The sequence below is a fragment of the Rathayibacter caricis DSM 15933 genome, assembly GCF_003044275.1.
Classification (GTDB): domain Bacteria; phylum Actinomycetota; class Actinomycetes; order Actinomycetales; family Microbacteriaceae; genus Rathayibacter; species Rathayibacter caricis.
In genome coordinates this window covers 1-111889 of sequence record NZ_PZPL01000001.1, presented here as the reverse complement: position 1 = coordinate 111889, position 111889 = coordinate 1, and the positions used below count along the sequence as shown (strand labels likewise).

The following is a 111889-nucleotide window of genomic DNA, read 5'->3' as shown; positions in this document are numbered from 1 at the left end:
TCATCTCCTCGTTCCAGGCGGGCCGCGAGGGCTGCATCCGCCGCGTCTCCTGCTCGATGTGGGCGATGGCCTCCGCATCGACCGGCTCCTCGCCGTGGCTGTTCTCGACCGGCGTCGACCACAGCTGGCTCGCGGGTCCGATGAGGAGGTGCGCCGTGGCGCTGCTCCCACCCTCGGTGATCACCGGGACGGAGATCACGTCGGACTTGCCGACATCGGCCAGGGCGCGCGCGTAGCGGAGGACCGCCTTGCAGGTGACATCGGCGACGAGCATGGTCCCGCTGGAGTAGTGCAGCTTCCTCATGACGACCACGGTGCCGGAGCCGCGCGCGGGTCGGGAGGGGATTGCGGGCAGCCGCCCCCCTCCTCTACCGCGTCCTCAGAACTGGCGCGCGGCGACGTCCGCCCGGTGCGAGGCGGCGATGATCTCGCGGAGCCGGTCCGCGGTCACGGGCGCACCCGGGTCGGCGAGGTAGTCCTTCGCGAGGCCCTCGAGGTCGGCGGCGTAGACCGGCGTGTAGGCGCCGGACTCGGGCTCCGTGCGCCACGACTCGGCGAGCGTGCCCGCGTCGACCGGCTCGAAGCCGAGGTCGTCGACCAGCGCCGAGACGGCGGCCTTGGCCTGCTCGTCGTCCCCGGAGACCGCGAGCGCGGTGCGCGGGGTCGAGTGGGCGAGGTTCGGGATGTGGTGCCAGAGGATGTTGTTGAAGGCCTTGACGATGACCGCGCCGGGGAGGAGCTCCTGCTCGAGCTCGGCGGTGGTCAGCTCGAGGGTGTCGAGTCGGGCGATCCGTCCGTCGCGGTGGGGGTAGTAGTTGCCGGTCGAGAGCACGGTGCGGCCGTCGAGGGCGCCCTCGGGCAGGCCCGGGTAGGCGCCCAGCGGCACGGCGAGGACCGTGATGTCCCCGAACTCCGCGGCCTCGAGCGCGTCGCCGGCCCGCGCCTGCGGACCGAGTTCCTCGATCAGGTCGCGGAGCGACTCCGGACCGCGTGAGTTCGCGAGGAGCACCTCGTGCCCGGCGGCGATCGCCAGGCGGGCGATGCCGCTCCCGATGTCTCCGCTGCCGATGATCCCGATGCGCGTCATGTCTGTCTCCTTCGTGAGGGGGTGGTCGTAGGGGTGGTCGTGGTGGGGGTCAGCCCCGGCCGGGGACGGGGGACGTCTCCCAGCCGCTGCGGGTGAGCTCGGCGAGAGCCGCGCCGGACGTGGGGTCCGCCAGTGCGGCGCCGCGCACCCAGCTCTGGGCCAGCGCGGCGAGGAAGAGGTCTCGCGCCCGGACGTCGCTGCGCGCTCGGCCGTCGCGCTGCGCGGCGTCGAGGAACTCGGCCGTCGTGGTGACGAATCCCTCGCAGGTGATCGCGAGGGGGGACGAGTCGGCGTTCGTCGCGGCGCGGAGCGGGTCCGGGAGGCCCTCGTAGGCTCCCGCCCAGTCGACGACCGCGCGGAGCCAGCCGTCGAGCGCCTCGGCCGGGTCGACCGACCCGTCGCGGAGCGCCTCACGCCGGGCGACGAGCGCGTCGTCGCGGTCGGCGAGCAGTGCCGCCAGGAGCGCCTCGCGGGTCGGGAAGTGCCGGTAGAGGGTTCCGGCACCGATGCCGGCCCTCTTCGCGATCGCGTCGAGCGAGCCGCGGACGCCGTGCTCGGCGAAGTGCTGCTCGGCGGTGTCGAGGATCAGGTCCCGATTGCGCTGGGCGTCCGCCCTGGGCGCCCGGCTGCGCGTCGTCTCGGTGGGAGGCACGGCCGCTCCGTTCTTATCGGAGACTGTCTCCGTATCACCACGAGCATACGCCCGCCGACCCGATCCGGGGATGGTCCATCCCCGGACGACCGGTCTCTGCCTCGCCTCGCCGGACGGGCCTAGGGTCGCTCGGGCCGCCCGACCAGGGGCGGTACGACGAAGGAGCTCGACCACATGAACCTCACCGGGAACACCATCCTCATCACCGGCGGCACCTCGGGCATCGGCCTCGCGCTCGCCCTCCGCCTGCACGACGCCGGTAACACCGTGATCGTCGCGGGGCGGCGCCGGGCGCTCCTGGACGCCCTCACGACCGAGCACCCCGGACTCCACGCGATCGAGCTCGACATCGCCGATCCGGAGTCGATCGCCCGGGCCCGCGCGAGCCTGGAACTCACTCACCCCGACCTGAACGTCCTCGTCAACAACGCCGGGATCATGCTGAGGGAGGACCTGCTCGATCCGTCCGACGTCGGCATCGCCGAGCAGCACGTGCAGACCAACCTGCTCGGCACGATCCGGATGGTCTACGCGTTCGCCCCGGTCCTGGCAGGCAGGGACGGTGCCGCGATCCTCACCCTCTCCTCTGCGCTCGCCTTCGTGCCGTGGGCGGCGACCCCGACCTATAGCGCCACGAAGGCCGCGCTCCACTCGTTCACCGAGAGCGCCCGCATCGCGCTCGCAGGAGCGGGTGTGCAGGTCGTCGAGATCGTGCCGCCCGCGGTCCGGACGGCCCTGCTCGGTCAGGAGGACAGCCAGCAGGCCATGCCGCTCGACGAGTACGTGTCCGAAGTGCTCGCGCTGCTGCGCGAGAACCCGGACGCCCGCGAGCTGGTCGTCGAGAACGCCCGCTGGGCGCGCGACGCCGCGGCGAACGGCACCTACGCCGGCCTCGTGAGCTCGCTCAGCAGCCTCTGACCGGGCCTGAGCCGGGGAGCGGGGGATCGCCGATCCCTGGCTCCGCTCCGGCTCCGGGCCCATCATGAGCGGATGGACAGACGACTGCTCGCCGAATTCCTCCGTTCGCGCCGCGAACTGCTGCGCCCGCGCGACGTCGGGCTGTCGGAGGGGCCGCGGCGGCGCGCCCCGGGACTGCGCCGCGAGGAGGTCGCGCAGCTGGCCGGCATGTCCACCGACTACTACGCCCGTCTCGAGCAGCAGCGCGCTCCCGTCCCGTCGACGCAGATCGCCGCGGCGCTCGCCCGGGCGCTCCGCCTGACCCTCGACGAGCGCGACCACCTGTTCGCCCTCATCGGGCACAATGCGCCGGGCAGGTCGGTCCACTCCGACCACGTGAGCCCGGCACTGATGAGCGTGCTCGACGGGCTGACCGACGTGCCCTGCCTCGTGCAGAACGACCTCCACGACACCCTCGCGATGAATCCGCTCGCCATCGCGCTGATCGGCGACGAGACGAGATTCACCGGCGCGGACCGGAGCGGCTTCCACCGCTGGTTCACCGATCCCGACGAGCGCCGCCCCTACCCCGTCGACGCGCAGGAGGAGCACGGCAGGTTCCTCGTCGCCCGCCTGCGGATGGCCACGACGTCGGGCAGCGACACCGCGCGGGCCGTGACGCTCGCGGCCGAGCTCTCGAAGCGCAGTGCCGAGTTCGCCCGCCTCTGGCAGCTGCACGAGGTCGCGCGCAGCTACGACGACTGCAGGATCCTCCTGCACCCCGAGCTCGGACCGATCGAGATCGACGCGCAGATGCTCTTCACCGAGGACCGCTCGCAGACGCTCCTCCTCCTCAACCCGGGCGGCAGCGGTGAGAGCCGCAGCAAGCTCGACCTGCTGAAGGTCATCGGCCGCCAGAGCCTCGGTCCCCGCGTCGCGGCGGACTGACACCGGGCTCTCCCTGGAGACCGCTGAACTTCCCGACCTGGTCGCGATCCGTCCAGACTGGTTCTTCGAGCAGGACGAGCACGTCCAGGGCGCCTGAGCCGGCTCGCCGTCCCCGGAAGGACCCTTCATGACCACCCTCCCCACCCTCGCCGTGACGGGCGTCACCGGCGTCCTCGGCGGCTCCGTCGCCCGCGCGCTCGCCGCCGACGGAGTCGCCCAGCGGCTGCTCGCCCGCACCCCCGCGAAGGCCCCGCAGCTGCCGGACTCCACCGTCCATCCCTTCAGCTACAGCGATCGGCCCGCCTCGATCGAGGCCCTCACCGGCGTGGAGACCCTCTTCATGGTGTCCGCGTCCGAGAGCGCCGACCGCCTCGACCAGCACCGCACCTTCGTCGACGCCGCAGCCGCCGCCGGCGTCCGGCACATCGTCTACACGTCGTTCATCGCCGCCGCCCCCGACGCGGTCTTCACCCTCGCGCGCGATCACGGGGCGACGGAGGAGCACATCCGGGCGTCCGGCATGGCGTGGACGTTCCTGCGCGACAGCTTCTACATCGACTTCATGGAGGCGCTGGTGGGCGAGGACGGAGTGATCCGCGGCCCCGGAGGCGCCGGACGCGTCGCGATCGTGTCGCGCGCCGACGTGGCCCGCACCGCGGTGGCCGTCCTGCGCGACCCCTCCGCGCACGCCGGACGCACCTACGACCTCACCGGCCCCGAGGCGCTGAGCTTCGCGGAGATCGCCGCGACGATCGCCCGTGTCCGCGCCCGCGAGGTCTCGTTCCACGACGAGAGCCTCGAGGAGGCCTACGCGTCGCGCGCCGTCTACGGCGCCCCCGATTGGCAGGTCGACGCCTGGGTGAGCACCTACACCGCGGTCGCGAGCGGCGGCATGGCCTCCGTTAGCGACGCCGTCGAGTCCGTGACCGGAGTCGCCCCGCAGTCCCTCGAGGCCTACCTGGCGTCGACGCCGCGCTGATCCGGGCCGGTCGAGTCTGATGGATCGGCCAGGCAACGACGTCCAGCCCGCAACGGGGACACGACGAGCATTGCACCACCGAAGAGACTCTGAAGAGGTCGCGCTAGTAGAACGAAGTGCGTTATGCGCTGACGGGACGAGCCTCACATCGAGTCTGCTGGCAAAAGTTGCGCTTAGCCCAACTCGAACGGCTTCAAACTGCTCGTCTCGCGACGATCGCTTTGATGCATTTACGACGCGTAGCCTCGAACATTAGCGCGGGATGTTCGATAAGCACATTGAATGGGTGGCCGGTCGACCATCAATCGTGGACTCCTCCCAAATCAGACATAGGCACCCCGTCGACTTCAAAAGCATTTTGGCCGTCAGCTGTACGCGTGAATGTAACGCCCCCCGCTTTAGGTTGCTCGAGGTCGGATACCCTCCACTGCACTCGCCAGTCGAGTCCTCGGTCGCGAAGCATATGCGTGGCCTCCGCAGTAAAACGCACGGTTGGCGGGTGAACGGGATTGACGAGATCGCTTCTGCTTCCGGTCAACATTCCCCGGATGGTGATCGTTGCCGGGAGGCAGCTAAGCGGAAAGTTGTAGTTATCTGACAGGAGAACCGTCCTCCGCCCTCCCGCGAAAAGTTGTTGCACAATGTAGGACCGAACTCTCCCAGCGAGCTTCTTCACGTGACGCGCAGCTACCTTGATGATTGCGTCTATCTCTCCATACCCATGCTCCAGGGAGTCGCTTGCTTTTCTCGCGGACTTGTAGAGACCAAGATCCCCGTCAAAGAGAATTCGCTTACGAATTTCTGCGTCGACCTGTCTTTTATCAATTCCCCAGTGCTCGGCGAGGCCATCCGCGCCGCCAAACTGTTCAAGCAATGGCACGCGCGCGATTGGCGTGAGTGCTTCCATGGCCATGTAAAGGAAGGCAAACGACATCAGGCCCTCTCCTTTGCCCCAATGGCGCAGCGCTGTCATGTAGCGGCTAATCCCTTGCCAGAGCGTCTCAGAGTATTCATGCTCCGCCAAAGCCTTCATCCCTGCACGTACGAATTTTGGTGACTCGCGTACCACGGAAGGGGGTACCGAGTAGCGATCTGTTTGGGACAGAAATAACGCATCATGCTCTTCGGATTCTGGTGTAACCTCGTAGAGAATTTCCAGCGTCGGTTCTTCTGTTGCCGCGTTCGTGAGAAAGCTAACTACCGCCACACTGTCTTCGACCGCATTTCTGAAGCGATGTTCGGCATCGTAGATATCAGCCCCAGATCCTTCGCCGAAGATCCAGATCCCGTTCGGGACTTTACCAATTGTGCCATGCGCATTGTAGTTTCCCATGCGAACGGAGACTATTTGATCCCCCGTGTCGATATTCACCTGTAACTGTTGACCTGGCGGCATGAATACTGCCGATTTTGCCCGGTAGGCTCCACGCGCACGCACCTGCTTAGGTATCTGTGACGACATGAGCAGACACTAGCATCGAGATCCTAACTGCGCGAGTTGTCGGTGGCGTTCTGACTGCGTTGATGGCTGCGTGTCGCACGTAAGTGACCGGTCGCTGCAACGCGAAGTCTGAGCGCAACCGTCGACCTGTTCAGTCAGAATAGAAACTGAATGACGCCAGGTCGATTGCTCTAGCCGTCGTCCCTATATGACACCCGTTGTTGGCGAGCCGCTCGAACAACGCGTGTAGCCCTAAGCCTCAGCCAATTTGTCATGGCGTGATTGCTGTACGTGCTGTTACTCTTCACTTATGTCGGCACGTACGCAAAATGAAGTTATTGCTCGGGGCACGTACTGGGCCAATTCAGCCGTGTACATCCCTTCGGTTGTGAAGTTGCAGAATGTCAGGAGTGACACGAGCGAGAATTCTGCTGTTTGGATCACTAGTCCTGAAGAGCAAGGAGAGGTTGGTCCGGTTCCAAACGGAATCCGAATCTCGGGAGAAGAGCGTGGAGAGGACTTGCATGATGCCGAAATAAGGCTACGGAACGTCGTTGAAGACGCGATTCGCCTTGTCAGCTTTTTGACAAATGCGGCGATCGATGAGCCGAGAATCGAGGATCTTTATGATGTGAGGTCGGAGCTAGAGGAGCACGAAGCGGTATTCGCATCTAGTACCGACCGTTACCCGGCACCCCCACCAGTCGTTCGAGAAGCGCCAGGGTTTGTCGGTGAAGGAATGAAAGGTCTTCGAGAGCATCCGCAGTCGAAACGGCTCGGGCGCGGAATTCGCTTCTACGTCACCGCCTTAAGAAGTTGGAGGAAAGGGCACGAGCCGGTCGCGTTTAACTTCTTATACATTGCGATGGAAGCACTCACTCCTGTCGCGCGTGGACCGTGGTCCGAAAAGTTTGGCGGCTTGGACGGTCTCGCTGCGGAGTGGGGTGTGGAGAAGGGAAAGGTCGATGAGGAAGTGCGCAGACGTATTCTCTTCCAGGGAAAGACTGAACTTCACGAACGAGCAAAGGCGGCTAGTGATTCGATGGAGCACGGGTTCGGGGAGATGGGAAATATTGTAGATATTGCGGAAGCCGAGGTCGAGGAACTTGCGGCATTAGTGCGGTCTTACATCGTTTCTCGCATCTTCCTTGAAGGAGAATGTCGGTCGGATCTTTTGTCTGGCGATTACGCACGGCCCATCGGCTGTGTTCCTGTGACAGGTTTCGCTCGAGGATTCCTACGTGGCAATAATGCCGATTTGATTCACCCGGATCAGCATCCCTCAGTCTGCTTCGCTGTTGAAGTCACGCAATTCGTCCGGGACCAGGGAATGGATTGGCGGGTGCGGTGGAATCCGTCAGAGGTTGAGCATCGTTTTGCGGCCGGCGTAGGCTTTCGAGCTACGTCGATTGGGTTGAATGCCTCCGAAGTCGATGGGCTTCCGTTATCTGAGACCTAGTGGGGAATGTGGAATGTTTGACTGGCTCAGGATTAATGAGTCGGTTATTCGACTATCTCGGTGGTTCTATCTCTTGGACGTTCGGCGCGAGTACTACAGACAGGGGAGAACTGCCGCTTCGCGTCTTTGAGTGCCAGCAATTACAGGGGGGGCACGACGCTTTGCGCGAGCTGGCCTTCCCCTGAATGAGAGAGCCGGTGGTGCCGCGGCGAGGAGTCGACCGAGTGCTCGGCCTAAAAAATCGCGTCCGAGACGAGGCGGCGGGCGTGCTCGTCGACGAGTCGGTAGAAGACGCGGGTGCCGTCGTGCCGAGTGGTGACCATGTGCGCCAGGCGCAGCTTCGCGAGGTGCTGCGACACGGCGGTGGGCGCCTTGTCGACGAGTCCGGCGAGCTCGGTGACGGAACGCTCGCCGTCGCGCAGCGCGCGGATGATCCGCACGCGGGTGATCGGCAGGCGCACCAGGTCGTCGAGACCGCCTGGCGGGCGATGCCGACGACGGCGCCGTCCGTGATCGACGGGTTTGAGGAACCGGGTCGTCGCCGTGCTGTCGACGCGGGTGCTCGGGATCCGGCTCAGGCTCCGGATCGCAGAGAGGGCGATGCGCGCGAAGGCGTGAGGTCGGGTTGCGGTCGGAGCGCTACCGAGCGCGCCGGAGCGCCATCGCCGCCGCGACGACGAGCGCGAGCACCGCGACTCCCACCGAGAGGAGGACGCCGGTCTCGAAGGCACCGGCGTACGCGGTGTCGTAGGTCGGGTAGTCGGTGATCTGAGTGTGTGCGAGCCACAGCATGAACGCGACGGTCGCGGCGATCCCGGCCGTCGCGAGGGCGGCGACCCGAACGGTGCGTGCGCCGGCCGGGGCCGCCGGAGGGGGCTTCGTTGCTGTCATGCACTCCAGGATGGGGGACGTCAGTGAACAGCGCACCACCGGCGAGCGAGCGGTTCCGGTCGCTCGCTCGAGCGAGTCTCCACGCTCACTCCACTGGCCCTGCCGCCGCTCCTGCCGGGCGTCATTCTCGCTGACGACCCTCCCCCCGGAGCCTGCTCACGAGGAGGCGCAGGCCCGCGTCGTGCCTCCGCTTCCACGCCGAGATCTCCGGAGCCGCGAGCGGGTCGCCGTCCGCGCCGGCCGAGACGTACTGCAGCAGGGCGATGTCGACGAGGGTCGCGAACACGTCGTCATCAGCCTCGGTGGAGCGGCCGGCGACTCCGATCGTCGCGGCGCAGTCGATGCCCGGACTCGAGAGGGCGAGGGACCACAGCTGGATCGGCCCCGAGGTCGTGCGCCTCGCGTGATCGGTCTTCGTGTGAGTGACGGTGATGACGACCCCGCCGACCGTTCGCTGCATGTGCCGCTCCTTCTCCTTCAGTCTCACGGGGAGTGAGGTGTCGACGCGCTCGGTGCCGGAACGGCCCGTTCTCGAGAGCCGAGGGGCGGGGAGTCCGTGGCGAACCTAGGGTGGACGCCATGGACACGACCCCGCCACCCCCGAACGAGTCCCGCGCTCAGGCGGAACGCGCGCTGCGCGCCATCCGGAACATGGACGACGGAGCCGACCCGGGTGCCGAGGCCTTCGCCCTCTCGAACGACTTCACCGATCGCCAGCTGGAGCGGCTGCGCGCCCTCTGGCGCCGCCGAGGGCGCCACGGGAAGCCCGACCGCACGAGCTGAGCGGAGCACGCGGCCGGGCGCCCGGCCTGCGTCACTCCTCCGGATCGACCACGAGCGCGGTGCCGCCGCCGCGACGCTCGGGTTCGGCGACCGCGGTCATCCGCCCCGAGGAGTCGACCTCGATCGCGGCGACGGCTCCGATCTCGGCGGCCGAGGTGAACGAGTCGCCCGAGGGCGTCAGCTGCTGACCGAAGGGCGCCAGGTCGTCGGCGTACGCCTCGATGAAGCCGGGCTCGGCCGTGGTCGCCGCCGCGTTGCGCTGCGAGGCGCGGGGAGCGGCCACCGCCTCCGGGAGCGTCATACCGAGGTCGATGCGGTTGACGAGCGTCTGGAGCACCGTCGTGATGATCGTCGATCCGCCCGGCGAGCCGACGACGAACTTCACCTTGCCGTCGTCGAGCACGATGGTCGGCGACATCGACGAGCGCGGACGCTTGCCCGGCTCGATCCGGTTCGGGTCGCCGTCGACGAAGACGGGGGAGAAGTCGGTGAGCTCGTTGTTGAGGAGGAAGCCGCGTCCGGGGACCGTCATGGCCGAGCCGCCGGTCTGCTCGATCGTCAGCGTGTAGGAGGCGGCGTTGCCCCACTTGTCGACGACGGAGAGGTGGGTGGTCGAGATGTTCTCGGTGTCGGCCTGCTCCTCGGAGAGGGCGGTCGCGCATCCGGAGCCGTCGATCGCGCCGGGAGCGACCGGGCGGACGGAGGCGGTCGTCGGGTCGATCGTGCAGTCCCGGGCGTCCGCGAACTCCTGGCTGAGCAGCGTGTCGGTGGGCACATCGGTGAAGGCGGGGTCGCCGATGTAGGCGCCGCGATCGGCGAACGCGCGGGCGGACGCCTCGAGGTAGAGGTGCAGGGCGCTGCCCGTGCTCTCGGCTCCGAGGTCGTGGTTCTCGAGGATGTTCAGGGCCTCGCCGACCGCGATGCCGCCGGAGGAGGAGGGCGCCATGCCGTAGACGTCGAGTCCGCGGTAGGAGACGCGGGTGGGCGCCTGCTCGAGGACGGAGTAGTCGGCGAGGTCGGCGGCGGTGAGCGAGCCGGCCGGGGCGGGCAGGGCGGAGTCGGGGGCGGCCCGGGGGTTCTGGACCGTGTCGGCGATCTCGGCGGCCAGCGGTCCCTCGTAGAACGCGCTCGGACCCTGCGCCGCGATGCGCGTCAGCGTCTTCGCGAGGTCGAGGTTGCGGAAGGTGCTGCCGACCTTCGGAGCGTCGCCGCCGGGGAGGAACAGCTCCGCGGTGTCGGGGAACGCCTGGAACCGCTCGAGGTTGTCGAGAGTCTGGTTGCGGAAGGTCTCGTCGACCGGGAAGCCCTTGGCGGCCAGCGCGATGGACGGTGCGAGCACGACCGGGAGAGGCAGGGTGCCGAACCGGTCGACCGCGGTGTCCCAGGTCGCGACGGTGCCCGGGACTCCGACCGCGACACCCGACGAGACGAGGTCGGGCGTGAAGGTGTACGGCGCGCCCGTCGCCGGGTCGAGGAAGGCATCGGGCGTGATGCCCGCCGGCGCGGTCTCGCGTCCGTCGATCGTGCTCACCTCGCCGGAGGCGGCGTCGAAGTAGACGAAGTAGCCGCCGCCGCCAATCCCGGCGCTGTAGGGCTCGGTCACGCCGAGGGCGGAGGCGGTCGCGACCGCGGCGTCGGCGGCGTTGCCGCCGCGCTTGAGCACCTCGAGTCCCGCGCGGCTCGCGCGGGCGTCGACCGACGAGACCGCGCCGCCGTAGCCGACCGAGGTCGAGGGCGAGACGACCGGCCCGCCGAGGGCGTCGCGGACGTCCCCGAGCGACGGCAGCCCGTCCCGCGGGAAGACCGGCCTGTCGAGAGCGGACGCCGGTGCGGCACCCGCCGCTCCGAGTGAGACGACCGCGACCAGCGCGAGCGCGATCCGGCGGAGACGGGGTGTCGTGTCCATGGCGTTCCTCCGGTGGAACTCGGTGGTGCGTGGCGGGTTCCCCCAACCTAGGGGGGTACGGGCGCACGGGCTAGGGGGCGGTCGGGTCTCGACGTGGCGCTCCTGCCGCAGCGTCGGTGTCTCGGCCGGTCCTGTCCGCAGCTTCGGCTGCAGGAGTAAGGCCGGACGCGGTGGATCGCCGGACCTCGCCGGAATCGACGCGTTCAGCCTTACTTCTGCGGGCCGGACCGTTCGCACCCGAGGTTGAGACGGGCCGCGCGGGCCTCCTCTGGATCAGCGCCGCCTCCTGACCTCGGTTGCAGACGACACCCCTCTGCGGAACGCACCGCCGACCCCGACCCGACACCGTCGGCAACGCCCTCCGTCACCCTGGATCCGTGCAGCCGAGCGATCCGGTCCAGCCGTTCCGCCCCTCGACCCCTGACTCCGGGATCGACGATCTCCGAGCTCGCCTGCGAGACCGGACGACGTCGTCGACCTGGCGCTGCGACAGCGGGCCATTCGCGGGCGGCCGCAGCATCGGTGGCCGATCCCGCCCCGCGTCCGCCTGCGCGGATCGACGAGCGGCGACAGAGCACGTGAACGACTCCATCCGCTCCGGCCCGCGGCCCGAGTCGCCACCGTACCTGAGGCGGCTCGGACCTGGGGAAGGGGCCTCGGCACTCCGTTCTCCGGGACGCGCGAGGTCCGCTCGTGCCGCGGCGGTCCGCCGTTCCGAGGTGGCCGGTCCCGCCGCGCCGTCCTCAGAAGGAGACGCCCTTCACGCGATCCCAGTTGAAGGTGGACGGGGCACCCTCGACCGGGGTGAGCCTCTGCGCCACGCGGAAAGGCAGCACCTCGACGGGGATCGTGCCCCCGAGTTCCCCCTGCCCGAGCGTGCGATTGACGACGTATGCATCCAATTTCACGACGCTGATCACCTTCCCGGATGCCGTGTCCGTCGTCGTTATCTCGAACGTGAGCGCACCGTCCTCGAGGATCTGCGGAATCCGCGCACTGGGCGCATCGATCGTCAGCGGAACGTTTCTCATGTCGAGACGCCCGGCACTGAGGCTCAATGCGAAACAGTCGCCCCCGGCTCTCAGCGGATACGGTCGCGGCGACCCCAGGGCACCGGGCTTGGTGACCGTGATGGTTCGCGCCTGACCGGTGCTGGGGGAGCACACACCGTCCGTGTCTCTCGTGGTGACGGGTGCCGATGTGTCGGGACCGCCCGGATCGACCTTGACCAGTTCGGTTGTGGATCCCTGTGCCGTCAGGGTCATGCGCGTCCAGGCGAGCTCGACGTAGGTGCTGCCGTCACCGGCGGTGCTGATGTTCATCGCCACCGTACTCAGGTCGCCGAACGTGTAGATCGCCGTTCCGGCCGGCCGGTCGCAGGGGGCGGTCGAGGCACGGCACGCGGGTGATCCGGCCGACTGCGCCCCGAGCTGAACGCGGACACTCTCCATCGCTCGATTCTCGAGCATGTCCTGCTGCAATCGGGTGGCGATCGGGCCCGCCTCGAGGGCCATGAACAGGGAGGACCAACTCGTCGGACCGGACTGGACGCCGGAGGTGGAGACCGCAATCTCACGGGTCGACTGCAGGCAGAACGCCTGCCCGTCCAGGTAGACCGGTGCTGCGCCCGGATCGAAGGTGACGGCGACGAGGGGGGCGGTCTCGACCGTGCATCCCTCCGGGAAGTTCCTCGTGGCGTCCGCCGTCGTCTCGCCACCGCCGGAAGGGCCTGCGGGACCAGCCGGGCCGGTGTCTCCCTGCTCGCCCTTGTCGCCCTTCTCACCCTTCTCGCCCTGCGGTCCGGTCTCGCCCTGGACACCCTGCAGGCCCTGCAGCCCCTGGGGGCCGACGAGACCCTCGATGCCCTGCTCGCCAGGAGCGGCGATCTGCACCCAGGCGTCCTGTCCGGATCCCGGAGCGACACCGGTGCTGTCCGCGATCGCGACGAAGGCTCCACCCGCATAGGCGACGACGCTGGACGGGGGTCCCACCTCGTACAGCCTGGATCCGCTCCACGGCGTGATGGTCGACCACGCAGCGGCGCCGTCCGTTCCCGCCGCACCCTGTGCACCGGTGGGGCCGGTCGCACCGTCTGCTCCGGTCGCACCCCGGGGTCCTGCCTCGCCCCGGGGTCCGGTGGCCCCCTGGGGTCCCGCCTCGCCCTGCACGCCCGTGGCTCCCTGAGGCCCGGTGTCACCCTGGGGTCCCGCTTCGCCCTGCGCGCCGGTGGCTCCCTGCGGCCCGGTCGCGCCCGTGGCTCCGGTGGCTCCCTTCGCCCCCGCGGCGCCCGTGGCTCCGGTGGCTCCCTTCGCCCCCGCGGCTCCCTTCGCCCCGGTGGCTCCCTTCGCTCCGGTGGCCCCCTTGAACCCTCGCGGCCCCGTGTACCCTCGCGGACCGGTGGCTCCGCGGGGGCCGGGCACGCCGGTGGCCGCGGTCGCAGCGGCACCCGTCGTGCTGCTGCTCGAGAGTGCGGACACGGCGTTCACCGAGGAGCCGTGGTCGGCTCCGACGGTCCAGCCGAGCGCGATCTCGGAGGTCTGCTCGCAGCTCGAGGGTGCCTCGACGGCGCGCAGTCCGCCGGTCGCGGAGCTGTAGCAGCCGACCTGACTCGCCTCGGCCGGCTCCTGCACCGCCAGAACGCTGCCGGCTGCCAGCGCGATCACCGCAGCACCCGTGAGGACCCGAGCGAGCCGGGGGTACCGCCAGGAGGAAAAGGGCAGCTGCAAGGGAGTTCTCACCTTCGAGGGATCTGACGCGTCACCGTGATGTGGACGCACCAGGGCCAGGAAGGTCGGAGCGAATTCCCGCTCCCATCGTAGAAGTCGACGCGAGCAACAGAATGACCCCCGAACAGGGCGAGTTCGAGGGCTGAGGTCAGCAGCTCCTGATCGACGGCACCGAGCGTGGCGTAGCCGTGGTCGAGGACCGTGCCTGCGAACTGCTGGACGGTTCGGGCCATGCCGGTGAGGAGTGCTCCTACTTCGATGGCGGCGCAGAGGGAAAGGAGAGCGCATCCACCGTGCGCCCTCCTTTCCCTCTGTCACGGGAGACCGGTGGAATCAGATATCGGAGTGATTCCGCCGGCCTCGATCGAGAAGCCCGACTATCTCGTGCAGTCGGAATTGCTGATCGGATTCTTCCCGGAATTGGAGCAGGTCGCGATATTGCCCCAGGTCGACCAGTCCGAAGGATTGTGCAGATAGACGGGAGAGGCGGGGGAATTCGCGACGTGATTCGCCGTGACGAGGTTCTTGTTGCCCGATCCGTCCGCGCGCGTGATCACCTGCACTCCGTACATCCGCGGATCGGACAAGGTGTTCCCGGCGGTCGTCCATCCGTTACCGGAGACCATCGTCAGCGACAGCACGTCGGTCGAGATGCGCGAGCCGCGGGCGACGACGTTGCCGACGATCATCCCGTCCCACGTCCCCTCCTTCGCCTCGATGGGCTCAGCGCCCGTGTCGCGGATGACGTTGTCGATCACCAGGTTGCGGTTCGACTTGTCCGGGGCGCAGCCGTTGTACTCGCACCAGTTGCGGTCGGAGGTGCCGACGTAGACGCCCTCGCCGTATTTCGCGGTGACCAGTCCGGTGCGGCTGATCGTCGAGCCGACGATGAGCGAGTCGACGGTCTGGTTGCGCAGGTGCACGCCCTCGTAGCCGATCTCGGAGACCGTCAGGTCCGCGATTCGGACCTGCGAGCTCGCGAGGACGTGCACGCCCTGGAAGGCGTTCCTCACCGAGAAGCCGACGAGGTGCACGTTGTGCACGTCCCTGAGGGTCAGGGCGATGCCGGAGCGCGTGCTGCCGGTGGAGAGCACGGCGTTCGGGGAGCCGCACAGCCAGACACCCGCGGCGCTGTCCGGGATCGAGCGCAGATCGAAGGCGCCGGTGTACAGACCGTCCGCCATGCGGATGACCTGCCCGGGGCGCGCGCCGACGAGGGCATTGTTCAGATCCGAGGCGGTGCGCACGGTCTTCGTCGGAGTCGGGCAGTCCGAGGCGGCCTGCAGCGCGGCCCGCGTGCTCATCTGCTCGCCGGTGACGGTGGTCGGCGCGGTCACGGTGGACCTGCGGCCGTCGCTGTCGCGGGCGGTGATCCAGTAGGAGTAGGCCACTCCGAGCGCCGCGTCCTCGTCGCGGTACTGGCGGACCGGATCGGCGACCGTCGCGATCGTCTCGTCGCCGGAGCCCGAGCCGGAGGAGCGGTGCACGTCGTAGGAGACGACGTCGGAGGAGAACGGCGCGTTCCAGCCGAGGACGTAGCCGTCCACGAGGGGGAACGCCTGCACTCCGCCGACGGCCAGGCCGTCGCCGGCCAGCTCGAACGCGTCGATGATCAGGTTCTTGTCGCTGGACGCCCAGTTCTTCCGCCCGGTGTACGCGATCTTGACCGTGTGGACCGTGTCGGCCAGGTCCGAGCGCTCGAACACCGGCACCTGGTACTTCGTGGTGGAGCTGTAGCGGTCGACGGAGGCGACGACCTTGCCGTCGATCGACACGTCCGCGATCCCGGAGGTGGGGGTGGTGCGGCTGAGCCAGCGGAAGGAGGTGCCGGTGAAGGTGAACTGCACGCTGCCGGCGCCGTTCAGGTACTCGATGGTCCCTCCACTGTCACCGCCGGTCATGGTGCGCCAGTCGCCGGAGTAGTCGAGCTTCCAGTGGCTGCCCTCGACGCGGAGCGGGTCGGTGCCGCTGGGGGTGAAGTCGGCCGTGGGAGTCGGAGTGGGCGGCGCCGTCGGAGTCGAGGTCGGGCGCGGGGTGGCGGTCGGAGTCGCCGTCGGTGTCGCGGTCGGAGTGGCCGTCGTGGTCGGCGTGGGGGAGGGGCTCGGCTCCGTCGGCGAGGCCTCCCTGCCGAGCTCGAACGCGTCGATGATCAGATTCGCATCGGTCGCCGCGGGGTTCTTCTCGCCCGTGTAGGCGATCTTCACGGTGTGCACCTGGTCCGGGAGTCCGATCCGGGTGAGGACCGGCACCTGGTACTGGGTCGACGACGAGTACCGGTCGACCTCGGTCAGGAGCTTGCCGTCGAGGTAGACGTTCGCGATCCCCGAGGTCACGCCCGTGCGGCTGATCCATCGGAAGGCGGTTCCGGTGAACTTGAACTGCACCCATCCCTCGCTGTTGAGGTACTTGATACCGCCACCGCTGTCACCGCCCGACGTATCGCGCCAGGAACCCGAATAGGTGAGGTCGGCACTGCTTTCCTGCACCCTTATCGGGGCGGTCGGAGTGGGCTGGAGAATCGCCGCGGAAGCCGGTTGCGCTACTCCACCGACGGTCAGAAGAGAGACCAGCGCGACGGTGAGAGCGCCGAATCGGAATCGGCGTGAGGAGAACGCCGCAGTGGGGGCTGCGCGCGCAGAGGACGAGAAAGGCAAGAGAACTCCGCAGGGTCTCGAGGAAAGGGGATTGCCTTGAATCTACGTAGCCTTTATCGTCCTCTCTCCGATCGGAGCATTAATCGGGTTAGCCCTCCCCCAGATGGGCCGCACCCTCGCCGGAAGCGAACCGAACGGCCTCACGCCCGTCCGCCCTCCGCCCTCCCGGACGGAGAGAGGAGGGCCGGGATCAGACCGGTGCGCCGAGCAGCACTCTCGGTCGCTAACGGCTCACAGATCCAGCAGCAGGAGCACCACCAGGTGCCCCGCCACGATCACCGTGACCACCACCGCGACCGTCGCGATCACCCGCACGCCCCGTCGATCCTCCGCGCTCATCCGCTCAGTCAACCGCACACCGCTCAGGAAGCACGCGTCCCCCTCCCGGGGCGCACGGCTATCGTGCGGGGATGCCCACGAGCGATGAGACCTGGACCCTGGCCGACCACGACGTCCCGCTGTACCGCAGCGGAGAGGGCGAGCGCGCCCTCATCCTGATCCACGAGGTGTGGGGAGTGGACGGGCACATCCGCTCGGTCGCCGACCGGTACGCGGCCGAGGGGTTCCGCGTCGTCGCCCCCGAGCTGCTCGCCGACAGCGGCCTGCTCGAGCAGCTCGACACCGAGCAGCGGGCCGACTACGACCACCCCGTGCGGCGTCTGCCGCGGCAGGTCGAGCTGCGCACCTTCTTCGCGCCCGTGTTCACTCCCGAGCACGCGGCACGGAGCGTCGCGATCCTCCGCGCGCTCGTCACGCGCCTGCTGAGCGAGGACGGCGTGACGAGCGTCTCGGTCACCGGCTTCTGCTACGGCGGCACGTTCAGCTGGGCGCTGGCGCTCGCCGAGCGGCGACTCGCGGCGGCCGTCCCCTTCTACGGGCACGTCACGGCGTCCGACGAGGAGCTCGCGGCCCTCGAGGTCGGCGTGCTGGCCTTCGTCGGAGATCAGGACGCGCCGCTCGTCGAGCAGGTGCCCCGGATCCGCGAGGCGACGGCCGGGGAGGACGTCGAGGTAGTCGTGTACCCGGGCGCGGGCCACGCCTTCTTCAACGACTCGAACGAGGGCACCTACGTCCCGGAGGCGGCGGCCGACTCGTGGACGCGGGCGCTCGCGTTCCTCCGGGCCCGCGCGATCTGACAGGCGTCGCCGCCGCTCACGCCGCCTCGGTCACCCGGCCCCCCTTCAGGTGCAGTCGCCGCTGAGCGCGGCGGGCCACGGCGGAGTCGTGCGTCACGATCACGAGCGTCAGCCCGCGCTCGGTCCAGAGCGTCTCGAGCAGGGTCATGATGTCGTCGCGGGTGTCCTCGTCGAGGGCGCCGGTCGGCTCGTCGGCGAGCAGCACCCGGGGCCTCTTGACCAGGGCGCGGGCGATCGCGACCCGCTGCTGCTGCCCGCCCGACAGCTGGGCCGGGAGGTGCTCGCCGCGGTCGGCGAGTCCGACGGAGGCGAGGGCCTCGCGGGAGCGCTGCGACCGCTCGGCGGCGGGCATCCGCTGCGGCGCGAGCGCCGTCTCGACGTTCTCGAGGGCGGTCAGCGTCGGGATCAGGTTGAAGCTCTGGAACACGATCCCCACCTCCGTCGCCCGCACCGCGGCGAGCCGGCGATCGCCGACGGACGAGATCTCGTGCTCGCCGAGGACGACCGTGCCCGAGGTGGGCCGGTCGAGCGCGCCGAGCATCTGCAGCAGCGTCGACTTGCCGCCGCCCGTCGGCCCCTGGATCGCGACCATCTGGCCGTCGGGGATGGTGAGGGTGACGTCCTTGAGCGCGGTGACCGCGGTCTGCGCGCCGGAGTAGCTCTTGGTGACGTTCGTGAGGGTGTACATGTCGTCCTTCGGGTCGGAGGGGTGTGGAGGTGGTCGGGTCAGCCGACCGAGCGGAGTGCCGCGGCGGGGCGCAGGCGCGCGGCCCGCCAGCCGCCGATCGTGCCGGCGAGCAGTCCGCCGAGGACCGCGAGGCCGACGGCGAGGAGGATCACCGGGATCGTGACCGGGAGCGAGAGCGCGACCTCCGTCGCCGTGGCCGCCACCGGCGCACCCGGCCCGAACCCTCCTCCGGGGCCGCCCGCGGACGTCGAGGCGGAGGTGCCCGACAGGGTGGGCGCGACGGCGTTCACGATCGCGATGCCGAGGAGGCCGATCGCGATGCCGGCGGCGCCTCCGATCAGGCCCTGCACGACCGACTCGCCCGCGACCTGCCGCACGACGCGGCCGTTCGACCAGCCGATCGCCTTCAGGGTGCCGAACTCGCGGGTGCGGCGGGTGACGCCCGAGATCGTGAAGAGCGTGGCGATCAGGAACGCGGCTGCCAGGACCAGCAGCGAGAGCCAGGTGCCGAGGTCCGCGACGAGGTCGCCGGCCGTCGAGAGCGAGCCCGAGACGGAGGAGGCGAGGTCGGCCTGCGTCGCGACGGTGCTGTCGGGCAGGGCGGTCTCGAGGTCCGCCTGGATCCCCGCGATGTCCTCGGAGGACGCGGCCTGGACGTAGACCGAGGAGATCATCCCGGTCTCGCCCGAGAGCGTCTGCGCGACGTCGAGCGGGATGTAGGTGTCGGAGGCGGTGCTCGCGTCGGGGGAGTCGGTCGTGACGACGCCGATCACGGTGAACGCGGTGCCGCCGATCTCGAGGGTCGAGCCGACGGACAGGGCGGCGGTGGTGGCGTAGGAGGAGTCGAGCACGACGACGTCCTGCCCCGCGTCCGCCGCGGTGAAGGTGCGCCCGTCGGTGAGGACGACGTCGGCGAGCGGGCCGATCGCGCTGCCCGCCGGGTCGAGGCCGAGCACCGAGAACGAGTCGACGCCGAAGGAGGAGCCGCCGGCCGGGGCCTCTGGGCTCGGAGCCGCTCCGGGCGCCGCGGCCTGGGACCGGTCCGGCATCTCGCCGCTGAAGGTGGTGCTGGTCAGCGAGAGCACGCCGATCGCCGTCTGCACGCCGTCGACCCCGAGGGCCGTGCCGACCGCCGAGGCATCGAACGCGGTGGTCCCGCGATCGACCTCCAGGCGCGACTGGCTGACCGAGGTGGTGCCGCCGTCGGTGGTGCCGTCGTCCCCGCCGAAGTCGAAGCGCTGGCCGCCCGCCCCGCCCTCGGTCGGCGCGGCCGCGGCCTGCGTCACGGTGATGTCGGTGCCGACCCCGTAGACGGAGCCGAGGACGGACGCCTGCGCGTTCCGGACCCCCGCGGCGAACGAGGTGACGAGGATCACGAGGGCGATCGCGAGCGCGAGACCCGCGGCGACGACGACCGTCTGCCGTCGCCGGTTCGTGAGCTCCCTGCGGAGGTAGGTGGTGAACATCGTGTCCTTCTGGTCGAGGTGGGGAGGCCCCGGGACGGGGCGCTCGGCGGAGTCGTCCGCTCGATGCCCGACCGTAGGGACGGCGCTTCTGCGCGGCGTCTCGACCGGGTATGCGGCGGCTATGAGCCGGCGATCGCTGCGGAGGCCCGGTCCGCCCCGGCCCTTCCCCCGTGCGCCGTCGCGGTCCTAGGCTCGCGCTCAACCGGAACGAGCCGACGGAGGCGCCGATCATGACTGCGACACGCGAGAGCACGACCGCACCGCCGGAGCTGAAGCGGGTCCTCGGGCCCAAGCTCCTCCTCCTGTTCGTCGTCGGGGACATCCTCGGCACCGGCATCTACGCCCTCACCGGGCAGGTCGCCGCCGAGGTGGGCGGCGCGGCCTGGCTGCCGTTCCTGATCGCCTTCGTCGTCGCCACCCTCACCGCCTGCTCGTACCTCGAGCTCGTGACCAAGTTCCCGCAGGCGGCCGGAGCGGCGCTCTACGCCCACAAGGCGTTCGGCATCCACTTCGTCACGTTCCTGGTCTGCTTCACGGTGATGGCGAGCGGCATCACCTCGGCGTCCGCCGCCTCCGGAGCGTTCGCGAGCAACTTCGCCATCGGCTTCGGCCTGGGTGAGGGCGCCGGCGTCAAGATCACCATCGCGCTCGTCTTCATGGTGCTGATCGCCCTCGTGAACCTGCGCGGGGTCGCCGAGAGCGTGGGCCTGAACGTGGTCCTGACCCTGATCGAGCTCTCGGGCCTGCTGCTCGTGATCTTCGTCTGCTTCTTCGCCGTGTTCGGCGGGCAGGCCGACTTCTCGCGGGTCGTCGCGTTCGAGACGTCGGGCGACAAGTCGCTGCTGCTGGCGGTCAGCGCGGCGACGTCGCTCGCGTTCTTCGCGATGGTCGGCTTCGAGGACTCGGTGAACATGGCGGAGGAGACCAAGGAGCCCAGCCGCATCTTCCCGAAGGTGATGCTCACGGGGCTCGGCATCACCGCGGTGGTCTACATCCTCGTCTCGACCCTCGCGGTCGCGATCGTGCCGGTCGGCGAGCTGGCCGGCAACGACACTCCGCTCGTCACGGTCGTCGAGACCGCCGCGCCCGACTTCCCGATCTCGACGCTGCTGCCGTTCATCTCGCTGTTCGCGGTCGCCAACAGCGCGCTGATCAACATGATGATGGCGAGCCGCCTGCTCTACGGCATGAGCAAGCAGGGCGTGCTGCCGCCGTTCCTGAAGAACGTGCTGCCGGGGCGCCGGACCCCGTGGGCGGCGATCCTGTTCACCACCGTCATCGCGCTGCTGCTCACCGCGTACGTGTCGCGCGACCCGCAGAACCCGATCGCGGTCCTGCTCGGCGGCACCACGTCGCTCCTGCTCCTCGCGGTCTTCGCCGTGGTGAACGTCTCGGTCCTCGTGCTGCGGCGGCAGCCGGTGGACCACCAGCACTTCCGGACGCCCACGGTGCTGCCGGTGCTGGGCGCGATCGCGTGCGTCTACCTGGTGCTGCCGATCACCTCCGGGCGCGACATCGCGCAGTACGAGATCGCGGCGGTGCTCCTCGTGATCGGCGTGCTGCTGTGGTTCGCGACCTTCGTCGACCGGCGGGTCCGCGGCTACGCGCGCTCGGCGGCGGTGGAGGAGCCCGAGCAGCCGGCGGATGCGCACAGCGACCGCATCGACCGCCCATAGCGTCCTCATAGGCTTCTCCCGATACTGGGAGTCATGCCCGCCCCCTCGAAGCACCTCGCCCCCGCGCAGCGCACCCGCCTCACGCGCGCCGACGGATCCCAGATCCGCGTCCTCGTCGTCGACGACGAGAGCACCCTCACCGACCTGCTCCAGATGGCGCTGCGCTACGAGGGCTGGGAGGTGCGCACCGCGGCCGAGGGTCGCTCGGCGATCACGATCACGCGCGAGTTCCGCCCCGACGTGATCGTGCTCGACGTGATGCTGCCGGACATCGACGGACTGCAGGTGCTGCAGCGGGTGCGCGCCGACGGCAGCCAGACTCCCGTGCTCTTCCTCACCGCGAAGGACGCGCTCGACGACCGCATCGCGGGTCTCACCGCGGGCGGCGACGACTACGTCACCAAGCCCTTCTCGCTCGAGGAGCTCGTGGCCCGGATGCGCGGCCTCATCCGTCGCAGCACCCTGCTCGCGAACGACGTCGACGACCCGCGCGTGATCGTCGGCGACCTGGTGCTCGACGAGGACAGCCACGAGGTGCGCCGCGGGGACACCGAGATCGAGCTGACCGCCACCGAGTTCGAGCTGCTGCGCTTCCTGATGCGGAACCCGCGCCGGGTGCTGAGCAAGGCGCAGATCCTCGACCGGGTCTGGTCGTACGACTTCGGCGGCAAGTCGAGCGTGGTCGAGATCTACATCTCCTACCTGCGCAAGAAGATCGACGCCGGACGCGCGCCGATGATCCACACGGTGCGCGGCGCCGGCTACCTGCTGAAGCCCGCCGACTAGTGGCCCGGCCCGGCTTCGGCGACTTCGCGACCCGCTCGGCCCTGCGCGGCTCCCGATCGCGCCGCTCCGGCGGACGCGCGCCGTGGACGCTGCGGCGCCGGATGGTCCTCGCCGTCGTCCTGATGGTCGCGATCACCGCGGGCGTCGTCGGCGCGGTCAGCGTGCTGTCGCTCCGGGGGATCCTCTACGAGAGCACCGACGCGCAGCTCTCCCAGTCCCTGACGCGGCTGCAGGAGTTCGACGGCCCCGGGCAGTTCACCGGGCCCTCGGCGATCGAACGCGCCACGACCTGCCCGACCGGCTCGTTCGGCGGCCCGAACCAGAACCTCAGCACGATCACGGCCGTGCAGAACGCCGACGGCTCGTTCGTCGGCGCCTACATCGATGCGGACGGAGACTGCCGCGAGTTCGCGGAGCAGCCGGACTCGGTGCTCGCGCAGTCGATCGCCGCCGGCGGGGCCGAGACGACGGTCGATCTGGGCGGCGTCCTCGGGCAGTACCGCACGCGGGCGGCCGTCGTGGACGGCTCCGTGGTCGTCGTCGGCGTGCCGCTGGGCGAGACGACGCAGGTGCTGAGCTCGCTGACCGGAGTGGTGATCGCGATCACGCTGCTCGCGATGCTGCTCGTCGCGCTGATCGCGACCGCGATCATCCGGGTCGCCCTGCGGCCACTGGACCGGGTGGAGGCGACGGCCACGCGCGTCGCCGAGCTGCCGCTCGAGCGCGGCCAGGTCGAGCTGGTCGAGCGGGTCCCGGAGGAGGACGCCGACACCCGCACCGAGGTCGGCCGGGTGGGCGCCGCCTTCAACCGGATGCTCGACCACGTCACCGGGGCGCTGCAGTCCCGCGAGGCGAGCGAGAACAAGGTGCGGCAGTTCGTCGCCGACGCCTCGCACGAGCTGCGCACGCCCCTCGCCGCGATCCGCGGCTACGCCGAGCTGCCCCGCCGCTCCGGATCGGAGCTGCCGGAGACGGCCGCCCACTCCCTCGAGCGCATCGAGTCGGCCGCCACCCGCATGACCTCGCTCGTCGAGGACCTCCTGCTCCTCGCGCGGCTCGACGAGGGCCGCGACCTCGAGAAGGAACCGGTGGACCTGACGATGCTGCTGATCGAGGCGGTCTCGGACGCGCACGTCGCCGGCCCCGACCACGACTGGGACCTCGACCTGCCGGAGGAGCCGGTCGAGATCCGCGGCGACGGCTTCCGACTGCACCAGGTCGTCGCGAACCTGCTGCGGAACGCGTCGGTGCACACGCCCGCCGGCACGCGGGTGGTGGCGGCGCTCGCCGAGGAGCGCGACTCCGTGGGCCGGCCGATCGCGGTCGTGACGGTCACCGACTCCGGCCCGGGCATCGCGCCGGAGCTCGTGCCCGTGCTGTTCGAGCGCTTCGCCCGCGGCGACTCGTCCCGCGCCCGGACGACCGGCTCGACCGGCCTCGGCCTCGCGATCGTGGCCGCGGTCGTCGAGGCCCACGGCGGACGCGTCCTGGTGGACTCGGAGCCCGGCCGCACCGCGTTCCGCGTCGAGCTGCCGGCCGGCTGACGCCCGCGCCCGCCGCGGCCCATCGCCGGTCCGCCGGCCTCTGAACTGTCTGCAGGCCTCCGTACGGTCTGCAGGCATCCGTACGATCTGCAGGGGATCCGGAGGGGAAAGGGGATTCCGCCGCAGGAGTCGGCCGACTCGGGGCCGGATCCCCTGCAGATGGTGCATTCCCCTGCAGACCGTGCTGAGCGGAGGATGCTGCGTCACGGCAGGTCCCTGTGCGGTCTGCAGGGGATGCGGGCAGGAAAGGGGATTCCGCCGCGGGCGACCACCTCGATCAGGCCGGATCCCCTGCAAACCGTGCATCCCCCTGCAAACCGTGCATCCCCCTGCAAATGGTGCGTTCCCCTGCAGATCGTGCACGTCCCGGCAAAAGGGTGCGTGCCTGCGTCTCGTCTAGACCGACACCCCGATGCGGCGCCGGGCGTCGTCGAGCGTCCGCACGACCTGCACGACCTCGTCGAGCGGATGCAGCGGCGACTCCGTGCGGCCCTCGGCCAGGTAGGTCGCCAGGTGCACGGCCTCCCAGGCCAGGCCCTCGCCGTCGCGCAGCGGTGACTCGTCGAGCCAGGTACCGGAGTCGTCCCCGCGTGTGAGCGTCACTCCGCCCGGTCGCCAGAAGCCCGGGTGCACGTCGATCCGGCCCTCGCTGCCCGCGACGCTCGCGGCCTGCAGGGTGTCGGCGAGCACGGTCGAGGTGGCGAGCGACTGCACGCCGCCCGCGTGGCGGCCGACGATCGTGGCGGTCGCGTCGACTCCGGTCTCGGTCAGCCCTCCCGAGACGACGGTGCTCTGCGGGGTGCCGGCGACCATCGAGACGAACGAGGACGCGTAGACGCCGACGTCGAGCAGCCCGCCGCCCGCCAGTGCGGGGTCGAAGATGCGGCTCGTGGGGTCGAACGGGAACGCCGCCCCGAAGTCGGCCGAGACCAGGGCGGGCGCGCCGACCGCGCCGTCCTCCAGTAGGCGGCGCACGACGTCCATGTGCGGGAGGTAGCGCATCCACATCGCCTCCATGGCGAAGACGCCGGCGTCGCGCGCGGCGTGCACGATCATCTCGGCCTCGCCCGGAGTCGGCGCGAACGGCTTCTCGACCAGGATGTGCTTGCCCGCGGCGATGGCGAGCAGCGCCTGCCGGGCGTGCTCCGAGTGCGGCGAGGCGATGTAGACCACATCGACCTCGGGGTCGTTCACGACCGCCTCGTAGCCCGCGGAGGCCCTGGCGATGCCGAAGCGGTTCGCGAACTCCTGCGCGCGCTCGAGCGAGCGCGAGCCGACGGCCACGACCTCCTGGCGCGTGTGCTTGCGCAGCGCGGTGACGAAGCTCGTGGCGATGCCGCCCGGGGCCAGGATCCCCCACTTCAGAACGGGGGAGTCGAGGAGGGAGGGGAGCCGGGGTTCCGGGAGCGTCAGTGCCATCCCTCCACGCTAGGGCCCGGGTGCGGGCGCGCGCGAGGGGTCGACGACGGAGTGGTCAGCGCCCGCGCCGCAGCACCCGCTGCAGCAGCGGCACCGGCTCCCGCTCCGTCGGCTCCTCCACCTCGAGTCCGTAGAAGCGGCCGATGTCGCCGACGAACGCGGCACGGCGGGCTTTGTCGTAGGCGCGCAGCTCGCGGCGGAACGCGATCACCGTCGCGACGCACATCAGGATCATCACCACGCTGAACGGCAGCGCCGACAGGATCGCCGCCGTCTGCAGGGCGTCGAGACCGCCGGCGATCAGCAGGGCGATCGCGAGCAGTGCGGTCGCCAGGGCGAAGAACACGCGGATCGGGTTCTTCGGCTCGACGGAGCCCCCGGTCGCGATCATGGCCATCACCAGGGCGCCGGAGTCGGCCGAGGTGACGAAGAAGACGCCGATCAGGAGGATCGCGCCGAACGTCACGACGACGCCTCCCGGCAGGTCCGCCAGCATCTGGAAGAGCGCGAGGTTCGAGTCGACGGAGCCGTCCGCTCCGACCAGTCCGCCCGAGCCGTACAGCTCGCGGTACAGGGCCGTACCGCCGAGCACGCTGAACCAGAGGAACGTCATGATCGTCGGCACCAGGAGCACCCCGGCGACGAACTCGCGCACCGTGCGGCCCTTCGAGACGCGGGCGATGAAGATGCCCACGAACGGCGCCCACGACATCCACCAGCCCCAGTAGAACGTGGTCCAGCTCCCCTGCCACGCCTCGCCGTCCGCTCCCGCGAAGGCGCTGACGGTGAACGAGAGGCCGAGGAAGTTCTGCAGGTAGTTGCCGATCGACTGCACGAACTCGCGCAGGAGGAACTGGGTCGGCCCGGTGAAGAGGACGAACAGGAGCAGGGCCCCGGCGAGGATCAGGTTGCCGGACGACAGCCACTTCATGCCCCGGCCGACGCCGGAGACCAGGGAGAGGATCGTGATGCCGACGACCACGGCGATGACGACGAGCTGGACCGTGAGGGAGGACTCGACGATGCCGGAGGCCTCGAGCCCGGCCGAGATCTGCGTGACGCCGAGGCCGAGCGAGGTCGCGACTCCGAAGACCGTGCCGATCAGCGCGACCACGTCGATCGCGTTGCCCCAGCCTCCGCGCACGCGCCGGCCCAGCAGCGGCTCGAGCGCCCAGCGGATCGAGACGGGGCGCCCTCGGCGGTGGATCGCGTAGGCGAGGGCGAGGCCGACCACGACGTAGATCGACCAGGCGTGCACGCCCCAGTGCAGGTAGGTCTGCGACAGGGCGCTCTGCGCGAGCTGCTGCTCGGTGCCCGTCACTCCGGGCCGCGGGTTCGAGAAGTGGTTCAGCGGCTCGGCGACGCCGTAGAAGACGAGGCCGATGCCCATGCCGGCGGCGAAGAGGAGGGAGATCCACGCGAGCATCGAGAACTCGGGCTCGTCGTCGTCCTTGCCGAGCTTGATGTCGCCGAAGCGGCTGACGCCCATCCAGATCGCGAAGGCCACGAACGCGGCGGCGAGGAGCACGTAGTACCAGCTGAAGGTGTCGACCACCGTCGTCTGGAGGGAGGAGAACACCGCCGTCGCGGTGCCGGGTGCGAGCAGAGCGAAGGCGACGATCGCGAGGATCAGTGCGGCGGCAGGCCAGAAGACCCAGGGCGCCAGGCGCTCCGTGGGCCGGGCGGAGCCGGTCGTGACCGGTGACTCGGACATGGTGGAACCCTCTCGTCGAAACGGACAAGGGTACACGGCGCCCTCCGGGGCCCCTCTAGGCTCGGCCCGTGACCTCCACCGCTCCTGCACCCCGCCGCCGCAACGTCCCCGGCGTGATCGCCTTCGTCCTCGCGGTGCTGCTGACCGTCACGCAGATCGTCCAGGTGTGCCTGACGACGATCGTGCCGGTGCTCGCCTACCGCAACGGGCTCGGCGCCACCGACATCGGAGCGGTGTTCGTGGTCATCGGGATCGGGCAGCTGATCCTCGCGGCGCTCACCGCGATCCTGGGCGTCGTCGGCGTCTCGCGCCGCGGACTCCCGAAGGTGCTGGCCGCGATCGCTCTCGGGGCCGGGGCCAACGGAGTGATCGTGCAGCTGTCGGCGCTGATCCTGCCTCCGCTGATCGGCGTCAGCCTCTCCTGACGACTCGCGCCCGGGCTCAGCGCCCGGCGTCGTAGTGGTTCTGGATCTGGGCCTGCGTGAGGACCGTCGAGTAGACGGCGGCGTAGCGGAGACTGCCGGTGAAGTAGGCGGCACCGACGTTCGTCCAGGAGCCGCCGAGGGTGTCGCCGCCGATCTTCCAGTAGCCGGTGGTGTTCTCCGGGCTCCGGAAGGCGGTGTTCGAGGCCACGCGCTGCCCGTCGAGCCAGAGGCTCAGCCCGGTCGTGGGGGACAGGGTCGAGACCACGTGGTGCCAGGCACCGTCGTTGACGACCCCGGGACTCGTGATCGCTTCGACGCCGTTGTTGTAGATGCCGAACATCAGCTTGCCGTTGGCGCCGATGTAGGTGTGCCGGTCGTACTGGCTCCCGCCGGCCGTCTGCGAGGCGCCGAAGGAGAACAGTTTCCCGCCGGCGACGGTGGTCTTGAACCAGATCTCGGTGCTGAAGGTGGTGGGGTTCGTGATCTGCAGCGGCGTGGTCATGTGCTGGCTGCTCGAGGCGGCGAGGAGCCACGAGCCGCCGGGGTCGCGCGGGCACGCCTTGGGCGTCGTGGGTGAGCTGACCATGCCGTTGCGGTAGGTGCCGGCGCGGTTGGCGGTGCCGGTGACGACATCGGGGGCGGTCGCCGAGTTGGACGCCTGTCCGAGCGTGTAGGCGAAGAGGGCGCTGCTCCTGTCGGCCGCGAAGGCGGAGTCGCAGGTGAAGAACGCGGCGGCGCTGCCGACGGTGTTGGTCGAGTTGCGGATCGACGCCGTGTAGGCGCCCGAGGTGGCGGGCGTCAGCAGGAGCGCCCCGGCGAGGGCGGCGACGGCGACGGCCGCGGTGGCCTTCCGCGGCTGCGCGAGGGCGGCGCGGAGGCGGGCGAGCAGCGGGATCCGGGCGATGCGGTGGCGGCTCATCGGGCCGCGTCCTTCCCCGCGGCACGGCGACCGTGCTCTCCGGTGCGCTCGGTCGCCGCGGGCAGACCGATCACGAGCGTGTAGATCAGGGGCAGCGCGCACAGCAGCGCGAACACGACCCAGCCCCAGAACGGCAGGTGCAGAGCGGAGGAGACGCTGTACCAGTCCTGCTCGTTCGCCGGGACACGGAGGCGGCCGACCTCGCCCGAGACGAGATCGAGCGGAGCGGCTCCCTCGGCGCTGACGCGGATCGGGAGGAGGCCGGTCGAGACCAGGGTGGCGTCGGTGTACCCGTTCTCGACGGTGGCCTCGAGGACCACCAGGCCGACGAACGGGCGGAGGAGGAACACGGTGATCGAGGCGACGAGCGACAGTCCGAGCATCCGCATCGCCGCGCGGTGCGTGGGCGAGGGCAGCAGACGGGTGAGCAGCTGCACCAGGACGGCGCCGGCGAGCAGGAGCGGGAGCCCCTTGGCGAGCCAGCCGAGGCCCGGGAGCGACGTGGTGACGACTCCGATCAGCTGGTCGGGGCCGGTGGCCCACGGGTCGACCGCTCCGTTGATGTCGCCCTGGGTGACCAGCGTGCCGTCGGCGGCCAGGTCGACCACGCGGTGGGTATAGGTCTCGTCCGGGGTCGTGGAGGGGTGGAAGCTGACGACGTCGCCGACGCGGACGTCCTCGATCGCGGTGGGAGTGGTGAGGACGAGGGTGCCGACCGGGGCGAAGGTGCCCATCGAGGGGGTCTGCACGATGAACCAGCGTCCGCCGGCGGAGTGGAACAGGAGGGCGACGGCGACCAGGCCGACGAGGACGGCGGAGGCGGTCCAGATCGCGGCGGTGCGCAGGGCGCTCGGGCGGCGCGACGGGGCGGGGGTGTCGGAGGCAGCGGGGGTGTCGGAGGGGGCGGAGGCGACGGGGGCGGTGGGGGTGTCCGTGAGCGTCATGTCCTCCGCCTCCTCGACGGTGTTCGGAGCGGGGCCGCCTCAGGGTGGCGGCCCCGCTCCTCGGGTGGGTGCTTCTCGGGGGTGGTGCGGATGGTGCGGGTGCCGTGGGGCGGCGGGGTGGTGCTGTGGGGGAGGGGAAGCCGAGGGCCGTGGATCAGCTGGCGAAGGACCAGGTCAGGGGGAGCGAGGCGGAGAGGCCCTGGTAGGTGTTGTTCGCGGCGGAGTCGAGGGTGACGGCGATGCTGAACGGGGTGCTGACGCCGGCGGCGACGGCGCCGAGGGACTTGGCGGCCGAACCGGCGAGGGTGGCGGCGGTGCCGTTGAAGATCTCGGTGGTGCCGGAGGTGATGACGACCTTGACCTTGGAGCAGAAGTCGGTCGCCGTGCCGCTGAGGGTGCCGTTGGTGGTCTGGGCGCAGGTGGCGCCCGGGGTCAGCGTGAAGGTGTTCGCGGCGACGGTGCCCGCGTTCTTGATGGTGATCGCGGTGGTGACCGTCTGACCCGGGGTCATGTTGGTCGAGCCGCCGAACTTGTTGATGGTGGAGCAGGTCGCGGTGTTGGTGCTGACGGTGCCGCCGTCGGTGCTGAGGCAGGTGACGGGCGTGGTGCCGGTCGACTTCTCCTCCATGACGAGCGTGCCGGAGGCCGCGGTGTTGTTGGAGTTGGTAATGCTGGCGACGAAGCCCGACAGGGTTCCGGACATCGAGACCGACAGCAGGGCGGCGGCCGCGATGCTGGTCGCGATGACCAGCGGGGCGAATCGGACGCGCTTGGTCTTGACGGTAGCGGTGTGGTTCGACATGACAGGACTCCTGATCGGGTAGAAGGTGAACTGCCGGGCAGTTCGTCTCGCTGGTGCGATTGCTTGATGATTAAGCTACTCCGCGATCAAGACACTTTGCAATTCTCAGAAACACCCCTGTCAGAGGGGCACCGCGCCGAGGTGCTCCCCCTTGCAGAAAGGACCCCATGACTCCCACTCCACCGCCCGAAGGCGCGGCGGCCGACGCACCCGTCGCCGCGCTGCGCCACGCGCTCCGCCTGCTCGAGAGCGCTCAGCGCCAGCTGCGCAGCAGCATCGCCGCCGAGCTCGGCGTCGGCCTCTCGGAGCTGACCGCCCTCGAGACGATCGACGACCTCCCGGGCCTCACGCCCAAGATGCTCGCCCTCGAGCTGAACCTGACGACCGGAGCCGTGACCGCTCTGCTCGACCGCCTCGCCTCCTCCGGTCTCGTCGACCGCCTGCCCAACCCCAAGGACCGCCGCAGTGTGCTGCTCCGCCTGACCGAGCCCGGCGCGGCGCTGCCGGCGCGCGTCGAGGAGCGCTACGGCGCCGTCAGCGCCGAGGTGCTGCGCGCCTCGCCGCGCCTGGGCGAGGCGGACGTGGTGGAGGAGCTCGCCCTCGCCGCCGCGGTGATCACCGCCCACACCATCCGCTGACACGGCGCGGTAGCGTCGGAGCGCCCTGTCGGTGAGGGGCTGCAGGAGGAGGAGCCGTGAGCGAGCCCCGCAAGGTCCCGCCGGAGTCGCCGTTCGCCCTCCTGGGCGACGAGGAGGCGGCCGTCTGGTACTCCTACATGAAGGTGCACCTGCGGCTCCGCTACGAGCTGAACCACCAGCTCCGCACGGCGACTGGGCTGTCGCTGGCCGACTACGACGTGCTCGTGGCGCTGACGAGCGAACCCGACGGGCGGATGAGCGTCGCGGACCTCGCCGCGCGGATCGGCTGGGAGCGCAGCCGCGTCTCGCACCGGCTCCGGGGTCTGCGCGAGCGCGAGCTGATCGAGACGCGGCCCGCACCCCGCGATCTGCGCAGCACCGAGGTCGTGCTCACCGACGTCGGGCGCACGGCGTTGCGGGAGGCCGGGCCCGGCCACATCGACTTCGTGCGCCGCGCGTTCCTCGACGCGCTCGACCCGGAGCGGATGGCGGCGATGCGCGAGTCGCTCGACGCCGTCTACGACCGGCTGATCGAGCACGGCACTCTGCCGCGGCCTGCGGACCACCCGTAGGCGCCTCTTCCCTTCCGCGTGAAACTTCACCTATTCTGAGCGCACCGACCCGAGGAGCGCTGTGGACGAGACTCTCGAGACCCTGATCGACCGCGTCGCGATCCGCGAGCTCGTCGACACCTACGCGCGCGGCGCCGACCGCCGGGACGCGGTGCTGGAGGCGTCGGTGTTCGCCGACGACGGCGAGGTGCTCCTCTTCTCCGGCGACCCGGAGACGACGGAGCCTGTCGACACGATCCGCGGACGCGACGCGCTCGTGCGGACCTTCGAGGGCCTGATCGCGCAGTACGACGCGACGACCTACCTGAACGGGCAGTCGTCGGTCCGCTTCGTCACCGCCGACGCGGCCGAGGGCGAGACGTACTGCACGGCGCTGCACCTGCTGCGCGAGGCCGGCCAGCGGTACCTCCTGACGATGTCGATCCGCTACCTCGACCGCTTCGAGCGGATCGACGGCCGCTGGAGGATCGCGCAGCGCCGCCTCGTCATCGACTGGACCGACCGCTCGGCCACGGCGCCCTGACGCGCGCCCCCACCACCGCCACCACTGAAGGAGAACCATGCCCCTGGACGCCCTGCTGCACGCCAACCTCATCGAGGTCTTCGGCGAGCGCGACCCCGAGAAGCGCCGCGCCGCGATCGCCCGCCTCTACACGCCCGACGTCGAGTTCCTCGACCCTGAGGAGGTGGTCGTCGGGCACGACGCCCTGCACGCGAAGGCGCAGCGCCTGCTCGACGACGCCCCCGGCTTCGTCTTCTCGGCCGCCGGCCCCGCCTACGAGAACCACGACCTCGGCCACCTCGCCTGGAACTTCGGTCCCGAGGGAGCGCCTCCGGTCGTGTCGGGTCTCGACATCTGCCTCGTCGTCGACGGGCGCATCGCGAAGGTCTACACGACCCTGACCTGAGCCTGCGGAGCTCAGACCGTCATGTCGCCCACCGGCGGCTCGGATCCCAGGATCCGGTAGCGCAGCTGCACGACTCCGCGGGGCGAGGTGGCGGCCGGTTCGAGCAGCTCGAGCATCGCGGGGGCCGCACCGCCCTCGAAGACCCGCTTGCCCGCGCCGAGCACGATCGGATGGATCCAGAGCGTCAGCTCGTCGGCGAGGCGCTCGGCGAGCAGGGTCTGCACGAGGTCGAGGCTGCCGATCACGTGGATCCGCTCGTGGCGCGTCCGCAGCTCGCGGACCGCCGCCGCGAGGTCCGGGCCGAGCAGGGTCGACCGCTCCCACGGCAGGGGGACGTCCCGACGGGACGCCACGTATTTCGGGATCGAGTTCAGCAGCCGTCCGATGCCGGAGTCGTCGTGCCGCGGCCAGTAGTCGGCGAAGATCTCGGAGGTCCTCCGGCCGAGCAGCAGTGCGTCCATCCCCTCCATGCCGGACTGCACCCAGCCTCCGGCGACCTCGTCCAGCAGCGGGGCCTGCCAACCGCCGAAGGCGAAACCGCCCTGCGGATACTCGTCGGGTCCGCCCGGCGACTGGGCGACACCGTCGAGGGACGTGAAGAGATCGATGCGCACGGTGCCCACGGGCTGCTCCTCCGCTCAGGGCCGCCGCGTCCCGGCGGACGAGGAGACCGTCCCACGGGTGGGGCGTGCAGGCAAGGGGCGGGAGCGCACTGCCCGCCGTAGGGTGTCCCCGTGGAGTGGACGGCGGTGTTCGAGGCGGAGCGCGGCCGGCTGACCGGGCTCGCGACCCGGCTGCTCGGCGACCGGCACGAGGCCGAGGACACCGTCCAGCTGGCCTGGCTGCGACTGCACGGCACCGACGCCGTGCTCGAGAACCCCGCCGCCTGGCTGACCACGGTGACCACGCGGCTCTGCCTCGACCGGCTGCGCGCCCGCATCCCCGAGCCCGTCGAGGCCGTGGCGGACGCGCCCGCCTCCGGTGCCGACCCCGCCGAGTCCGCGGAGCGGCGCGACGAGGTGGGCCGGGCGCTACACGTCGTGGTCGACCGGCTCAGCCCGAACGAGCGGGTCGCGCTCGTGCTGCACGAGTCGTTCGGCTACTCCTTCGACGCGATCGGCGGGATCCTCGACCGCTCGCCGGCGGCCGCGCGCAAGCTCGCCTCTCGGGCGCGCGAGAAGGTCGCGAGCGCCGAGCAGGACGGGCCGGCGTCCAACCGGAGCGTCGTGGACGCGTTCATGGCGGCGGCCCGCGGAGGGGACCTGGCCGGCCTCCTCGCGCTGCTCGCTCCGGGGGCGACCGTCCGCGCCGACGCCGCCGCGATCGCGGCGGGCACTCCCGAGCGGATCGACGGACGCGAGGCGGTCGCCGCGTTCTTCGACGGCAGCGCGCACGCCGCGCTCCCGGTGCTCACCGCCGGGCGACCGGGGTTCGCCTGGTTCCATCTCGGCGAGGCCAGGGTGCTGTTCGACTTCGCCGTCCGGGACGGCCGGGTCGAGTCGATCGTGTTCCGCGCCGCTCCTGAGGCCCTGGCCGGCGTCGTGCGACGGCCCCGCGACACGCCGGCGGTCACATCCGAGGGCCCTCGCCCGTCGTAGGAGCAGGAGCCGTCGTGCAGCGCGACGGCAGGAGGAGGACACCGTGAAGACCATGACGTGCCGCGACCTCGGTGGGCCGTGCGCCCTCGAGCACCGCGGAGCCACCGCCGACGAGATCATCAACGCCCAGGACCGCCACCTGAAGGACGCGGTGAAGGCGGGCGACGAGTCGCACCGCGAGGCGCGCGAGGCGATGAAGGGCCGCTGGATGCGGCCGAAGAAGGCGCTCGACTGGTACAACGGCGTCAAGCGCGCCTACGCCGAGCTTCCTGAGAGCTGAGCGGATCCGACCGTCCGTCCTCCGCCTCGTCGGGCGGCGCGGACGCCGTTCGCGATGATCACGACCTCCGCGAGCTCGTGCACGAGCACGACCCCGGCGAGGCCCAGGACGCCGAGGAGCGCGAGGGGCAGGAGGACGACGATCACGCCGAGCGCGAGGATCAGGTTCGCGGTCATGATCCGCCGGCCCCGGCGCGCGTGCCGCAGCGCGGCGGGGATCAGGCGCAGGTCGCTGCCGGTGAAGGTCACGTCGGCGGACTCGATCGCGGCCGCCGAGCCGGTCGCGCCCATCGCGATGCCGATGCCGACGTCGGCTGCGGCGAGAGCCGGGGCGTCGTTGATGCCGTCGCCGATCATCGCCACGCGTCGGTGCCGGGCGATCCGCTCGATCGAGACCGCCTTGCCGGCGGGCGTCTGCTCCGCGTGAACCTCCGCGATCCCCGCCCGGTCGGCGAGGGCGTGCGCGGTGCGGGCGTTGTCGCCGGTGATCATGACGCAGTCGATGCGCAGGCGGGCGAGCTCCGCGATCGTCGCGGCCGCCTCGGGCGCGAGCTCGTCGCGGACGCCGATCACTCCGAGGACCGCGCCGCCGCGCTCCACGACCACGGCCGTCATGCCGTCGCTCTCCATCGCCTCCCGCTCTGCCGTCAGCGCTCCGGCCGGGACCCAGCGGGGGCTGCCTACGCGGACCGGGACCCCGGAGAGGCTGCCGGTGATGCCGTCGCCGGGATGCTCCGTGACGTCCTCGACCGCGGCCGGCGTCGAGCCGGCGGCGAGGATCGCGGCGGCGAGCGGGTGGGTGCTGCGCGCCTCGAGCGCCGCGGCGACCCCCAGCACGTCCTCGCGGGTCGCGCCGAGCGCGGTGGCGACGTCGACGACGCTCGGGCGGCCGGCGGTGAGGGTGCCGGTCTTGTCGAACGCGACGACCTGCACCGTGCCGAGGCGCTCGAACGCCTCGCCGGAGGTGATGACGAGCCCGAAACGGCTGCCGGCGCCGATCGCCGAGATCACCGTCACCGGTACGGCGATCGCCAGCGCGCACGGCGAGGCGGCGACGAGCACGACCAGCGCGCGCTCGGTCCAGGTGGTGGTGTCCCCGATCAGCACCCCGACCAGGGCGATCCCTGCGGCGAGCAGGAGCACGGCCGGGACGAGGGGCTTCGCGATGCGGTCCGCGAGCCGGGCCCGCTCGCCCTTGCGGGCGTGAGCCTGCTCGACCAGCTGCACGATCGTCGTCAGCGAATTGTCGGTGCCCGCCGCGGTCGCCTCGACCTGCAGCGCGCCGCCGCCGTTGAGCGATCCGGCGCTCACCGCGTCGCCCGGGCCGACCTCGACGGGGATCGACTCGCCCGTGATCGCGGAGGTGTCGAGGCTGCTGCGGCCCGAGACGACGACGCCGTCCGTGGCGATCCGGTCGCCGGGGCGCACCACGAGCACGTCGAGCTCGCGCAGCTCCCGTGCCGGGATCGTGAGGTCGCCGTGCAGTCGCGAGACGATCGCGGTGTCGGGGAGCAGATCCAGCAGGGCGCGCAGGCTCCCGCGGGCCCGGTCCATCGCCCGGTCCTCGAGCGCCTCCGCGATCGAGAACAGGAACGCCAGCGCGGCCGCTTCTGCGACGTGCCCGAGCAGGACGGCGCCGACGGCCGCGATCGTCATCAGCAGGCCGACGCCGAGCCTGCCTCGCAGCAGCCGCCGCACGGCGCCCGGCGCGAACGTCGACGCGCCCGCGACCAGGCTCGCGCCGAGCACGATCGTGCCGGCGGGCTCCCGGCCGGTCCACTCCAGGACGGAGCCGAGGAGCAGCAGCGCACCGGCCGCGATCGGGACGAGGACGGTCCGGTCCCGCCGCCACGGCACCGCGTCCTCCGGCTCTGCGCCGTGGTCGTGCTCGTCGTGCTCGTGCTCGGACGCCGCGTGCTCGTGCGGCCCGGCCCGCCCGGTCGGCCGCGCGCCGAGCGTCAGGGCGGCCGGCTCGTCGCCGCCGCAGCACTCCGCACTCACTCCGGCACCTCGCAGCACAGCGGCACGTCGCAGTCCTCGTCCGTGCAGTCCGCGCCGTCGTCGATCGCGAGCACGACGTCGACCATCGCGAGCAGCGCCTTCGAGAGGTGCGGATCCGCGATCTCGTACCGGGTGCTGCGTCCCTCCGGGATCGCGGCGACGATGCCGCACCCCCGCAGGCAGGTCAGGTGGTTCGAGACGTTCGAGCGCGTGAGGCCCAGCTCCTGCGCCAGCTCGCCCGGATGCCCGGGCCTGCCGATCAGCGACAGCAGGATCCGCGACCGCGTGGGATCGGCCATCGCCCGGCCCAGTCGGTTCATGACGTCCAGACGCGAGGCGATGGTCAGCATGCACTGACCATACAGCGTCGGCTGACATGACCGGGCGACGGCAGACGACCGCGGTGAAGCGTCACGGGGACGGGCGGGACCAGGACCGCCCGCCCCTCGACGGACCGCCGGGTACCGGTCCGCCGTCACCGCGGCGCACGAGGCGGCCGACGGCAACTCGCCGCGGGGGAGGGGCTCTCGATCGGATCGGAGCGGCCGCCCGCGCGGGAAGAGCGCGAGCAGCGCGGCTCGGGTCCGGGAGCGCACTGCGTCCCGGGCACCCTACGCGACCCTCCCGAGTCCGCTCCCAGGGGTCGCGCAGACGACGGCGCCCCTCCCTCCACGCGGGAGGAAGGGGCGCCGTCGAGCCGCGGCTGCGTCAGCAGGTGGCCGCCGCGTACCGCACCGAGGCCGAGAAGGCCGGCTGGTCGACCGCGGTCCCCGAGACGGACACCGCTCCCTCCGGTATCGCGCGCAGGCGGGTGGTGAAGGCGGCCGTGGCCGCGGCGCCCGGAGCGACCGAGGCGAACGACTTCGTGCCGTACGCGGAGTCGATCGTGACGGCCGCCGGGGCGGTGTCGCCGTTGCGGACCGTCACCGTGAGCACGACCTTGCCGGCGACGCAGCGCGTCGACACCGTGGGAGCGAGCTCGAGGGTGTCGAGGCTCACCGCCGCGGAGGTCGAGGCGAGCACGAGCGCGTCGGAGTAGCCGTCGTACGAGGCGGTGACGCCCGTCACTCCGGCCGGCACCGTCGCCGTGGCCGCGCCGCCGGTCAGGCGCACGGTCTGGGTCCAGCTGCCGCCGCGGAACGTGACGGTGCCCGCCACGTCGCCGGAATCGGCGGCCGTCACCGTCGCGGTCGCGGTCCGGCCGTCGACGGCGAGCGTCGTGGTCGAGCCGACGGCCTTGACCGGCGCCCACTCCTTCATGGCGGTGAGCACCGTCTGCGGGACGCTGACGAACGCGCCGTGGCGCGGGCTGGCCGGCAGGCCGCCCTTCGTCGAGACGCTCCAGTCGGCCGACTTCGACAGGCGCGAGGCCTGCGAGCTGCCGGCGATCGCCGCGCCCGAGGTCACGAAGGCCTTGTAGCCGCCGCTGCCGTAGTTGTCGACGAGGAACGCGTAGCCGTCACCGGTGCCCGTGGTGTCGTTCGGGTCGCCGGCGTTGAGCTTCACGATCTCGGGGCCCTCGCCCTCCTGGCCGGTCTCGAGACGGGTCATGTTGGTGTCGGTGAGCTGCCACGTCGTCGTCGGGTCGGCGCTCCAGTTCGACGAGGTCGTTGGGGCGGTGAGCACCGTCGACTTCTCGAGGAAGATGTCCTTGCCGGCCTCGAGGATGCCGGCGGCGCCGCCCTCCTCGTTCTTGGTGAAGCGGTAGTAGTAGTCGCCGATCTTGGTGATCGTCGAGTCGATCCGCGCGTAGCCGGTGTCCTGCCAGGTGGCGGGCGGCTGGGTGAAGGTGCGGAAGTCGCGGGTGATGACCGAGAAGACGCGCGAGTAGAGCTTGTCGCCGTTCGACTTCGTGGCGTCGGAGTAGAGGCGCGACGAGAAGAAGACGACGTACGACTGCAGGGCGTCGTCCCAGTACGCCTCCGGCGCCCAGGTCATGCCCGCGGCCGGCTGGTTGACCGTGATGCCGGTGTCAGCGCCGTTGGTGCGGGTCCACGTCACGAGGTCGGTCGACTCCCAGACCTCGATCTTGAGGCTGCCCTTGGACTGCGCGTCGCCCCAGCTCGTGCCGCACGAGATGCAGAGGTCGGTGGCGACCATGTAGTACTTGTCGCCGTTGTGCGAGCGGAGGATGAACGGGTCGCGGAGTCCGCGGGTGTCGGTCGTCGAGGTGATGACCGCCTTGCCGTCGTTGACCGGCGAGAAGGTGAAGAAGTCGTTGCCGGACGTCGCCGCCTGGTAGATCTTCTCGTCGCCGTCCGACTTGAAGTACGCCGAGGCGTAGCCCGCGTCGGGCGCGGTGCGGCCGAGCTCGGCCACCGTCAGCGTGAAGCTGCGCGACTCCGACACCCCGTTGAGCGTCGCGTTCGCGGTCAGGGTCACGGTCGCGTCACCGCTGCCGTATGCGGGTCGCGCGACGACTCCGCCGCCCTGGTACGGGTCGGCGGCGCCCACGGCCGGGGCGACGTAGCCGGCGGTCGTCGGAGTGACGAGCGCCGGATTCGAGGAGGTCCACGTGATCGCGGTGCCGTTCTTCACGCCCTTCACGACCAGGGGCAGGTTCTCGGTGGTGCGCGGCGCGAGCACGATCGCGTCGAGGTCGTCGTTGATCCTCGGAGCGAGGACGACGAGCTCGAAGGTGATCGGGCTGCCGGTGCTCGGCGTGGCGGTCAGGGTGACCGGGGTGTCCGTCGTGATCGTGCGCGAGACGACTCCGGTGGTCGAGACGACCGCGGAGTTCGACGACGTCCAGGTCAGCGCGATGCCGTTGCTCGTCGCGGGGAGGTTCACGTTCCCGGAGACGGCGGTGAGCGACGGGTTGCCGTTGAGCACGACCGGGAGGAGGTCGGAGCGCAGCAGCCCCGCAGTGGCGGCCTGCTTGGCAGCGGCGGTGGGCATGCTCGCTCCGACCTGCTCGGCGGTCAGCGAGGTGTCCCAGAACTTCACGTCGGTGACGTCGCCGGTGAAGAGCGCGTCGCCCTGGTAGAGCGAGCGGCCGAGGTAGCCGAGCGTGCTGCCGGAGGGGATGATGCTCGCCATCGACTTGGCCGCGGTGACCGTCGAGATCTGCGCGCCGTCGCGGTAGAGGGTGAGCGTGGTGCTCGAGCCGGTGCCCGATCCGACCATGGTGAGGGTCGTGAAGCCGGGGTTGAGGCCGCCTCCGGCCGGGAGCCGCTGCTCGCCGTTCCCGCTGTCCTTGACCCGGATGCCGGACAGGACCTGGTTGCTGTACCCGCCCTCCGAGCTGCGCGGGTTCACGAACACGTGGTTGCCCAGCGTCGTCGTGTTCCAGGGGCCGACGCCGTCGCCGATCACCCAGCCGAACTGGTTCGCCGAGGTCTGCGTCTTCACCGTGTACTCGACCGCGAAGGAGTTGTCGGTGCCCGTGACGAGGTTCTTCGGCAGGGCCGCGTAGCCGTTGGCGCGGAAGCGGGCGACCTGGTCGCCGCCCGCGTCCGCGAAGGACGCGTCGGTCAGCCCGGTGAGCGTCGCGTTCCGGCCGTTGCCCGAGATGTCGAGGAGGGCCGAGCCCGCGTGCGACATGTCGTAGTGGGCGGTCGGAGCGGGGACGTCGACCGCGGAGGCGGACATCGGCACGAGGACGCCGGTCAGGGCGACGCTCGTGCACGCGAGCGTGGAGAGGAGGAGGGTGCGGGTCCGGCGCCGGGGCGCGGGGTGCTCCGAAGAGCGTCGTCTCATCATCGAGACCTTTCCGATCGTGGGGTGGGGCTCCCGGGGTCGGCGCGGACGCTCGGCCCGGTCCGCACTCCCCTCCATCGGGGAGAGCGGGGGTGTGTTCACGTTAACACGCCCGGCATCGCGGGGAACAGGGCCGATGAACCCTTTCAGTCGAGATGCTCGAGGATGTCGCGGGTGTAGCCGGAGGGAGCGCCGCCGATCCACCTCGTGGAGATCCAGAGCTCGCCGCGGAGGTAGTCGCTGCGTCCGCTCTCGGTGTCCACACCGTCGACGGAGTCCGCCGCGGGGGTCACGGTCGTCTGGAAGTAGCGCGTCCCGCCGAGCAGCTCCTCCGTGTCGCCGCCGGAGGATCCGAGCATGCCGCGCACCGTCTCGGCCTCGGCCGGGTCGAGCCGCGTGAAGCGCGTCACGATGCCGTAGTGGATACTCGACGACTCCCAGAGGCAGACCCGGTCGTCGCCCCGGTCGGCGAGGATCTCCTCGGGTTCGGCGCCCGGATCGAATTCGCGCGCCGTCGTCTCGCGGAGCGTGAAGCCGAAGTCCACGATCCAGGCCGTCGTCTCGGGGCTCCACAGGTCGGCGCACGGGGGCAGGGGCGACGGGAAGGAGGAGGGTGCTGCGGCCGGAGCGGGTGGCTCGACCGGTTCCGGCGCCGGGGCCGGGCGGCGGGTGGTGCCGCGGCCGGGGCGGAGGGAGCGGGGCGGGCGCTGCCGAGGCGGGCGACTCGACCGTGGTCGGAGCGGCGGGACGGGGAGGGAGCAGCAGGGTCGCGCACCCGGCCAGCACGGCGGTCGAGGCGAGCAGCAGCGCGCAGCTGCCGAGCCGGCGGACACCCATGGGCGGATCCTCTCGATCGGCGCTCCCGGTGTAGGCGACGCCCAGTATGGAGTCGGGCGGCCGGGGAGCGCCCGCCTCCTGCGATCGGAGCGACATCGTGTCCCGCGCGGCGGATCCACCAGGCCCTAGGGTGTGTTCGCACGCGCCGCCGCGGGCAAGAGGAGGCTCGTCATGCCCGAGTGGTACACCCTCGGAGTCGTCGCGCTGGTGATCGTCGTGGTCGTCGTCGTGATCGTCCGGTTCCGCATCAACCCGGTCATCGCGCTCGCGCTGGGAGCCGCCGCGATCGGCCTCCTGACCGGACTCGGACCCGTCGACACCGTCTCGACCATGTCGACCGGCTTCGGCGAGGTGATGGCCGAGGCGGGCATCCTGATCGGCTGGGGCGTGCTGATCGGCGCCATGCTCAACGAGATGGGCGCGATCGTCCGCCTCGTCGAGGGTCTGATGCGCGTCTTCGGGCGCCGCGGGATCCCTTACGCGCTCGGCCTGTCACTCGCCACGTACCTGCAGACGATCTTCGTCGACGTGCTGATCGTGATCGCCGCGCCGCTGGCCCGGAGGATCGCCCCGCGCCTGGGCCCGGCCGGCACCGGCATCATCGGCGTCACCTTCGCGGTCGGCCTCGAGATGGGCATCGTGATGATGGTGCCCGGCTTCGCGGCGGTTGCCCTGGCCGGCCTGCTCGGCGTGCCCCTCGGGGTCATGATGCTCGGCGGCTTCGCTGTCGTCGCGCCCACCGTCGTGCTCACGATCCTGCTGATGTCGCTGGCCTTCCGGCTCGGCTTCTGGGATCCGGCGCGCGACCAGCAGGTCGTCGTGCGCGACGACGACGAGGAGGCCGTGCTCGCCGGTGCGTCGGGGTCCTCCGGTTCGTCCGGCGCCTCGGCTTCCGCCGCCGCCCCGGCCACCGGCACCGTCCGCACCGCCGTCGGAGGAGTGCCCCGCGGACCGGCCGCCCTCCGGCCCGGTGCCGTCGAGGAGCGCCGGCGCCCCCTCCTGCTGCTCTTCGCGCCGATGCTCGTGGCGCTCCTGCTCATCGCGTCGCAGGCCGTGCTGAGCGTGGCCGGCGCGGAGGTGCCCGTGATGCAGTTCCTCGGCAACCCGATCATCGCCCTGCTGCTCGCCGTCATCGCGACCGGAGTGATCGGCCGCCTCGCCGTCGGCACCAAGCGCATCGAGAAGGCCGTCGTGAAGGGCTTCCAGGACGGCGGTCAGATCTTCCTCCTCACCGGCATCGGCGGCTCGCTCGCCGCCGTGATCGCCCAGGGCGACCTCGGCGACGTGCTGAAGGGCTACTTCTCGGCGTCCTCGTTCGCCCCGCTGCTGCTCGTCTGGCTCATGGCCGCCGTGCTGCACATCGCCGTCGGGTCGGTCACCCTCTCGGCGATCACGGCCGCCGGAGTCATCGCGCCCGTCGCCGCGTCGCTGGGTCTGGACCCGCTGCTGATCGCGCTCGCCGCGGGCTCCGGCGCGCTGTTCTGCATCCACGTCACGTCGAACACGTTCTGGCTGCTGCAGTCCTTCCTCGACCAGTCGGTGCGCGGGGCGCTCAAGACGGTGACGGTGGGGGTGTCGCTGGCATCGGTGCTGGCGCTCGGGATGACGCTGGTGCTGTCGCTGTTCCTGTAGGGGTGTGCTCCTGTCGGAGGGTGTTCCTGTGCGGCGAGGGGGCGGCGCGGGCGTGCGGTCGGAGTCGCGGACGGAGCGATCGGAGCGGCTTCCGGTCGCAGGGCTTCGTCGGTGATCGCGGTCGCTCGAGAGGTCGGGGCCGGTGCGGCAGCGGTGTGGCGCGTCCCTGGCGTGAACCGCTCGCGGCACCGCGAGAACATGAGCGGATGTCAGTAGTCACTGGTTTCGTACTCGTATGACGGGATCAGAAGTGGTGGAGGTGCTCGAGGTCGTGCGGGAGCGCGGGGATCGGGCGGGTGAGTTGGCGCGGTCGGCGGCGCCGGTGCTGCTGGCGGCGGCGGTGGAGCTGCATGCGGCGTACCGAGCGGCGGTGTCGTGTCCGGAGGCGTTCGCGCGGGGTCTGCCGCGGGGCGGTTCGGCGGATCTGGTGGAGCGCTCGGTCCGGGCGGAGCTCGCGGTGGGGTGCGGGGTGTCGGAGCGGGTGGTGTCCCGGGATCTGGAGGACGCGCGGCTGCTGATCGAGGATCTCCCGCGCACGCGGGAGGCGCTCGCTGGGGCGAGGCTGCGGTGGGAGGCGGGCCGGATCATCTGCGCGACCGCCGGCAGCCTGCCGCCGGAGTCGCGGGCGGTGTTCGACGAGCGGGCGTGCGAGCTGGCGCTCGTACTGACGCCCACGCAGCTGCGGCGCCGGGTGGCGCGACTGCGCGATGAGCTGCACGTCGAGCCGCTCGCTGCGCGGCATGCGCGGGCTCGGGAGGATCGCGCGGTCTGGCTGGTCCCGGACGCGGACGGCATGGCGCTGCTGTGCGCACTGCTGCCCGCCCCGGTCGCCGTCGGCGCGTACGCACGGCTGGACCGCATCGCCCGCTGCCTGCGCGACGGGACCGACAGCGGAGGAGGGGAGGCCGGCCGGCCGGACGACGCCCGCACCCTCGCGCAGCTGCGCGCCGACGCGCTCACCGACCTGCTCTGCGACGGCGACGTCACGGGCACCGCACCGGATGTCGTCGGCGCTGCACCCGGCGATGCGGCCACTCCGACGTTCGTCCCCGGAGTGCGCGCTGAGGTCCGGTTGACCCTCGCCGCGAGCACCGCCACCGGCCGCGACGACGCCCCCGCCGACCTCGACGGGTACGGCCTCATCCCGGCCGACGTCGCCCGCGAACTCGCCGGAGCCGCCTCCACTATCACCCGCGTTCTGACAGACCCCGACACGGGCACCGTGCTCTCGGTCGGCCGCAGCCACCGTCTTCCGCCACCGCGGATGCGGCTCGCCCTCCACCTGCGCGACCGGACCTGCCGCTTCCCCGGCTGCACCCGCCCCGCCTCACGAGCCGAAGCCGACCACACCCTCGAATGGCGCCACGGCGGGCAGACGAGCCTCGACAACCTCGCCTCCCTCTGCACCGCCCACCACCACGTCCGCCACGGCGACCGCTGGACCTACGTCCTCCACCCGGACGGCACCGCCGACTGGACCACCCCCACCGGACGCCGCATCACCACACGACCGGAGACCCTCCTCGCTGACCCCGCGCGCCTCCGACCCGAACCGCGGTTCACGGAGCCGCCTCCGTTCTGAACCGGGGCCGTCGACCAGCGAAGCGCCCCGCGCGACCGGAGTGGCGTCGTTCGGCCGACGACCGTGCTGATCACGGTGCTACCCGACCCGACCGCGCGGTGTGCGTCCCGGGCCCGGCCGTGCCCCCGCTTCGCCGTGGGAAGGAGTGCGGTCCTCCGTTCTGCCGTGGCGCGCCCTGCTGGGTCCTGCCGTCCTCGGCTGTGCAGCGCCGTGTATCGCCGTGTATCGCTGCGTCGTGTCTTGCGCGCGTCGCGCTGTGCCCTGTCGCGCCGTGTCGTGGAGTGCGCGTCGTGCCGGGCCGTGCCGCGGCCTGCCCTGCCGCGCGATTCGCCGTACCGCTGGCGACAGTCTTCTGACGCGCGCTCTGCTGGGTCTCGCCGTCCGGGGCCGCGCAGTGATGTGCCCGCAGCTTCGCGCGGCGTCGTGCCGCGCTGTGTCGTATCGCGCTGTGCCTGCCTGCCTGCCTGCCTGCCTGCTTGCCCGCCGTGCCGCGCCGTGCGCCAGGATGGTCGGCATGCTGCGAGCGAACGACATCCCCTGGGACCTCATCCGGGACCGCCGTCCGGTGCTCGCACTGCTGCCCTTCGGCGCGCTCGAGGCGCACGGGCTGCACCTGCCGCTCTCGACCGACACGCTCGTCGCCGAAGCGGTCGCCGAGCGGATGGCGCACCGTCTCGACGCGCTGCTCCTGCCGGCGATCCCCTACGGGGCGACGGCCGGCACCGCCGGCTATCCGGGCACCGTCTCGCTGTCGGCGCCGACCGTGACGGCGGTCGCCGTCGACATCGCGCGGGCGCTCGCGGCCTCGGGCGTGGGCCTCCTCGTGATCGTCAACGGCGACTACGGCAACCGCGCCCCGCTGCGCGCAGCGGTCGACGTGCTCACCGCCGACGGGATCGAGGTGCTGCTGCTCGACTACCCCGGCTTCGAGGAGGCGGCCGCGAGGGTCCGCGAATCCCGCCCCGCCGCATCCGGACTCGCGCACGCGGAGGAGCTCGAGACCTCGCTGGTCCTGGCCCTCGCTCCCGAGCTGGTGCTGCGCGAGTGCTACGTCGTCTGCTACCCGGACTTCCCGCCGGAGTTCGGCACCGTCGAGATGCCGCTCCACCCCTTCTCGGAGTCGGCCGTCTTCGGCGATCCGACCTCGGCGTCCGCCGAGAAGGGCGAGGCGATCCTGGAGGCGGTGGTCGAGGCGTCGGTCGAGGCGGTGCGCACGGCTCTCCGGTGAGCGGAGCCGCGCCTCCTCAGTGACGACGGGTCACCGGGACCCCGCCACCGCGGCCGTCGAGGTCCGCTCCACGAGCTCGACCGGCAGCTTCTCCCGCACCCGGGCCTCCCCCGGATCCGCCAGGGCGTCCAGCAGCAGTCGAGCCGCCCGGGATCCCATCGCGACGGCGGGCTGCCGGATCGTGGTCAGCCCGACGAGCGCCGCCGACTCGATGTCGTCGAAGCCGATCACCGAGACGTCCTGCGGAACCCGGAGGCCCGCGGTCCGCAGCCGGTCGACGGCTCCGATCGCGATCTCGTCGTTGCCGGCGGCGATCGCCGTGAACGGCGTGCCGCTGCGCAGCGCCTCGTCCAGGAGAGCGGCCCCCGACGGCGCGGAGTAGTCGCCGGTGAGCATCAGCGCGTCGGGGAACGACTCCCGGACGCCCGCGGTGCGGTCCCGCGTCGAGACCAGGCCGCGCGGCCCGGCGATGATCAGAACCCGCTCGTGCCCGAGCGCGGCCAGATGCTCTCCGGCCAGGCGCCCTCCTCGCCGGTTGTCCGAGGTGACGACGGTCACGTTCTCGAGCGACGGGATCTCCTCGTCGGCGAGCACGAGCGGGTACTCGGCGGCGAACGGCCGCAGCTCCTCCGCATCGACGGGGGAGTCGCTCGCGACGTAGACGAGGCCGTCGACCGTGCGGTTCCGCAGCAGATCGAGGTAGCGCCGATGGCGATGGCCGCCGAAGGACGTGCTGCAGATCAGCACACCGTAGTCGAGCGGACCCGCGACCAGCTCGACGCCCTTCGCGATGCGGCTGAAGTAGGAGGTGGTGATGTCCGGCACCGCGACGGCGAGCAGCCGGCTCCGCCCGGACTGGAGGGTGCGGGCCGCCGAGTCGGGGACGTAGCCCGCCTGCCGGATGATCGCGAGGATCCGCTCGGCCGTGCGCGGATTCACCGGGCGCTTGCCCGAGAGCACGTGCGAGACCGTCGTCACGCTGACCCCGGCCGACTGCGCGATCTGCTGCATGGTCGGTCTGCCCGCTCGCATCGTCGCCTCGACTCCCTCGCCCTGCAAAACGCTTTGCACCGCATTCCATCACATCACAGAAGCGCCGCTCTTCGCCCGACCGCAGAGGGCGCTCACCGTCGCCCCCCGGATCGGGGGAGTTGTCACCCCGCGTTTCCGAACCGTTTCCGCGGGAAGAAGACCCCATTACGAAGCGTCACTCGGGGACTGTCGGGCACCGCGCCGACCCTAGGCTCGGGAAATCCTCCTCAGGTGCGATACCCCGAATGCAAAACCTTTTGCACACCCGACCGGAAGACCAGGTGACCGTGAAAGACCTCGATCTCGCCCGCGCCGCCCAGCGCGTCTCCGTCCCCGTCGTCGCCGTTCTGCTGGCGCTGGTCATCGGAGCGATCCTGATCACGGTGTCCGGGCGCTCGCCCGTCGACGCGATGGCGGCGATCGGCCGCGCCGCCTTCACCTGCGATCCCGGGTACTGCAACTTCGGCACCGTGCTCACGACGGCGACGCCGCTGATCATGACCACGCTCGGCGCCGTCATGGTCCTGCGGGCGGGCCTGTTCAGCATCGGCCAGGAGGGGCAGTACGGGCTCGGAGCCGTCGCGGCGGTCGTCGTGGGCTACCAGGTCCAGCTCCCCGGAGGGCTGCACCCGATCGTCGCGCTGCTGGCCGCGGGCGTCGCGGGAGCGCTGGTCGGACTCGTCCCCGCGATCTTCCGCGTCTTCCTCGGAGCGAACGAGCTGATCGTCAGCATCATCCTCAACTCGATGGTCGCCCTGCTGCTGAGCTTCCTCATCAACTACCCGCTGCGGGACACGGGCGGGACGGCCTCCTACACGCCGCAGATCGACGAGACGGCGCGGCTCCCCATCTTCGACACCGCGACCAAGCTCGGCGCGAACCTCGTCGTGGCCCTCGCCTTCGTGGCGATCGTCGCGGTGTACATGTCCCGCACCACCTGGGGCTACGAGCAGCGGATGGCGGGCGAGGCGCCCGTCTTCGCCCGCTACTCCGGGATGCGCACCCGCACGGCCGTGCTCCGCGCGGCCGCCCTCGGAGGAGCCCTCGCCGGCATCGGCGGCGGCATCCAGGTCCTCGGCATGAACTACCGCGTGATCGACGGGTTCCTGGACGGCACCGGCTTCAACGGGCTGACGGCGGCGATCCTCGGAGGCACCACCGTGATCGGCGGGTCCCTCGCCGCGATCCTGTTCTCGGCGATCACCGTCGGCGCGATCAACGGGCTGCAGATCCTGATGGGCGTGCCGCGCGAGATCGGCGCCGTGATCCTCGCGCTGATGATCCTCCTCGTCGCGATCCAGACACCGCTCGCCGGACGCCTGGAGCTCTGGCTCAGCAAGCGCCGGGGCGCCCGCGAGATCGCCGCGCGGGCGGCCGCCGCTCCGCCGCCCCCGGAACCGGTCGACACCCCGCCGGACCCCGACGAGGTCCGCGCCCACGCGGCCGCCCGGAACGAGGAGTGAGCATGGACTTCCTCCTCGCCCTCCTGACCCCCGAGCTCATCCACAACGGGATCCAGCTCACCACCCCGATCCTCTTCGGCGCCCTCGCCGCCGCGCTCAGCTCGCGGGCCGGAGTCCTGAACCTCGCGATCGAGGCGAAGATGCTGGTCGGAGCGTTCGTCGGACTCGTCGCTCTCGACGGCACCGGGTCGCAGCTGCTCGCCGTCGTGATCGCCGCGCTGGCCGGAGCGCTCACCGGCGGGCTGATGGCCCTCGCGCACCGCGTCGGGGTCGACCTGATCGTCTTCGCGATCGGGCTCAACATGCTGCTGCTGGAGCTGTCGATCTACCTCATGCGTCAGTTCTTCGGGGGCGTGGGCGTCTGGACCCCCGACGTCGCGACGCTGCCGTCGATCCCGCTGCCGTTCCTCGAGGGCGTGCCCGTGCTCGGCCCGCTGCTCAGCGGCTACAACGCGCTGGTCTACCTCGCGTTCGCGCTCGCGGCCGCGTTCGGCCTGCTCTTCCGCTACCGGCCCGGCCGCCACCTCCTGGCGGTGGGCGAGGCTCCGGGAGCCGCGGCCGCCGCGGGCATCTCGGTCGAGCGGGTGCAGACGCTCTCGCTGGTCGGCTCCGGCGCCCTCGCCGCTCTCGGAGGCGCGTTCCTGACGGTCGGCGAGCTCGGGCTCTTCGCCCGCAACATGACCGACGGCGCCGGCTGGATCGCGATCACCGCGGCGCTGCTCGCGGTGAACCGCCCCGTGTTCCTCGTGCCGGCGTCCCTCCTCTTCGGCTTCTCCGACGCCTTCGCGATCCGCCTGCAGAGCACCACCGACCTGCCCCAGGTCCTCGTGCAGCTCATCCCGATGGCCGCGACGCTCCTCGTGCTCGGCTTCGTCGGCTACCGCGGACTCCGCGCCAAGGAGACCCTCGGCCTGCCCCGCCGCGCCCGCCGCCAGCTGGCCGGCGCTCTGCGCTGACGCTCGCGCCGCCCTCTCGCCCCTCCCTCCCACCCCGCACCCGACGAGAACGAAGGACACAGCCATGACCCTCCCCGCACCCTCCCGCCGCCGCGTCCGGCAGGCGTCCGCCCTCTCCGCCCTGGCCGTCACGGCCCTCGCCCTCTCGGCCTGCAGCGGCGGCGGCTCCGCCTCGACCGCGGCCCCCGACTCCGACGCCTACACCGTCGCGCTGGTCGGCGGCGTCGCGGGCGACCTCTCCTACACCGACTCCGCCCTGGCCGGCCTCACCGAGGCGAAGGACACCCTCGGGGTCGCGACCTCGCACATCGAGGCGCCCGACGTGGCGCAGGGCGAGACCCTCCTCCGCTCGGCCATCCAGACCTCGCCGGACCTCGTGCTGAGCATCACCCTGCCGCTGGACACCGTCATCGCGATCGCCGAGCAGTACCCGGACCAGAAGATCGGCATGCCGGACCAGAGCCTCGAGGACTCCGAGGTGCCCGACAACCTCGAGCTCTACACGATCAACACCCACGAGGGCAGCTTCCTGGCGGGCCTGGTCGCGGGCACGATGACCACCACCAAGAAGGTCGGCGCGGTCGTCGGCGGCGACGCTCCGGGGCTCAACCAGTTCGCCTGGGCGTACGAGCAGGGCGTCAAGGAGGCGTGCGGCGACTGCACCGTGCAGCGCACCTACCTCAACTTCACCTTCAACGATCCGGCGCTGGGCAAGTCGACCGCCCTCGACATGCACAGCGACGGGGTCGACGTGATCTTCCAGGTCGCGGGCGGCTCGGGCACCGGGGTCATCGAGGCCGCGGAGGAGGAGGGCTTCTACGCCATCGGTGTCGACAGCGACCAGGACTCCGTCGCGCCCGGCACGGTCATCACCTCGATGATGAAGCACGTCGACGCCAACGTCCTCACGATGATCTCCTCGGCGCAGGAGGGGGAGTTCACCTCGGGCGCCACCAACGTCGGACTCGCCGAGGGCGCGACCGGGCTCTCGTGGGACGAGGGCTCCACGGTCTTCGAGGACGCCCACCCCGAGCTCGCCGAGCCCGTGGCCGCCGCCAAGAGCACCGTCGCCGACTACGAGACGCGGATCCTCGACGGCTCGTTCGAGGTCTGCGACGCCCTGAACGCCCCCGACTCGGACGCCTGCTCGCCCTTCGCCGGCTGATCCGCCCCGACCGCAGGAGTCGCCGATCACCCCCCGGTCGGCGGCTCCTGCGCTCCCCCTCTCGCGCCCCGCCGCGGCACCCGCACCAGGAAGGCCCCTCCATGACCACTCCGTTCCTCCGGCTCGACGGCCTGCGGAAGTACTTCGCCTCCTCCGGCGTCCTGGCGGTCGCCGACGTCTCGCTCGACGTCGGCGCCGGCGAGGTGGTCGCCCTGGTGGGCGAGAACGGCACGGGCAAGACCACTCTGATGAACCTGCTGTTCGGCGCGTTCCCGCTCGACGCCGGTCGGATCGAGATCGACGGCGAAGAGGTCGCGATCCGGGGGCCGCAGGACGCGATCGACCACGGGATCGGCATGGTGCAGCAGCACTTCGCGCTCGTCCCCTCCTTCACCGTCGCGCAGAACGTGCTGCTGGGCCGCGAGCCCCGACGCCGCGACGGCCGGATCGACGACGCCGCAGCGGAGCGCGAGGTCGGCGCCCTCGCCGATCGCCTCGGATTCCCGGTGGACCCGGCGAAGCTGGTCGCGGCCCTGCCGATCGGCCTGCAGCAGCGCGTCGAGATCCTGAAGGCGCTCGCCGGCGACACGAGGCTGCTGATCCTCGACGAGCCGACCGCGGTGCTCACCCCGTCCGAGGCGGAGGACCTGCTGCGCGCCGTCCGCCGACTCGCCTCCCTCGGGACCTCGGTCGTGTTCATCAGCCACAAGCTGCCCGAGGTCATGGCCGTCGCGGACCGCATCGTCGTGATGCGCCGCGGCCACGTGGTCGGCGGGATGACCGCCGCCGAGGCGACGGCTCCGGCGATCGCCCGGATGATGGTCGGCCGCGACGTGCTGCTCAGTGCCGACATCCCGCCGGGCAGCCCCGGGGCGGACGTCCTGCGGGTGTCCGGGGTCTCGGCGCCGCAGGTGAGCGCGGGGGACTCGGGACTCGACGACGTCTCGCTCACCATCGCGTCGGGGGAGATCCTCGGAGTCGCGGGCGTGAGCGGCAACGGCCAGGGCGCGCTGGTCGACGCGATCGCCGGGCTCCGCCGGGTGCGCGAGGGCACGGTCGAGATCGCCGGGACCGACACCACCGGTCGCGGCCCGCGCGCCGCCCGTGATGCGGGGCTCGCGCACATCGCCGAGGACCGCATGCACGTGGGCCTGAACCGCGGCGCGACGCTGGAGGAGAACGCCGTCTCGGTCGCCTACCGCTCGCCGCGCTTCCACCGGGCCGGTCTGCTCCGCCGCGGCGCGATCCACCGGTTCGCGGTGCAGCTCATCGACGACTACATCGTCCGCGGCGCCTCCGCCCGGCGTCTGATCGGCTCGCTCTCGGGCGGCAACCTGCAGAAGATCGTGATCGGCCGCGAGCTCGACGGCGACCCCGCGGTGATCATCGCCAACCAGCCCACTCGCGGACTGGACGTGGGCAGCATCGAGTTCGTGCACCGGGCCCTGCTCGCCGCGCGCAGCCGGGGCGCGGGCGTCCTGCTCCTCTCGGCCGAGCTCGAGGAGATCCTCACGCTCTCGGACCGGATCGTCGTGATGTACGACGGCCGCCTCGCCGGGCCGTTCGCCCGCGGCGAGCTCGACACCGCCGAGATCGGCGCGCTCATGGCCGGCTCCGACCTCGAGACGAGCACCCCGTGACGCGCACGCTGATCGTCGCCGACCACGTGCTGCCCGATGTCGAGGCCGACGAGCTCGGCCCGGCGGTCGTCGCGGTCGAGGACGGCATCGTCCTCTCGGTCGATCCGCTGCGCGGTGCTCGCCCCCGCGGCGCGGACGTCGTCGACCTCGGCCGCTCCGTCGTGCTGCCCGGACTGGTGAACGCGCACGCCCACGCGCCGATGATGCTGTTCCGCGGCGTCTCGGAGGGGCACTCCCTGCTGACCCTCGAGGGCTGGCTCGGAGCGATCCGCTCGCTCGAGGAGCACCTCTCGCCCGAGCTCCTCTCGGCGTCGGCGTCGGTCGCCTGCGCCGAGATGATCGGCAGCGGTACGACGTCGTTCGCCGACCAGTACCTGTTCGCCGAGTCGTACCTCGCCGCGATCGAGGACTCGGGTCTGCGCGCCCGGGTTGCGTACGGCATCGTCGAGCTCGGCGACGACGCCGTCCGCGCCCGCGAGCTCGCCGCGGCGGAGTCGTTCGTCGCGGCCTCGCAGGAGCACCCGTTGGTGCGCGGCTGGGTCGGGCCGCACGCGTTCTTCGTCGACAACCAGGTCGTGGCGATGGAGGCCGAGGTCGCCCTCGCGCACCGGTTCGGCGTCGGACTGCACACGCACTTCGCCACGTCGGGGGAGGAGGAGGACGCCTGCCGCGAGCGCTACGGCCGCGGCGCGCTCGAGACGATGGCCGGGCTCGGCCTCTTCGACGTCCCCCTCCTGCTCGCCCACTCGAACGAGATCGTGGTCGAGGATCTGGCGCTGCTCGCCGGGTCGCGCGCGAGCCTCGTGGCCGCCGCCTCCGTCGCGATGATCAGCGGAGCAGCGGCCCCTCCGTTCCGGCAGGCTCTGGACGCTGGCGTCAACGTCGCGATCGGCACCGACAACCTCTGCGGCAACAACAACGCCGACCTGTTCGAGGAGCTGCGCACGCTCGGCAAACTGGCGGCCTTCGCCGAGCGCCGGCCGAACGCGATCACCTCCCGCGAGCTGCTCGGCCTCGCGACCTGGCGGGGGCACCGCGCCCTCGGCGGCGCCGCGGAGGACGGCTCGCTCGTCCCCGGAGCCGTCGCCGACCTGATCGCGCTCCCCGTCGAGGCCCTGCACCGCGGGCCCGTCGCGGCGCAGTCGCTCCACTCCGCGCTCGTCTACGGGGCGTCCGGCTTCGACACCTCCGACGTCATGACCGCCGGGCGCTGGCTCAAGCGCGACGGCGCCGTGACCACGGTCGACCTCGCGGCGGCGGTGGAGCAGCGGCAGCGCGACCACGACATCCTGATGGAGCGGGTGCGCGCGGGCTGAGACGCCGTCAGCAGGCCGCGTCGAAGGAGGGGGCGAGCCGCTCCTCGAGGATCCGCTCGCGCAGCTCGGGGTCCGCGAACCCGCCCGCCAGCGCGGTCCGCTGCGCCCGCTCGACGTCCGCGAGGCCCCAGCCGAAGCGGTCGACGAGCAGCCGCAGCTCGCCCGTGACGCTCGTCGCCGAGATCAGCCTGTTGTCCGGATGCACCGTGACGGCGGTTCCGATCGTGGCGAGCAGTCCGATCGGATGCTGCGCGAGCGTGTCCACCACGCCGCCGGGCTGCGAGTTCGAGCTCGGGCACAGCTCCAGCGGGATGCGCTCGTCGACGATCCGCTGGGCGACCGGGCCGAGCTCGAGCGCTGCGACCCCGCCTCCCGCTCGGCGCCACGCGGCGACCACGTCGCCCACCGGGTGCCGTGCGCCGTCGACCGCGACGTCCTCCGCGAGCCGGGCGCCGTGCCCGATGCGCTGGGCGGAGCAGTGCTCCAGCGCACCGAGGATGCTCTCGACGCCGGCGGCCTCGCCCGCGTGCACGGTAAGCGAGAGCCCGTGCTCGGCGGCGAGGCGGAACCACTTCGCGTGCTCGGCGGGCGGATGCCCCTCCTCGTGCCCGGCGAGGTCGAGTCCCACGACCGCGTCGCGGTTGCGCAGAGCGGTCTCGACGACCTCGCGGCCGTGCCGCGCCGTGCGCATGATCGAGAGGATCTGCCGCACCAGCACCGGGCGGCCCTCCCGCGCGGCGTCGCGCATCCCGGCTTCGAGCCCGTCCTGCACGGCCGCCAGCGCCTCGTCCATCGAGAGGCCGCGGGCGAGGTGCTTCTCGGGCGCCCAGCGGGTCTCGGCGTAGACCACGCCGTCGGCGGCGAGCGCGGCGACGTACTCCCGCGCGACCCGGCGCAGCTGGGGAGCGGTCTGCATGACCGAGGTCGTCAGCCCGAACAGCAGCTCCCAGTCGGCGCCCGGTTCGAGCGCCGCGAAGTTCCCGAACCAGTGCTGCAGAGTCTCCGGGTCGCGGCGCGGCACCGGCGCCCCGCTCTCGGCCGCGAGGGCGAGGAGGGTCTCGGGCCGCACCGAGCCGTCGAGGTGGTCGTGCAGCGAGACCTTGGCGAGGCGGGCGAGCGGATCGGAGCGGTCGACCCAGGTGGTCGCGCGCTCGTGTCGCGAGGTGAGGTCCATGGGTCTCCGATCCGCCGGATCCCAGCGTACAAAACGTTTTGTATCGTCCGTATGACGATCCGTGGCACGCTGTCGCCATGACCGCTCCCCGGCACCTCGTCGTCTTCGACACCGACATCGGCACGGACGTCGACGACGCCCTCGCCCTCGCCGTCCTCCTCGGTGCGCGGGAGGAGGTCGAGCTGCTCGCCACGACGACCGTCTACGGCGACACCCTCCTGCGCGCCCGCCTCGCGCAGCGCTACGCGGGGCTCGCCGGCGTGCGCCTGGACGTGCACGCGGGGGAGCGCGACACCCTCTCGGGGCGCGAGGTGTGGTGGGCGGGCCACGAGGGCACCCTGCACGACGGGCTCGATGCCGAGGAGGTGCAGGAGGAGCCGGCCGTCGACGCCCTCCTCCGCCACGTGCTCGCGCGGCCGGGCGAGGTCGACGTGATCGCCGTGGGGCCGCTGACCGACATCGCGGAGGCGATCCGGCGCGAGCCGCGCTTCGCCGGTGCGGTCCGCCACCTCTGGCTGATGGCGGGAGCGTTCGGCACGGGCGCGACCGAGCACAACGTCCGCAGCGACGCCGACGCGGCGCGGGTCGTCTTCGGCGCCCGCCTGCCGACGACCGTCGCCGGACTCGAGGTCACGCAGCGCCTCGCGATGCGCAGCGAGCAGGTCGAGGCGATCGCCGCCTCCGGTGCCCTCGGCGCCGCGCTGCACCGCGACATCCGCCAGTGGTGGGACTTCTGGAGCGAGACCTGGAACGTTCCGCACGACCCCGTCGCGGTCCTGGCGATGCTGCGACCCGAGCTCGTGACGCTCTCGGAGCCGGGCACGGTGACTGTCGTTCCCGGCGGCGACCCCGTCGAGGACGGCCTCAGCGTCTTCACCCCCGATCCCGAGGGCACCGTCCGGCTCGTCGTCGATCTCGACGTCGACGCCGTCTCGGAGGCGATCGTCGCGGGCGTGCGGGCGGCCGGTGCAGGGCCGCTCGGCCTCAGGCGCTGATCGCCGCCCGCACCTCGGGAGGGGTCGGCGGAGTGGTGGCCATCAAGTCCCGCACGTAGGCGAAGAAGCGCTCGCCGTCGATCCGCTCGACGGCCGTCGCGTTCGCCGTCTCGGGCGTGCACGTCCAGTCGAAGACGGTCGCGCCGAGCGTCAGCCGCCCGTCGGTCTCGACCGCCACCGCGTACGCGCGCTCCTCGAGCACGAGGTCCTCGTCCAGGCTCAGCAGCACCGAGAGCGAGTCCGGGTGCGTCGAGCCGTCGATCCCGACGCGCACGTCGAAGTCGAAGGTGGCGCGGTTGGCGCGCACGAAGAAGTCCGACAGCGGAGTCGCGGCCGCGGCGATCTCGGCGATCCGGCCCTCGTCGAAGACGGCGTCGCGGAGGGTCAGCGGGTCCCAGGTCACGAAGCGCAGATCCGCGAAGCCCGCCCCGGTGACGATCGCGGCCGCCTCCGGATCGACGTAGACGTTGAACTCCGCCGCGGGCGTGATGTTGCCGCGGCCGTTGAGGGACCCGGCCATCACGGTCAGCCGCTCCACGTTCCGCACGAAAGACGGGTCCTTCCGCGCCGCGAGCGCGATGTTGGTCAGCGGGCCGATCGCCACGATGCGCAGTCGGCCCGCGTGCTCCGCGGCCAGTCGGATCAGGGCGTCGACGGCGTGCTCCTCCTCGGGCCGCTGCGAGTCCTCGGGCCGGCGGATGCCGCCGACGCCGTCGCCGTGCACCTCGGTGGCGCTCACCCACGGGCGCAGGAGCGGAGTGCGCGCGCCGAGGTGGACGGGCACCTCTCCCGCGCGCCCGGCCAGCGCGATGGTGAGGAACGCGTTGTGGAGCTGCTGATCGAAGCCGACGTTCCCCGCGACCATCGTCACCGCCCGCAGATCGGCGCGCGGATCCAGGAGCCCGATCAGCAGGGCGAAGCAGTCGTCGGCGGCGGTGTCGGTGTCGATGAGGAGAGGGATCACGCGGCGAGCGTACGGTGCGCTCGTGTCGGGCGTGTTGCGGGGAGGCAGAATGGATCCCGATGACCTCCACACCGCCTCCGCTCGGCCTCCTCCTCGACGTCGACGGCCCCATCGCCAGCCCGATCAGCCGCACCATCGCGATCCCCGCCATCGCCGAGGACCTCGTGCGCCTCGCCAACGCCGGCATCCCGATCGTCTTCAACACCGGACGCTCGGACGCGTTCCTGCGCGAGCGCGTGCTGCCCTCGCTCCTGGAGCGCGGGGTCTCGCCCGAGGCCCGCATCGTCTGCGTCTGCGAGAAGGGCGCCGTGTGGTTCACGGTCGACTACCGCGGCACGTCCGAGCCGATCGTCGACGAGTCGCTCGCGATCCCCGAGCCGGTCGCCCGCGACCTCGAGCGCATGATCCGCTCCGACTACGACGACCTCGTCTTCTTCGACGAGACCAAGCGCGCGATGGTCTCGGCGGAGCAGCTGGTCGACCTGCCCAGCGACGAGTACCTCTCGCGCCAGCTCGTCTTCGACGCCGACGCCCTGCAGATCATGACCGCGGCCGGCCTGGGAGTCGAGCGCCGCGGCATCCGCTACCCGAACGACTCCGGAGCCGTCGACTACCGCATCGACCCCACCGTCATCTCGACCGACATCGAGTCGAACCGCCTGGGCAAGGACCTCGGCGCCCAGCGCGCCGTCGAGCTGCTCGGCGCGACCGGGCCGATCCCGCAGCGCTGGCGCACCGTCGGCGACTCCCGCAGCGACTACGCCATGGCCGACTGGCTGTACGAGCACGCCTACGAGGTCGCCCACGTCGACGTCCGCCCGGCCGAGGGCGTCCCCGAGAAGCCGTACCCGATCCTGGTGGTCGACGACCTCGTCAACGACGCGGCCGGAGCCGCGGTGCTGCGCCGCTGGACCGAGCTCGTCGACGACGAGACGACTCCCGAGGCGGGCGACGGGATCTCGCTGTACACCCGAGACTGATCCGCCACCCCTCGTCCGCGCGGATCGCGGCGGCTAGCGTTCGAGGCATGAGAATCGCAGTCACCGGTGGATCCGGCAAACTCGGCCGCAGCGTCGTCGCCCGCCTCCGCGCATCCGGCCACGACGTCTACAACCTCGACCGGGCGGGGGAGCGGGGCCCGGGCTTCGTGCGCATCGACGTCGCCGACTACGGCCAGGTCGTCGACGCCATCCAGGCCGTGGGCGACCAGTACGAGGGCATCGACGCGGTCGTGCACCTCGCCGCGATCCCCGCGCCGGGCATCGTGCCCGACATCGCCACCTTCCAGAACAACATGCTGTCCACGTTCAACGTGTTCCACGCGGCGATCCGCTCGGGCATCCGCAACGTCGTCTACGCCTCCAGCGAGACGGTGCTCGGCCTGCCCTTCGACGTGCCGCCGCCCTACATCCCGGTCGACGAGAAGTACCCCGCCCGTCCGGAGTCGGTCTACTCGCTCACCAAGCACCTCGAGGAGCAGCTCGCGATCGAGCTGTGCCGCTGGCACCCGGACCTGAAGATCATCGGCCTGCGCTTCTCGAACGTGATGGACGAGGCGGACTACGCCGAGTTCCCGTCGTTCGACTCCAACGCCCTGCAGCGCAAGTGGAACCTCTGGGGCTACATCGACGGCCGCGACGGCGCGCAGGCCGTCGAGAAGGCGCTCGCGCACGATGCGACCGGCTTCGACCGCTTCATCATCGCGGCGGCCGACACGGTCATGTCGCGCCCCAACGACGAGCTGATCGCCGAGGTGTTCCCCGGTGTCGAGGTGCGCGGCGAGGTCGGAGCGAACGAGACCCTGCTCTCGATCGACCACGCCCGCGAGGTGCTCGGCTACGCGCCCGAGCACTCCTGGCGCGACTCGCAGCGGGGCTGACCGAAACGCGACCGGCCCGCCGGGATCCGAGGATCCGGCGGGCCGGTCGCGTTCCTGCCGACTACTGCAGCATCAGCTGGGGATGTAGTTGAAGGTGTCGGGGTCCGGGCCGGTGCGGTGGCCGCGGTCCAGTGCCGTGATGTCGGTCATCGACTCGTCGTCGAGCTCGAAGTCGAAGAGCGCGAAGTTCTCCTCGACACGGGCGCGGGTGACCGACTTCGGGAACACGATGTCGCCGCGCTGGATGTGCCAGCGGAGCACGACCTGCGCGGGGGAGCGGTCGACGTTGCGCGCGATGCGGGTGATCGTGTCGTCCTCGAGCACCAGGCCCTGGGCGATGGGCGACCACGCCTCGGTGGCGATGCCGTGCTCGACGCCGTACGCGCGCAGCTCGTCCTGCACGAGGTAGGGGTGCACCTCGATCTGGTTCACAGCCGGCACGATCGTGGCCTCGGCGCGCAGGCGGTTGAGGTGGTTGGTCTGGAAGTTGGAGACGCCGATCGCCTTCGCCTTGCCGCTGCGGTAGATCTCCTCCATCGCCTTCCAGGTCTCGAGGTAGTCGCCCACGTTCGGCAGCGGCCAGTGGATCAGGAAGAGGTCGACGTAGTCGAACTGCAGCTCGCCGAGGGTCACGTCGATCGCGGCGAGGGCGTCCTCGCGGGCGTGGAAGCCGTTGTTGAGCTTCGAGGTGACGAAGACCTCGGAGCGGTCGAGGCCGGAGGCGCGCACGGCCTCGCCGACGCCCGCCTCGTTGCCGTACATCTCGGCCGTGTCGATGTGGCGGTAGCCGACCTCGAGGGCGGCGAGCGTCGCGTCCTTCGTCTCGGCGGGATCGATCTGGAACACGCCGAAGCCCAGCTGGGGGATCTCCACTCCGTTGTTGAGGGTGATCGTGGGGACCGTGGTGGCGTCCGTGCTCATACTGAGTCTCGTCCTTTCATCGGGGAGGCCGCGCGCTCGACGCCCGCGGCCAGGAGTCCAGTCCACGCCCGGGGGCCTGTCGGCTGCAACCCCTTGAACACTCAGGGAACGTCGAGGGGTCGCGTCGCCGGGCTCGTCATCCGCGCGCCGAGCAGCGTGCGGTCGACGTGCTGCTCCTGCCAGCCGCGGTCGAGAGCGCCGCTGCGGAGGAGCCAGCGGTGCAGGACGGGGCCGACCAGGAGCTCCGCCGCCGCGGCCGGATCCTCGGCTCCGGCCTGCTCGAAGCGCCGGGCGATCGCGGCCATCTGAGGGTCGAGCAGTCGCTCGCGGTACTCGCCGGCGAGATCGAGGTCGGTCTGGATCGCGGCGGTGACCGCGCGCAGCAGCGGTTCGGTCGCGGGCGAGGTCAGCTCGTGGACCGTCCCCTCCAGCAGCAGGAGCAGGTCCTCCCTCAGCTCTCCGCTGTCCGGGACGGCGACGGCGCCCTCGGTGGTCTCGCTCCGGGCGAGAAGGGCGTCGAAGAGGATCGCCGCCGTCGACGGCCAGGAGCGGTAGAGCGTCTGCTTGCCGACTCCTGCGTGGACCGCGACGCCCTCCATCGTCAGCCTCGCGACTCCCCGGTCGCCCACCAGGTCGAGCACCGCCTCGTGCACGCGTGCGCGCGTCCGCTTGCTGGCCATGACGCCATCCTAGTGAAACGAGACGAAGCGTCTCGTTCTGAGTAGGGTGTCGGCATGAGCACTCGACAGATCTGGATGATCACCGGGGCCGCCCGAGGTCTCGGCCGTGCCCTCGCGCTCGCGGCGGTGTCCCAGGGGCACGTCGTCGTCGCGACCGTCCGCGGCGAGCACACCCTCCCTCCGCACGAGCGGCTGCACGTCCGACGTCTCGACGTGCGCGACCGTGCGGCAGCGAGAGCCGCGGTCGAGTCGGTGGTCGCCGAGCTCGGTCGACTCGACGTGCTGGTGAACAACGCCGGCTACGGCCTGATCGGAACGGTCGAAGAAGTCGGGGAGAGCGAGGCGCGGGACATCCTCGACACGGATCTCCTCGGGCCGCTCTGGCTGTCGCAGGCGGCCGTGCCCGTGATGCGGAGCCAGGGGGGAGGGCACATCCTGCAGATCTCGACGGTCGGCGCCGTCGGCACCCTGCCGACCCTCGGCCTCTACAACGCCGCCAAGTGGGGCCTCGAGGGGTGGACCGAGGCGATGGCGGCCGAGGTCGCTCCGTTCGGCATCCGCACCACGATCGTGCAGCCCGGGGCGATCGACACCGCCTGGGCCACCGGTGGCATGCGCTTCGCGGCTCCCTCCTCCGAGTACGACGACCTCAGGACCCGTCTCTTCGGCACCGCCGAGGTGCCGTGGCCCTCCGGCGGGACCGGTGGTGGAAGCCCACCCGAGGCGATCGCCGCCGCCGTCCTCGCGCACGTCGCCGACCGCGACGACCACCGCCTCCGCCTGCTCGTCGGAGACGACGCCCCGGAGCAGGTCCGTGCGGCTCTCGACGCGCGGATCGAGGACTACCGCCTCGACCGGCGGTGGCCGACGGCGGAGTGACCTCCGGTCAGGCCGGCGTCGAGTCGACGCGCGGAGTGATCGGCGAGCGACCCGCCGAGCAGCGCGGCGATCGCGAGGGCGACCAGGAGGGGGACGTGCCCGGTCACCGGGACCAGCGCCGCGATGATCAGCGGGAAGAAGAAGCCCAGGTAGGTGAGCGTGTAGAAGGTCGCCGTGAGCCTCGCGAGATCGTCGGGTGCCGCCATCGTCTGCACGGCCTTGAGTCCCGAGAGCAGGCAGATGCCGTAGCCGGCGCCGAGGAACGGAGCGGCGAGGAGCACGAGCCACGGCGAGCCCGTGAGGGCGGCCGGCGCGAGCACGAGCGCCCCGGCCGCGAAGCAGATCGTGCCGACCGGGCCGTTGCGCCCCCGCAGAGCGTGGTCGATGCGCGCCGAGAGCAGCTGCACCGAGGTCCCGACTCCGAGGGTGATCAGCATGACGAGGGTCGCGAACGCGATCCCGAGCGTGCCGAGTCCGCCGGTCACGAGGCTCGGGCCGACGGCGAACGAGAGGCCGCAGCTGCCGAAGACGAACGGCGCGATCGGAGCGACCGTGCCGCGGAACCGGCTGCGGTAGACCGCCGGGACGCGCAGGTCGCCCAGGAGCGAGCGCCGGTGCGGGCTCGACGTGCGCGTCTCGGGCGCGCGGAGCACCGCGAGCAGGGTGAGGGTCGTCACTCCGGCGTGCACGAGGTAGGGCAGCGCGGTCGGATCCGGCGCCCACTGGGCGAGCACCCCGCTGATCGCGGCCCCGCCGCCGAAACCGATCGAGAGCGAGATCCCGCTGCGGCGCGCTCCGGTGCCCGCCGCCGCCGACAGCTCCTTCACCCAGCTGCTGCCGACGACGGCAGCGACGGCGACGCTGACCCCGGCGAGCAGACGGGCGACGCAGAGCCCCGCGAGGTTCGTCCCCGCTAGTGCGAACACGACGCTCGCGATCGCGCCGAGCGCTACTCCGGCCAGCATGATCCTCCGCCGGCCGAAGCGGTCGGACCACGCCCCGGCGAGCGCGAAGCCCGGCACGATGCCGATCACGTACACGGCGAGCAGCAGCGTGACCTCGGTCTGCTCGAAGCCGGCCACCTGCCGGTACATCACCATCAGGGGGATGAACTGGTTGCCGCCCCAGCCCAGGGCCGACATCGCGGCGGCCACGAGCAGCCACGACGACTGCGACGTGCGAAGTGCGGACGGGGATCGGTCGGGGCGGGGCCGCATGGCGTCCTTCGGGTCGGGGGCACCCGGGCCGCTCGGCGCGGGAGCGGTCGCCGACCTCCGATTCTCGGGACACCGGCCGTGTCGGCGCAAGCTCCGATTGCGGACGTGTCCGCTGGAGGACGTCCGGGCGGGTGCCGGAGCGCCGTCAGCAGCTGATGCTCGGAGCCGGCGGACCGCCGGCGATGGCCGTCCCAGCGACGGCGGGAACGCCGCCCCGATGCGGCCGACCCCCGGTCGGGCGTCAGGCCGCGCTGTCCAGCCGCAGCATCGCCTCGCGGGCGAAGGCCGACGCCGCCGAGCGCCACGTGCGCTCCAGCGACAGCACGTCGTCGCCCGCCGCGCGCGAGTCAGGGAGCTGCTGGGCGGCGGCGTCGAGCACTGCGGCCCGCAGCTCGGTGTTGATGTTGATCTTGCCCAGCCCCGCGCCGACCGCGCGGCGCAGGTCGGCCTCGGGGATCCCGGACGCGCCGTGCAGGCTCAGCGGCACCCCGCTCGCCGCGTGGATCGCGTCGATCAGCGGCCAGTCGAGCTCGGGCTCCGCGGCGTAGGTCCCGTGCACGTTCCCGACCGACGTCGCCAGCACGTGCGCACCCGCCGCGGAGAGGAACGGGGCGACCAGGGCCGCGTCGGTGCGGCCCGACGGCAGCGAGGCGAGCGCGCGGTCCTCGTCGCCCGCGAGAGCGCCCAGCTCGGCCTCGACGACCACTCCGGAGCGGCGCACCGCCTCAGCCGTGAACGCCGCGTTCTCCTCGAACGGCAGAGCGCTGCCGTCGGCCAGCACTGCGTCCGCACCGGCCTCGACGGAGCGGAGGATCAGGGCGAGGTCGGTCGCGTGATCGAGCTGCACCGAGACGGGCACCGCGGAACCGTCCGCCAGGGCGCGCAGCGCGGTGAGGAACCGCGGTCCGTGCCGGTCGGCCGCGGTCTTCGGCGTGACCAGCAGGATCACCCCGCGGCCCAGCTCCTCCGCCGCGTCCACGACCGCGAGAGCTGTCGAGAAGTCGTAGCAGGTGAGGGCGCCGACCGCCCCACCCGCCGCCTGCCGCTCGCGGATCAGGTCGTCCATCCGGACCCTCACGCGAGACCGCCCGCGACGATCCAGACGACGTAGGTCAGCGCGAACCCGACCACGCCGAGGATCGTGGTGAGCACGGTCCAGGTGCGCAGTCCGTCGGCGACGCTGAGGCCGAGGTAGCGGGTCACGACCCAGAAGCCGGCGTCGGTGACGTGCGAGAGTCCGAGCGAGCCGAAGCCGACCGCGACGGTGATGATCGCGATCTGCAGCGCGGTGTAACCGCCCTCGGCGACACCCGTGGCGAGCAGTCCGCCGGTCGTCACGATGGCGACGGTGGCCGAGCCCTGGGCGGCGCGCAGCACGAGCGACACCACGAAGCCGAGCACGATGAGCGGCACGCCGAGGGTGTCGAGCGTGCTCGCGAGCGCCCCGCCGATGCCGCTGGCCTGCAGGACCGCTCCGAACACCCCGCCGCCGGCGACGACGAGCAGGATCGACGCGATCGGCGGCAGCGCGCTCTCGAAGATCTCGTTCGTCTGCGTGAGCGACCAGCCGCGCTTGACGGGCAGGGCGAAGAATGCGATCCCGACGGCGACGAGCAGCGCGAGCACCGGAGTGCCGACGAAGACGCTGAGGCCGTGCGCGAAGGTGCCCTCGGGCAGGATCAGGGCGCCGACGGTGCCGACGAGGATCTGCACGATGGGGATCGCGACGAGCAGGATGATCAGCCCGGCGCGCGGCGGGGCCAGCTCGGTGCCGTCGCGGCCGACCGTGCGGATCGCGGAGGTGACCCCGCCGACCTCGGCGAGCTGCGCGGCCACGGCCGGGGCGAGCTCGTAGTCGCGGCGGTTCATGATCGCCGAGACCGCGTAGGAGAGGACGCCGAGTACCGCGCAGATGGGCAGCGCGATGAGGGCGATGAGCCCGACGTCGGCGCCGAAGACGCCCGCTCCGGCGACGATGCCCGGGTGCGGCGGCACGGCGACGTGCACGGCGAGCATCAGGCCCACCATCGGCAGGCCGAACTTCACCGGACTGAGCCCGGCGACCTTGCTGAACGCGTAGATGATCGGCACGAGGACGATGACGCCGACCTCGAAGAAGACGGGGATCGCGACGAGGAACGCCACGATCGTCAGTGCCACCGCGACCCGCTTGGGGCCGAGCACGCGGGTGAAGTGGTCGGCGAGGCTCTGCACACCGCCCGACACCTCGATCAGGCGGCCGAGGATCGCGCCGAGCGCGATGATGAGGGCGACCTTGCCCATCGTGCTGCCCACGCCGTTGGCGACGAGCACGAAGATGTCCTCGAGCGGGATCCGCGCCGAGACGGCGACGAGCACGCTGACCAGCAGCAGGGCCACGAAGGCGTGGATCTTGAAGCGGATGATGAGCACGAGCAGCAGGGCGATGCCCGCCGCGGCGATCCCCAGCAGGACCGGGGTGTCGAGGGTGACCGCCGGGGCGATCGGTGCGTCCGCGGCGCTGCGGATCGCGGTGGCGAGGTTCATCGGGCGTCCTTCGGGGTGAGGTGCTGCGGGGCGAGGACCTTGATGACGGCGGAGTCGTCGGCGGCGGCGAGGCCCTGCGCGGCTCCGAGCAGGTAGAGCTGCTCGGCGGCCGCGGCGATCGGAGTGGCGAGGCCGGAGCCCCGGGCGGCGGAGGTCACGATGCCCATGTCCTTCACGAAGATGTCGAGGCGGCTCAGCACCTCGGCGCCGTCCTCGTCGTAGGCCTGCAGCATCCGCGGTCCGCGGTTGCCGAGCATGAACGAGCCCGCCGCGCCGGCCGAGAGCGTCTCGAGGGTGGCGGCGACGTCGAGTCCGAGCGCCTCGGCCAGGGCGAGCGCCTCGGCTCCGGCGGCGATGTGCACGCCGCACAGCAGCTGGTTGACGGTCTTGAAGGCCTGGCCGTCGCCGGCGCGGTCGCCGATGACGCTCAGCGTCGAGGCGAGCAGCTCGAGCACGGGCTGCGCCTTCGCGCGGGCCTCGGGAGCCGCTCCGACGACGATCAGCAGGTCGCCCGCTCCGGCGCGGACGGGCCCGCCGCTGAGCGGGGCGTCGACGAGGTGGACGCCCAGGGCGTCGAGTTCCGCGGCGACCGAGACGACGTCGTCGATGCCGACGGTGCTCGTCATGATCACGACGGCGCCGGGCTCGAGGGTCGAGGCGACTCCGTTCGCGCCGAAGAGCACGTCGCGCAGCTGCGCTCCGTTCCGCACCGCCAGCAGCACGGCGTCGACGCCGGCCACCGCGGCGCGCGCGGAGTCGAAGGGGGTGATGCCGGCGTCGGCGGCCAGCGCCAGCCGCGGCTCGGCGATGTCGAAGCCGTGCACGGTGAGCTCGGTGGCGAGGCGGGTGGCCATGGGCAGGCCCATGGCGCCGAGCCCGAGCACGGCGACGCTGTAGGAGGGGGTGGTCACGGTGGTCCTTCTTCCTGGGGAGTGGGGGAGGGGGTGCTCGCGGGTCACGCGACTGCGGGGGTGGGACGGGTCAGCGTGCTGACGACGGCGGCGAGCGAATCGTCGTCGCCGACGTTCCCCGCGAACACGATGTAGGGGATGCCGCGCGCGGGGCCGTCGACCGGCTCCCAGAGCGAGACGATCCCGGGCAGCATCGGGCCGCGCACGATCGCGCGCCGGATGCCGAGCCCGTGGGTGGCCACGTCGCTGGACGTGATGCCGCCCTTGGCGATGACGAAGCGGGGGTGCCGACGGGACAGCACCCGCTGCACGACCCCCACGACCGCGGTCGAGACCCGGCGCGAGATGTCGAGGCTCTCGTCCTTGTCGTCCGTGCGGCGGAGGAGCCGGCTGGTGTGCACGGCGACGTCTCCGCGGCCGAGCGCGTCGACCGCCGCGTGCACGATCCCGTCGAGGTGCGCGGCGTCCTCGGCCAGCACGGCCTCCACGTCGATCTCGAGGGTCCGCTCGAGGGCGCCCTGAGCGGTGAGCACAGCGAGCTGGCGCGAGGTGAGCCCGACGTGCGAGCCGACCACGATCAGACCGCCGACGGCGTCGCTCCCGTCGGTGCCGAAGACGTCCTGCGCCGTGAGCGGAGGGTGCACCTCCTGCCCGATGCGGGCGCGGACGAACGGCGGGCCGACGCGGAACAGGAACCGCTTGCCCTGCTCCTCCGCCGCCGCGAGTCCGAGGGCCAGCAGGCGCATGTCGTCCTCGGTCACGGCGTCGACGACGACCGGGACGGAGCCGGTCAGGGGGAGGAGCGCGCGGACGATGCCATCGACTCCGCCGCGCAGGACGCTCAGGTCCAGGCGCACGACCTGCTCGGCGCTCCACCGGCCCTGCGTCTTCTCGGCGACGTAGTCGGCGAGGTCGGAGGAGGCATAGCCGAACGTCGCGTCGCGGGCGAACTCGGTCTCGGCGATCGGAATGAGGCCGTCCGGCGAGCGCATGAAGTGGACGCCGCCGATCGTGACGCGGCCGGCATCGGGGAACGCGGGCACCAGCAGCACCGCGTCGAAGCCGTGGCCGGTCGACTCCCGCACCGTCTCCTCGATGACGTCGGTCTCGAGCGGGTAGTGCCCGCGCAGCGTCGAGTCGCCCCGGCTGACGAAGGCGATCGGAGTGCCGGCATCGGCGGCCGCGCTCGTCGCGTGGGCGACGATCTCGCGGTTGCGCCGGGCGGCCGACTCGGGGTCCAGGCTGCGCGTGTTCGTGAGGACGTAGACGGCGGGGGCGCCCTGCGCCAGCGCCCAGTCGAAGTCCGCCGTCTCCCACGACGTGAGGACGGGCAGGTCGGCGACCGACTGCGTGCCCGTGGGGTCGTCGTCCAGGACGATCAGGACCCGGGTGCCGCGTCCGACGGCCGCCGCGACGTCGGCCGCATCGACGGGGACGTGCTCGGGGTGGCCCGCGAGGGCGCTCGACTCTTCCATCATCACTCCTTTGTAGCTGATAGCAGATATCATACAAGTTGATGGAGCCGCGTCAAGAGCGGGTCTGCAGGGACCGCTCAGCGCAGCGTCGGCAGGACGTGCTCGCGGAAGTCGTCCGCGGTCTGCTTCATGTGGTCCGCCATCGCGAGGCGCGCCTCCTCGGCGACGCCGCCCCGCAGAGCCTCGAGGACCGCCGCGTGCTTCGCGATCGCGTTGCGCTGGATCCGCTCGACGGCCGACGTCTGCGCGCGCTTCTCGCGCATGACCCGGGAGAGCGGGGCGAACACCGTGCCGACGAAGACGTTGCCGGTCGAGCGCAGGATCACGTCGTGGAACGCGATGTCGGCCTCGACGAACGCGGCGACGTCCTCGTCGTCGTGCGCCGCGCGCATGAGGCCCAGCAGCCGCTCCAGATCCTCGAGGTCGGAATCGGAGCGACGGGTCGCCGCGAGCGCGGCCGCTCCGCTCTCGATCATCTCGCGCACCTCGATCAGTTCGAGCTCGGTCGTGCCGGGGTCGGTGCCGTGCGCGGTCACCCGCAGGATCGCGCCCAGATCCGTCCAGAGCGAGAGGGGAGCGACCGTGCCCCGCTTCCCGCGCCGCACGTCGAGCACGCCCAGCCCCTGGAGGCGCTTCAGCGCCTCGCGCATCGTGACGCGGCTGACGTCGTGCTGCTCGGCCAGCTCCGCCTCGCTGGGCAGCTCGGAGCCGATCGCGAGGACGCCGGCGACGATGTCGTCGAGCAGGGCGTCCGCCACGGTCGTGACGAGGGAGGCGCGGACCACGGCAGGGTCTCCCGTCGGTAGAGGGCTTCCAGTGTACGGGCGCCGTCGCGCCGCCCGCGGGAACGACGAAGGCCCCCGGCACGGATGCCGGGGGCCTTCAATCCTGCACCCGAGGGTGCGGGGCGCGTGACTACGCGCGGGACTTGCGGCCGGTGATCGCGCCGTAGACCAGCAGGACGATCAGGGCGCCGACGATGGCGAGGGCCCAGGTGCCCAGGTCGAAGAACTCCTCGAGACCGCGACCGAAGATCGCGCTGCCGATGAAGCCTCCGAGGAACGCGCCGACGACGCCGAGGACCAGGGTGATGACCCAGCCGCCGCCCTGACGGCCCGGGAGGATCGCCTTGGCGATGGCTCCGGCGATGAGTCCGAGGATGAGGAATCCGATGATGCCCATGATGTTTCTCCTTCGTGTTCGTGCTCGACCGGCCGTTCCGATGCGAGCGTGGACGCCTGTCGTGAGGGCGTCCTGTGAAGTTCTCTTCCGGTCAGCGGAGTGAGCGCTGCACCTTCGCGCGGGCCTTGTCCGCGATGGAGGCGAAGTGCTTGGCCTCGCGCTGGGAGGTCTTCTTGAGCTTCTTGCGCGTCTTCTTCGTGGCAGGGTCGTTCCACACGCCGAGCGCGAGGTGACGCAGCTCTTCGTAGCGGGCGCGTCCGGCGCGAGCGCCGAAGACGTACGCTGCGAGAGCGACGAGCGTCAGCAGGACGAGGCGGGGATTCATGCGGTGACCCTTCCATCGGAGAGCACAGGGACGTGCTCGACCCCCATTTGACTCTCCTGCGCAGTGCGTGGCAATTCAGGGCCCGACCATTGACAGCGACCCCTCCGGCCTGGTTCGCGTGCGTGTAGTGGCGCATCCGGGCCGTTCCCGCTCGCGGCGCGTCGGCGCGTTCCGCTCAGGCGCAGGATCCGGCGAAGCGCTCGTGCAGGTAGCCGCCGTAGCCGCCGTCGACCCGGTTGTCCCGACGGCCCGAGGTCACGACCTCGCCGCGGTCGGTCGCTCCGACCCGCGCGCCGATCGCGTGCAGCCGCTCGACCAGGCGCACGTCCTCGTGCAGCGGCTCCACGCCGAAGCCCCCGGCGAGGAGGTAGCAGCCCGCGCGTACCCCGAGGTTCGCCCCGTGGATGCTCCCGATCGACTGCTCCCGCTCGCGGGTGTGCCGCCAGCGGGCGTACATCGCGGGCTCGAGGTCGTCCGGATCCGGCCGGACCGTGCCGACCAGGACGTCGTGCCGGTGCGCGTGCTCCACGTGGGCGAGGAGCCAGTCGACCGGCACCCGCGTGTCCGCGTCCGTGTTCGCGATCCAGATCCGCTCGACGGGAGCGGGAGCGGAGGAGAGCGCGTGCGCGATTCCCGCCGAGCGCGCCGCGCCGACTCCGCAGCGCTCGAGCTCGAGCACCTCGGCGCCGGCTGCCCTCGCCCGCTCGGCCGTGGCGTCGGTGCAGCCGTCCGCCGCGATCAGCAGCCGCACGGCGAGCCCGGGGTGCGAGCGGAGCAGCCGCGTCGCGCTGGCCTGCACCGAGGCGATCAGTCCGCCGATCCGCTCCTCCTCGTCATGCGCGGGCACGACCACGAGCACGTGTGCGACGCCCCTCACAGCAGGCCCGTGCGGCGCGCCACGGAGCGGGGGTCGCGGGTGTGCACCTCGAGCAGCACGTCCTCCTCCTCGTGCCGCACGATCCGGTGCAGCCCGAGCCGTCCGACGGCGGCCTGCACGGCGTCCCCGTCGAGCTCGAGCCCGGCGATGGGGTGCCGCCAGTGCACCGTCACGAGCTCACCGGAGGGGGAGAGCGCGTCGCGCACACCCCGCAGCACCCGCTCGAGCGTCGTCGCCCCGAGGTAGTAGCCGACCTCCGAGAGCACGATCAGGTCGAACGGTCCCTCCGGGACCCCGCCGGCGATGTCGTGGTGCTCGACGCGCACGTGGGGCAGCGGAGCGAGCCGGCGCGCCGCCCGATCCACGGCGGCCTCCGACACGTCCACCGCGAGCAGGCGGTCGCAGCGCTCGGCCAGCGCTTCGGCGAGCACGCCGATCGACGCGCCGATCTCGAGGGCGGAGTCGTAGCGCCGCTCGGGCAGGCACGCGAGCGTGAGGGCGCGCTTGCGCTCCTCGTACCAGCGGCTCGTGTAGCCCCAGGGGTCCTCGTGCCGCGCGTAGAGCTCGTCGAAGTAGGTCGTCCGGCCGTCCATCCCCTCGACCCTAGGCACGCCGACCGCCGCGGGCGGCCACTTGTCCGCGGGGCCGCGGTGCGCTATCCGCCCACCCGGATCAGGTGGTCGTCGCCGAGGAAGTGGCGGAGGAAGAGCGGATGCAGCACCGCCGCCGCCCCGTCCGCGCCCCGCCGCGTCTGGCTCCCGTACTCGCCCAGAGCGGCTCGACGCCGTGCCCGCGCGTCCCCGTCGGCCTCGACGCGCAGGAGGGACGACCACGGCACGACCGCGTCGTCCGGCCGCGCCCAGTGCCACAGCCAGATCGGCGCGGCGAGCACCGGCTGGCCGCACGCGGCTCCCGCCTCGGCGCACACCTCGCCGACCACGCGGTGGTCGCGGTGCCCGTCGCCCTCCCACGTCGAGAGCACGAGCACCGTGCCCGCGGGTCCGCAGGCGCGACGCCGCACCTCGTCCGCGATGCGGTCGCGGTGCTCGGGGGTCGCGGAGTCGGGCACCTCGAGGAAGGCCAGCCCGATGCCGTCGCCGAGCCGGTCGAGCGCGGCCCGCGCCTCGCTGCGGCGCTCGGCCGCGATCGAGGGGGAGGGCTCGCCGTGCGACGCGGCTCCGTCGGTCACGACCACCACGTCGACGGCGAGCCGCCGCCGGCGCGCCAGGGCGATCGTGGCCGCGCAGCCCAGCGTCTCGTCGTCGGCGTGCGCGGCGACCACCAGCACCTGCTGCACGCCCGCGAGCACGTCGGCGGAGGGGAGCCGGTCGCGGCGTCCGTCCTCCTGCCACACCTCGAGCGGCGTCCCCTCGAGGTGGCCGTCGAAGCTCACCACGCTGTCGAACCGCCCGAGGCGAGCACCGCCCGCCCGAGCGCCGCGTCGTCGCGCTCGGCGTGGTGCTGCCGCACGTAGAGCGCGAGATCCGCGACCCGCTTCGCGTGCTCCTCGTCCAGCGCCAGCGGTGCGGGTCCGAGCGCGCGGCCCGCGCGCGAGAGGACCTCCTCGCAGGCCGCCGCCGTGCTCGCCCGCGTCCGCTTCGCCAGGAGCGCGCCGGCGGACCCGGTCGCCGCTCCGCCGTCGACGAGCGCGGCCGCCTCCGCCAGCGCCCGTCGGGCCGCCTCGAGGGCCGTGTCCACCGCGCCGAGATGCGCGAGCAGGTGCGGGTCGTCGCGGCGCGCGGCGGCCGCCGCGACGACGGCGCCGATGCCGCGCGCTCCGCCGTACCAGCAGGCCGCGACGGCGATGCCGCCCCAGGCGAACCCGGGACGCGAGAGGTACCAGCCCGCCTCGCCGACGGGCACGGCCACGGCACTGGAGAAGCGCACGGGGCCGCTCGGGATCTCGGCGAGACCGCGTGCGTGCCAGGCGCCCTCGAGCGGAACCGCCGACCCGTCGCGGAGCCCGACGGCGAAGAGGCGGCGCTCGCCGGAGCCCTCGCCCACGTGCGCCGTGACCAGCGCCGCGTCGAGCCGGTCGGCCAGTGAGCACCACGGCTTCACGCCGTCCAGCCGCCAACCGTCGCCGTCGGGCCGCGCGACGAGCGGCTCCTCTCCTCCCTCCGCCGCGAAGACCCCCCAGGCGGCGGTCGCGGCGACGCCGACGTCGGCCGGAGCGAGGCCCGCCTCGGCCAGGATCGCCAGGGCGTCGAGGTGGGGTTCGACCGTGCGGGCGACCCCGAGATCGTGCCGCGCCAGGCGCGTCAGCAGCGCCAGCAGCTCGGCCGTGCGTCCGGATCCGGGCAGCGTGGCGTCGGAACCCAGCGCACGGGCGAAGGCGAGCGCGCCCTCGACGTCCGTCGGCAGGGGCGCGTGCAAGGGGAGGGAGGAGGTGAGAGGGTCCATCGCCGCCGACGCTACGCAGTGCGGCCCCCTCGCCGCGCGCATTGCCCGCAGGCGCGCTCGGTGCTAGCCGCCGCGCGTCAGAGCTCGAGTGCGGTGATGCGGTGCAGCAGCCGGGCGAGCTGGTCCACCTCGCCGGCGGGCCAGCCGCGCAGCTCCTCGTGCAGCTGCGCCTGGTCCGAGCCGCGGAGCTCGCGCAGCCGCTCAGCGGTCGCGGGCGTCACCGACAGGATCGTCGAGCGCCCGTCCGCCGGATCGGGCGCCCGCGAGAGCAGCCCCAGGCGGTCGAGAGCGGTGATCTGCCGGCTGAGCGTCGACTTGTCGGTCTCGAGCAGCTCCGCCAGGGCGCCGGAGGAGATCGGCCCGCGCCGCTCGAGAGCCGACAGCGTCGTGTAGCCCGCGGCCGTCAGCTCCGGGTGCACCCGCTCGGCGTAGGAGCGGGTCATCGCCCTCACCCGGCGGAACAGCGTGCTCAGCTCCGCCTCGACGGAGGCGATGGCCGCGTCGACATCGCGGGCGGGGGGCGGGCTCTGACCGGTCATGCCTCCATGGTGCCCCCTCGTCGACTTGCGTCGCTGGGCCCGGGTGTCGTACGCTCTCCGGAGCCAAAGACCGCCGGTTTCCGGTGTGCGCACGAGCAGGGCCCCGGCCCCGCGAGATCGCCACTCGGACGAAGGATTCGCGAAGCGAATGGCCCGCGCAGGTGTGAACGAGATCATGACACGCGAGAGATCGCGTCTCCCGAAGCTCCGAGCGCCTGCGCCGGAGCTTTTTTCTTTTCGTGCCTTCGGGCTACCGGCACGAGAATTCACAGGAGTAGCCATGGCGAACAAGGAAGCCTCGGTTGCCGAACTCACGGAGAAGTTCCAGAGCTCGACGGCCGTTCTGCTGACCGAGTACCGCGGTCTCACCGTTGCGCAGCTGAAGACGCTGCGCAAGGACATCAGTGAGCACGCAACCTACGCCGTGGTGAAGAACACGCTGACCAAGATCGCGGCGAACAACGCCGGTATCTCGTCCTTCGACGACGAGCTCGCTGGCCCCTCGGCCATCGCGTTCGTGCACGGCGACCCCGTCGCCGTCGCGAAGTCGCTGCGTGCCTTCGCCAAGGCAAACCCTCTGCTCGTGGTGAAGGGCGGTTACTTCGACGGTAACCCCCTGACCGCAGAAGAGGTGGGCAAGCTCGCCGACCTCGAGTCCCGCGAAGTTCTGCTCGGCAAGCTCGCCGGCGCCTTCAAGGCCTCGCTGTTCGGTGCCGCATATCTGTTCAACGCCCCGCTGTCCAAGGCCGTTCGCACGGTCGAGGCGCTGCGCGAGAAGCAGGAGTCCGCGAGCTGACGTCTTCCTCCGGGAGACAGCGCACGCGGTTCGTAGACAAGAAAAACTAGGAGAAAAATCATGGCAAAGCTCACGCAGGACGAGCTCATCGAGGCCTTCAAGGAGCTCACGCTCATCGAGCTCTCGGAGTTCGTCAAGAAGTTCGAAGAGGTCTTCGAGGTCACCGCCGCCGCGCCCGTCGCGGCTGCCGGAGTCGCCGGCCCGGCCGCTCCCGCCGAAGAGGTCGAGGAGCAGACCGAGTTCGACGTCGTGCTCGAGGCCGCCGGCGAGAAGAAGATCCAGGTCATCAAGGAGGTCCGCGCGCTCACCAGCCTCGGCCTCGGCGAGGCGAAGGCCGTTGTCGATGGCGCCCCCAAGGCCGTCCTCGAGGCCGTCAACAAGGAGACCGCCGAGAAGGCCAAGGCCCAGCTCGAGGCCGCCGGCGCGACCGTCACCGTCAAGTAGTACTGCGCCGACCCCGGTCGGCATGCGCGCAGGGCGCCGTCTCCTCGGAGGCGGCGCCCTTCGCCGTTCCCGCGCCGTGCTCCTGTGGCCGTGTTCTCGCGGGCTGCGGAATCGCCCGGGCTCTAGAATCGGTGCGTGTCCGCTCCTGATCCGCTCGCAGGCCTGCCCGCTCGCGACGTGCCGCCGAGCGAGGTCTCGCTCAGCGAATTGCTGAGCGACTTCGTCTCCGTGACCCACCGCATCACCCGTTTGGCCGCGCAGGCCACCGACAACCAGGAGTCGCAGGCCGTCTGGCGCACGCTCTCGGTGCTCCTGTCGATGGGCCCGATGCGCCTGGGGGAGCTCGCCTCGCAGAGCCGCGTCTCGCAGCCGACGATGACCAAGATCGTCAAGAACCTCGTCGACAGCGGCTGGCTCGCCCGCATCGCCGATCCCGCCGACGCCCGCGCCTGGCAGATCCAGCTCACCGACGTCGGAGCCGCCGCCCTCGCGGCCTGGCGCTCCCAGCTGGGCGACGCCCTCACGCCGATCTTCGCCGACCTCGCCCCCGAGGACCGCCGCGTCCTCGAGCGCGCGGTCGAGATCATGCACGAGCGCCTGGTGGTCGGCCCCCGCGCCTGACCGGTGAACGGATCCGGCACGCGGTGCCGACCTTCGTCCGGCGGCAGACGTCACGCGCCGAATCGACTCGCCTCTCATCAGCGGTGAGACTTATGGCATTGCCCCCCCGCCGTCTCCGAATTGGCGGGGATTCACGGCGTTCGACGTCTTCGATCCCCGAGGAGATCGTCACGACTCTCTGATCCATCCGATGCGCTTCGCCCAGCGGGCGATCGTCGAACGCAACGAGAGGCAGCGGGAGGGCTTCGCGCTCGCGGATCGAGCGCGTCATCGCCTTCCGTGGTCTGCACCACGTCGACCATCACTGGGAGCAGCACCGTCGTGCCCAGGATCAGGCTGCACGCTGGCGAGAGGACGGTGTCGACGTCCAGCTCCGCGACCTCAAGCACTCGTATCAGCTGGGAGCCGATGGCCGGCCGGTCATCGACATCCACGGGAAGAAGATTCCGCTCCGACGGCCGAAGGAGAAGGGCATCGACGTCTTGTGCGCCCTCGCCTGCGCGCCCTCGACGAGGTTCACGATTTCCGCGAAGTGGAACCGGAGCGGTACGCGCGGATCGAGACCGTGTCGTGGTTCAACCCTCGGTGGCGGGAGGAAGGATCCGTCAGCGGCGGAGGCTTGAGACCGACTGCGCCCCGGAGGATCTGGAACACGAATCTCGATCGTTCCTGCTACGAGGCGTCACGGGATCGCACCGTCTACCGCTGAAGCCGTCCCGCGTTCCTGCATCCGGTCCTGGGGAACTCCGGCTGGCCGCCGGGCGGCGTCGCGCGCCACACTGGGGCCGTGCGCCTGCGTCTCGAACTCGTCCCCCTGCCCGTCGCCGACGTCGATCGTGCCGTGGCCTTCTACAGCGGTGTCGTCGGCTTCGCGATCGACCATGACGTCCGCCCGGCCGACGGGATGCGCATCGTGCAGCTGACTCCGCCGGGCTCGGCGTGCTCGGTCGTCGTCGGCACCGGCATGGGGCTCGATCCCTCCGACGGGGTGGTCCGCAACCTCCACCTGGTCGTCGACGATCTGGCCGAGGCGCGGGAGGAACTGGTGGGCCGGGGCCTCGCGGTCAGCGAGGTGCAGGACATGGGCGGCGTCCTCTACGCGTACTTCGCCGATCCCGACGGCAACTCGTGGGCGCTGCAGCAGATCGGCGCCGACGCCCGCCCGCCGGCCTGACCGGGACTCAGTCCTCGGGCCACTCCACGCGGGCCTGCACCTCGGGGTGCTTGCGGAGCCACGCGGCGATGAACGGGCAGCGGGGGACGACCGTGCCGCCCGCCTCCGTCACGGCGGCGACCGCCGCGCGGGCGAGGGTGCTGCCGAGGCCGTGGCCCTCCCAGGCGTCCTCGACGACGGTGTGGGTGAAGACGACGCGGTCGCCGCGGAGGGAGTACGCGGCGTAGCCCGCCGTCTCGCCGCCGACCGAGATCTCGAAGCGCGATCGCTCGGGGACGTCGCGGACGGTGGGGGAGTCGGAGTCGCTCATGCTCCGATTCTGCCCCTCACGCTCCGATCCGGGCCCTCACGCTCCGATCCGGGCCCTCACGCTCCGATCCGGGCCCCCCGCGGCGCCGAGGTGCTCGTGCGGATCACGAGCGACGCCGGGATGGTGGTGTGGCGGGCCGGGGGAGGGGACTCTCCTCGGGCCAGCGCGGCCAGGGCCTCGAGGATCAGCTCGACGGCCAACTCGCCCTGCTGCCGCGGGTCCTGTCGGATCGAGGTCAACCCGAAGAGGTCGGCGAGCGGATGGTCGTCGATGCCGATGATCGAGACGTCCTCCGGGATCGACAGCCCGAGCTCCCGCGCGGCCAGCACGATGCCGATCGCGATCTCGTCGGACGCGGCGAAGATCGCGGTCGGGCGGGTGCGCGGGTCGCCCAGCACCTGGCGCCCGGCGCGGTGGCCGCCGGGGATGTCGAAGGTGGTGGGGGCGAAGGTGCTCTCGTCGAACTCGAGCGACGCCGCCTCGAGGGCCTGGCGGAAGCCCACGAGGCGCTTGGTGTGCACGCGGAAGTCCATCTCCTCCTCCGCCAGGCCGCCGATGTGCACGATGCGCTCGTGCCCGAGCGAGAGCAGGTGCTCGGTCGCCAGCCGCGCGGCCGCGACGTCGTCGATGCTGAAGGTGGGGATGCCGGGGAGCTCGCCGCCGATGCCGACCACGGGCTTCCCGAGCGCGAGGAGCGCCTCCGTCTCGCCGGGCGAGATCTCGAGGGTCACGGCGACGATCGCGTCGACGCGCTTGCGCACGAGGTAGTACTCGAAGACGCTGCGCCGCGCGTCGCGGTGCTTGTCGATGTTGTAGAGCAGCAGGTCGTAGCCGGCCGCGAGGAGGGCGTGCTCGATGCCGTCGATGATGCCGCCGAAGAACCACTGGTTGATCACCGGGATGATCACCGCGACGTTGTTGCTGCGCCCGGTGACCAGGCTGGAGGCGTTCGCCGAGACCACGTAGCCCAGGCTCGCGGCGGCCTTCTCGACCCGCTGCTTCGTCCCCGCCGAGACGTAGCCGCGACCGCTCAGGGCCCGCGAGACCGTCGCCTTCGAGACCCCGGCGAGCTCGGCGACCTCTTCGATGCCCGTCACGGCGTACCTCCCGTCCCGTCCGGCGTCGATGCTGGAAACGGTTCCAGGAAGTTATACCCCTTCCGCGGGGTCGTCACCATTCCGCGCCAGCGCCGTACGCCGTCGTTCCGCGGCGCGATCCGCGGTTCGACGCAGAATCGTTATCTGAGAGAGCGCTCTATCGTGGGCGTTGTGGTTTCATCGAAGTTGTGGAAAGGTTTCCCTCCGTGGGAGCCCTGCCCACGTGAAACCGGTGATCCGCACGGAGGACCTCCCTGCGGCACTCGAGTCTGACGGGCCTCGCCCTCGGCTGAACCACCACTCAATGAGGAGGAACCATGCGGTCATCCCTGCACCGCCGTATCACCCTTCCGGTCGCCGTTCTCGCGGCCGCCGGAATCGCGCTCGCCGGCTGTTCCGGCGCCAGCGACCCCAACGACCCGAACGCCGGTGGCGGCACCGGCAACTCCGTCGGCACGGCCGACGGCGTCGTCAACGTCTACGGCACCATCAACGGTGACGAGGCCACCCTCCTCGAGCAGTCCTGGGCGGACTGGGAGGAGGAGTCGGGCATCGACATCAAGTACACCGGCGACAAGGAGTTCGAGAAGCAGATCGGCATCAAGGTCCAGGGTGGCGACACCCCCGACCTCGCGATCTTCCCCCAGCCGGGACTGCTCGCCGACACCGTCGCCTCCGGCAAGGTCCAGGAGCTGCCCGAGGGCGCCCTGACGAACGTCCAGAACAACTGGTCCGAGGACTGGCAGAAGTACGGCCAGGTCGACGGCACCCAGTACGGCGCTCCGCTCATGGCGAGCGTCAAGGGCTACATCTGGTACTCCCCGGCCAAGTTCGCCGAGTGGGGCGTCTCCGTTCCCACCACGTGGGACGAGATGGAGGCGCTCGGCAAGACGATCGCCGAGAAGACCGGCGGACCGTCCTGGTGCGCGGGCTTCAACTCCGGTGAGGCGTCGGGCTGGCCCGGCACCGACTGGATCGAGGACGCCGTCCTCCGCGAGGCCGGCCCCGACGTGTACGACTCCTGGGTCGCGGGCGACACCCCGTTCACCGACCCCGAGATCAAGGCGGCGTTCGACTCCGTCGGCTCGATCCTGCTCGACCCGACGCTCGTCAACGCCGGCTACGGCGACGTCTCGTCGATCAACTCGACCGCGTTCGGCGACGTCGCGCAGAACATCGCCAACGGCACCTGCGCGCTGACCCACCAGGCCTCCTTCTTCGAGGGCTTCCTGATCTCGGCCGGCGCCGACGTGTCCGAGGACGGCGACGTCTGGGCCTTCCTCACCCCGCCGACCTCGGCCGACGACCCGCAGGCCGTCACCGGTGGTGGCGAGATGGTCGCCGCGTTCTCGAACGACGAGGACACCGCGAAGGTCCAGGAGTACCTGGCCAGCGCCGACTGGGCCAACAGCCGCGTCTCGCTCGGCGGAGTCATCTCGGCCAACAAGGGACTCGACGCCGAGAACGCGGGCAGCGAGATCCTGAAGGACTCGATCGCCATCCTGCAGAGCGAGGACACCACGTTCCGCTTCGACGGCTCGGACCTCATGCCGAAGTCCGTGGGTGCCGACAGCTTCTGGAAGGGCATGGTCGACTGGATCGACGGCTCGAGCACCGATCAGGTCCTCGAGGAGATCCAGGCCGGATACACCTCCTAGCGGCAACGACGACGAGGGCCGCCGCTCCCTGGGCGGCGGCCCTCGTCGTCGCTAGGCTTCACCTGAGTTCAGAGTCGCACTCGAAAGGGCGTCCATGTCCGCATTCTTCCAGTGGCTGGCGAGCATCCCCCCGCTCGCGCAGATCCCGATCATCCTCCTCGCGTTCGCGGCAGTCGTCGCGATCATCCTGTTCTTCGTCGAGATCGCGCCCCGGCGCGGCACCGGCTACACGGTCCTGCGTCTCGCGGTCACCGTGCTCCTGCCGGTCGTGCTGCTCCTCGCGTTCGGCCTCTACAACTCGGTCATGTGGGTCGCGGTCGTCGCCGCGGTGCTGGGCGGGATCCTGTTCCTGCTCGACTTCCGGTCCCGCAAAGGCGCGGGCTACGGGCTCCAGCTGGTCGCGTTCATGGCTCCGGCCGCGTTCTTCATCCTGATCGGCCTGATCTACCCGACGATCACGACGGCGCTGAACGCGTTCATGAAGAACGACGGATCCGGCTTCGCCGGGCTCGACAACTTCATCTGGGTCTTCACCAGCCCCGACGGCGTGACGGCGTTCTTGAACACCGTGGTCTGGGTGCTCCTCGCCCCGATCACCGCGACGGCCATCGGCCTCGCGTACGCCGTGTTCATCGACAAGAGCCGCGGCGAGAAGTTCTTCAAGCTGCTGGTCTTCATGCCGATGGCGATCTCGTTCGTCGGCGCCTCGATCATCTTCAAGTTCTTCTACGACGTGCGCCAGGGCGAGCAGATCGGTGTGCTCAACGGCATCCTGACCGCGTTCGGCGCCACTCCGGTCGACTGGCTGGGCCTGGAGCCCTGGAACACGCTCTTCCTCGTCGTCGTGCTCATCTGGACGCAGGCCGGCTTCGCGATGACGGTGCTCTCCGCCGCCATCAAGGGCGTCCCGTCCGAGCAGCTCGAAGCGGCGTCGCTCGATGGCACCAATGCCTGGCAGTCGTTCTGGAACGTCACGGTGCCGGGCATCCGCTCCTCGATCGTCGTGGTCCTGACGACCATCTCGATCGCGTCCCTCAAGGTCTTCGACATCGTCTCGGCGATGACCGGCGGCCGCTCCGACACGACGGTCCTGGCCTTCGAGATGGTGCGCCAGTTCCAGCTCGGAGCCCGCAGCGGCTACAGCGCGGCCCTCGCGGTCATCCTGTTCCTGCTCGTGCTGCCGATCGTCGTCTACAACGCCCGCCAGCTCGCCAAGCAGAGGGAGATCCGATGAGCGTCACGCCCACTCCGATCCAGGTCCCGGTCGACCGCACCACCGAACGGCGCCTCGCCCGCGGGGAGTCGAAGATCGAGACGGCCAGCGGCAAGGTCCGCAAGGCGACCACCTCGCGCGGAGCGACCCTCGCGGCCGCGATCATCGCGGCGATCTGGACGATCCCGACCCTGGGGCTGTTCATCTCGTCGTTCCGCCCCGCGAACGACATCAAGACGACCGGCTGGTGGACGATCTTCGCCAACCCCGGCTTCACGCTCGACAACTACGCGAACGCCATCAACTCGGGCGACAGCCTGACGCTGGGCAAGGCGTTCGTGAACTCGCTCGTCATCACGCTGCCCGCGGCGCTGATCCCGATCACGATCGCGAGCCTCGCGGCCTACGCGTTCGCCTGGATCGACTTCAAGGGCCGCAACACGCTCTTCGTGCTCGTGTTCTCGCTCCAGATCGTGCCCATCCAGATGGCGCTCGTGCCGCTGCTGCAGCTGTTCTCGGACGGCCTGCGCATCGGCAACCTCTACATCCTCCCCGGGCTCGGGGTGAACGGGTTGGACGGCTCGTACGCGAAGGTGTGGATCGCGCACACGATCTTCGCGTTGCCGCTCGCGATCTTCATGCTGCACAACTTCATCTCCGAGATCCCCGGCGAGGTCATCGAGGCGGCGCGCGTGGACGGAGCCGGTCACGGCCAGATCTTCTTCCGCATCGTCCTGCCGCTCTCGGTGCCGGCGATCGCCTCCTTCGGCATCTTCCAGTTCCTGTGGGTGTGGAACGACCTGCTGGTCGCGACCGTCTTCACCTCCGGGCAGGGGCTGCCGATCACGAAGGCGCTGCAGGACCTCTCGGGCTCCTACGGGCAGTCGTGGGAGCTGCTCACGGCGGGCGCGTTCATCTCGATCATCGTGCCGCTCATCGTGTTCTTCGCCCTCCAGCGGTTCTTCGTCCGCGGCCTGCTCGCGGGCGCGACCAAGGGCTGATCCCCTCACCCTCGAACGGCCCGGGACTCCTGCTCAGCAGGGGCCCCGGGCCGTTCGGCGTTCCGCGCAGTTCAGGCGCAGCCGCAAGCACGGATCCGCCCTGGGCGGAAGCGGGAGAAGGTGTCGGCGGCCGGGGTTATGGTCGAGCGATGAGCAGGATGGGCGACGTGGCGGCGAGCGGCGGCATGCGCCCGGGAGCGGTGCGCGGGAGGATCTCGAGCAGCGATCCCGACAGCCAGCGGCGGCAGAACGAGGAGGCCCCGCGGGTCGAGCACCTGCTGCGGCGCATCGCGGATCTGTTCCGCGCGCACCGCGCCAAGCTGACGCTCACGGTCGTGCTCGTCCTCGTCGGCGCCGCCCTCACGGTCGTGCCGCCGCTGCTCACCCAGCTCGCCTTCGATCGCGGCCTGTTCCCGCCCGACGGCACTCCGAACCTCCCGGTCCTGCTCGAGCTCGTCGGCATCATGGTGCTGGTCTGGGTGCTGTCGGCGGTCCTCGGCGTCTGGCAGACGCTGCTGACCGCCACGGTGGGCAACTCCGTGATGGGCGAGCTGCGCATCCGCCTCTTCCGCCACCTGCAGGCGATGGAGCTCGGCTTCTTCACCCGCACGCGCACCGGAGTGATCCAGTCGCGCCTCGCGAACGACGTCGGCGGGGTCGCCTCCGTGCTGACCAACACGGTGTCGAGCGTGCTCGGCAACACCGTCACCGTGATCGCGGCCGTCGTGGCGATGCTGCTGCTGTCGTGGCAGATGACGATCGTCGCGCTCGTGCTCATGCCCGTCCTCGTCGTCGCTCAGCGCCGCGTCGGCCAGGTGCGCGCGCGCATCGCGACGAAGACGCAGGAGTCGCTGTCCGAGATGACCGCGATCACCCAGGAGACGCTGAGCGTCTCCGGCATCCTGCTGGCGAAGAGCTTCGGGCGGCAGGAGTCGGAGGTGTCGCGCTACGCCGACGAGAACGGCCGGCAGATCGATCTGCAGGTGCGCCAGCAGATGTCCGGCCAGTGGTTCTTCGCGACGGTGCAGATCTTCCTCTCGGTGATCCCCGTCGTCGTGTACCTCGCCGCCGCGTGGCTGATCCTCGGCGGCACCACGGTCACCGCGGGCACGGTCGTCGCGTTCACCACCGTGCAGGCCAGGCTCATGTGGCCGCTCCTGGGACTCATGCGGGTCGCCCTCGACCTGCAGACGGCCGGTGCGCTGTTCGCCCGCATCTTCGAGTACCTCGACCTGCGGCCCGCGATCACCGACCGCGCGGACGCCCGCGACGTCGACGGGGAGCTCGGCCGCGTCGAGCTCGACGACGTCGTGTTCCGCTACCCCGATCAGAGCGAGGGGGTGCGGCCGACCCTCGACCACGTCTCCGTCTCGATCGCCCCGGGCCAGTTCGTCGCGTTCGTCGGTCCCTCCGGTGCGGGCAAGACGACGATCTCGTACCTCGTGCCCCGCCTGTACGACGTGACCGGCGGCGCGGTGCGCTTCGCCGGCACCGACGTGCGCGAGCTGCGCCAGGAGTCGCTCGTCTCGCACATCGGCATCGTCAGCCAGGAGACGTACCTCTTCCACGCGACGATCGGCGACAATCTGCGCTACGCCCGCCCCGACGCGACGCAGGAGGAGCTCGAGTCGGCCGCGCGCGCCGCCAACATCCACGACACGATCGTCTCGTTCCCCGGCGGCTACGACACCCTCGTGGGCGAGCGCGGCTACCGCCTCTCGGGCGGCGAGAAGCAGCGGCTCGCCATCGCGCGCGTCCTGCTGAAGGACCCGGCCGTCCTCATCCTCGACGAGGCGACGAGCGCCCTCGACACCGTCTCGGAGCGGATCGTGCAGGCCGCCCTCGACGACGCGTCCCGCGGCCGGACGACCATCGCGATCGCCCACCGCCTCTCGACGGTCGTCTCGGCCGACGTCATCCACGTGGTCGCCGCGGGCCGCATCGTCGAGTCGGGGACGCACCGGGAGCTGCTCGCGCTCGACGGGCTCTACGCCTCCCTCTACGCCCAGCAGGCCGAGTCGTCCGTCACCGCCTGAGGGGGATCCGGCGTCAGGCGGCCGGGCGGGCCTCGAGCATCTGCTCCATCAGGGTGATCTCGGCCTCCTGCGCTTTCACGACGGAGGTGGCGAAGTCGGTCGCGACGCGGTCGCGGCTGCGCGCGAGCAGCGCCTCGGCCATGTCGATCGCTCCGCGGTGGTGCGCGATCATCAGCTCGAGGAACATGCGGTCGAGGTCGCGGCCCGACGATGCGGTGAGCGCGCGGATCTGATCGGGGGTCGCGAGGCCGGGCATGCTCGAGGGCACGACGCCCTCCTCGGTGCCCATGCCCATCGACGAGTGCTCGTCGGCGGCGCCCTCGAGGGTCGGCCGGCCCATCCAGGTCATCGACGGCTCGGGGGAGGCCTGGGGCAGGTCCCACGAGACGAGCCAGCCGAAGAGCTGGCCGGCCTGCTGCTGCTGCGTGAGCAGGATGTCGGTCGAGATCGTCAGGATCTCGCCGTCGGTGCTGCGCTCGTGCGCGATCAGCGCCAGCTCGGCACCCTGGAGGTGGTGCACCTGCATGTCGCGGGCGAATCCGGCCTCGGCGCTCGTCGAGGACGGGGTCGCCGTCGGCGCGAACGGTGCGAGCGCTCCGACGACGTAGCCGCCGGCGACGCCCAGGAGGAGGGCGACGACGGCGACCGCGGCGACGAGGACGCGGCCTCGGGTGCTGCCCGCCGCCATCACTGCTTGCCGGGGGCGTCGATGCCTCCGGTGCAGGGCGCTCCGGGCTCGGGGGCGGTCGACGCCTGCCAGAAGCGCTCGACGAAGGCGTCGATGCGCGGGTCCTCGGGCGAGTCGATCGCGACCTGGGCGTCCCAGGCGCTGAGCACGATCGGCGACTCGAGGCCCTCGTACGGAGAGACGACGGTGTAGGTGTCGGGCAGCGCCGCGATCAGCGAGTCGACCTCGCTCTGGGGGAGGGAGGGGTCGTAGGTCGCCCAGACGGCGCCGTGCTCGAGGTCGTGCACCGCGTTCTCGTTCGGGACGGGCTGGTCGTAGACGCCGCAGTTCATCCAGACGGCGTTGTGCGGGCCTCCCGCCGGGGGCGTCTGCGGGTACTCGACGGCACCGGTGACGTGGTCGGCCTCGTTCTCGAAGGTCTGCAGGCCGTCGATATTCCGCGCCTCGACGATCTGCTGGTTGCCGATCACGGTGACGGCCACGATGCCGCCGATGGCGAGGATCGCGAGGGCCGAGAGCGAGACGATCCAGATGCGGCCGCTCTTCTTCTTGCGGGCCTGCTCGCGCTTGTAGGCCTCGACCTTCTCCTGGCGGGCGCGGTTCTTGGCGGACATCGTGTCTTTGGGCACGGCGGCGTTCTCTCGTTCCATCCGGGGGCGGTCGCGCCGTCGCGCGGCGCAGGCGCCCTGAGAGGCGCTCTCAGAGGATAACGAGAGAGGCTCCGGATCGGATCAACGCGATCGCCACCGGGTTCGGCCGGGAGGGTCAGCCCGCGAAGGTGAGCCAGAGCAGCAGTGCGTTGAGCACGATGAGGAACACCGCTGCGAGCACCGCCCCGAGCGTCGTGAACCAGCGGTTGGCCTGATCGCCCATCAGGCGGCGGTCGCGGGTGAGGATCACCAGCGGCACCAGGGCGAACGGGATGCCGAACGACAGCACCACCTGGCTGAGCACGAGCGCGCGGGTCGGGTCGAAGCCCACGGCGAGCACGACGAGCGCCGGGATCAGCGTCACGAGCCGCCGGGTGACGAGCGGCACCCGCACGTGCAGCAGACCGTGCATGATCTCGGCTCCGGCGTAGGCGCCGACCGACGTCGAGGCGAGCCCGGAGGCGAGGAGGCCGACCGCGAACAGCGTCGCGATGACCGGGCCCAGCGCCGATCCGATGGCCGCGTGCGCGCCCTCGAGGCTGTCGGTGCCGGCGACGCCCGCGAGCGAGTGGGCGGCGAGGAGGAGGATCGCGAGGTTCACGGTGCCGGCGATCGCGAGTGCGACGGTGACGTCGATCCGGGTGGCCGTGAGGATCCTCCGGCGGGCGCCGACGCCGTCGACCCGGCCGAAGCGATCGCGGGCGAGGGCCGAGTGGGCGTAGATGGCGTGCGGCATGACGGTCGCGCCGAGGATCGACGCGGCGAGCAGCACCGACTCCGAGCCCTCGAAGCGCGGCACGAGCCCCGCGACGGCGGAGCCGGCGTCGGGCGGATCGACGACGACCCCGATCGTGAAGCCGACGGCGATGACGACCATGAGGGCCGTGATGACGCGCTCGAACGGCCGCGCGCCTCCGCGGGTCTGGATGAGCAGGAGCGCGAGCGACACCGCGCCGGTCACCAGGCCGCCGACGAGCAGCGGCAGCCCGAACAGCAGGTTCAGCGCGATCGCGCCGCCGATCACCTCGGCCAGGTCGGTCGCCATCGCGACGACCTCGGCCTGAACCCAGTAGGCCCGGCGGCCCCAGCGGCCGCGGAGCCGGTCGCCGAGCAGCTCGGGGAGGCTGCGGCCGGTCATCAGGCCGAGCTTGGCCGAGAGGTACTGGATCAGCCACGCCATCAGGTTGCCCAGGACCACCACCCAGACGAGCAGGTAGCCGAAGCGGGCGCCGGCCGTCATGTTGCTGGCGACGTTGCCGGGATCGAGGTAGGCGACTCCGGCGACCATGGCGGGTCCGAGCAGGCGCAGGAGCCGGCCGTCGGTGCCGCGCCGCGGAACGGCGGCGATCGGAGTGGTCATGCTGGTCCGTTCCGCGCGTCTCGGGGGGCGTCTCGAGCGGGCGTCGAGACGGCCGCGGACCCCCACGATAGGGCAGCACGAGCACCCGCGTCACGGGGCTCGCGCGGGTTCCCGGCGGCGGTTCAGGGGCTCCCGTCACATGCCGAACAGCGGTTGCTACGCTTTTCCCATGACCCTCGATCGAGCCCTGCCAGCACGCCCGGAGACCGGGATGGCCTACGCCGACTCGGTGCTGGACCTCATCGGGGACACCCCCCTCGTGAAGCTCGGACCGGTCGCGTCCGGAGTGCGGGCCACCGTGCTCGTGAAGGTCGAGTACCTCAACCCCGGCGGGTCCTCGAAGGACCGCATCGCCACCCGCATCATCGACGCGGCCGAGCGCGACGGCCTGCTGAAGCCCGGCGGCACGATCGTCGAGCCCACGAGCGGCAACACGGGTGTCGGCCTGGCGCTCGTCGCCCAGCAGCGCGGGTACCGCTGCGTCTTCGTGCTGCCCGACAAGGTCGGCGAGGACAAGCGCAACGTGCTCACGGCCTACGGGGCCGAGATCGTCGTCACTCCGACGGCCGTCGAGCCGGACGACCCCGACTCCTACTACTCCGTCTCGGACCGCCTCGCCCGCGAGATCACCGGCGCCTTCAAGCCCAACCAGTACGCGAACCTCAACGGGCCGCTCAGCCACTACGAGACCACCGGCCCCGAGATCTGGCGCGACACCGCCGGCCGCATCACGCACTTCGTCGCCGGAGTGGGCACGGGCGGCACCATCAGCGGCACCGGCCGGTACCTCAAGGAGGTGTCGGACGGCCGCGTGCAGATCATCGGCGCCGACCCCGAGGGCTCGGTCTACTCGGGCGGCGGCGGGCGTCCCTACCTCACCGAGGGCGTCGGCGAGGACTTCTGGCCCAGTGCTTACGACCCGAGCGTGGTCGACGGCATCATCGCCTCCAGCGACGCCGAGTCGTTCGCGATGACCCGCCGGCTCGCCCGCGAGGAGGGCCTGCTCGTGGGCGGCTCGAGCGGCCTGGCCGTGTCGGTCGCGCTCAAGGCGGCCGCCGACCTCGGCCCCGACGACGTGGTCGTCGTGCTGCTGCCCGACGGCGGCCGCGGCTACCTCGGCAAGATCTTCAACGACCGGTGGATGCGCTCCTACGGGTTCCTCGAGCACCGCGAGGAGAGCACCGTCCGCGACGTCCTGCGCGCCCGCGCCGCGAATCCGCAGACAGGCGAGCTGCCCGACCTCGTGCACGCGCACCCGAGCGACACCGTGCGCGATGCTATCGAGATCATGACGACGTACGGCGTCTCGCAGCTGCCGGTGCTCTCGGCCGAGCCGCCCGTCGTGATGGGCGAGGTCGTCGGAGCGGTCGACGAGCGCGAGCTGCTCGACCGCGTCTTCAGCGGCGCCGCGTCCATGACCGACCCGCTCGGCCCCTCCGCCGGCGACCCGCTGACGCTGATCGGCCTCGGCGAGAGCGTCTCGGCCGCCCGGGCCGCGCTCACCGATCGCAGCGCCCTCCTCGTCACCGACGAGGGCAAGCCCGTCGCGGTCATCACGCGGCAGGACCTCCTCTCGTTCGCCAGCGCGTGACCGGCGCACCCCCCTCCCCGACTCCTCTCGACCCGGAAAGCACGCTCATGCCCAAGAAGCAGCACTTCGACACCCGCGCCATCCACGCCGGACAGGAGTTCGACCCCACCACCGGCGCCGTCGTGCCGCCCGTCTACATGACGTCGACCTTCGTCCAGGACGGCATCGGAGGGTTCCGCGGCGGCTACGAGTACGCCCGCTCGGCGAACCCGACGCGCGACTCCCTGCAGGAGCTCATCGCCTCGATCGAGGGCGCCGACGTCGCCTACTCCTTCGCGTCGGGCCTCGCGGCCGAGGACACCCTGATCCGCGCCGCACTCGCCCCGGGCGACCACATCGTGCTCGGCAACGACGCGTACGGCGGCAGCCACCGGCTGATCGACCGCGTGCACGCCGGGTGGGGCATCCGCAACACCGCCGTCGACATGTCGAACCTGCGCGAGGTGCAGCGAGCGATCGTCCCCGGCGAGACGAAGATGCTGTGGGTCGAGACACCGTCGAACCCGCTGATGACCATCAGCGACATCGCGGAGCTGGCCGACCTGGCCCACGCGCACGACCTGATCGTCGTCGTCGACAACACCTTCGCCTCCTCCGCTCTGCAGCAGCCGCTGGCGCTGGGCGCCGACGTGGTCGTGCACTCGACCACGAAGTACCTCGGCGGCCACTCGGACGTCGTGGGCGGCGCGCTCGCCCTGCGCTCGGGACCCCTCGCCGAGAAGATCGGGTTCCTGCAGTTCGCGGTCGGAGCGATCTCGAGCCCGATGGACGCCTGGCTCACCGTGCGCGGCATCAAGACGCTCGCGATCCGGATGGAGCGGCACTCGGCCAACGCGCAGAAGGTCGCGGAGTTCCTGGCTGAGCACCCGGCGGTCACGGCCGTGCATTACCCGGGGCTGCCGACGCACCCGGGCCACGAGCTGGCGAAGCGCCAGATGTCGGGGTTCGGCGGCATGCTGTCGGTCGAGCTCGCGACACCGCGCGCCGCGCGGAAGTTCGCCGAGTCGACCGAGCTGTTCCAGCTCGCCGAGTCGCTCGGAGGCGTGGAGTCGCTGATCGGCTACCCGAGCGAGATGACGCACGCGTCGGTCAAGGGCACGCCGCTCGAGGTGTCGGAGTCGCTGGTGCGGCTCTCGGTGGGCATCGAGGACGCCGACGACCTGATCGCGGACCTGTCGGCGGCGCTGCCCAAGCGCTGACCCCACGGCGCCCGGCCTCTGGCCCGAAGGCGCGGGGGAGTGGCAGGAAGTAGTGGGACGGCAAGATCCCGCCACTGCGAGGATCGGCGCATGACCTCCTCCCCGCGCCGCTTCGTCGACCTCAGCCACACCGTCTCGGACGGCCTCGTCACCTACCCGGGGCTGCCCGCGCCGCGCATCCGGCCGCACCTGACCCGCGAGGCGTCGCGCGCCTCCTACGCCCCGGGCACCGAGTTCGCGCTGGACGTCATCGAGATGATCGGCAACACCGGCACCTACCTCGACAGCCCGTTCCACCGCTACGACGGCGGCACGGACCTGGCGGGCCTGGACCTCGCGACCCTCGTCGACCTGCCGGCGCTCGTCGTGACCGCGCGGGGCGAGCGGGCCGTCGGGCCGGAGGCGTTCGCCGGCCTCGACGTGCGCGGTGCGGCCGTGCTGCTGTCCACAGGCTGGGACGTGCACTTCGCCACCGCGGAGTACGCGCGCGACGCTCCGTTCCTCACCGAGGACGGTGCGCGGGCGCTCGTGGACGGCGGCGCGGTGCTCGTCGGCATCGACTCGCTGAACATCGACGACACCCAGGGCACGGGGACGCGCCCGGCCCACTCCCTCCTCCTGGGGTCCGGCGTGCACGTCGTCGAGCACCTCACGGGCCTCGGCGAGCTGCCCGCCTCCGGGGCGCGCTTCACTGCGGTGCCGCCGAAGGTGAGCGGATTCGGGACCTTCCCGGTGCGCGCGTTCGCCGTGGTCGACGGGGCCTGACCGCCCCGAGGCCCGCCGACGGCTCCCGTTATCCTGGAGCGATGCATCCCGCCCTCGCCGCGCTCGGCCGCCGAGTACGACCTCGCACCCGGTTCGCCGCGCTGGGTCGGAGGGTGCGCCCGAGGACCCGCCTCCTGGCCCTCTCCAGCCGGGTCCGGGCCGTGCCGCGCGGGCTCCGCGAGCGCCGAGCGGCGGTCGTCGCCGCGCGTCCGATCGACCACCCCGCCTCGCTCGCGTTCCGGCTCGAGCTGCTGGCGCTGGACCTCGCGAACCGCTTCTCGCGCCGATCCGTCGTCGACCCCGACGGCGAGGTCGTGGTCACCATGACCACGCACGGCGAGCGCATCCGGCGCGTGCACGTGGCCCTCGAGTCCATCGCCCGCGGCGACGCCCGGCCCGCCCGACTGGTGCTGTGGCTCGACGACCCAGCGCTCGCCGCCGACCTGCCGCCGGCGCTCCAGCGGCTGCGCCGTCGGGGCCTCGAGGTGCGGCTGGTGGACGGCTACCGGGTGCACACCAAGTACTACCCGCACCTGCTCTCGGGCCGCGCGGGCGAGCGCGACCTGGTCACCTCGGACGACGACATCGTCTACCCGCGCACGTGGCTGCGGGGCCTGCTCGACGCCCGCTCCCGCTACCCGCGGGAGACGGTGCTCTGCTACCGCGCGCACCGCGTCGGCCTCGTCGACGGAGCGGTCGCGCCGTACACGAGCTGGCGCCCGGTCGACGACACCCGCGCGTCCTTCGACGTGTTCGGCACCTCCGTCTCGGGGCAGCTGTTCCCCCGCGCGCTGATGGAGGAGGTCGCGCGGCACGGCGACGCGTTCCGCGAGATCGCTCCCGACGCCGACGACATCTGGCTGCACGTGCGCGCTGTCGACGCCGGCTACCGCATCGCCCAGATCGAGCCCCGTGCTCAGCTGTTCCCCTTCGTCCCGCGCACCCAGCAGACCGGCCTCTACCTCGTGAACTACTGGGACGGCGGCAACGACCGTCAGGCCCGTGCGAGCTACACGAAGGCGGTCACCGCCCGGATCCGCGAGGACGCGACTCCCGATCGGCAGGTGCCCTCCGCATGACCGCCGAGACTCCGCCGCTGCGGCTCCTCTTCCTCAGCAACCTCTACCCGCCGCAGGTGCTCGGCGGCTACGAGATGACCTGCGCGCGGGTCGCCGAGGCTCTCGCGGCGCGCGGCCACATCGTCCGGGTCCTGACCACGCCCACCTACCTCCCGCCCGAGCCCTCCGGTGTCGAGGTGCACCGCACGCTGAGCCTGCGCACGTACTTCCCGCTGCCGCGGACGGGCGGCGAGATCGCCCAGCTGATGCACCACGAGAGCGCGGTGTCGCGGTTCGAGAACACGCGGATCCTGCTCGAGGAGCTGCGCGACTTCGCTCCGACGCACGTCGTCGCCTTCAACCTGATCGGGCTGGGCGGGCTCGCGCTGATCGATCTGCTGCGCGCGGTCGACGCGAGCTGGATGTGGAACCTGGGCGACCGGGTGCCGAACCAGCTCGTCGACGGACTGCCCGAGCGGGTGCTCGCCGTCTACGGAGCGGACGATCCGCTGCACTTCGCGCGCGGCGAGATCGTGGCGGTCAGCTCGGCCCTGGTCGAGGCGATCGAGGCCGGCGGACGGCCGCTCGGCGACGTCGAGGTGATCGGCCGCGGAGTGAGTGTGCCGCCGGACACCGGCGCCGAGCGCACCTACCGCGACGGCGGGATCACGCGCTTCACCTTCGCCGCGTCGCTCGGCGAGCACAAGGGCGTCGACCTGGTGCTCGACGCGGCCGCTGCGCTGGCCGCTGAGACGCGCGACTTCCGGGTCGACCTGTACGGCGACGGCGACGTCGAGGGCTACCGCGCCCGCGCCGCCGAGGCGGGACTCGACGGCGTCGTCGAGTTCCACGGCGCCCGCCCGCGCGAGGAAGTGCTCGCCGCGCACGGGCGGGCCGACGCGTTCCTGTTCCCGACCTGGTCGGGCGAGGCGTTCGGCGTCGCTCCCGTCGAGGCGGCGGCCGCGGGCTGCGTGCCGATCGTCACCGGGACGAGCGGAGTGGCCGAGTTCCTGATCGACGGAGTGGACTGCCTCAAGATCACCCGCTCGGCCGACTCCCTGCTCGCCGCGATGCGCGACGTGGTCACGGGAGCGGTCGACCTGGAGGCCCTCGGCCGGCGCGGGCGGGCGACGGCGCGCGGTCCGCTCTCGTTCGAGCGGTCGGTCGAGCTGATCGAGCGCTCGCTCGTGCGCCGCACCAGGCCGGGCGACCTCGCGGAGCGCACCGCCGACACCGGCCTCGAGGCCGCCATCATGGACAAGGACCGCCGGGCGATGGATCTGCTCCACCGCCGGCTCTCCGGACGGGACGACGACGATGACCAGTGACGACCAGTACCGGGAGGCCCCCGGCTCCGTGCCGACGAAGCTCGGCCGGGGCGGACTCGCCCTGCGCGAGGCCGTGCACCGCCTCGTGGCGCCGTACTTCGAGCAGGCGCGCCTGCGCACCGAGGAGGTCCGCGCCGAGACGGCCGCGCTGCGGGACGAGCTTGTGGCGGTCCGGAGCGAGCTCGGCGGGCTCCGCGACGAGCTCGCGGCGCTGCGGGCCTCCTCCGACGATCTCGGCAGTGCTCTCGCCGAGGCGCGGAGCTCGGCGGACGAGGCGGCCGAGGAGCAGGCTCGACGCCACGATGCGAGCGAGCGTGGCGCGGCCGAGATCGAGGAGCGGCTCCGCGGTGCGGAGCTCGAGTTGCGGGCCGTCACCCGCCGCCTGGCCGAGGCGGTCGACGTCGGCCTGTGAGGCTCCGCGCCGGTCGTGCGACCGATCGTGACCGCAGGCTTGTGATTCCCTGAGCAGACCTGGATGATCGCCCTGAGCGGCCGATCTGCGCCGCACCATCATCAGCACCATCCCGGGGGGAAGCACGTGGACACACGCGCGCGCATCATCACCGGCGGCTTGAGGGCCGCCGTCGTCCTGTCCGTCACCGCAGCGGGGGTGCTCGTCGGAGCAGGGCCCGCTGCCGCCGGCGAGAAGGACGGGATCCCCGCCAACGGCGGCACCGTCGAGGTCGACTTCGGCCCGGAGTCGGCGGGCCGCCTCGCCGTGGCCGGCTTCCAGGTCCCCGGTTCGGGTGGCTCCGTCGGCTGGACGACCACGACCCTCGACGCCGACGGCACGGGCACCCTCACGACGTACTCCGGTCCTGTCGACGTGTACCTGACGGACCCCGAGAACCCGCGGGACGATCCGCCCGCCACGGTCTACGAGGTGGCCGCCTACCGCGGAGAGACCGTGACGTGGACGATCGACGCCGACACCTACGAGGAGACCCTCGTCGGCGAGGCACCGATCCCGACCGCGCCGAGCCTCGAGGCGCTCGAGAACGGCGGCCTCATCGCGGTCGGCGACTACGACCTCGCGCCGGCGCAGTACGAGAGCGGCGTCGCCTTCGACCTCACGGTGAGCGGACTGCAGTTCAGCGACGAGACGCCGGGCGACCTCGACGGGCTCGCCGTCACGAGCCACATCTACTCCGAGCCGACGCAGATCGGCACGTCCGTGATCGCGGGCGGGGCGTACACGCAGACCATCCCGGCGGAGTACACGGACGAGCCGCACACCTACGCCTCGTTCGACGAGTACGGCCGGCTGATCGCCGCCGCCTCCCTCGACGGCGGCGCTCCCGGCGAGGGGCCCGCGGTGCCGCCCACGGCCGAGCCCACGCCGACGGCCGCTCCGACCCCGACCGGGACTCCGACGGCCGCTCCGACGCCGATCGCCACCTCCGCGCCTGCTCCGGCTACTCCGACGGCCGCGCCGTCACCGACCGTCACACCGACGGCCGTCGCCGGGGCGCCGCGCGGCACGACCGGACGAGGCACGCTCGCGAGCACCGGATCCGACGCCTCCGGCCTCGCGCTCGGCGGTGCAGCACTGCTCCTGGTGGGCGCCGTGTCGCTTCTCGCCGTGAAGCGCCGCGCCTCGCGCGCCTGATCCGAGCCGAGCACGCGAAGGGGGAGTCCGGGCATCCGTCCGGCCTCCCCCTTCGTCGTCCCTGAAGCCTCAGGCCGGCACGGCCGTGCGCGCGAGCAGCTCGGCGATGCGGCCGGTGCAGCCGCCGCAGCCGGTGCCGGCCCTCGTCGCCGTGCCGATGCACGCGACCGTGTCGTGGCCGGCGGCAGCCGCCTCCGTGATGGTGCCGGCCGAGACGCCGTTGCACCAGCAGACGGTGGCGTCCGGAGCGAACGGGTCACCGGTCGGGGCGGCCCCCGCATCCGGGGCGTCCAGCCGCAGGAGGCTCGAGCGGTCGGCGGGCAGCTCGGAGCCGCGCTCGAACAGCAGGGTCAGCTCAGCGCCCACACGCGGCAGGCCGACCGAGACGAAACCGCGGAGCACGCCGCCGACCGTCACGAGCTTCGCGTAGCCGCCGCGAGCGGGGTCGGCCCAGACGGTCACCTCGGCGTGGTCGGCGCACGAGGCGGAGTGGGGTGTCACGTCCCACGGCTCGGGGGTCGGGTCGCCGCCCGCGACGAGGTCGACGCCCTCGGCCTTCAGCATGACCACGGCCTGGCGGGCCTCGGGCACGCGCTCGTCGGCCGCGCGCCCGGCCGCCTCGGCGGTGATCCGGGCGGCGAGGCGGTCGGCCTGCTGCCAGCCGGGTCCGATCAGTCCGCTGGGCCCGCCCTCGACGCGGCCGTCGGGCAGAGCGGAGCCGCGCGGGGCGACGTGCGCGCAGTCGCCGATCGCGTAGACGTCCGGGTCGCTCCAGCTGCGCTGGTGCTCGTCGACGAGGATCCCGGTGGAGACCGCGAGGTCGGCACTCGCCGCGAGCTCGGTGCGCGCGCCGACTCCGCAGGACAGCACGAGCAGGTCGCCCTCGATCTGCTTGCCGTCGGCGCAGACGAGCGCCTGGAAGTGCGCGCGGCCGAGGTCGTCGTGGGCCAGCAGGATGCTCTCGGAGCGGGCGTGCGACACCATGTCGACGCCGGCCGCGCGGGCCGCCGAGGCGAGCATCCGCCCGCCGCCGTGATCGAGGTTGCGCCCCATGGGGATGTCGCCGTGGTAGACGACGACGACCTCGGCGCCCTGCTCGGCGGCGGCGAGCGCGAACTCCACTCCGAGCACTCCCGCTCCCAGCACGACGATGCGCGAGCCGGTGCGGACGGCCTCGCGGACGACGTGCGCGTCGGCGAGGTCGCGGAGAGCGACGACACGGTCGGGCAGCGGACTCGCGCCCTGATCGAGGGTCTCGGGGGAGGCCGACCGCACCCGGCGGTCGCGGCGCGAGCGCTCCATCCCGGCGAGCGTGGGCACGTTCGCCCGGGCACCGGTGGCGAAGACGAGGCGGTCGTAGGCGAGGCGCTCGTCGTCGTGCAGGCGCACGACGTTCCGCGCGCGATCGAGGCCGACGGCGGCCGCGCCGAGGCGGAAGACGACTCCCGCCGCCTCCGCCGTCGCCCGGTCGCCGAGGTCGAGGCGGTCGCGTGCGGCCCGGCCGACGGCGTACTCGGCGAGCAGCACCCGGTTGTAGGCGTCCTCGGGCTCGGCGCCGACGACCGTGAGGGCGACGGACCCGGCGCGGACGGCGGGCAGCAGCTCCTCGACGAAGCGCGCGCCGACGGGACCGTAGCCCAGGAGCACCACGCGCTCGGGGGTCTCAGACGGCATCGGGTACTCCTTCCGCGCGGACCCAGACGCGGGTGCGCTTGAACTCCGGCATGGACGAGATCGGATCGACGACCGCCTCCGTCAGCAGATTGGCGCACTGGCGCCCCGCGTAGTGGAAGGGCAGGAAGACGGTGTCGTGGCGGATGTCGGCGGTGACGCTCGCGCGGGCGGTGACGACTCCGCGCGCGTTGCCGATCGAGACGGGGGCGCCGTCGCGCACGCCGAGTCGCGAGGCGGTGGCCGGGTGGATCTCGAGCCGCGCCTCGGGGCGGGCCGCGTCGAGCTCGGCGACCCGGCGGGTCTGCGTGCCCGACTGGTACTGCTGCAGGTAGCGCCCGGTGATCAGCGTCAGCTCGTCGCCGCGGTCGACGACGGAGCGGTCGGCGGCCGAGACCGCGACCAGCCGCGCGCGGCCGTCGGGGTGGCCGAAGCGCTCGCCGAAGAGGCGCGGGGTGCCGGTGCTGCCGACGGGGTAGGGCCAGTAGGCCTCCGCTCCCGTGTCGAGCAGCGCGTGCGAGAGTCCGGAGTAGTCGGCCGGGCCGCCGGCGGAGGCGCGCGCCAGCTCGTCGAACACCTCCGACGGCACGGTCGACCAGGTCGAGGGCGCGTCGAGGCGGCGGGCGAGCTCGCTCAGGATCCAGAGCTCGCTGCGGACGCCCGACGGCGGCTCGAGGGCGCGGCGGCGGCGCAGCACCCGGCCCTCGAGCGAGGTCATGGTGCCCTCCTCCTCCGCCCACTGCGGCACGGGGAGGACGATGTCGGCGAGCGCCGCCGTCTCGGAGAGGAAGAAGTCGCAGACCACGAGGGTGTCGAGCGCCTCGAGCCCTGCCCGCACCGCGTCGACGTCGGGCGCCGAGACGACCACGTTCGAGCCGTGCACGAGGAGGCACTGGACGGAGCGGCCGAGTTCGCCGAGCAGCGCGACGGCCGGCAGTCCGGGCCCCGGGATCGACGCCTCGTCGACTCCCCAGATCCCGGCGACGTGGCGGCGCGCCTCCGGATCGCGGATCGAGCGGTAGCCCGGCAGCTGGTCGGCCTTCTGGCCGTGCTCGCGGCCGCCCTGCCCGTTGCCCTGGCCGGTGAGGGTGCCGTAGCCCGAGCCGGGGCGGCCGACGAGGCCCAGGATGAGGGACAGGTTGATCGCCGCGGTGGCGGTGTCGGTGCCGTCGACGTGCTGCTCGACTCCGCGGCCCGTGAGCACGTAGGAGCGGCCCTCGGCGAGCCGCCGCGCGGTGCGGCGCAGCAGCTCGACCGGCACGCCGGTGACGGAGGAGGTGCGCTCCGGCCACCACGACGCGACGCTGCGGCGGACCGCGTCGAAGCCGGTCGTCCGCGCCTCGAGGTACTCCGCGTCGGCGAGTCCCTCCGCGAGCACGAGGTGGGTGAGCCCGAGCAGCAGGGCGAGGTCGGTGCCGGGAGCCGGCTGCAGGTGCGTTCCCGCGCCGTCCTCGGTGAGGCGGGCGGTGGCGGAGCGGCGCGGATCGACGACCACGAGACCGCCGCGCGACCGTACCCCCGCGAGGTGCGCCAGGAACGGCGGCATGGTCGCCGCGACGTTCGAGCCGAGCAGGAGGATCGTGTCGGCCTCGTCGAGATCGGCCACCGGGAACGGGAGCCCGCGATCGACTCCGAACGCCCGGTTGCCGGCCGCCGCGGCCGAGGACATGCAGAACCGGCCGTTGTAGTCGATCCGCGAGGTGCCGAGGGCGAGGCGGGCGAACTTGCCCAGCTGGTACGCCTTCTCGTTGGTGAGACCGCCGCCGCCGAAGACTGCGACCGCGTCGGCGCCGTGGCGGTCGCGGGTCGAGACGACCGCCTCCGCCACGGCGTCCAGCGCCCGCTCCCACGTCACCTCGGCGAAGGAGCCGTCCGCGCCGCGCATCAGCGGAGCGCGCAGCCGCTGCCCGCTCGCGAGCAGCTCCGCCGCCGTCCAGCCCTTGGCGCACAGCCCGCCCCGGTTCGTCGGGAACTCCCGCCCGGCGACGGCGATCGGCGTCGGTGCGTCGACCGGCGTCAGCGTCATCGCGCACTGCAGCGCGCAGTAGGGGCAGTGGGAGTCGACGCCCGCGGGGGCGGACGGTACGGCGGCGGTCTCCATGCCTAGATCCTGGTCCCCGTCGTCGCGGCGAGGCGGAGGTAGACGCCCGCCGTGATCGCGAGCATCACCGCGTAGGCGCCCACGAACCAGCCCAGGGCCGTCGTGTAGTCGCCGAACTCCGTCTTCGAGAAGCCCAGGAGCTGCGGGATGACGAAGCCGCCGTAGGCGCCGATGGCCGAGATGAGGCCGAGGGCGGCGGCCGCCTTGCGCTGGGCGCCGACGCCGTCGCTGCCCGACTGGCGGGCGCGCAGGGCGAAGACGGTGGGGATCATCCGGTAGGTCGCCCCGTTGCCGATTCCCGCCGCGGCGAACAGCACGAGGAAGCCGAGGAGGAACAGCCAGAAGCTGCCCAGCGGGAGCGTCGCGACGACTCCGACGATGCCGGCGCCCATCGCGATGAACGCGACGATCGTGACCGGCGCCCCGCCGAAGCGGTCGGCGAGGCGGCCGCCGTAGGGACGGGAGAGCGAGCCGACGAGGGCGCCGAGGAACGCGAGCGTGAGGGTCGCGGAGCCGACGGCGAAGGTCGAGTACTCGGGGAACGTGTCGGCGATGAGCTTGGGGAAGACCCCGGCGAAGCCGATGAAGGAGCCGAAGGTGCCGATGTAGAGCACGGCCAGGATCCACAGGTGCGGCTCGCGCAGAGCGGCGAGGGAGGCGGCGACGTCGGCCTTGGCGGTCGAGAGATTGTCCATCCGCTTGTAGGCGCCGATCATCGCGACGACGATCAGGGGCACCCAGATCCAGCCGGCGAGCGGCAGGTTGACGGTCGCCGCGGCGCCGATCGTGATGGCGATCGGCACGATCAGCTGCGCGACGGCCGCACCCAGGTTGCCGCCCGCGGCGTTGAGCCCCAGTGCGTAGCCCTTCTGGGCGTGCGGGTAGAAGAAGGTGATGTTCGCCATGGAGCTGGCGAAATTGCCGCCGCCGAAGCCGGCGAGCGCCGCGATGAGCAGCATCACTCCGAAGGGCGTCTCGGGGTTCCCGACCGCGAGCGCCAGCCCGATGCTCGGGATGAGCAGGAGCGCCGCCGAGACGATGGTCCAGTTGCGTCCGCCGAAGCGGGGGACCATGAAGGTGTAGGGGATCCGGAGCGTCGCCCCGACCAGGCTCGGCATCGAGATCAGCCAGAAGATCTCGCCCGTGGTGAAGTCGAAGCCCGCCGCGGGCAGTTGCACCACGACGACCGACCAGAGCTGCCAGACGACGAAGCCGAGGAACTCGGCGAAGATCGACCAGCGCAGGTTGCGGCCGGCGACCGAGCGCCCCTCCGCCTCCCACTGAGCGGGGTCCTCGGGGTCCCAGCCGTCGATCCAGCGGCCGGGCCGGCGGGTGATGCCGGAGCCGAGTGCGGCGGTGGCGGGGGCGGTGGTCGGTGGTGCAGCAGTCATCGTGGTCCTCCGGGGAAGGGTCGGCGCGCGCGGGGGCGCGCTCGGGAAGGGGAGGTGGAGCGGTGGTGGTGCTGGGGGAGCGGAGTGCTCAGACGTGGCGCCCGAACAGCTCCGAGACGATGTCGACGAGCTCGCGCGCGGGCGGGTCGACGGCGGTGAGAAGAGGGGCGGACGCGACGTCGGCGCCCGCGGAGGCGGCCAGGCCGGCGAAGTAGCCGGGGCCAGGAGGTAGGTCGAGACGACGACGCGCGCGCCGGGGTGCGCCGCGCGCTCGGCGGCGACCGCCTCGGCGACGCGCGGCTCGGCGGCCGAGATGAACGAGACGCTCACCTCGCGGCCGAGCTCGGCGGCGAGCAGGCGCCCGGTGGTCCAGCAGTCGGCGACCGCCCCGGCGTCGCTGGAGCCGGCGGCGGCGAGCACGATCCGGTCGCCCTCGCGAAGGCCCGCCTCGTGCAGGCGGCGGGCGAGGACCGTCGCGAGCCGCGGATCCGGCCCGAGCGCGCCGGTGACCCGCACGGGTCGCTCCGCCTCGGCCGCGGCCTCGGCGAGGTCGACGTGCACGTGGTAGCCGGCGCTGAGCAGCAGCGGCACGACGACCGCGGCACGGCCGGGCTCGAGCGTGCCGAGGGTCTCGGGCACGTCCGGCTGCTGCACGTCCACGAAGGAGTCGAGCACGTCGAGCGCGGGGTTCGCGGTCCGCACCGCGTCGACCAGGGCGGCGACGGCGCGACGCCCGTCGTCGTCGGAGGTGCCGTGCGAGGCCGCGACGAGAGCGGTCCGCTGGGCCACCTCGATCACGCCGTCCGACTCCCGCACGCCCCACGTCGCGAGGTGCAGCGATTCGGAGGTGTAGCACCGCCCGGTCTCGAGGTCGAAGACGTCCTTGTGCAGCGGCGAAGCGATGGTGGCGCGCTGGACGCCGTCGACGTTCCGCGAGCCGACGATGCCGCGCGAGAGCACGGCGGCCCCCGTCGCGGGGTCGAGGTTCGAGACGGCGAAGACGCGTCCGTCGGGGAGGAGGAAGAGCGCGAGCTGGACGCCGCCGACGAGCGCAGCCTCGCCCCAGAGCGGCTCGAGCTCGAGGCGGTTGCAGACGGGGACCCAGGTCGTGGTCGACGAAGGGGAGCGGGTCAGGTCGAGGAGTGTCATGGTCCCGCCTTCTCGATCGAGGATCCCGCAGCCGATCGGAGGCGGTGAAGGACACGGTAGGGACCCCGCGTTTCAGCCGATGACGTCTGCGGTGTCCCGGGCGTAACGAAGCTCTCACGACCGCTCCGCGGCACCGTGAGACGCCCGTCACAGAGCGTTACGTCCGGGCAACGGCGGGGAAACGGCGCCTGCCTACGGTGGACCCCATGACAACCGCAGGAGCGAACCCCGCCGCCGACGCCCCCCGACGCGTGCTCGTCGTCGGCGCCGGCCCCGCCGCGCACCGCCTGGTCGACGCGCTCGTCGCGCGGGCCGACTCCGCTCTCGACATCACCGTCTTCGGCGAGGAGGTGCACCACCCCTACGACCGCGTCGCGCTCTCGAAGCGGCTCGAGGGGCGCGTGGACCTGACCCTCGGCGACGGCGCCCTGTGGGAGTCGGCGCGGCTGATCACCTCCTCCCGCGTGGTCGCGATCGATCCGGAGCACCCGCGGGTCGAGCTGGCGGACGGCCGGTGGTTCGAGGGCGACGAGATCGTCCTGGCGACGGGCTCCTCCGCCACGGTGCCCCCGATCGCCGGTGCCGAGCACGGCCGGGTCTACCGCACCCTCGAGGACGTCGACTCGCTCGTCGCCGACCTCGCCGCGTTCCAGGAGCGCAAGGGCCGCCCGGCGAACGTGGTCGTGGTCGGAGGAGGGCTGCTCGGCCTCGAGGCCGCGGGCGGCGCCCACCGGCTCGGCGCGCGCACCACGCTCATCCACTCCGGCCGCTGGCTGATGAGCGCGCAGCTCGACGAGGGCGCGGGGCAGGCGCTCGGCCGCATCATCTCGGCGCAGGGCATCGCGCTGCACCTCGGCAACCGGCCCACCGAGATCCTCACCTCGCCCACCGGCACCGTGCTCGGCGTCACCCTGACCGACGGCTCGAGCATCGGCGCCGACCTCGTCGTCTTCTCGATCGGCATCACCGCCCGCGACGAGCTGGCGCGCGCGGTCGGCATCGATGTCGCTCCGCGCGGGGGAGTGGTGGTCGACGACGCCTGCCGCACCAGCCGCGAGCACGTCTGGGCCATCGGCGAGGTCGCCGCGATCCAGGGCCGCACGGTCGGCCTGGTCGCACCGGCCAACGCGATGGCCGAGGTCGTCGCCGACCGGCTGCTCGGCGGCGACGCGACGTTCCCCGGAGTGGACGACGCCACCAAGCTCAAGCTCTCGGGCGTCGAGGTGGCCAGCTTCGGCGACGCGCTCGGGGCGGGCGAGGGCGCACTCGAGGTCGTCTACGCCGACCCGGCCCGCGGGCTGTACCAGAAGATCGTCGTCTCGGACGATGCGAAGACCCTGCTGGGCGGCATGTTCGTCGGCGACGCGGGGCCCTACTCCTCCCTCCGCCCGCTGCTGGGCCGCGAGCTGCCTGCCGAGCCCAGCGCGTACCTCGCGGCGGCCGGGGCGGAGGCGCCGAGCGGCGACCTGCCCGACGACGTGCAACTCTGCTCCTGCAACAACGTCTCGGTGGGCGAGGTGCGCCACGCCATCGGCGAGGGCTGCACCGAGCTCGGGCCGCTGAAGGCCTGCACCCGCGCCGGCACGCAGTGCGGCTCCTGCGTCCCCCTGGTCAAGAAGCTGCTCGACACCGAGCTCACCCGCGCCGGAGTGGAGGTGTCGCGCGCCCTCTGCGAGCACGTCTCGCTCAGCCGCAGCGAGCTGTTCGAGTCGGTGCGGATCCTGGGCCTGCACTCGGCCGAGCAGGTCATGGAGCGGTTCGGCTCGGGCCTCGGCTGCGACGTCTGCAAGCCCGTGATCGCCTCCGTCCTCGCGACGCAGACCAACGCCTACATCCTCGACAAGGGCCAGGCGCCCCTGCAGGACACCAACGACCGGGCGCTCGCCAACATGCAGAAGGACGGCACGTACTCCGTCGTCCCGCGCATCCCGGGCGGCGAGATCACGCCCGCCAAGCTCAAGGTCATCGCCGAGGTCGCCGAGCAGTACGGCCTCTACACGAAGATCACCGGCGGCCAGCGGATCGACATGTTCGGCGCCCGCCTCGAGCAGCTCCCCGAGATCTGGACCCTGCTGGTCGACGCCGGCTTCGAGTCGGGCCAGGCCTACGGCAAGTCGCTGCGCACGGTGAAGTCGTGCGTCGGATCGGCGTGGTGCCGCTACGGCGTGCAGGACGCGGTCGGCATGGCGATCTTCCTGGAGGAGCGCTACCGCGGCCTGCGCTCCCCGCACAAGTTCAAGCTGGGCGTCAGCGGATGCGCGCGCGAGTGCGCGGAGGCGCGCGGCAAGGACATCGGCGTGATCGCGACCGACACCGGCTGGAACCTCTACGTCGGCGGCAACGGCGGCTACCAGCCCGCCCACGCGCAGCTGCTCGCGCAGGACCTCGACGACGCCACGCTCGTGCAGTACATCGACCGCTACGTGATGTACTACGTCCGCACGGCCGAGCGCCTCCAGCGCACGGCCCGCTGGCAGGAGGACCTGCCCGGCGGCCTCGACCACGTGCGCGAGGTGGTCTGCGAGGACTCGCTCGGGATCGCCGCCGAACTGGAGGCCGCCATGGCGACCCACGTGGACACCTACGTCGACGAGTGGGCGGCGACCCTGGCCGACCCCGACCGGCTGCGGCGCTTCCGCTCGTTCGTGAACGCGCCTGACACGGCGGATCCGCGGGTCTCGACGGTGCGGGAGCGCGGGCAGATCCGGCCGGCGGGGAGCGACGAGCGCTCCGACGGGCCGGTGCTGGTGGCGGGGACGACGATCCCGGTCGGGCCGGTGAGTGTCGTGGGGCCGCCGGCGTCGCTGGCGGCGTCCGCTTCCGCTTCGGTGAAGGAGTCCTGATGCAGCTCTCGCTCGATCTGACCGGCCGGCGCGTGCTCGTGGTGGGCACCGCCTCCGGGACCCGCCGCGTGCTCGCCCGCTACCGCGCCGCGGGGGCGGTCGTCGAGCGGCGCGAGGCCGACGACGCGCTGCCCGTGCGGCTCGCCTCCGTGTCGCTCCTGGCCGCGGGATGCCCCGCGCTCCTCGTCTGGGTCGAGGGGGCCGCCGAGCTGCGCGCCGCCGCCTCCGCCGAGGCCGGTCGGCACGGGATCTGGACCGTCGACGAGGCCGGCGCGCCCCACCGGCCCCTCGGGCACGTGAGCATCGTCGGCGGCGGCCCCGGGGACTCCGATCTGATGACGCTCGCCGCGCACCGCGCGCTGCGCGAGGCGGACGTCGTGCTCTACGACCGCCTCGGCCCGCACGACGGCCTCGCCGACTGGGCGCCCGGAGCCGAGCTGATCGACGTCGGCAAGACCCCCGGCCACCACGCCGTGCCGCAGCACGAGATCGAGCGGCTGATGGTCGCCCGCGCGCTCGACGGCCTGGACGTGGTGCGGCTGAAGGGCGGCGACCCGTTCGTGTTCGGCCGCGGCTCCGAGGAGGTGCGCGCCTGCCGCGTCGCCGGCGTGCCCGTCACGGTCGTGCCCGGAGTGACGAGCGCGATCTCGGTACCGGCCGCCGCGGGCATCCCGGTCACGCACCGCGAGGTCAGCCGCGCGTTCACCGTGGTCTCGGGCCACGCCCCCTTCAGCGAGGAGGAGCTCGGGCACCTGGCCGGGCTGGGCGGCGCGCTCGTCGTCCTCATGGGCGTGAACACCCTCCCGCACCTGGTCGCCGGGCTGCAGCGCGCGGGCATGACCGCCGGGATGCCGCTCGCGATCGTCGAGCGCGGCTGGTCGCACGCCCAGCGCACCACGATCACCTCCGTCGGCGAGGTGATGGGGCTGCTGGCCGACCTCGCCCCGCGCTCTCCCGCGGTCATCGTCATCGGCGAGGTCGTGCGCCAGGCCTCGTGCGATGATTCTCAGGATCCCGAGAGCATCGCCCGCGCGGTCGATGCGCTGACGACGTGAGAGCCCGAGGGGGCCGCCGATGAGCACCACCGACGCACCCGACTCCGACGCCTCCTCACCGGGATTCCGGCCCGACCAGCTCGTCGGCTTCCGCATCGGCGTGACCTCCGACCGCCGCTCCGAGGACCTCATCGCCGCCTTCGAGCGCCGCGGCGCCGACGTCACCCACGCGCCCACCATCCGGATGCGCGGCATCGACACCGAGGGCGTCCTCGAGGACGAGACCCGCGCGATCGTCGCCGGGCGCCCCGACGTGCTGCTCGCGACGACCTCCTACGGCATGCGCCGCTGGCTCGAGGCGGCCGACGCCGCGGGCCTCGGCGACGAGCTCACCGACGCGCTCTCGGCCGCGCGGATCCTCGTCCGGGGTCCGAAGGCCCGCGGAGCCGTCCGCGCCGCCGGCCTCGACGACCACGGCATGAGCGAGCGCGAGACCACCACCTCCCTCGTCGACCTGGCCCTGCGCGAGGGCGTGGACGGCCGCACGATCGCGGTGCAGCTGCACGGCTTCACCGATCCGCACCAGCTCGAGCGCCTGACCGACGCGGGCGCGACGGTCCTCACCGCCGCCCCCTACCGCTGGAGCGTGCACGAGGACTCGGCGCGGGTCCTCCGCCTGATCGAGGCGATCTGCTGCGGCGGGATCGACGCCGTCACCTTCACTAGCGCCCCCGCGGTCGAGGCCCTCTTCACGGTCGCCGAGGCCGCGGGCCGGCTCGACGCCCTGCAGGCCGCGTTCCGCGAGACGGTCGTCGCCGCGGCGGTCGGCCCCGTCACTGCGGCACCGCTCGTCGAGGCGCAGATCCTGCCGATCGTCCCCGACCGGTTCCGGATGGGCGCCCTCATCCGCCTGCTCTGCGAGCACCTCGAGCAGAGCGCCCCGCGCATCGAGACCGCGTACGGACCCCTCGAGCTCCGCGGCCGCCACGCCGTGCTCGCGGGGGAGCGGGTGCCGCTGACCCCGGTGGCGCTGGCGCTGTTCCGCACCCTGGTCGCCGCCGAGGGCGCGACCGTCGCGCGCGGCGTGCTCGCCGCCTCCGCCCCCGAGGCGCTCGACGACCACGCGGTCGACGTCGCGATCAGCCGCCTGCGCCAGTCGCTCCCGGAGCCGCGCCTCGTCGCGACGGTCATCAAGCGCGGCTACCGCCTCGCGACCCCGCTCTGACCGCGCGCTTTCCAACTGCGCTCGCACCCCGCGACCGGTCGCGTACCGGGGTCTCCGGGCGCTCGAGCGCCCGGTTCGCGTCCACTCGTCGTTCGCGCCTCTGGCGAGTGGCCGCGTATCGGGGTCAGCGTGGGGTGCAGCGCCCGGTTCGTGTCCTCTCGCGTCTGCCGTCGATCGTGAGTGGTCGTGCGGCGGGGTCTGCGCGGGGTAGGGCGCCCGTTTCGCGTCGTCTCGTTTCTCCCGATCGTCACGAGTTGTCGAGTGTCGGGGTCTACATGGCTCGGGGCACCCGGTCCGCGTCCACTCGCTGCTCGGGTCCGTGCCGCTGTCACGACGAGGGACGCCATCCGCCCGCGAGGAGCGCCCGACGGACGCGGGCGGCGCAGCCGAGCGGGTCCGCGTCGAACGAGGCCGAGGCGATGCGCACCACCGTCCATCCGGCCGCCGCGAGCCTCTCGTAGCGGATCAGATCGCGATCCCACTGCCCGCGGTCCGTGCGGTGGTGATCACCCTCGTACTCCACGACGACACGCCACCTCCGGTAGAGCAGATCGACCCGGCCGATCCTCCCGAGGGCGTCGAACAGCTCGACCTGCAGTTCGGGCTCGGGGAGTCCCGCGGTCACGAGGACGAGGACGAGGCGGAGTCGGGTCTCGCGCCGCGACTCCGCTCCCTCGCGGACGAGGGCGAGCGCGCGACGAACGGCGCGTGATCCGCGGCCCTCGAGGCGCTCCACGCGGCGCTGCAGCTCGGGTAGGGGCACCCACGGTCGGGGATCGCCCGTCCGCGGCTTCACGGGAGAGAGGACGAGCGCATCCCCGACCGCGACCAGATCCTCCAGCCGGAGCACGTCGCCGAGCTGGCAGAAGACGCTCGCGCCGTCGGCCAGGAGCAGCCCGCCCCGGCGCACGGCGTTCAGCTCGGGGTCCGCGAGCGAGCTGCCCACGAGCCCGCGCCCCCGTGGGGCGCGCGCCGGATACCGGACCGCGACGTGCAGCGGTTCGTCCGGAGGTTCGCTCGGAAGATCCAGCGGCCAGAGCCGAGCGGCGGTCAGTCCGCAGAACACGGAGCGCCGCATGATCGTCGCGTACGCCGTGGCGCGCTCGAGGACGCTCGTCACGGCTCCGGCCGGTGCCCGCACTCCGCGGAAGGGGATCGCCAGATCGGACGCGCGGAGCCGGTCCTCCGTCACGCCGGCGGCCCGCGCCTCCTCCACCGAGAAGGCGCGTCCGCGCAGTTCGAGCGGGAGGGGCGCGGGCCGGGGCATCGCGTCATCGTGCCCGATGTGCGGCTTCGGCGAGCGCGTTCTCCACAGGCCGGCGTCGATCGGCCGCGAACCGGGCTGTGCGAGGCGCTCGGAGCCCGTTTCCTGCCGAGTGGCGGGCCGAGCGCGGCTGCCAGAATGGGGCGCATGAGCAGCGCAGCCCTCCGTGTCGTGATCGCCCCCGACTCCTTCAAGGGGTCCGCGACGGCCGTCGAGGTCGCGGAGGCGCTCGCCGAGGGCTGGAGCGAGGAGCGTCCCGGAGACGAGGTCGTGCTCGCTCCGATGGCCGACGGCGGGGAGGGGACGGTCGACGCGTTCGAGGTCGCGGTCCCCGAGGCGGCGCGGCACACGCTCACCGTGACCGGGCCCGACGACCGGCCGGTCGAGACCTCGTGGCTGCTCCTGCCCGACGGCGCGGCGGTCGTCGAGCTCGCCTCCGCCAGCGGGATCACCCTGCTCGACCCGCTCCGCCCCCTCACCGCGCACACCCGGGGGTTCGGGCAGGTGATCGCGGCCGCTCTCGACGCCGGGGCGCACTCGCTCCTGCTGGCGATCGGCGGCAGCTCCTCCACCGACGGCGGAGTCGGTGCCCTCCGCGAGCTGGGCGCGCGCTTCCTCACCGTGTCCGGGCACGGGATCGGCGACGGCGGAGGCGCCCTGCACGACCTCGCGGCCGTCGATCTGCACGCGCTGCGGCGGGTGCCGGCCGGCGGCGCGCTGATCCTCAGCGACGTGACGAACCCGCTGCTGGGCGAGTCCGGAGCCGCGCACGTGTTCGGGCCGCAGAAGGGCGCCTCCCGCGACGACGTGCTGCGGCTCGACGACGGGCTGCGGCACGTGGCCGCGCACCTCGACGCCGATCCCGAGGAGGCGGGCACGGGGGCGGCCGGCGGCACCGGATTCGGCCTGCTCGCGTGGGGCGCCCGGCTCGCCCCCGGCTCGGCCGCGGTGGGCGAGGCGCTCGGACTCCCCGCGCTGATCGACGGCGCCGACGTCGTGCTCACGGGGGAGGGGCGCTTCGACGCCCAATCGAGGGCGGGGAAGGTGCCGTCCTACCTCCTCGGGCTGGCGGAGGAGGCCGGTGCGCGGGCGATGCTGGTCGCCGGAGCGATCCAGGCGCCCACCACGGGCTTCGCCGCGGCGGGCTCCCTGGTCGAGGCCGCGGGGTCGGCCGCGGCCGCGATCGCGGACCCGCTGCCGTACCTGAGGGCAGTGGCGCGGGACCTGGCGCGCCTGGCCTGAGAGCTCTCGGCCGCGCTTCCGGTGTCGGTGGTGCGGCCTACCGTTCGAGCATGATCCCGGACGTGCGACGACCCCTACATATGGTGGTGGGCCCCTGCCTCCGACCCCGGATGTCGGGAACAGCGACACGCCGACGAGCGTTGTACACAGGGAACGCCGGGAGCCTCTCCACAGCGGTGGACAACTCCGGGCGATCCGCGTCCTCACGCGGATCCGCGGGCCTCGGCCTGTGGATGAACGGGGGACGAACCGGTGGATAACTACACGAATGTAACTACTAGCCCTAGTGGGCTCCCGCCGGGCGCCCCCCTATATGTAGTATTGCTGAGCAGGTCGGGGCGAGCGCCCCTCCGGCGCCCAGCACCACCCCAGACGTACCATTCACGACCGTCTCCCACCCCGATCGGCACGCCGACGGAACGCTTCGGAGCCGGCCCAGGACACCCTCCCGGAAAGGACGACACGCATGGCCGTGACGGTCTACACCAAGCCCTCCTGCGTTCAGTGCACGGCGACCTACCGCGCCCTCGACAGCAAGGGCATCGACTACGAGGTGTTCGACCTCTCCGTCGACGAGAAGGCCCTCGAGGCCGTCAAGGCGCTCGGCTACCTGCAGGCGCCCGTCGTCATCACCGACGACGACCACTGGAGCGGCTTCCGCCCCGACAAGATCGCGACCCTCGGGGCCTGACACCCCTCGCCGCCCGCGTCCCTCCCCGATGCGGCGGCCCCACGCTCCGCCGGTCCGGGTGGGCAGGTTCTGCCCCGGACCGGCGGAGGATCCGAGTCGCGAGGCTCGGGTCCTCACCGGAACGACCGCCACGACGCCCCGCAGGGCACCCGGAGGAGGAGCACGCGATGAGTGAGCTCGTCTACTTCTCCAGCAGCTCGGGCAACACGCACCGCTTCATCGAGAAGCTGGGGCGGCCCGCGCAGCGCATCCCGCTGCACTCGCACCGCGACGGCGCGAAGGCCGAGACGCTCCACGTCGACGAGCCGTACGTGCTCGTCCTGCCGACCTACGGCGGCGGGATCGACGGGGGAGCGGTGCCCAAGCAGGTCATCCGGTTCCTGAACCAGCCCCGCAACCGCTCCCTGCTCCGCGGCGTCATCGGCGCCGGCAACACGAACTTCGGCGAGGCCTACTGCCTCGCCGGCGACATCATCGCGAGGAAGTGCGCCGTGCCGCACCTCTACCGCTTCGAAGTATTCGGAACCCCTGACGACGTCCGCGCCGTCGACGAAGGATTGGACACGTTTTGGACGCAGCAGTGATCGACGCCCCCCGGGACGCCGCGCAGATGGACTACCACTCGCTCAACGCGATGCTGAACCTGTACGGCCCGAACGGAGAGATCCAGTTCGACAAGGACCGCGAGGCCGCTCGCGAGTACTTCCTGCAGCACGTCAACCAGAACACCGTGTTCTTCCACTCCCTCAAGGAGCGCCTGGACTACCTGGTCGAGAAGGAGTACTACGAGCAGGCCGTGCTCGATCAGTACTCGTTCGAGTTCATCCAGCAGCTGAACGACCTCGCCTACTCCAAGAAGTTCCGCTTCGCGACGTTCCTCGGCGCCTTCAAGTACTACACGTCGTACACGCTCAAGACGTTCGACGGGAAGCGCTACCTCGAGCGCTTCGAGGACCGCGTCGTGATGACCGCCCTCGGACTCGCCCAGGGCGACGAGAAGCTCGCCGTCGCCCTCGTCGAGGAGATCGTCGCCGGCCGCTTCCAGCCCGCGACCCCCACGTTCCTCAACACGGGCAAGGCCCAGCGCGGCGAGCTCGTCTCGTGCTTCCTCCTGCGCATCGAGGACAACATGGAGTCGATCGCCCGCGGCATCAACTCCGCGCTGCAGCTCTCCAAGCGCGGCGGCGGAGTGGCGCTCTCGCTCTCCAACATCCGCGAGGCCGGCGCCCCGATCAAGCAGATCGAGAACCAGTCCTCGGGCATCATCCCCGTGATGAAGCTCCTGGAAGACAGCTTCAGCTACGCCAACCAGCTCGGCGCCCGCCAGGGTGCGGGAGCCGTGTACCTCTCGGCGCACCACCCCGACATCCTGCGCTTCCTCGACACCAAGCGCGAGAACGCCGACGAGAAGATCCGCATCAAGACGCTGTCCCTCGGCGTCGTCGTGCCCGACATCACGTTCGAGCTCGCGAAGAACAACGAGGACATGTACCTCTTCTCGCCGTACGACGTCGAGCGCGTCTACGGCCTGCCCTTCGGCGACATCTCGATCTCCGAGAAGTACCGCGAGATGGTCGACGACCCGCGCATCAAGAAGACCAAGATCTCGGCGCGCGAGTTCTTCCAGACCATCGCCGAGATCCAGTTCGAGTCGGGCTACCCCTACATCGTGTTCGAGGACACGGTGAACAAGGCGAACCCGATCAAGGGCCGCATCAACATGTCGAACCTGTGCTCCGAGATCCTGCAGGTCAACACCCCGACGACCTACAACGAGGACCTCTCCTACGCCACCATCGGCAAGGACATCTCCTGCAACCTCGGCTCGATGAACATCGCGCTGACCATGGACTCGCCCGACTTCGGCCGCACCATCGAGACCGCGATCCGCGGCCTCACCTCGGTGTCCGACCAGTCGCACATCACCTCGGTCCGCTCGATCGAGGACGGCAACGACAAGTCGCACGCCATCGGCCTGGGCCAGATGAACCTGCACGGCTACCTCGCCCGCGAGCGCATCCACTACGGATCCGAGGAGGGCATCGACTTCACCAACATCTACTTCTACTCGGTGCTGTTCCACGCCCTGCGCGCCTCCAACAACATCTCGATCGAGCGCGGCACCACCTTCGAGGGCTTCGCCGACTCGAAGTACGCCTCGGGCGAGTTCTTCGACACCTACACCGAGAAGGAGTGGGCTCCCGCCACCGAGCGCGTCGCCCGCCTCTTCGCCGAGGCCGGCATCGCCGTCCCCACCCAGGACGACTGGCGCTCACTCAAGGCCTCGGTCATGGAGCACGGCATCTACAACCAGAACCTGCAGGCCGTCCGCCGACCGGCTCGATCTCGTACATCAACAACTCGACGTCCTCGATCCACCCGATCGCGTCGAAGATCGAGATCCGCAAGGAGGGCAAGCTCGGCCGCGTCTACTACCCGGCGCCGTTCATGACGAACGACAACCTGGAGTACTACCAGGACGCGTACGAGATCGGCTACGAGAAGATCATCGACACCTACGCCGCGGCGACGCAGCACGTCGACCAGGGCCTCTCGCTCACCCTGTTCTTCAAGGACACCGCGACCACCCGCGACATCAACCGCGCGCCAGATCTACGCCTGGCGCAAGGGCATCAAGACCATCTACTACATCCGTCTCCGCCAGCTCGCGCTGGAGGGCACGGAGGTCGACGGCTGCGTCAGCTGCATGCTGTAGCGTCCGCCGCTGCCCCTTTCGACACCTCTGCACGACCTATCCGCACGAAGAAGAGATCATGACTCCCCCTGAGAAGCTCAAGCTGGTCAGCCACGTCAACGCCATCAACTGGAACCGCATCCAGGACGACAAGGACGTGGAGGTCTGGAACCGCCTCACGAGCAACTTCTGGCTGCCCGAGAAGGTCCCGCTGTCCAACGACATCCAGTCGTGGAACACGCTGACCCACCAGGAGCAGCAGCTCACGATGCGCGTGTTCACGGGCCTGACCCTGCTCGACACCATCCAGGGCACGGTCGGCGCGGTCTCGCTCATCCCCGATGCGATCACCCCGCACGAGGAGGCCGTCTACACGAACATCGCGTTCATGGAGTCGGTGCACGCGAAGAGCTACTCGTCGGTCTTCTCGACGCTGTCCAACACGCAGGACATCGACGAGGCGTTCCGCTGGTCCGTGGAGAACCCGAACCTTCAGAAGAAGGCCGAGATCGTCATGGACTACTACCGCGGCGACGACCCGCTGAAGCGCAAGGTCGCCTCCGACGCTGCTCGAGTCGTTCCTCTTCTACTCCGGCTTCTACCTGCCGATGTACTGGTCCTCGCGGGCCAAGCTCACCAACACGGCCGACCTCGTGCGCCTCATCATCCGCGACGAGGCCGTGCACGGCTACTACATCGGCTACAAGTTCCAGAAGGGCCTCGAGCGCGTCGACCAGGCCAAGCGCGACGAGATCAAGGACTACACGTTCTCGCTGCTCTACGAGCTCTACGACAACGAAGCGCAGTACACGCAGGACCTCTACGACCAGCTCGGCTTGACCGAGGACGTCAAGAAGTTCCTGCACTACAACGCCAACAAAGCCCTGATGAACCTCGGCTACGAGCCGATGTTCCCCAAGCAGGTCACCGATGTGAACCCCGCGATCCTGTCGGCCCTCTCGCCCAACGCGGACGAGAACCACGACTTCTTCTCGGGCTCCGGCTCCTCCTACGTGATCGGCAAGGCCGTGAACACCGAGGACGAGGACTGGGACTTCTAGGCGTCGACACCACGTCCGGTCCTCCACGGCGAACGGCCCCTCCCCGACACGGGTGAGGGGCCGTTCCTCGTTCGCACGGGGGTGAGGTGGTCAGCCGTCGAGGAGCGCGGCCCGGATCGTGCGGAGCAGAGCGGGGGCGTGCTCGGTCACGGTCGCCCACAGGCGCTCGTTGTCGAGCGCGGAGTAGTGGTGCGCGGCGATGTTCCGTGTCGCTCGCAGCCCTTCGACCGCGTCGCTGGGCAGCTGTGCGACGACGGCGGCCGGCAGGTCGCGGTGCACCAACTCGGCGAGAGTGATCAGGGCGAGCGCGCCGATGTCCCTGCTGTCCGACACCGGGCGGACGAACTCGGCCTCGCCGTCCCGGGCGGCACGATCGAGGCGGGAGAGGAGCCGATCCGCCTCGAGGATCAGCCGGGAGCGCTTGTCGGTGTCGTCGGCGGGACGTCGGGGGCGGCCGGTGAAGCGGTTCGGCGTCGTGCCTCCCTCGTCCGGCGCGGTCACAGCGGCACCGCCTCGCGGCGGATCGCGGCCACGACGTCGTCGTCAGGGCTGTCGATCACGACGTCCACCGGGAATCCGAGGAGCTCCTCCGCGCGACCGCGGAACGCGGCCAGGCGGAGGAAGTCGATGGAGGGATCCGCCGCGGCGAGCAGGTCGATGTCGCTCCGCTCGTCGTCCGAGCCCCGGGCAGCGGATCCGAACACCCGGACGTCGCTCAGTCCGTGGTCCGCGGCGAGCTGCCGGACGTCGTCGGCGAGGTACTCCAGGACGATCGACGGGCGGAGCCGGGCGGCCGGAGGACTCGCTCGAGCAGTTCCGGGCTCGGGCGTCGCGACCCGGCTTCGATCGCGGCGATGTTCGGCTGGCGCAGGCCGCGGCGGCCGCGAGCGCCGTCTGGGACATCGCGACGTCCTCGCGGGCGCGCCGCAGGACGGCACCGAGAGGGAGGCGGTCGAGGTTCACGACCGCATCATATCGCCGTGGTATGTCAGAGCGGCAGGCGCATCAGCACCCCGCGGAAGCCGTTCAGCACGGAGGTGGTATCGGCTGCCCAGGAGAAGCCGGCGCGCTCGAAGAGGGCGCGGGTCCCGACGTACGCCATTGTCTGCTCGACCGTCGCGCCGTGGTTGTCGACCGGGTAGCCCTCGATCGCCGGAGCGCCGTGAGACCGAGCGAAGTCGACGGCTCCCGCGAGCAGGGCGTGCGAGATGCCGCGGCGGCGGAAGCCCGGCGGACGCGGATGCACCAGACGGTCCACACATCGAGGTCGTCGACGTGCGGGATCCTGCGGTTCTTCGCGTAGCTCGTGTCGGCGTGGCGGTGCACGGCGGCCCAGCCCGCCACCTCGTCGCCGTCGTAGGCGAGCACGCCCGGCGGGGATCCTGCGCCACCAGTTCGCGCATCCGTTCGCCCCGCGCAGGACCGCGGAGTGAGGTGTTCTCGGTGGAGGAGCGCAGCCGGTAGCTCAGGCACCAGCACACGCTCGCATCCGCTCGCTTCGGCCCGTTCATCGTCGCGACGTCGTCGA

At 71.7% G+C, this 111889-nt stretch carries 101 protein-coding genes and 5 pseudogenes (1 of these 106 cut by a window edge); 52 read left to right on the top strand and 54 right to left on the bottom strand.

Going from position 1 to position 111889, the window contains the following annotated elements; translation table 11 throughout:
• From C1I63_RS00505 to C1I63_RS00495, 3 genes are all read right to left on the bottom strand, one after another.
• Positions 1-304, bottom strand: partial view of a hypothetical protein gene (locus C1I63_RS00505; RefSeq protein ID WP_139344463.1) — the 5' portion only. The gene continues 47 nt to the left of window position 1, outside the view; 304 of the gene's 351 nt are visible here — the first part of the coding sequence; it begins with the start codon at positions 302-304; the stop codon falls past the left edge of the window.
• 75 nt (positions 305-379) lie between these two features.
• The gene (locus C1I63_RS00500) at positions 380-1087 is read right to left on the bottom strand and encodes an NADPH-dependent F420 reductase (RefSeq protein WP_107573359.1); all 708 of its coding nucleotides are present in this window, start codon (positions 1085-1087) and stop codon (positions 380-382) included.
• A 49-nt stretch (positions 1088-1136) separates the two neighbouring features.
• Entirely contained in the window at positions 1137-1739 is a 603-nt protein-coding gene (locus C1I63_RS00495) for a TetR/AcrR family transcriptional regulator (RefSeq protein WP_107573358.1), read from the bottom strand.
• Between the two features lie 174 nt (positions 1740-1913).
• Here C1I63_RS00495 and C1I63_RS00490 point away from each other — a divergent pair, with 174 nt between their 5' ends.
• From C1I63_RS00490 to C1I63_RS00480, 3 genes are all read left to right on the top strand, one after another.
• On the top strand, positions 1914-2657 hold the full coding sequence (locus C1I63_RS00490) for an SDR family oxidoreductase (protein WP_107573357.1): 744 nt from the start codon (positions 1914-1916) through the stop codon (positions 2655-2657).
• 72 nt (positions 2658-2729) lie between these two features.
• Positions 2730-3584 carry a helix-turn-helix transcriptional regulator gene (locus C1I63_RS00485; protein WP_107573356.1) on the top strand — a complete coding sequence of 285 codons (855 nt, stop codon included), beginning with the start codon at positions 2730-2732 and terminating at the stop codon, positions 3582-3584.
• Positions 3585-3711: 127 nt separating this feature from the next.
• On the top strand, positions 3712-4563 hold the full coding sequence (locus C1I63_RS00480) for an SDR family oxidoreductase (RefSeq protein ID WP_107573355.1): 852 nt from the start codon (positions 3712-3714) through the stop codon (positions 4561-4563).
• Positions 4564-4864: 301 nt separating this feature from the next.
• Here the strand turns inward: C1I63_RS00480 and C1I63_RS19330 are convergent, their stop codons facing one another.
• Positions 4865-6025, bottom strand: coding sequence for a hypothetical protein (locus tag C1I63_RS19330; RefSeq protein WP_146168326.1), 1161 nt, complete (start codon positions 6023-6025; stop codon positions 4865-4867).
• Between the two features lie 289 nt (positions 6026-6314).
• Here C1I63_RS19330 and C1I63_RS19325 point away from each other — a divergent pair, with 289 nt between their 5' ends.
• Positions 6315-7463: a hypothetical protein gene (locus tag C1I63_RS19325; protein WP_146168325.1), complete on the top strand. Its 1149-nt coding sequence runs from the start codon at positions 6315-6317 to the stop codon at positions 7461-7463.
• Between the two features lie 236 nt (positions 7464-7699).
• Here the strand turns inward: C1I63_RS19325 and C1I63_RS00475 are convergent.
• From C1I63_RS00475 to C1I63_RS00465, 3 genes and pseudogenes are all read right to left on the bottom strand, one after another.
• Positions 7700-7927, bottom strand: a pseudogene (locus C1I63_RS00475) (ArsR/SmtB family transcription factor); the annotation flags it as partial.
• A gap of 175 nt (positions 7928-8102) precedes the next feature.
• Positions 8103-8354, bottom strand: a complete 252-nt coding sequence (locus tag C1I63_RS00470) for a hypothetical protein (protein WP_107573354.1) — start codon at positions 8352-8354, stop codon at positions 8103-8105.
• Between the two features lie 121 nt (positions 8355-8475).
• The gene (locus C1I63_RS00465) at positions 8476-8814 is read right to left on the bottom strand and encodes a hypothetical protein (protein WP_107573353.1); all 339 of its coding nucleotides are present in this window, start codon (positions 8812-8814) and stop codon (positions 8476-8478) included.
• Between the two features lie 119 nt (positions 8815-8933).
• On the opposite strand from C1I63_RS00465, the gene C1I63_RS00460 reads away from it, so the two are divergent.
• Positions 8934-9137, top strand: a complete 204-nt coding sequence (locus C1I63_RS00460) for a hypothetical protein (protein WP_107573352.1) — start codon at positions 8934-8936, stop codon at positions 9135-9137.
• A 31-nt stretch (positions 9138-9168) separates the two neighbouring features.
• On the opposite strand, the gene ggt is transcribed toward C1I63_RS00460, so the two are convergent.
• A complete protein-coding gene (gene ggt / locus C1I63_RS00455) occupies positions 9169-11043 on the bottom strand; it encodes a gamma-glutamyltransferase (protein WP_107573351.1) in 1875 nt (624 codons plus the stop codon).
• Positions 11044-11786: 743 nt separating this feature from the next.
• On the bottom strand, positions 11787-12935 hold the full coding sequence (locus C1I63_RS20230; protein WP_280523104.1) for a hypothetical protein: 1149 nt from the start codon (positions 12933-12935) through the stop codon (positions 11787-11789).
• Between the two features lie 505 nt (positions 12936-13440).
• On the opposite strand from C1I63_RS20230, the gene C1I63_RS20045 reads away from it, so the two are divergent.
• A complete protein-coding gene (locus tag C1I63_RS20045; RefSeq protein WP_235577242.1) occupies positions 13441-13638 on the top strand; it encodes a hypothetical protein in 198 nt (65 codons plus the stop codon).
• Between the two features lie 139 nt (positions 13639-13777).
• Here C1I63_RS20045 and C1I63_RS20040 read toward each other — a convergent pair whose 3' ends face one another.
• Positions 13778-14002 carry a hypothetical protein gene (locus tag C1I63_RS20040; protein ID WP_244906934.1) on the bottom strand — a complete coding sequence of 75 codons (225 nt, stop codon included), beginning with the start codon at positions 14000-14002 and terminating at the stop codon, positions 13778-13780.
• A 144-nt stretch (positions 14003-14146) separates the two neighbouring features.
• Complete coding sequence (locus C1I63_RS00445) at positions 14147-16153, bottom strand: right-handed parallel beta-helix repeat-containing protein (protein WP_146168324.1); 2007 nt, start codon at positions 16151-16153, stop codon at positions 14147-14149.
• A 680-nt stretch (positions 16154-16833) separates the two neighbouring features.
• Between C1I63_RS00445 and C1I63_RS00435 the strand changes: the two genes are divergently transcribed.
• Positions 16834-17559, top strand: a complete 726-nt coding sequence (locus tag C1I63_RS00435; RefSeq protein WP_055790866.1) for a dienelactone hydrolase family protein — start codon at positions 16834-16836, stop codon at positions 17557-17559.
• Positions 17560-17575: 16 nt separating this feature from the next.
• Here the strand turns inward: C1I63_RS00435 and C1I63_RS00430 are convergent, their stop codons facing one another.
• Both C1I63_RS00430 and C1I63_RS00425 read right to left on the bottom strand, forming a co-directional pair.
• Complete coding sequence (locus C1I63_RS00430) at positions 17576-18247, bottom strand: ABC transporter ATP-binding protein (protein WP_107573347.1); 672 nt, start codon at positions 18245-18247, stop codon at positions 17576-17578.
• Between the two features lie 38 nt (positions 18248-18285).
• Positions 18286-19713: an ABC transporter permease gene (locus tag C1I63_RS00425; RefSeq protein WP_107573346.1), complete on the bottom strand. Its 1428-nt coding sequence runs from the start codon at positions 19711-19713 to the stop codon at positions 18286-18288.
• Positions 19714-19943: 230 nt separating this feature from the next.
• Between C1I63_RS00425 and C1I63_RS00420 the strand changes: the two genes are divergently transcribed.
• From C1I63_RS00420 to C1I63_RS00410, 3 genes are read left to right on the top strand one after another with little or no spacing between them, the layout of a single operon-like run.
• The gene (locus C1I63_RS00420; RefSeq protein WP_055790882.1) at positions 19944-21389 is read left to right on the top strand and encodes an APC family permease; all 1446 of its coding nucleotides are present in this window, start codon (positions 19944-19946) and stop codon (positions 21387-21389) included.
• A gap of 33 nt (positions 21390-21422) precedes the next feature.
• Positions 21423-22175, top strand: coding sequence for a response regulator transcription factor (locus tag C1I63_RS00415; RefSeq protein ID WP_107573345.1), 753 nt, complete (start codon positions 21423-21425; stop codon positions 22173-22175).
• The gene (locus tag C1I63_RS00410; RefSeq protein WP_244906933.1) at positions 22175-23719 is read left to right on the top strand and encodes a sensor histidine kinase; all 1545 of its coding nucleotides are present in this window, start codon (positions 22175-22177) and stop codon (positions 23717-23719) included. The genes C1I63_RS00415 and C1I63_RS00410 overlap by 1 nt, the downstream gene beginning before the upstream one ends.
• Positions 23720-24115: 396 nt before the next feature.
• Here C1I63_RS00410 and C1I63_RS00405 read toward each other — a convergent pair whose 3' ends face one another.
• The gene (locus C1I63_RS00405; protein WP_107573344.1) at positions 24116-25138 is read right to left on the bottom strand and encodes a Gfo/Idh/MocA family protein; all 1023 of its coding nucleotides are present in this window, start codon (positions 25136-25138) and stop codon (positions 24116-24118) included.
• A 55-nt stretch (positions 25139-25193) separates the two neighbouring features.
• Entirely contained in the window at positions 25194-26852 is a 1659-nt protein-coding gene (locus C1I63_RS00400; RefSeq protein ID WP_107573343.1) for a BCCT family transporter, read from the bottom strand.
• A gap of 68 nt (positions 26853-26920) precedes the next feature.
• Between C1I63_RS00400 and C1I63_RS00395 the strand changes: the two genes are divergently transcribed.
• The gene (locus tag C1I63_RS00395) at positions 26921-27277 is read left to right on the top strand and encodes a hypothetical protein (protein WP_107573342.1); all 357 of its coding nucleotides are present in this window, start codon (positions 26921-26923) and stop codon (positions 27275-27277) included.
• A gap of 16 nt (positions 27278-27293) precedes the next feature.
• Here the strand turns inward: C1I63_RS00395 and C1I63_RS00390 are convergent, their stop codons facing one another.
• The 3 genes from C1I63_RS00390 to C1I63_RS00380 all read right to left on the bottom strand — a co-directional run bounded on the left by C1I63_RS00390 (position 27294) and on the right by C1I63_RS00380 (position 29942).
• Complete coding sequence (locus C1I63_RS00390; protein WP_107573341.1) at positions 27294-28196, bottom strand: LamG domain-containing protein; 903 nt, start codon at positions 28194-28196, stop codon at positions 27294-27296.
• Positions 28193-29140, bottom strand: a complete 948-nt coding sequence (locus tag C1I63_RS19320) for a S26 family signal peptidase (RefSeq protein ID WP_170116269.1) — start codon at positions 29138-29140, stop codon at positions 28193-28195. The genes C1I63_RS00390 and C1I63_RS19320 overlap by 4 nt, the downstream gene beginning before the upstream one ends.
• Positions 29141-29294: 154 nt before the next feature.
• The gene (locus tag C1I63_RS00380) at positions 29295-29942 is read right to left on the bottom strand and encodes a hypothetical protein (protein ID WP_107573340.1); all 648 of its coding nucleotides are present in this window, start codon (positions 29940-29942) and stop codon (positions 29295-29297) included.
• 167 nt (positions 29943-30109) lie between these two features.
• Between C1I63_RS00380 and C1I63_RS00375 the strand changes: the two genes are divergently transcribed.
• From C1I63_RS00375 to C1I63_RS00360, 4 genes are all read left to right on the top strand, one after another.
• Entirely contained in the window at positions 30110-30580 is a 471-nt protein-coding gene (locus C1I63_RS00375) for a MarR family transcriptional regulator (RefSeq protein ID WP_107573339.1), read from the top strand.
• A 56-nt stretch (positions 30581-30636) separates the two neighbouring features.
• The gene (locus C1I63_RS00370; protein WP_244906932.1) at positions 30637-31152 is read left to right on the top strand and encodes a MarR family winged helix-turn-helix transcriptional regulator; all 516 of its coding nucleotides are present in this window, start codon (positions 30637-30639) and stop codon (positions 31150-31152) included.
• Between the two features lie 61 nt (positions 31153-31213).
• Positions 31214-31675, top strand: coding sequence for a nuclear transport factor 2 family protein (locus C1I63_RS00365; protein ID WP_107573338.1), 462 nt, complete (start codon positions 31214-31216; stop codon positions 31673-31675).
• Positions 31676-31712: 37 nt separating this feature from the next.
• A complete protein-coding gene (locus C1I63_RS00360; RefSeq protein ID WP_107573337.1) occupies positions 31713-32060 on the top strand; it encodes a nuclear transport factor 2 family protein in 348 nt (115 codons plus the stop codon).
• Positions 32061-32071: 11 nt separating this feature from the next.
• Here the strand turns inward: C1I63_RS00360 and C1I63_RS00355 are convergent, their stop codons facing one another.
• Positions 32072-32683: a dihydrofolate reductase family protein gene (locus tag C1I63_RS00355; RefSeq protein ID WP_107573336.1), complete on the bottom strand. Its 612-nt coding sequence runs from the start codon at positions 32681-32683 to the stop codon at positions 32072-32074.
• A 111-nt stretch (positions 32684-32794) separates the two neighbouring features.
• Here C1I63_RS00355 and C1I63_RS00350 point away from each other — a divergent pair, with 111 nt between their 5' ends.
• On the top strand, positions 32795-33658 hold the full coding sequence (locus C1I63_RS00350) for a sigma-70 family RNA polymerase sigma factor (protein ID WP_107573335.1): 864 nt from the start codon (positions 32795-32797) through the stop codon (positions 33656-33658).
• Between the two features lie 52 nt (positions 33659-33710).
• On the top strand, positions 33711-33938 hold the full coding sequence (locus C1I63_RS00345) for a hypothetical protein (RefSeq protein WP_243592041.1): 228 nt from the start codon (positions 33711-33713) through the stop codon (positions 33936-33938).
• Here C1I63_RS00345 and C1I63_RS00340 read toward each other — a convergent pair.
• The 4 genes from C1I63_RS00340 to C1I63_RS00330 form a co-directional block, all read right to left on the bottom strand.
• On the bottom strand, positions 33914-35938 hold the full coding sequence (locus tag C1I63_RS00340) for a heavy metal translocating P-type ATPase (protein ID WP_425326967.1): 2025 nt from the start codon (positions 35936-35938) through the stop codon (positions 33914-33916). The two genes, C1I63_RS00345 and C1I63_RS00340, sit on opposite strands and share 25 nt — an antisense overlap.
• Positions 35935-36288: a Cd(II)/Pb(II)-sensing metalloregulatory transcriptional regulator CmtR gene (cmtR, locus tag C1I63_RS19315; RefSeq protein ID WP_055790928.1), complete on the bottom strand. Its 354-nt coding sequence runs from the start codon at positions 36286-36288 to the stop codon at positions 35935-35937. The genes C1I63_RS00340 and cmtR overlap by 4 nt, the downstream gene beginning before the upstream one ends.
• A gap of 358 nt (positions 36289-36646) precedes the next feature.
• Entirely contained in the window at positions 36647-39637 is a 2991-nt protein-coding gene (locus tag C1I63_RS00335) for an immunoglobulin-like domain-containing protein (RefSeq protein ID WP_244906931.1), read from the bottom strand.
• A 146-nt stretch (positions 39638-39783) separates the two neighbouring features.
• Complete coding sequence (locus C1I63_RS00330; protein WP_107573331.1) at positions 39784-40182, bottom strand: hypothetical protein; 399 nt, start codon at positions 40180-40182, stop codon at positions 39784-39786.
• A 463-nt stretch (positions 40183-40645) separates the two neighbouring features.
• Here C1I63_RS00330 and C1I63_RS00325 point away from each other — a divergent pair, with 463 nt between their 5' ends.
• The 3 genes from C1I63_RS00325 (at position 40646) to C1I63_RS00315 (ending at position 44916) form a co-directional block, all read left to right on the top strand.
• Entirely contained in the window at positions 40646-42106 is a 1461-nt protein-coding gene (locus tag C1I63_RS00325) for a GntP family permease (protein ID WP_107573330.1), read from the top strand.
• A gap of 235 nt (positions 42107-42341) precedes the next feature.
• Entirely contained in the window at positions 42342-43688 is a 1347-nt protein-coding gene (locus tag C1I63_RS00320) for an HNH endonuclease signature motif containing protein (RefSeq protein WP_107573329.1), read from the top strand.
• Between the two features lie 514 nt (positions 43689-44202).
• Complete coding sequence (locus tag C1I63_RS00315; protein WP_170116276.1) at positions 44203-44916, top strand: creatininase family protein; 714 nt, start codon at positions 44203-44205, stop codon at positions 44914-44916.
• A gap of 30 nt (positions 44917-44946) precedes the next feature.
• Here the strand turns inward: C1I63_RS00315 and C1I63_RS00310 are convergent, their stop codons facing one another.
• Positions 44947-45948: a LacI family DNA-binding transcriptional regulator gene (locus C1I63_RS00310; RefSeq protein WP_146168321.1), complete on the bottom strand. Its 1002-nt coding sequence runs from the start codon at positions 45946-45948 to the stop codon at positions 44947-44949.
• Positions 45949-46229: 281 nt separating this feature from the next.
• Here C1I63_RS00310 and C1I63_RS00305 point away from each other — a divergent pair, with 281 nt between their 5' ends.
• The 5 genes from C1I63_RS00305 to C1I63_RS00285 all read left to right on the top strand — a co-directional run bounded on the left by C1I63_RS00305 (position 46230) and on the right by C1I63_RS00285 (position 52488).
• The gene (locus tag C1I63_RS00305) at positions 46230-47411 is read left to right on the top strand and encodes an ABC transporter permease (RefSeq protein ID WP_211315535.1); all 1182 of its coding nucleotides are present in this window, start codon (positions 46230-46232) and stop codon (positions 47409-47411) included.
• 2 nt (positions 47412-47413) lie between these two features.
• Positions 47414-48367 carry an ABC transporter permease gene (locus C1I63_RS00300; protein ID WP_055790950.1) on the top strand — a complete coding sequence of 318 codons (954 nt, stop codon included), beginning with the start codon at positions 47414-47416 and terminating at the stop codon, positions 48365-48367.
• Between the two features lie 64 nt (positions 48368-48431).
• Positions 48432-49532, top strand: coding sequence for a BMP family ABC transporter substrate-binding protein (locus C1I63_RS00295; RefSeq protein WP_107573325.1), 1101 nt, complete (start codon positions 48432-48434; stop codon positions 49530-49532).
• Positions 49533-49633: 101 nt separating this feature from the next.
• Positions 49634-51172 carry an ABC transporter ATP-binding protein gene (locus C1I63_RS00290; RefSeq protein ID WP_107573324.1) on the top strand — a complete coding sequence of 513 codons (1539 nt, stop codon included), beginning with the start codon at positions 49634-49636 and terminating at the stop codon, positions 51170-51172.
• Positions 51169-52488, top strand: coding sequence for an amidohydrolase family protein (locus C1I63_RS00285; protein WP_107573323.1), 1320 nt, complete (start codon positions 51169-51171; stop codon positions 52486-52488). Before C1I63_RS00290 ends, C1I63_RS00285 begins: the two co-directional genes overlap by 4 nt.
• 7 nt (positions 52489-52495) lie before the next feature.
• On the opposite strand, the gene C1I63_RS00280 is transcribed toward C1I63_RS00285, so the two are convergent.
• Complete coding sequence (locus tag C1I63_RS00280) at positions 52496-53662, bottom strand: adenosine deaminase family protein (RefSeq protein WP_107573322.1); 1167 nt, start codon at positions 53660-53662, stop codon at positions 52496-52498.
• A 77-nt stretch (positions 53663-53739) separates the two neighbouring features.
• Here C1I63_RS00280 and C1I63_RS00275 point away from each other — a divergent pair, with 77 nt between their 5' ends.
• A complete protein-coding gene (locus C1I63_RS00275) occupies positions 53740-54657 on the top strand; it encodes a nucleoside hydrolase (protein ID WP_107573321.1) in 918 nt (305 codons plus the stop codon).
• Here the strand turns inward: C1I63_RS00275 and C1I63_RS00270 are convergent.
• On the bottom strand, positions 54647-55621 hold the full coding sequence (locus C1I63_RS00270) for a nucleoside hydrolase (protein WP_107573320.1): 975 nt from the start codon (positions 55619-55621) through the stop codon (positions 54647-54649). The genes C1I63_RS00275 and C1I63_RS00270 overlap by 11 nt on opposite strands.
• A 59-nt stretch (positions 55622-55680) precedes the next feature.
• On the opposite strand from C1I63_RS00270, the gene C1I63_RS00265 reads away from it, so the two are divergent.
• Both C1I63_RS00265 and C1I63_RS00260 read left to right on the top strand, forming a co-directional pair.
• Positions 55681-56601 carry an HAD family hydrolase gene (locus tag C1I63_RS00265; RefSeq protein WP_107573319.1) on the top strand — a complete coding sequence of 307 codons (921 nt, stop codon included), beginning with the start codon at positions 55681-55683 and terminating at the stop codon, positions 56599-56601.
• Between the two features lie 47 nt (positions 56602-56648).
• A complete protein-coding gene (locus C1I63_RS00260; protein WP_107573318.1) occupies positions 56649-57500 on the top strand; it encodes an NAD-dependent epimerase/dehydratase family protein in 852 nt (283 codons plus the stop codon).
• A gap of 72 nt (positions 57501-57572) precedes the next feature.
• Here C1I63_RS00260 and C1I63_RS00255 read toward each other — a convergent pair whose 3' ends face one another.
• Positions 57573-58421: an aldo/keto reductase gene (locus C1I63_RS00255; RefSeq protein WP_056867899.1), complete on the bottom strand. Its 849-nt coding sequence runs from the start codon at positions 58419-58421 to the stop codon at positions 57573-57575.
• A 101-nt stretch (positions 58422-58522) separates the two neighbouring features.
• Positions 58523-59101 carry a TetR/AcrR family transcriptional regulator gene (locus tag C1I63_RS00250; protein WP_107573317.1) on the bottom strand — a complete coding sequence of 193 codons (579 nt, stop codon included), beginning with the start codon at positions 59099-59101 and terminating at the stop codon, positions 58523-58525.
• A 54-nt stretch (positions 59102-59155) separates the two neighbouring features.
• Between C1I63_RS00250 and C1I63_RS00245 the strand changes: the two genes are divergently transcribed.
• Positions 59156-59980, top strand: a complete 825-nt coding sequence (locus C1I63_RS00245; RefSeq protein WP_244906930.1) for an SDR family NAD(P)-dependent oxidoreductase — start codon at positions 59156-59158, stop codon at positions 59978-59980.
• On the opposite strand, the gene C1I63_RS00240 is transcribed toward C1I63_RS00245, so the two are convergent.
• From C1I63_RS00240 to C1I63_RS19590, 13 genes are all read right to left on the bottom strand, one after another.
• On the bottom strand, positions 59944-61197 hold the full coding sequence (locus C1I63_RS00240) for an MFS transporter (RefSeq protein ID WP_107573316.1): 1254 nt from the start codon (positions 61195-61197) through the stop codon (positions 59944-59946). The two genes, C1I63_RS00245 and C1I63_RS00240, sit on opposite strands and share 37 nt — an antisense overlap.
• A 241-nt stretch (positions 61198-61438) precedes the next feature.
• Positions 61439-62263: a class II fructose-bisphosphate aldolase gene (locus tag C1I63_RS00235; protein ID WP_230673565.1), complete on the bottom strand. Its 825-nt coding sequence runs from the start codon at positions 62261-62263 to the stop codon at positions 61439-61441.
• A gap of 8 nt (positions 62264-62271) precedes the next feature.
• Positions 62272-63723, bottom strand: a complete 1452-nt coding sequence (locus tag C1I63_RS00230) for a GntP family transporter (RefSeq protein ID WP_107573314.1) — start codon at positions 63721-63723, stop codon at positions 62272-62274.
• Complete coding sequence (locus tag C1I63_RS00225; protein WP_107573313.1) at positions 63720-64634, bottom strand: NAD(P)-dependent oxidoreductase; 915 nt, start codon at positions 64632-64634, stop codon at positions 63720-63722. Before C1I63_RS00225 ends, C1I63_RS00230 begins: the two co-directional genes overlap by 4 nt.
• 44 nt (positions 64635-64678) lie before the next feature.
• A complete protein-coding gene (locus tag C1I63_RS00220) occupies positions 64679-66112 on the bottom strand; it encodes a four-carbon acid sugar kinase family protein (protein ID WP_107573312.1) in 1434 nt (477 codons plus the stop codon).
• A gap of 74 nt (positions 66113-66186) precedes the next feature.
• Positions 66187-66894 (bottom strand): FadR/GntR family transcriptional regulator, encoded by a 708-nt coding sequence (locus tag C1I63_RS00215; RefSeq protein WP_055790995.1) that lies wholly within the window; start codon positions 66892-66894, stop codon positions 66187-66189.
• A gap of 130 nt (positions 66895-67024) precedes the next feature.
• Complete coding sequence (locus tag C1I63_RS00210) at positions 67025-67291, bottom strand: GlsB/YeaQ/YmgE family stress response membrane protein (RefSeq protein WP_055790998.1); 267 nt, start codon at positions 67289-67291, stop codon at positions 67025-67027.
• Positions 67292-67382: 91 nt separating this feature from the next.
• Positions 67383-67616, bottom strand: a complete 234-nt coding sequence (locus tag C1I63_RS00205; protein ID WP_056867892.1) for a hypothetical protein — start codon at positions 67614-67616, stop codon at positions 67383-67385.
• Between the two features lie 175 nt (positions 67617-67791).
• On the bottom strand, positions 67792-68493 hold the full coding sequence (locus tag C1I63_RS00200; RefSeq protein WP_107573311.1) for a glycosyltransferase family 2 protein: 702 nt from the start codon (positions 68491-68493) through the stop codon (positions 67792-67794).
• Positions 68490-69086, bottom strand: coding sequence for a class I SAM-dependent DNA methyltransferase (locus C1I63_RS00195; RefSeq protein ID WP_107573310.1), 597 nt, complete (start codon positions 69084-69086; stop codon positions 68490-68492). The genes C1I63_RS00200 and C1I63_RS00195 overlap by 4 nt, the downstream gene beginning before the upstream one ends.
• Positions 69087-69148: 62 nt before the next feature.
• Complete coding sequence (locus tag C1I63_RS00190; protein ID WP_107573309.1) at positions 69149-69889, bottom strand: PIG-L deacetylase family protein; 741 nt, start codon at positions 69887-69889, stop codon at positions 69149-69151.
• Entirely contained in the window at positions 69883-70896 is a 1014-nt protein-coding gene (locus C1I63_RS00185; protein ID WP_107573308.1) for an acyl-CoA/acyl-ACP dehydrogenase, read from the bottom strand. The genes C1I63_RS00190 and C1I63_RS00185 overlap by 7 nt, the downstream gene beginning before the upstream one ends.
• A 77-nt stretch (positions 70897-70973) precedes the next feature.
• Positions 70974-71435: a MarR family winged helix-turn-helix transcriptional regulator gene (locus C1I63_RS19590; RefSeq protein ID WP_170116274.1), complete on the bottom strand. Its 462-nt coding sequence runs from the start codon at positions 71433-71435 to the stop codon at positions 70974-70976.
• 280 nt (positions 71436-71715) lie between these two features.
• Here C1I63_RS19590 and rplJ point away from each other — a divergent pair, with 280 nt between their 5' ends.
• The 4 genes from rplJ to C1I63_RS00160 all read left to right on the top strand — a co-directional run bounded on the left by rplJ (position 71716) and on the right by C1I63_RS00160 (position 74470).
• Positions 71716-72231 carry a 50S ribosomal protein L10 gene (rplJ, locus tag C1I63_RS00175; protein WP_055791018.1) on the top strand — a complete coding sequence of 172 codons (516 nt, stop codon included), beginning with the start codon at positions 71716-71718 and terminating at the stop codon, positions 72229-72231.
• Positions 72232-72291: 60 nt separating this feature from the next.
• Positions 72292-72675, top strand: a complete 384-nt coding sequence (gene rplL / locus C1I63_RS00170) for a 50S ribosomal protein L7/L12 (RefSeq protein WP_055791021.1) — start codon at positions 72292-72294, stop codon at positions 72673-72675.
• 135 nt (positions 72676-72810) lie between these two features.
• Positions 72811-73296 (top strand): MarR family winged helix-turn-helix transcriptional regulator, encoded by a 486-nt coding sequence (locus C1I63_RS00165; protein ID WP_244906929.1) that lies wholly within the window; start codon positions 72811-72813, stop codon positions 73294-73296.
• A 787-nt stretch (positions 73297-74083) separates the two neighbouring features.
• Positions 74084-74470 carry a VOC family protein gene (locus tag C1I63_RS00160; protein WP_055791025.1) on the top strand — a complete coding sequence of 129 codons (387 nt, stop codon included), beginning with the start codon at positions 74084-74086 and terminating at the stop codon, positions 74468-74470.
• Between the two features lie 7 nt (positions 74471-74477).
• On the opposite strand, the gene C1I63_RS00155 is transcribed toward C1I63_RS00160, so the two are convergent.
• Positions 74478-74780 (bottom strand): GNAT family N-acetyltransferase, encoded by a 303-nt coding sequence (locus C1I63_RS00155; RefSeq protein WP_107573306.1) that lies wholly within the window; start codon positions 74778-74780, stop codon positions 74478-74480.
• A 56-nt stretch (positions 74781-74836) separates the two neighbouring features.
• Complete coding sequence (locus C1I63_RS00150; protein ID WP_055791031.1) at positions 74837-75877, bottom strand: LacI family DNA-binding transcriptional regulator; 1041 nt, start codon at positions 75875-75877, stop codon at positions 74837-74839.
• A 317-nt stretch (positions 75878-76194) separates the two neighbouring features.
• On the opposite strand from C1I63_RS00150, the gene C1I63_RS00145 reads away from it, so the two are divergent.
• From C1I63_RS00145 to C1I63_RS00130, 4 genes are all read left to right on the top strand, one after another.
• Complete coding sequence (locus C1I63_RS00145; RefSeq protein WP_107573305.1) at positions 76195-77535, top strand: ABC transporter substrate-binding protein; 1341 nt, start codon at positions 76195-76197, stop codon at positions 77533-77535.
• A 94-nt stretch (positions 77536-77629) separates the two neighbouring features.
• Positions 77630-78769 carry a carbohydrate ABC transporter permease gene (locus C1I63_RS00140; protein ID WP_055791034.1) on the top strand — a complete coding sequence of 380 codons (1140 nt, stop codon included), beginning with the start codon at positions 77630-77632 and terminating at the stop codon, positions 78767-78769.
• Positions 78766-79749 carry a carbohydrate ABC transporter permease gene (locus tag C1I63_RS00135; protein ID WP_055791037.1) on the top strand — a complete coding sequence of 328 codons (984 nt, stop codon included), beginning with the start codon at positions 78766-78768 and terminating at the stop codon, positions 79747-79749. The genes C1I63_RS00140 and C1I63_RS00135 overlap by 4 nt, the downstream gene beginning before the upstream one ends.
• A 158-nt stretch (positions 79750-79907) precedes the next feature.
• On the top strand, positions 79908-81785 hold the full coding sequence (locus tag C1I63_RS00130) for an ABC transporter ATP-binding protein (protein ID WP_107573304.1): 1878 nt from the start codon (positions 79908-79910) through the stop codon (positions 81783-81785).
• 13 nt (positions 81786-81798) lie between these two features.
• Here the strand turns inward: C1I63_RS00130 and C1I63_RS00125 are convergent, their stop codons facing one another.
• The 3 genes from C1I63_RS00125 to C1I63_RS00115 all read right to left on the bottom strand — a co-directional run bounded on the left by C1I63_RS00125 (position 81799) and on the right by C1I63_RS00115 (position 84483).
• Entirely contained in the window at positions 81799-82473 is a 675-nt protein-coding gene (locus tag C1I63_RS00125; protein ID WP_107573303.1) for a DUF305 domain-containing protein, read from the bottom strand.
• On the bottom strand, positions 82473-83102 hold the full coding sequence (locus C1I63_RS00120) for a thioredoxin-like domain-containing protein (protein ID WP_244906928.1): 630 nt from the start codon (positions 83100-83102) through the stop codon (positions 82473-82475). The genes C1I63_RS00125 and C1I63_RS00120 overlap by 1 nt, the downstream gene beginning before the upstream one ends.
• A gap of 136 nt (positions 83103-83238) precedes the next feature.
• Positions 83239-84483, bottom strand: a complete 1245-nt coding sequence (locus C1I63_RS00115) for an Nramp family divalent metal transporter (protein WP_107573301.1) — start codon at positions 84481-84483, stop codon at positions 83239-83241.
• Between the two features lie 211 nt (positions 84484-84694).
• Between C1I63_RS00115 and C1I63_RS00110 the strand changes: the two genes are divergently transcribed.
• From C1I63_RS00110 to C1I63_RS00080, 7 genes are all read left to right on the top strand, one after another.
• Complete coding sequence (locus C1I63_RS00110) at positions 84695-86074, top strand: cystathionine beta-synthase (protein ID WP_107573300.1); 1380 nt, start codon at positions 84695-84697, stop codon at positions 86072-86074.
• A gap of 47 nt (positions 86075-86121) precedes the next feature.
• Positions 86122-87273 (top strand): cystathionine gamma-synthase, encoded by a 1152-nt coding sequence (locus C1I63_RS00105; RefSeq protein WP_107573299.1) that lies wholly within the window; start codon positions 86122-86124, stop codon positions 87271-87273.
• A gap of 90 nt (positions 87274-87363) precedes the next feature.
• Entirely contained in the window at positions 87364-88038 is a 675-nt protein-coding gene (locus C1I63_RS00100; protein ID WP_107573298.1) for a cyclase family protein, read from the top strand.
• Positions 88039-88079: 41 nt separating this feature from the next.
• A complete protein-coding gene (locus tag C1I63_RS00095) occupies positions 88080-89117 on the top strand; it encodes a glycosyltransferase (RefSeq protein WP_146168320.1) in 1038 nt (345 codons plus the stop codon).
• Positions 89114-90424, top strand: coding sequence for a glycosyltransferase family 4 protein (locus tag C1I63_RS00090; protein WP_107573296.1), 1311 nt, complete (start codon positions 89114-89116; stop codon positions 90422-90424). Before C1I63_RS00095 ends, C1I63_RS00090 begins: the two co-directional genes overlap by 4 nt.
• Entirely contained in the window at positions 90414-90836 is a 423-nt protein-coding gene (locus C1I63_RS00085; protein ID WP_107573295.1) for a hypothetical protein, read from the top strand. The genes C1I63_RS00090 and C1I63_RS00085 overlap by 11 nt, the downstream gene beginning before the upstream one ends.
• Positions 90837-90962: 126 nt before the next feature.
• The gene (locus C1I63_RS00080) at positions 90963-92033 is read left to right on the top strand and encodes an LPXTG cell wall anchor domain-containing protein (RefSeq protein WP_107573294.1); all 1071 of its coding nucleotides are present in this window, start codon (positions 90963-90965) and stop codon (positions 92031-92033) included.
• 69 nt (positions 92034-92102) lie between these two features.
• Here C1I63_RS00080 and C1I63_RS00075 read toward each other — a convergent pair whose 3' ends face one another.
• The 4 genes and pseudogenes from C1I63_RS00075 to nirD form a co-directional block, all read right to left on the bottom strand.
• Entirely contained in the window at positions 92103-93707 is a 1605-nt protein-coding gene (locus C1I63_RS00075; RefSeq protein ID WP_107573293.1) for an FAD-dependent oxidoreductase, read from the bottom strand.
• Positions 93697-95805 carry a molybdopterin oxidoreductase family protein gene (locus C1I63_RS00070; protein WP_107573292.1) on the bottom strand — a complete coding sequence of 703 codons (2109 nt, stop codon included), beginning with the start codon at positions 95803-95805 and terminating at the stop codon, positions 93697-93699. Before C1I63_RS00070 ends, C1I63_RS00075 begins: the two co-directional genes overlap by 11 nt.
• A 2-nt stretch (positions 95806-95807) precedes the next feature.
• The gene (locus C1I63_RS19585) at positions 95808-97196 is read right to left on the bottom strand and encodes an MFS transporter (protein ID WP_170116273.1); all 1389 of its coding nucleotides are present in this window, start codon (positions 97194-97196) and stop codon (positions 95808-95810) included.
• Positions 97197-97718: 522 nt separating this feature from the next.
• A pseudogene (gene nirD, locus C1I63_RS20035) lies at positions 97719-98345 on the bottom strand (nitrite reductase small subunit NirD); the annotation flags it as partial.
• A 206-nt stretch (positions 98346-98551) separates the two neighbouring features.
• Between nirD and nirB the strand changes: the two are divergent.
• From nirB to C1I63_RS00050, 3 genes are read left to right on the top strand one after another with little or no spacing between them, the layout of a single operon-like run.
• Complete coding sequence (nirB, locus tag C1I63_RS00060; protein WP_107573290.1) at positions 98552-101188, top strand: nitrite reductase large subunit NirB; 2637 nt, start codon at positions 98552-98554, stop codon at positions 101186-101188.
• A complete protein-coding gene (cobA, locus tag C1I63_RS00055; protein ID WP_107573289.1) occupies positions 101188-102243 on the top strand; it encodes a uroporphyrinogen-III C-methyltransferase in 1056 nt (351 codons plus the stop codon). The genes nirB and cobA overlap by 1 nt, the downstream gene beginning before the upstream one ends.
• A gap of 19 nt (positions 102244-102262) precedes the next feature.
• Positions 102263-103408: a uroporphyrinogen-III synthase gene (locus tag C1I63_RS00050; RefSeq protein ID WP_107573288.1), complete on the top strand. Its 1146-nt coding sequence runs from the start codon at positions 102263-102265 to the stop codon at positions 103406-103408.
• 328 nt (positions 103409-103736) lie between these two features.
• Here C1I63_RS00050 and C1I63_RS00045 read toward each other — a convergent pair whose 3' ends face one another.
• Positions 103737-104675: an endonuclease domain-containing protein gene (locus tag C1I63_RS00045; RefSeq protein WP_211315534.1), complete on the bottom strand. Its 939-nt coding sequence runs from the start codon at positions 104673-104675 to the stop codon at positions 103737-103739.
• A 144-nt stretch (positions 104676-104819) separates the two neighbouring features.
• On the opposite strand from C1I63_RS00045, the gene C1I63_RS00040 reads away from it, so the two are divergent.
• From C1I63_RS00040 to nrdF, 5 genes and pseudogenes are all read left to right on the top strand, one after another.
• Positions 104820-105914 carry a glycerate kinase gene (locus tag C1I63_RS00040; RefSeq protein WP_107573287.1) on the top strand — a complete coding sequence of 365 codons (1095 nt, stop codon included), beginning with the start codon at positions 104820-104822 and terminating at the stop codon, positions 105912-105914.
• A gap of 466 nt (positions 105915-106380) precedes the next feature.
• Complete coding sequence (gene nrdH / locus C1I63_RS00035; RefSeq protein ID WP_055791091.1) at positions 106381-106605, top strand: glutaredoxin-like protein NrdH; 225 nt, start codon at positions 106381-106383, stop codon at positions 106603-106605.
• Between the two features lie 167 nt (positions 106606-106772).
• Positions 106773-107189, top strand: coding sequence for a class Ib ribonucleoside-diphosphate reductase assembly flavoprotein NrdI (nrdI, locus tag C1I63_RS00030; protein ID WP_107573286.1), 417 nt, complete (start codon positions 106773-106775; stop codon positions 107187-107189).
• A gap of 26 nt (positions 107190-107215) precedes the next feature.
• Positions 107216-109321: pseudogene (gene nrdE, locus C1I63_RS00025) on the top strand (class 1b ribonucleoside-diphosphate reductase subunit alpha).
• A 58-nt stretch (positions 109322-109379) separates the two neighbouring features.
• Positions 109380-110361: pseudogene (gene nrdF, locus C1I63_RS00020) on the top strand (class 1b ribonucleoside-diphosphate reductase subunit beta).
• A 90-nt stretch (positions 110362-110451) separates the two neighbouring features.
• On the opposite strand, the gene C1I63_RS00015 reads toward nrdF, so the two are convergent.
• From C1I63_RS00015 to C1I63_RS00005, 3 genes and pseudogenes are all read right to left on the bottom strand, one after another.
• Complete coding sequence (locus C1I63_RS00015; protein WP_107573285.1) at positions 110452-110862, bottom strand: HepT-like ribonuclease domain-containing protein; 411 nt, start codon at positions 110860-110862, stop codon at positions 110452-110454.
• Positions 110859-111299 (bottom strand): nucleotidyltransferase family protein, encoded by a 441-nt coding sequence (locus tag C1I63_RS20225; RefSeq protein ID WP_107573284.1) that lies wholly within the window; start codon positions 111297-111299, stop codon positions 110859-110861. Before C1I63_RS20225 ends, C1I63_RS00015 begins: the two co-directional genes overlap by 4 nt.
• Before the next feature lie 50 nt (positions 111300-111349).
• Positions 111350-111889, bottom strand: a pseudogene (locus tag C1I63_RS00005) (GNAT family N-acetyltransferase); the annotation flags it as partial.

What these genes read in the sequence shown, in the direction of transcription:
- C1I63_RS00315 (WP_170116276.1), top strand. Translation starts at nt 44,203, where the DNA reads ATGCTGCGAGCGAACGACATCCCCTGGGACCTCATCCGGGACCGCCGT.
- C1I63_RS00135 (WP_055791037.1), top strand. Translation starts at nt 78,766, where the DNA reads ATGAGCGTCACGCCCACTCCGATCCAGGTCCCGGTCGACCGCACCACC.
- nrdH (WP_055791091.1), top strand. Translation starts at nt 106,381, where the DNA reads ATGGCCGTGACGGTCTACACCAAGCCCTCCTGCGTTCAGTGCACGGCG.
- C1I63_RS00070 (WP_107573292.1), bottom strand. Translation starts at nt 95,805, where the DNA reads ATGGAGACCGCCGCCGTACCGTCCGCCCCCGCGGGCGTCGACTCCCAC.
- C1I63_RS00420 (WP_055790882.1), top strand. Translation starts at nt 19,944, where the DNA reads ATGACTGCGACACGCGAGAGCACGACCGCACCGCCGGAGCTGAAGCGG.
- C1I63_RS00085 (WP_107573295.1), top strand. Translation starts at nt 90,414, where the DNA reads ATGACCAGTGACGACCAGTACCGGGAGGCCCCCGGCTCCGTGCCGACG.
- C1I63_RS00220 (WP_107573312.1), bottom strand. Translation starts at nt 66,112, where the DNA reads ATGATGGAAGAGTCGAGCGCCCTCGCGGGCCACCCCGAGCACGTCCCC.
- C1I63_RS00480 (WP_107573355.1), top strand. Translation starts at nt 3,712, where the DNA reads ATGACCACCCTCCCCACCCTCGCCGTGACGGGCGTCACCGGCGTCCTC.
- C1I63_RS00100 (WP_107573298.1), top strand. Translation starts at nt 87,364, where the DNA reads ATGACCTCCTCCCCGCGCCGCTTCGTCGACCTCAGCCACACCGTCTCG.
- C1I63_RS19330 (WP_146168326.1), bottom strand. Translation starts at nt 6,025, where the DNA reads ATGTCGTCACAGATACCTAAGCAGGTGCGTGCGCGTGGAGCCTACCGG.
- C1I63_RS00205 (WP_056867892.1), bottom strand. Translation starts at nt 67,616, where the DNA reads ATGAATCCCCGCCTCGTCCTGCTGACGCTCGTCGCTCTCGCAGCGTAC.
- C1I63_RS00230 (WP_107573314.1), bottom strand. Translation starts at nt 63,723, where the DNA reads ATGAACCTCGCCACCGCGATCCGCAGCGCCGCGGACGCACCGATCGCC.
- C1I63_RS00320 (WP_107573329.1), top strand. Translation starts at nt 42,342, where the DNA reads ATGACGGGATCAGAAGTGGTGGAGGTGCTCGAGGTCGTGCGGGAGCGC.
- C1I63_RS00145 (WP_107573305.1), top strand. Translation starts at nt 76,195, where the DNA reads ATGCGGTCATCCCTGCACCGCCGTATCACCCTTCCGGTCGCCGTTCTC.
- C1I63_RS00115 (WP_107573301.1), bottom strand. Translation starts at nt 84,483, where the DNA reads ATGACCACTCCGATCGCCGCCGTTCCGCGGCGCGGCACCGACGGCCGG.
- C1I63_RS00435 (WP_055790866.1), top strand. Translation starts at nt 16,834, where the DNA reads ATGCCCACGAGCGATGAGACCTGGACCCTGGCCGACCACGACGTCCCG.
- C1I63_RS00335 (WP_244906931.1), bottom strand. Translation starts at nt 39,637, where the DNA reads ATGAGACGACGCTCTTCGGAGCACCCCGCGCCCCGGCGCCGGACCCGC.
- C1I63_RS00275 (WP_107573321.1), top strand. Translation starts at nt 53,740, where the DNA reads ATGACCGCTCCCCGGCACCTCGTCGTCTTCGACACCGACATCGGCACG.
- C1I63_RS00430 (WP_107573347.1), bottom strand. Translation starts at nt 18,247, where the DNA reads ATGTACACCCTCACGAACGTCACCAAGAGCTACTCCGGCGCGCAGACC.
- C1I63_RS00210 (WP_055790998.1), bottom strand. Translation starts at nt 67,291, where the DNA reads ATGGGCATCATCGGATTCCTCATCCTCGGACTCATCGCCGGAGCCATC.
- C1I63_RS00325 (WP_107573330.1), top strand. Translation starts at nt 40,646, where the DNA reads ATGCCCGAGTGGTACACCCTCGGAGTCGTCGCGCTGGTGATCGTCGTG.
- C1I63_RS00265 (WP_107573319.1), top strand. Translation starts at nt 55,681, where the DNA reads ATGACCTCCACACCGCCTCCGCTCGGCCTCCTCCTCGACGTCGACGGC.
- C1I63_RS19320 (WP_170116269.1), bottom strand. Translation starts at nt 29,140, where the DNA reads ATGACGCTCACGGACACCCCCACCGCCCCCGTCGCCTCCGCCCCCTCC.
- nrdI (WP_107573286.1), top strand. Translation starts at nt 106,773, where the DNA reads ATGAGTGAGCTCGTCTACTTCTCCAGCAGCTCGGGCAACACGCACCGC.
- C1I63_RS00045 (WP_211315534.1), bottom strand. Translation starts at nt 104,675, where the DNA reads ATGCCCCGGCCCGCGCCCCTCCCGCTCGAACTGCGCGGACGCGCCTTC.
- C1I63_RS20040 (WP_244906934.1), bottom strand. Translation starts at nt 14,002, where the DNA reads ATGGCCCGAACCGTCCAGCAGTTCGCAGGCACGGTCCTCGACCACGGC.
- C1I63_RS00105 (WP_107573299.1), top strand. Translation starts at nt 86,122, where the DNA reads ATGCCCAAGAAGCAGCACTTCGACACCCGCGCCATCCACGCCGGACAG.
- rplJ (WP_055791018.1), top strand. Translation starts at nt 71,716, where the DNA reads ATGGCGAACAAGGAAGCCTCGGTTGCCGAACTCACGGAGAAGTTCCAG.
- C1I63_RS00155 (WP_107573306.1), bottom strand. Translation starts at nt 74,780, where the DNA reads ATGAGCGACTCCGACTCCCCCACCGTCCGCGACGTCCCCGAGCGATCG.
- C1I63_RS00465 (WP_107573353.1), bottom strand. Translation starts at nt 8,814, where the DNA reads ATGCAGCGAACGGTCGGCGGGGTCGTCATCACCGTCACTCACACGAAG.
- cmtR (WP_055790928.1), bottom strand. Translation starts at nt 36,288, where the DNA reads ATGCTGACCATCGCCTCGCGTCTGGACGTCATGAACCGACTGGGCCGG.
- C1I63_RS00075 (WP_107573293.1), bottom strand. Translation starts at nt 93,707, where the DNA reads ATGCCGTCTGAGACCCCCGAGCGCGTGGTGCTCCTGGGCTACGGTCCC.
- ggt (WP_107573351.1), bottom strand. Translation starts at nt 11,043, where the DNA reads ATGGACACGACACCCCGTCTCCGCCGGATCGCGCTCGCGCTGGTCGCG.
- C1I63_RS00500 (WP_107573359.1), bottom strand. Translation starts at nt 1,087, where the DNA reads ATGACGCGCATCGGGATCATCGGCAGCGGAGACATCGGGAGCGGCATC.
- C1I63_RS00040 (WP_107573287.1), top strand. Translation starts at nt 104,820, where the DNA reads ATGAGCAGCGCAGCCCTCCGTGTCGTGATCGCCCCCGACTCCTTCAAG.
- C1I63_RS00415 (WP_107573345.1), top strand. Translation starts at nt 21,423, where the DNA reads ATGCCCGCCCCCTCGAAGCACCTCGCCCCCGCGCAGCGCACCCGCCTC.
- C1I63_RS00310 (WP_146168321.1), bottom strand. Translation starts at nt 45,948, where the DNA reads ATGCGAGCGGGCAGACCGACCATGCAGCAGATCGCGCAGTCGGCCGGG.
- C1I63_RS00255 (WP_056867899.1), bottom strand. Translation starts at nt 58,421, where the DNA reads ATGAGCACGGACGCCACCACGGTCCCCACGATCACCCTCAACAACGGA.
- C1I63_RS00130 (WP_107573304.1), top strand. Translation starts at nt 79,908, where the DNA reads ATGGGCGACGTGGCGGCGAGCGGCGGCATGCGCCCGGGAGCGGTGCGC.
- C1I63_RS00250 (WP_107573317.1), bottom strand. Translation starts at nt 59,101, where the DNA reads ATGGCCAGCAAGCGGACGCGCGCACGCGTGCACGAGGCGGTGCTCGAC.
- C1I63_RS00345 (WP_243592041.1), top strand. Translation starts at nt 33,711, where the DNA reads ATGACGTGCCGCGACCTCGGTGGGCCGTGCGCCCTCGAGCACCGCGGA.
- C1I63_RS00460 (WP_107573352.1), top strand. Translation starts at nt 8,934, where the DNA reads ATGGACACGACCCCGCCACCCCCGAACGAGTCCCGCGCTCAGGCGGAA.
- C1I63_RS00405 (WP_107573344.1), bottom strand. Translation starts at nt 25,138, where the DNA reads ATGGCACTGACGCTCCCGGAACCCCGGCTCCCCTCCCTCCTCGACTCC.
- C1I63_RS00240 (WP_107573316.1), bottom strand. Translation starts at nt 61,197, where the DNA reads ATGCGGCCCCGCCCCGACCGATCCCCGTCCGCACTTCGCACGTCGCAG.
- C1I63_RS00295 (WP_107573325.1), top strand. Translation starts at nt 48,432, where the DNA reads ATGACCCTCCCCGCACCCTCCCGCCGCCGCGTCCGGCAGGCGTCCGCC.
- cobA (WP_107573289.1), top strand. Translation starts at nt 101,188, where the DNA reads ATGCAGCTCTCGCTCGATCTGACCGGCCGGCGCGTGCTCGTGGTGGGC.
- C1I63_RS00125 (WP_107573303.1), bottom strand. Translation starts at nt 82,473, where the DNA reads ATGGCGGCGGGCAGCACCCGAGGCCGCGTCCTCGTCGCCGCGGTCGCC.
- C1I63_RS00390 (WP_107573341.1), bottom strand. Translation starts at nt 28,196, where the DNA reads ATGAGCCGCCACCGCATCGCCCGGATCCCGCTGCTCGCCCGCCTCCGC.
- C1I63_RS00400 (WP_107573343.1), bottom strand. Translation starts at nt 26,852, where the DNA reads ATGTCCGAGTCACCGGTCACGACCGGCTCCGCCCGGCCCACGGAGCGC.
- C1I63_RS00425 (WP_107573346.1), bottom strand. Translation starts at nt 19,713, where the DNA reads ATGTTCACCACCTACCTCCGCAGGGAGCTCACGAACCGGCGACGGCAG.
- C1I63_RS00185 (WP_107573308.1), bottom strand. Translation starts at nt 70,896, where the DNA reads ATGGACCCTCTCACCTCCTCCCTCCCCTTGCACGCGCCCCTGCCGACG.
- C1I63_RS19590 (WP_170116274.1), bottom strand. Translation starts at nt 71,435, where the DNA reads ATGACCGGTCAGAGCCCGCCCCCCGCCCGCGATGTCGACGCGGCCATC.
- C1I63_RS19585 (WP_170116273.1), bottom strand. Translation starts at nt 97,196, where the DNA reads ATGACTGCTGCACCACCGACCACCGCCCCCGCCACCGCCGCACTCGGC.
- C1I63_RS00110 (WP_107573300.1), top strand. Translation starts at nt 84,695, where the DNA reads ATGGCCTACGCCGACTCGGTGCTGGACCTCATCGGGGACACCCCCCTC.
- C1I63_RS00260 (WP_107573318.1), top strand. Translation starts at nt 56,649, where the DNA reads ATGAGAATCGCAGTCACCGGTGGATCCGGCAAACTCGGCCGCAGCGTC.
- C1I63_RS00380 (WP_107573340.1), bottom strand. Translation starts at nt 29,942, where the DNA reads ATGTCGAACCACACCGCTACCGTCAAGACCAAGCGCGTCCGATTCGCC.
- C1I63_RS00140 (WP_055791034.1), top strand. Translation starts at nt 77,630, where the DNA reads ATGTCCGCATTCTTCCAGTGGCTGGCGAGCATCCCCCCGCTCGCGCAG.
- C1I63_RS00090 (WP_107573296.1), top strand. Translation starts at nt 89,114, where the DNA reads ATGACCGCCGAGACTCCGCCGCTGCGGCTCCTCTTCCTCAGCAACCTC.
- C1I63_RS00195 (WP_107573310.1), bottom strand. Translation starts at nt 69,086, where the DNA reads ATGGACGGCCGGACGACCTACTTCGACGAGCTCTACGCGCGGCACGAG.
- C1I63_RS00470 (WP_107573354.1), bottom strand. Translation starts at nt 8,354, where the DNA reads ATGACAGCAACGAAGCCCCCTCCGGCGGCCCCGGCCGGCGCACGCACC.
- C1I63_RS19325 (WP_146168325.1), top strand. Translation starts at nt 6,315, where the DNA reads ATGTCGGCACGTACGCAAAATGAAGTTATTGCTCGGGGCACGTACTGG.
- C1I63_RS00245 (WP_244906930.1), top strand. Translation starts at nt 59,156, where the DNA reads ATGAGCACTCGACAGATCTGGATGATCACCGGGGCCGCCCGAGGTCTC.
- rplL (WP_055791021.1), top strand. Translation starts at nt 72,292, where the DNA reads ATGGCAAAGCTCACGCAGGACGAGCTCATCGAGGCCTTCAAGGAGCTC.
- C1I63_RS00485 (WP_107573356.1), top strand. Translation starts at nt 2,730, where the DNA reads ATGGACAGACGACTGCTCGCCGAATTCCTCCGTTCGCGCCGCGAACTG.
- C1I63_RS00050 (WP_107573288.1), top strand. Translation starts at nt 102,263, where the DNA reads ATGAGCACCACCGACGCACCCGACTCCGACGCCTCCTCACCGGGATTC.
- nirB (WP_107573290.1), top strand. Translation starts at nt 98,552, where the DNA reads ATGACAACCGCAGGAGCGAACCCCGCCGCCGACGCCCCCCGACGCGTG.
- C1I63_RS00280 (WP_107573322.1), bottom strand. Translation starts at nt 53,662, where the DNA reads ATGGACCTCACCTCGCGACACGAGCGCGCGACCACCTGGGTCGACCGC.
- C1I63_RS00290 (WP_107573324.1), top strand. Translation starts at nt 49,634, where the DNA reads ATGACCACTCCGTTCCTCCGGCTCGACGGCCTGCGGAAGTACTTCGCC.
- C1I63_RS00300 (WP_055790950.1), top strand. Translation starts at nt 47,414, where the DNA reads ATGGACTTCCTCCTCGCCCTCCTGACCCCCGAGCTCATCCACAACGGG.
- C1I63_RS00375 (WP_107573339.1), top strand. Translation starts at nt 30,110, where the DNA reads ATGACTCCCACTCCACCGCCCGAAGGCGCGGCGGCCGACGCACCCGTC.
- C1I63_RS00235 (WP_230673565.1), bottom strand. Translation starts at nt 62,263, where the DNA reads ATGGACGACCTGATCCGCGAGCGGCAGGCGGCGGGTGGGGCGGTCGGC.
- C1I63_RS00360 (WP_107573337.1), top strand. Translation starts at nt 31,713, where the DNA reads ATGCCCCTGGACGCCCTGCTGCACGCCAACCTCATCGAGGTCTTCGGC.
- C1I63_RS00490 (WP_107573357.1), top strand. Translation starts at nt 1,914, where the DNA reads ATGAACCTCACCGGGAACACCATCCTCATCACCGGCGGCACCTCGGGC.
- C1I63_RS00095 (WP_146168320.1), top strand. Translation starts at nt 88,080, where the DNA reads ATGCATCCCGCCCTCGCCGCGCTCGGCCGCCGAGTACGACCTCGCACC.